Genomic DNA, 115343 nt, shown 5'->3' on the forward strand with positions numbered 1-115343 from the left:
GCTACATTCTTTAATGCTTGGAAATATCCTGATCAGAATCAGGTATGGCATGTGGTTAGTGTCAGTAAGATCAGTTCATGGTTCCTTCTGGTTATTATTAGTGTCATTATAGTTGCTCAACTCAAGCATGTTAAAGCTAACCGTAAAGCGAAAGAGTAGCGTATCAGCTTCAAAGGAAATCGTAGAACATGGCATGAGAATAAATTAGTGATGAGGAGGCGATGAGATGAATTATACAGATTTAAAAGAATTGCAGGATGTGTTTTTCTTTGGTCTAATAGAGCCAGAGGTTAATCAACTAAGGCTATCTTTTTGTAAAAGCAAAGCTAGTGATATCACTGAGCCACTTATGGTTAACGAAAAAAGCTCTCCAATAATACAAGTTGATTTTCACTCCTATATTGCATATTCGGTTAGAAATGAATTCTTTACTTCTAGGGATGATTATGAGGAATTTGACGGAAAAACATTTAGGATTTATAAGAAATCAAGGTATCTTGATTTTATTTCTTATGGAATATTCGCATCAAAGGATTTTGTAAGACCGTATAAGCACTATGGTATCTGTTGTATTGACCATGTCGTTGATATTATTTCAACATCGGAGCCTATTGTAAGGGAAACTAAATAGAGTCGTATGAACTTGAGAGATGGAGGGGAACAGATGAAAGAAATAATAAGCATTACAAGACTTACCACAATCGAAGAAGCTGAAATCCTAGATTTAAAATTTGCTGAACACTTTGGATGGTATCAACGCGGAGATTACTATCGTCAATGTCTAGAAGAGAATCAAACGAATAAAAGGGTAACCTTAATTGCGCATTACAATGATTCCGTAGCAGGATGTTGCCATTTACTCTATGAATCAAAATATCCTTTTTTTCGTGAGGATCACATCCCGGAAATTAACGATCTGAATATCTTTCCCGAGTATAGAAGAAAGCAGATTGCGAGCAAATTGTTTGATGAATTAGAACGTATTGCGGCTAAAGACTCTAGATTTATTGGGTTAGGCGTAGGCCTCTATAAGGATTACGGTAATGCGCAAAGAATGTATACTGCTCGCGGTTACATTTTAGACGGTAGAGGAATGATGTATAATAATGTTCCTGTCATACCAGGGCAACCCATCATGGTCGATGATGATCTATTACTTTATTTAACTAAAGATTTACAGAGTAAATTGTAAGTTATATTAATGCAGCCTGGATAACTGATGGCACACATTGTATATGCTTGTCTTTTTTAATGATTAGAGTTATTATGGATTTTCAAAGTCGTTAATGGAGGTGCTGAATGAAATATTCCCAAGCGACAGACTATGCGCTTCATGCAATGCTTTATCTGGTGACGGCAGCGTCCGATAAGCCCGTAGGCGTTCAATTACTTGCTGAGAAGCTGGGTGTTTCGCAAACCTATCTGTCCAAAATGATGACCAAGCTAGTGAAGGCTGGATTGATTCAATCCGCTCCCGGCGCAAACGGTGGCTATCGTCTCAGAAGGAAGTCCGAAGAGATCTCTTTTCTGGATATTATCCATGCGATCGAAGGGACTGCATCTTTATTCGAATGTAGCCTGGATCACGGTAGCGAGTGCCTGATTCAACAGGTTGTGATTGACGCTGAAAGACAGATGGAGCAGTACTTGGAGAACAAGAAAATTGCAGATTTGGCGAAAACAATGAAGACGGAGTAATGATCCGTTCTTTTTTTGGAAACGATTAAAGATAATATAAGTCCGTAATAACTTTAATATAAAGGAGAATGAAATATGACGGAATTCTGGGAATCAAGCTTTATCGAAAAACAAACGATGTGGGGATTTGAACCTGCAGACTCCGCAATCGCCACTAAAGACTTTTTCCTTGAAAAGAACATTAAGGACATATTGGTACCGGGTATTGGCTATGGTAGAAATGCAAAAAAATTTGTTGAGAGTGGAATAAATGTTACAGGTATTGAGATTTCACAAACCGCGATTGATTTGGCGAGAGAAAATGGGCTTGATATTAGCATTTATCATGGTTCAGTGACTGACATGCCTTTTGATAACAAACGTTATGAGGGGATATTTTGCCATGGTCTTATTCATTTGTTGAATAAAAGTGAAAGAGAAAAGTTCATTAAGGATTGCTACAACCAGTTAAAGCCAGGTGGTTATATGATTTTTACAACGGTTTCAAAAAAAGCTCCCATGTTTGGAAAAGGTACTCTATTGGATAGAAATTATTACGAGACAGATTATGGTTTGAAAATATTTTTTTATGATGCTGAATCCATTACACAAGAGTTTGAAACCTATGGACTAGTTGACTTCTCTGAAATTGACGAGCCGCACAAGGACATGATCAATAAACCTTCAATTAATTTTATAATGGTAAAATGTAAGAAAGAACTATAGTATAAATTTGGTATATCGGAGATAATAGTTTTCAAAAGAAGGCAGGTGTTATATTGATGAGCAATATTATTGATTATTACTCTAGCTTTGATGAGTGGGGCAGGCTGGATAGAGAACCCTTAGAGTTCATTATTAATCTCCATTATATCAAGAAATATATGCCGTCAGCTGGAAAGGTGCTGGATAATGGCGCAGGACCCGGTAAATACGCGATGGAACTGGCTAAGCTCGGATATAAAGTAACCCTATCAGACATAACACCTAAATTGGTTGAAATAGCAATGGAAAAGGCAGCTGAACTAGAATTAACGCAGCAATTCGAAGGATTTCATAACTTGAATGCGATAGATTTAGAAGGTATACCTGATGAGAATTATGCTGTTTCTCTGATGCTTGGTCCTTTGTATCATTTGCAGAAGGAAGAGGAACGAATTTCAGCTGTAAAAGAGTTGCATCGCGTGACCGTGCAAGATGGCTTAGTATTTGTAGCTTTTCAAAGTCGAATGAGAATGACCATTAATTCCTTACAATCCCCGCAGCAGTGGAAACCGAACGACAATATGAGCACCATTAATGAATTTTTTGAGAATGGAATCTTTAATCATAGTGACAAGGGCCGGTTTACAGGTGCTTATTATTTTAATATTGATGAGATTCAGCCATTCATGGAAAGGAATGGATTTGAATCTATCGATTTAATTGGATCATCAAGCATTGCAGCCATGTTAACTGCTGAACAGCAGCAGTATTGGACCCGACAAGAGGGGAATGAGCGTTTGATAAATTTCCTCATCTCCAAAGCAAACGATCCCTCAATCTTAGGCATATCATCACATTTGTTATACATCGGTAAAAGAAAATAAAAAAGAGCGTCAGTTTCTTAACTGACGCTCTTTTATTGCGCAACAAAAATGATGGATTGCCTTACCGATGCAGTGTGTAGCGGTTTGCTTTACTCAACCCGCGGATCGTTTCGATTTCCTCTGAAGTTAGAGGGGGAGACTTAATAGCCGTTACATTGTTCTTCAATTGCTCCATACTACTCGCTCCAGGGATAATAACTGCCACAGATGGATGATCTAACGGATAATGCAGTGCCGTTTGTGCTAGGGTTCGAGAGCCTCTCTTTTGTTGCGAAAGCTGATCATGCAGTTGTAGAAGCTCATCACTACTGTAATCTAAGTACTTTTTCTCTGCTTTGCTGCGGCCATTCTCCGAAAGTATGCCACCCGCCAAAGGACCTCGGGCAATTAGACTGATTCCATGCCCGGCCAGCAGAGGGAGAATTTCTTCCTCAGGCCGTCGATCTAAGATGCTGTATTGGCTCATTACACTGACTATGTTTGATCTTTTTACATATTCTCTAATGACATTAGGACGAATAGAAGAGATTCCATAATATCGGATTAGACCCTCTTGTTTAAGTTCTTCAAAGGCTTCAATGGTATCATCCATCGGATCATCAATCGTTCCGCCATGCAGCTGATACAGATCGATATAATCCGTTTGGAGGCGTCTTAGACTGTCTTTGACTGCGGATTTGATATAGAATTTCGATGCATCCCAGCTCCAGCCTTCTTGACCTGGAATTCTGCGGTTGCCCACTTTTGTACTTAATATTACCTCTTCGCGGCGGTGACGAATCGCCTTACCAATGATCTCTTCATTACGACCCTCATCATACAGATCGGCTGTATCTAAAAAGTTAATGCCTTGATCGAGCGCTTCATGGATGATGGAAATGGCCTTTGCCTCGTCCGTACCTAAGGACATGCACCCGAGTCCTACTTCACTTACATACAAATCGGACTGACCCAAGCGATTTTTATTCATAGGTTGTTCCTTTCTAATTCCGTTGATGATTATATTATAACGTCTTAAAGCATTGAATTCGAATATTAATGGTTATTTCCTTTGACTTTATAACCTATAAGGATTATCGTCATAGCATATGTTATTTACTAGATGATGATGGATAGGGAGAGACTTGAACATATGGAACAAGCAATGTTTGCAGGAGGTTGTTTTTGGTGCATGGTTACACCGTTTGAGGAGTTACCAGGTATCCAAGGGATTGTATCGGGATATGCTGGAGGATTAACCGAGAACCCAACTTACGAAGAAGTCAAAACAGGAACAACAGGACATTACGAGGTGGTACAAATTACGTTTGATCCGGCGCTTTTTTCATACGAGAAGCTGCTTGAATTATATTGGCCTCAGATTGATCCCACGGATGATGGCGGACAATTTCAGGATAGAGGAACACAATACCGGACAGCCATCTTTTACTATAACGAAGAACAACGTTTAGCAGCCCTTGCCTCGAAGGAGCAGGTGGCTGTCAGTGGCAGATTCTCAGGACCCGTCGTGACGGAAATCCTTCCTGCGCCAACCTTTTATCGAGCGGAAGAGTATCATCAGGACTATCATCACAAGAATCCCAAGCATTATAAAGAGGATCGTGAGCAATCCGGACGGGATACCTTTATCGCTAAACACTGGTAATCACTTAAATGGAGTTTCTAAAGTAAAAAGAGCATCTTAAGTCGTTTGTGACTTACGGATGCTCTTTTTTGCATCAATATACAAATTTTATATATTTTAAATTCTACATACTTTCTACACATTTATAGACTAAACTACTCTAAATCAAGCGAGAAAATCAAAATGGAGGGTTTAGAATGAAAAAAATCGTACCCATAGTTGCTGTTACAATGCTACTAAGTGCAGTGTTAGTTGGTTGTCAATCTAGCGATAAAGCCAATTCGGGTTCAGATAAGCAAGCTGTTACTTCGACCCTTAAACAACCCTGGATAGCAACAAAAAACACTACACGTATTAACACTTCTGACCCTATTGAGGCAGCCGTTATAGTCTCTCAAACGTTATGGACGGCACAGACCAAGAATAACAGGCCTTCAAGTGTAGTATTAACGGATGTGAGCAATTGGCAGATTGCCGCGGTCAGCGCGGATTTGATTCATCATCCGAACAATGGTCCCATTCTTTTTACAACGAAAGAGGGTGTCCCCGAGGCAACGTTAGCAGAGCTTAAACGATTGAATCCTTTAGGCGCAGAAGGTAATAATGGTGTACAAGTAGTACTCGTCGGACCCATGGCTTCCAATGTCGAACAACAATTAAAGACACAGGATCTGAAAGTAGACCGAATTGAAGGGGACGAGCCGGCAGCTGTAGCACAAGCCATTGATACTTATTATGCAAAAGCTTCCGGTGACCTTCCAAAGGCAGTCATTGTAGGTTCTATGGATAGTCCTGAGTACACACTGCCTGCAGTGAACTGGATCGCCCATATGCCAGAGCCGCTTCTCTATGTAACAAAAGATGAAATTCCAGCCCCTACGGTTGATGCTCTGAAAGATCGTGGAGGTACGGCTACGATTTATATCTTAGGACCTGAAAAAGTTGTATCTACAGCAGTAGAAAAGCAATTACAGGAATTCGGCACAGTAACCCGTATAGCTGGAAAAGACATTTATGAGAACGCCATTGCTTTTGCAACTTTTAAGGACGCCAGCAACGGTTTCGGTTGGGGCATAACAACACCTGGACATAACTTGTCTTTGTTGACTACCGATTCAACGATGTTGGCGATCGCCGCTGCACCTTTTTCACATTTAGGGAAACACGCACCGCTTATTTTTACGGGAAAAGACGGGCTGCCAGATGCAGTGATGGAATATATGATGACCCTTCAACCCAAATTTCAAGATTCACCAGCAGAAGGACCCTATAACCATGCATGGTTAACTGGGGACAGCAATGTAATAAAAGAAAATGCCCAAAGCGAAATCGATGATATGCTGGAAATTTCACCGGCTGCAGGAGGCAATCCGCATTCCGGTCACTAAGAGTACGACAGGCTGGCATCAATAGCGACGATGTCGGCTTGTTCTGTGTTATTTTGTATAATAAGAAGAACTAGGCCACGAAGAGGGTGAACGACTTGAAAAAGCTTCATGTATTGATCGTTGATGATGAATGGAACATGCGGAATTTAATACGGATTTATTTAACGAAAGAAGGAATAACGACTAAAGAAGCGTCAACGGGGCATGAGTCCCTCGCTTTGTTGAAACAACAAAACTTTGATCTAATCCTTCTGGATGTGATGATGCCAGATATGGACGGATGGCAGGTTTGTAAAGCCGTCAGAGAGGTAAGTTCTGTCCCTATTCTAATGCTTACAGCCCGCTCGGAAACCAAGGACAAGGTACACGGCCTCGGCATAGGCGCGGATGACTATCTCACCAAACCGTTTGAGCCAGAGGAATTAGTGGCAAGAATTTATTCTTTAGTAAGGCGTTCAATGCTAACATCGATCCAACAACCTTTAAAAAAGGTTCTGACCTATCCAGGGCTAGCGATTTACCCGGATGCTCGTGAGGTATATATTCTGGATACAGCTGTTGAATTCACACTCAAGGAATTTGATCTGCTAACAGCCTTAGCGCAAAATACTCATCGTGTCTTTACGAGAGAAGAACTAGTGGAGCGTTTATGGGGCAATGATTATGAGGGGGAGAATCGTGTCATCGACACACATATTAAGAATATTCGTGAGAAACTACATAAGGCCGGACTGTCCTATAATCCTGTTCAAACGGTATGGGGCTTAGGCTATAAATTTGAGATCCCAGGTAATCACATATGAAGAACAATATTATCGGACTGAAGCTCGGGTCGGTCATTATGTCTGTTTTTTTAGTTGTTTTGCTTATTCTTGGGATTACAATAGACCGAATGTTTACCAGCTTTTATTACAACGAGATGCAAAAAGAAACCGAGGAGCTGACCTCACACTTTATCGGGATGGCTGAATCGCCGGATAGTTCAAACGAGCAGATGATGAGTACTTTTGCAGAGTTTTCAGACGTGAGTATATTTAATATTTCAAAAGACGGTAGTGTCATTCTACATTCGGGTGTTCATGACCGCGCAGATCGTTCATTTATCCATGCTTCGGATCTTAATCTTATTTTTGCCGGAAAAAGTGTGAGTTTTGAGTATAAAGATCCTACAGGGCATAGATATTTCATCACTGGAAAACCCATTTCAGAGGATCACACCATTCAGTCCGCTCTTTACGTTATGTCCTCTACAGAGAACATGAAGCAATCATTGGCTTCAATCCGTAACCTACTGCTGCTCGCAGGAATCGGGGCTTTTATATTGGCATTAGGGATCACAGGAATAATTAGCTTGCTATTATCAAGGCCGCTGATCAAGATGCAGAAAGCGACTCGAAAAATCGCTGCCGGTGAATTGGAAACGAGACTTTCCATACGGAGCACCGATGAAATTGGATTTTTGGCTGGAGCGATTAACGACCTTGCTGTAGATCTGCAAAGATACCGGGATACGCGTCAGGAATTTCTAGCCAACATTTCTCATGAGCTGCGAACACCCATCACTTATTTGAAAGGGTATACTAAGGTCATAAAGGGTGGACTTTATGAGACTGAAGGGGAAAGAGATCTATATTTGGATATTATTCACGAGGAAGCGAATCGGCTTGAACATCTGGTAGAAGATTTATTTGAACTGGCAAAGATGGAGGAAGGTAAAGTCACATTTACGCTGGAGTGGCTAGATCTTAAGCATATGGCAGAACAAGCGGTACGCAGAGTCGAGCTGAAAGCCAAAGAGAAGGGAATTCAGCTGAAGATTACGTATCATGGAGATTCATATAGGGTTCGTGGAGATGAAAAGCGTATGGAACAGATTATAATGAATCTCCTGGAGAATGCGATCCGTTATACGGATGAAGGTGGGATTAAGGTCCATGTGAACGAGAAGGCTGACGAAGATGCTGTTGTATTTATTGTAGAAGATACCGGAATCGGGATTCCTGAGGAAGAACTCCCCTTTGTCTTTGAGCGATTCTACAGAGTTGAGAAATCACGCTCAAGGCAATATGGGGGTACAGGACTTGGACTATCCATTGTTAAAAAGCTTGTAGAATTACACGGCGGTAAGATTCGAATTACAAGTCAGCCTGGAGTTGGAACCCGTTGCGAGGTACAGTTGTCTAGATTAGCAGAAACCGAAAAGTAAGAACCAAAAGAGACTTTGCGTATTTACGCGAAGTCTCTTTTTACATGCAATCAACTAAGTGATTCTGTTGGCTCAAGCTCTTTAAGCGCCCATTCGCAAAACTGTATAGAGCTCTCCATATCCAGCACACGCTTCTGAATGAGTAAATAACGTCCGAAAGTCGTTGCTCTTAATTCGCGAGTCTCACCTCGTTCATCACGTAAAACTTCGTTGGCTTTCAGCAAGACCTTGTAGCGCTCTAGTTCGCTTTTACAAAACTCTTCACGTTTTTGCAGAAGGTCCTTTGCCTCCTCAGGTTTGGAGAGCCATAAGCTATACAGCTTGAAATGCAGCTCGTCCCGAAGAACTGGAGGCTCCGCTGGGGTTTCCACCCATTTCTGCAATTGCTCAAGTCCTGCTTCCGTAATGGAGTATTCCTTTTTATCCGGCTTATCCGATTGCTGAATGAGCTGATATGAAATGAAACCTTGCTGCTCCATGCTCATTAGAAGCGGATAGATTTGACTATGTCCGGCTCGCCATAACGGTTTGATATTTTGTGTTAGTTCATATCCAGACAACGAGTTAGCACTAAGTAAAGTCAGAAGACCATAAGACAGTGTATTCATTACTCTGAAGCCCTCCAGTTATTATAATTCCGTTAATATTGTGATTTTTGGGCATATGTCATGATTGACATATCGTCTATACGATTATAACATTATTTAAGTTAAATTATATATGTAAAAGTAGACATATAAAAAAGATAAGGAGGGGTAGCATGGATGTTAAACAAGAAAGTAAAATTCATTTTTGGCCTATAATGATTGCCATATTCTTTGGAAATTTCGTCTCTGTCTTAAGTACAACGACCATCAACATAGCTGTTCCTCTTTTAATGAATCATTTTCATTCGAACCTGAACACTATGCAATGGATGGTTACAGGTTTTATGCTAGCAACAGGAGTGACTGCACCACTTGCCGGATATCTGGGTGGCAGATTCAGCTATAAGCGACTGTATCTGTTCGCTTTGATGGGATTCACCATGTTCTCCTTACTCTGTGCAATAGCTTGGAATCCAACCTCTCTAATTGTATTTCGAATGCTTCAAGGCTCTTGCAGCGGATTGATTATGGCTTGTACCATGACGATTATTTTCCAAGTGATTCCGTCTGAACGCAGACCTTTCGCTGTGAGCCTGTGGTCACTGTCCGCGATGGTTGCCCCAGCCATTGGTCCGACATTTAGCGGATGGTTACTTCAGTATGCAAGCTGGCACTGGTTATTCTTAATTAACATTCCCATTGGGATCATTGCTATTATTCTGACTGTAGCGTTAATTCCATACTATCGAATGAATGTTCCGAAGTCCTTTGATATTCCTGGATTTCTTACCGTCGTACTGGGGAGTTTATCTTTGCTAACTGCATTTAGCCAAGGCAACAGCTGGGGGTGGAGTTCATGGAAGACCTTATCCTTAATCCTTGTGGGCATCATTCTTCTAGTTTACTTTGTCTTGCACGAGCTGAAGGCGGAAGTACCACTGCTGAATCTACGTGTCTTCCGAAATCGCCGCTTTACTGCCATGCTTAGTATCTATAGCCTGGTGACGATAGCGATGTATGCTGGAACTTACTTAACACCATTGTTCTTGCAAACAGTAGAAGGAGCAACAACGCTTAAAACGGGGCTTATCTTATTGCCATCTTCGATTCTTCTGGCTTTACTTAGTCCAATCGTGGGTAAGATGTATCCAAAGTTTGGGCCTGTGAAGTTAATTTCTGCTGGTATTTTATTTATTTTCATCGGTTTATTCATGATGAGTCGGCTGCATACGAACGTTTCTTACAGCTTCATTATGTGGGCGATGGTCGTTCGAAATCTAGGTATTGGATTAGCCAACGTCCCTAGCAGCACAGCCTCTATGGAGGAAATTCCAGTCGAATGGTCAGGTCACGCCACATCGATCAACAACTGGGTTCGGAATGTCTTAAGCTCACTCGGTATTGCAGTTTTCACCTCTATTTTGTCAACAAGATCCTTGCTACACTCTAAGGAGTTAATTAGCTCAGGTGCAGGTAATACTGATTCGATAAGATTACTATCGTTCACGATGGGTGTGAATGATGTATTCGTAGTTGGCTCAATCATCGTGTTGTTTGGATTACCGCTTATGTTATTATTGCGCAAGAAACGAAGTGTGATCTCCGTTCAAAGCACAGGATAACCTTCGTATCCTATTAGATTAGAAAAGCAGACCAAGGGTTTAGCCTTGATCTGCTTTTTTTATATGTTAAGTTAGTGCATCATGTCGCCCATTCCACCCATGCTGCCCACGATTTCCGGATTGATCATCCCAAAGATCATCGCGATATGCGCTACAACCAGGAACCCGCTGATGAGTATGAAATGAAGCTTCATTTTCTCTTCTTCAGTTCTTTTACGAGCGATCAGACCAAGATCTAACAAAGCTAACGGTAATAAGAAGAGCACTCCACTCAAATAGAAACCTACGGCTACCACATCCACCCACGTATGCCACTCGCCATTTACTGACAAAGGGATGAATGCGGTAGGGAACAAGTAGAGAAATACCCCTGTGAAGTACAATCCGGCTAGAATGCTGCAGATTTTGTTGAAGGTTCGTAACGAGCCTTTTAGATTCTTGGTGAATAAGATAATAAACTCTGTAACGGTGATCGTCTCAGCAAAAATCACGGGGATCGCCATGAATAAAATCAAGTTCCATGGCTGATTGTCCGCTAGCAAAGACATATAATGCGTCATGTTCATAAAATACTCCTCCGTTATATAAAAATAACTTTCGTACTGATCGTATTCGAGAAGTATGTGGAAAGTATGTAGAAACGAATGTATTATAAATACATCCATTAATTACATTCGAGGGGAGCAAGACGAGCGTGGGAAGAGGACTACGTAGTATTTTATTTGATTTGGATGGGACATTAACGGACCCAAAAGTAGGCATTACAAAAAGCGTAGAATACGCATTGAACAAATTTGATATTCAGATCGAGCATTTGGATATGCTTCTTCCTTACATAGGTCCGCCTCTTTACGATTCATTTATTGAACTGCATCAGTTCTCAGAGGAACAAGCGCGTCAAGCGGTTATTTTCTACCGTGAGCGTTACAGCACCGTTGGGCTATTTGAGAATATGGTGATTGATGGTATACCGCAATTGCTGGAAGGTCTTAAGATTAATGGATTTTCATTGTATGTAGCCACCTCCAAGCCTACTGTTTTTGCAGAACAAATTCTTGAACGTTACAAACTAGATCATTATTTTGAGCATATCGGTGGTAGTAATCTAGACGGAACCCGATCTAAAAAGAAAGAAGTGATACAGTACGTCCTCGATCAGAATGCTATTCATCCAGAAGAAGCTGTGATGATTGGAGACCGCGAGCATGATATCATCGGAGCTAAAGGTTGTGGAGTGGAATCGATCGGTGTGACGTTTGGTTACGGACCTAAAGAAGAACTGGAGCATGCCGGGGCAGATCATATCGCTTATCAAGTAGAAGAAATTGCGGATATCATCCAACATATATCATTAAGAGAGCGGTGTGCGAAATGAGCCAACCTCGTCATTCAATCCTGGAGGGCACAACAATCAAGCTGGTTCCTATGGATGAAAGCCATGTAGAAGGGCTAGCGAGAGTATTAAGAAATCCGAATATCTGGGAATTTACTTGGCGAAAAATAACGTCGGACGAGCAGGTGCAGGATTTAATTACAACCGCATTCGCGAATCAAACCAATGGATCGCAATTTCCCTTCGTTATTATTGAACAAGCTTCTGGACAAATCGTCGGTACTACTCGAATCATGCATCCGGATATGGTTCATCGTAATGCTGAAATCGGATGTACGTGGATCTCGCCGGAATATTGGAGAACTAGTGTGAATACTGAGGCTAAATCATTACTGCTTCACTATTGCTTTGAAGAGCTTAAGCTGGTTCGTGTAGAGTTTACAGTGGTGGCGAGTAACTTGAGGTCACAAAGAGCAGTGGAACGATTAGGGGCTGTAAGAGAAGGAGTTCTGCGCCAGCATAGAATCAGATCTGACGGTTCGATTCATGATAATGTGGTCTTTAGTATTTTGGATAAAGAATGGCCATCGGTAAAAGAGAATCTACACTATTTATTAAATGAGAAGTACTCATAATTCTATAAAAGAAGCAAAGAGTCCCTCTCTTATCGAGAAGGACTCTTCTTCTATAGATCAGCCACAGGGCTGCTTATGGTTATTGTTTAGGACTTACAAGGATTTTCACTTGATTTTTTTCTTTCAGTAACGCTTCGAACCCGTGTTCAATCACTTCGTTCAACTTGATTCTCTTAGTAACCAGTTTGTCCGCAGGGAAGTAACCTTGTTCCATCAGGCTAATTACTGCTGGGAATACATCACGGTATCCGATGATACCAGTTAAATTACGTTCTTTAAGTACGATGTTGTTTGGAGTAATCGTAGCATCTTTTTCAAAAATACTGACGATCATGATTTGACCACTCAATTTAGTGGAATTAATTGCCTGTGTTAGAACGGGAGGGACACCTGTGACTTCAAAAGCAACATCCACGCCACCATCGGTACGTTTTTGAATTTCTTCAACCACATCATATTGCTTAGGATCGATTACAATACCGCCTAGTTCTTCAGCTTTACTCTTACGTTCTTCGGAAAGTTCTACGACATAAATTTCAGCAGCGCCGGAAGCTTTCAACGCTTCAATCACAAGCAAACCGATTGGACCCGCGCCGAAGACTACAGCTTTGTCCCCAACCTTTAATTGACTGGAACGAACAGCATGCAGAGCAACTGCAGAGGGCTCTACTAAAGCGCCTTGCTCATAGGACAAGCTATCAGGAATTTTGTGTACCATATGTTGGTCTGCTGCGACGTATTCTGAGAATCCACCGCCACCACCAGCCAAACCTAGGAAACCCATTTTTTCGCAAAGATTGTATTTACCTTGTCGACAAGCTACACATTCACCACATGCAAAGACAGGCTCGACAACGACTCGATCACCAACATTAAACTTGCTAACGCCTTGACCTACTTCAACGATTTGTCCAGAGAATTCATGTCCCATTACGACTGGAGCTTTTTCACCAGTAAGGGGGTGATCTGTACCTTGGGGAATGAAAATAGGGCCGGCTACATATTCGTGAAGATCGCTGCCACAAATCCCGCACCACTCTATTTTGATTTTCACTTTTCCTTCAAGGGCTGCTGGTTCTTCAATCGTTTCTAACCGTAGATCTTTGACGTTATGCCATCTTAATGCTTGCATATCATTCATCTCCTAGATTAATTAATTGATAATAAATAGTGTTTTTCTCCTGTGAAAGAGGAAACGTTTCCGAGAACAAATATGTCACATAATTTTCATATTGTCAAATTTAAATAATAAAAAATTAATATCGAAAATTAGTGAAAAATTTCACCTAAACGTAGTGTTTATAGGCATAAATGGATTACTTGTAGTTGCTACAAGTGCTTTTATTAGCACATTTATGTTATAATAAACACATTGGAAAAGCGGCTTGGATGAGCCGGATTGATATAATAATAGCTATGATAACGGAAACGATTCCGAAAATGAGGGGACTATCAACTTGGCTAATAAAAACAAAGTAACCATAGAGGATGTAGCGAAACGAGCGGGAGTAGGTATTGCTACCGTTTCAAGGGCGATCAATAATTCAGAGGGAATCAGTTCCAAGACTAAAGCATTAGTGCTGCAAGTGATTGAGGAAATGGGTTTTACACCTAATACTTCTGCACAAAGTCTGAAAATTCGCCAAACGAAGCAAATTGCTCTGGCTGTGCCTGATATTCGAAATGCTATTATTCCAGATATTGCTTGGTCCGTGGAGCAAGCCGCTAAACAGGACGGTTATCGCGTGATTCAGATTAATACTTCCGGAAATCCGCGGACAGAGCTTGAAACAATCCGTGAAATCAAGAAATTACATGTCGATGGCCTTATTATCATGCCCCTTGCTTATCCCAAAACTATGGTAGAGCTAATCAATAAATCGAGCGTTCCAGTCTCTATTATTAACTACGGGAAGCGGATCACAGAAAACGTAAAAGCTGATATCGTCAGCCTGTCACGTTTTGAAGGGCAGCTTATAATGGAGCATCTAATCAGTATTGGTCGAACTAGAATCGCATACGCAGGTGCGCAGAAAGATCTCATTGAGGATCGTTATCTCGCTTATCAACAAGCTTTAAATCAAGTGGATATTTCTTTGGTTTATTTTGGAGAAGATTTCTCCCTGCAAACTGGGGTACAAGCCGCAGATTATTTCTATAGCCTGACCCATATGCCAGATGCTATTTATGCAGTCAATGACATGGTCGCTATAGGAATCGTAAACCGATTTAAAGAATTAGGTGTTCATGTTCCTGAAGATGTGGCAGTGGTAGGAGTAGACAATAACTCATGGACAACTATTACAACTCCACAGATTAGTTCAGTTTCGATCATGGGAAATGAAGTAGCTCGATTAGCTACTCAGCTTCTTTTGCAACGGATCCAAGATAATGTTACGGGTGACTACCAAAGGGTGCAGCTTGATCCGCGTTTAATCGTGCGAGAGTCCAGCGTTTCTGTTAGACGGAATACAACAAGTTGATAATATACTCTAAATCCTGTTAGACTTAATGCTAAGTAAGCTGATGGGTTAATAAGAAATGAGGAGAATATTATGGCTAATATATATAAAAGCGTAACTGATTTGATTGGCAACACACCGTTATTGGAAATTTCGAAATATAGTAAATCTCAGAACGTTGAAGCAAAAATCCTTGCCAAGCTAGAGTCTTTTAATCCTGGAGGTAGCGTCAAGGATCGTATAGGTTATGCGATGATCAAAGATGCTGAGGATAAAGGCTTAATTCATAAAGATTCTGTAATTATAGAGCCAACAAGTGGCAATACCGGCATTGGCCTTGCAATGGCTGCAACCAGCCTTGGGTACCCGTTGATTATCGTTCTTCCGGATACATTCAGTATTGAACGCCGTAAGGTGATGGCTGCGCTTGGTGCTAAGCTTGTATTAACACCTGGAGCTGAAGGGATGAGCGGTGCTTTGAGAAAGGCGGAGGAATTGGCAGCGGAAATTCCACATGCATTCATTCCACAACAATTCAGCAACCCAGCTAACCCGGAAATTCACAGAACGACTACAGCGGAAGAAATCTGGCGAGATACTGATGGAAATGTAGATATTTTTATCGCAGGTGTTGGTTCTGGAGGCACCATATCAGGGGTTGGGGAAGCTTTGAAGGCTAAGAACCCTTTGGTACAAATCGTTGCTATTGAACCGTTTGATTCACCAGTATTATCTGGTGGCCGGCCTAGTGCGCATGGAATTCAAGGAATTGGGGCTAACTTCATTCCGGAGATTTACAATAAAGAGGTTGTTGATGAGATTTTTCAGGTGAAGAATAAAGACGCATTTAACGTAGCGCGTGAAATTGCCAAGACCGAGGGGTTACTGGTAGGGATCTCGTCTGGCGCCGCGGTATATACAGCTACACAAATTGCTAAACGTCCAGAAAATAAAGGGAAGACGATTGTGGTGATTTTGCCGGATACTGGTGAACGATATTTAACGACTACTCTGTTTGATTTTAACGAATAGATTGAACCAACTTATGACTTGAATGTAAGCCATCGGATGGGTGCAGATCCGGAGTATTTTAATTTCTAGCACTGAGGTTAATACCAACAAGGAGGCTCAGCAGAATGCTGAGTCTTTTTGTGCATTTTGTAATTAAAGAGTGATAAACTCAGCCCCTTATTTTACCAACGGCTATGGTACAATATAGCATAAATCGTAGTAGTTCTAAAAAAGGAGTATGAAACGTGTGAATGTGTTCAAAAAAGTTAGAAATAATTATGTGATTTGGCATGCAAATCGTATTCAGTTACTGGATCTTCCTTCAAGTCCTGTCGTTAGAAAGCAAGTGGTTTTCTCAGGTAGAGTTCAAAATGTAGGATTCCGCTTGGAAATATATACGATTGCTGAAAGAATGAGATTAACGGGTAGGGTACGAAATTTAAACGACGGAAGTGTAGAGCTAGAAGTGCAAGGAGAAGAGCAACAAATCTCTTTTTTAGTTCATTGCATGCAATCATTGAAACGGGCATCTGTAAAGAAAGTAACTATGAGTGATCTGCCTCTTAATGAGAGTGAGAAAGATTTTACGATAGTGAAAAAAGTACATATGGATTAGTGGAATTAAGAAGTTATCTTCTTTAACTGTAAAATTTACAGATTAGAAATAAATGGAACTATTGCTTAAGCCATCCGTAACCGATAAATAAAAGAGATTATGATAGCGCAGGAGGTACATATGAACTACAGAATGTTTAGAAAAATGCTTCTTACCACACTTGCCACACTGATGTTAAGCGTTTTGCTTCTTCCGGTTTTAACTTCAGCTAAGACTGCTGTACCAAAGCATACGGGGTCATTTTATGTAAATGATTTTGCGAATGTGATCGACGAGAAAGCTGAGAATTACATGGTGAACTATGGGATTCGATTACATCAGGATACGGGTGCTCAAGTCGTAGTAGTGACAGTTGATTCTACAAATGGAGTTTCGATGGAAGAGTATGCCACTTCGTTATTCAATAGCTGGGGTGTAGGTTCCGCGGACAAGAATAACGGGCTTCTATTGCTGTTATCTATAAAAGATGATGATTACTGGGCGGTACAAGGAAAGGGTATTGAGGATACGTTGCCTAACAGTAAGATTAAAGAAATTCTTTCTCAATACCTTGAACCTGATTTTGCAGCAAAAACATATAGTAATGGCGCACGCAAGACGTATGGCGCTTTTATTCAGGCCATGGGTGGGACTTGGGTGGAAACTGTCGGCACGAAAAACTATGTATCCGATAATGCCGGTGTACTCAAAAAAGTGACAAAGGATTATCTGAACGAATCTAGCAATAGATATAAAACCACAACTGGCAGTGGCATTTATGTGGTTACTGTAAAGAATGCAGGAGATAAGACACTTCAGGATTATACCTACATGAAGTTTGCCTCCGTTGCAGCAGGCCCTAAGGATGTTATGCTCGTACTAGATATTGATGGAGACAACTATCATGTTCTTCAAGGGAAGGACATCGATAAGATTCTAACTAACGATGCGATTAGTAATATTTTGGATACCGTACTTGAGCCTCAATTTGTAAAAAAAGATTACGGGACAGGTGCTACGGCAACTGTCAATGCTTTGTACAGTTTTTTGCTAGCAAGAGCGGATCAGGTCGTTGGAACAACAGGGACAGCAGGAAATAATGGGGGCACAACTGGTTCAAATTCGCCCTCAACAACCACTTCAGCAAAGGAGGCTAGTGTTAGTGTAGGCAAAGGTCTCCTAATTTACTTATTGATATTTGCTCCGCTCATATTGTTCGGATATGGTCTTTCACGACGCAATAAATATATTGAAATGTACGGTTTGCCATTTAATCCGTATAGCCCAAGAAATATTCGGCGGTATGGGAATTGGTACGGTCAAGCGGATTACGGTTATGGTAGACGTTGGCACAGACGTTATAATAATCACTATAATAATCACCATCATCATCATCATAGAAACACACCATCAAATAACTCACAGTCAAGCTTCTGGGGAAACAGCGGTGGAGGCGGCTCTACTAGAGGTGGAGGAGCAGGACGATATTCCTCAAGCAACGAGAATCGTGGGGGCGGAGGTTCGAGTAGTGGCGGAGGTGCAGGTAGACATTCTTCTAGCTCTTCCAGCTCTTCCAGCAGCAGCTACTCTAACAATGATAGTGGCTCTTCCGGTGGAGGAGGTTATTCCGGCGGTGGTGGATCATCAGGTGGTGGAGGTAGCGCCAGCAGTGGTGGCGGAGCGGGTAGACACTAAAAAGGTTGAAGATGAGCAGGTTTCCGGGTTATCCGAAACCTGCTTTTTTGTTTTAGGAGGTTACTTATTTGTTTTGGGTTGTTACTTAATAGTAACTTTTCATAAAATTTATCGTCTATGATAAAGTTAGACATTTATTTTCAAATTCCGAAATAGTCAGGGAGGAAAAAGAAGTGAGCACTTCATCATTACCTCAACGTTCCACCGTACGTAAAAAGAAACCCACAAAAAAACGTAAAAAACGGAGCTTTTTTCGAACACTATCCAAAGTGTTTTTATTCTGTTTAATTTTGTTGATTGCTGGAGGCGGCTGGTTTTACTTTGCACCTTCGGCTAAAAATCTGCGCTATTCAATCGCTGATACACTGATCACAACACAGCACCGCTACATGGCTAAATATATTATTGGCGAGGACGGATTAAAGGACAGAGTGACTGAATATAGTACCCAATTTGAAGAGATGGGGGTCGAAAAGGACACACATACCATCACTCCTGAACCAGAAGTAAAAGAGAAACCACTGGTCGAGATAGAAAATGTATCAGGTACTGGATATTCCGGATATGTCATGATCGTTAATGATCCTACTAAAGTTCGTTTGGGAATTCCGGATAAAGTAGGGTCAGGTGAGAAAGTAACTAGCATGGTGAAGCGCACAGGTGCTATCGCTGGAGTTAACGGTGGTGGATTCGCTGACCCCAACTGGAAAGGTAACGGATTTAAACCTATCGGTATTGTGATCTCACAAGGTAAGTTATATTACAACGGTCTCGGTGGCAAGAAATCCACACAAATCGTAGGTCTTGATAAACAAGGGAAGATGGTTGCTGGAAATTATACTTTGGACGAGATTAGTAAAATGGGTGTTCAGGAGGCAGTAACTTTTAGCCCTCGTTTAATCGTCAATGGAAAAGGATTGATTAAGAACGCTGCTGAAGGTTGGGGAATTGCACCAAGAACAGCGATGGGCCAGCGAGCTGACGGAGCGATTATATTTGTTATTATTGATGGAAGACAACCTACTTATAGTATTGGGGCAAATCTATACGATGTGCAGCAAATCCTTCTTAAGCATGGAGCCGTGATTGCTGCCAATTTGGATGGAGGTTCTTCTACTGTGCTGGTAAAAGACAACGAGATTATGAACAAGCCATCCTCTCAATATGGGGAACGATATTTACCTACGGCTTTTCTAGTATTTGAGCACCCGGAGCAGGTTGATATGCCGAATATTTGGAAAGGACTTGACCCCTCCAAAATTGATGCTGCTAAGAAGCGTACACGCTAAAGCATGCTTAATACGTAAATAAGATAAGGATTATCTTGGATTGCCATATGAAAATATGCTACGATATCACCTAGCATGAAACAGAATACAGAACTAACAGGTCTGGAACAGGGGGAATAGGAGTGACGTTGCAACAACTCCGCTACGCTATCGAAATTGCAAATAGTGGCTCCATGAATGAGGCGGCAAAGAAGCTTTTTGTCTCTCAACCGAGCCTGTCCAATGCCATTAAAGAGTTAGAAAGTGAACTGGGGATTACGATTTTTGAGCGGACCAACCGTGGAATCAGTATTTCCGTAGAGGGGATGGAATTTCTAGGTTATGCCCGCCAAATTATTGAACAGACGGAGCTTATGGAGAATCGTTATACTGGGAAAAAGCGTAGTCCGATCTATTTTTCCATCTCTACGCAGCACTACGCCTTTGTGGTTGACGCCTTTGTAAATCTCATGAAGCAGAATGACGTCTCGGAATACAATTTTAGCTTGAGAGAGACGCAAACCTACGAGATTATCGAGGATGTACGTACCTTGCGCAGTGATTTAGGAATTCTTTATATTAACGAGAGTAACTATAAGCATATGAATAAACTGTTTAGTGACGGCAATCTGAAATTCACACCGCTTTTTAATACGGATCCGCATCTTTATGTTCGAACCGGACATCCGCTGGCTCGTAAGGAAGTTATTACTCAGGATGATATTGTACCGTTCCCTTATATCACTTTTGAACAGGGTGAGAACAATTCACTGCATTTCTCAGAGGAAATGTTAAGCTTTTCACAAATTGAGAAGAATATTAAGGTGAATGACCGAGCGACACTGACCAATTTATTAATGGGTACGGATTGCTATACGGTAGGCACAGGAATTCTGGCGTCTGATCTAAATGGTGATGGCCTGAAGACGATTCCTTTTGAGAGCAATGAAGTATTTACGGTTGGCTGGATAGCGCATAAAGATCGCAGACCTAGTGTAATGGCATCTAAGTATATCGAGATTTTGAATGACCTGGTTTCAGGAAGTTATTTTGACCTAAATCATTTTTTACTATAGCAGTAGGAGGATCGGTATGATTAGACCCGTAATTGGCACCCAGAGAAATGCTCCACCCTTTCGCTACGATATCGTTGGCAGCTTCTTACGCACGGATGAGATAAAAGCAGCCCGCCTCCAATATGACGATGGTGAAATCACGGGCAGTCAGCTTCATGAAATTGAGAATATTGAAATCGCCAAACTTCTGGAACAAGAAAAAGAAGTGGGTTTATTGGCGGTCACAGATGGGGAATTCCGCCGTTCCTGGTGGCATCTTGATTTTTTTGTAGGGATTAAAGGGACAGAGAAGATTAACTTGAATCAAGGAAGAGCGGAGGCGGTTCAGCGCGCGGAATCATTTAGAATTGTGGACCGAATTGCCTTTGAAGATCATCCGATGATCGAGCAATTTATCGCTTTGAAGCAAATGGCTGGAGACCGAATTCCGAAAATGACTATTCCTTCACCCGCTTTATTTCACTTTGTGGAGGAGTTTAACGGGAATGAGGTTTATCCGGATCAGGAAACGTTATTTCAAGATATTATTGCTGTTTATCGAACTGCAATCCAAGCGTTCTATGATGCGGGCTGCCGTTACCTCCAGTTAGACGATACAACTTGGGGAACGCTGTGTAGTGGCAGACATCGGGCGCATTTACGCAGCAGAGGTACAGATCCAGATCAATTGGCTAAGGATTATGTTAGGCTGATTAACGAGAGCATTGCCAATCGTCCACAGGACATGACAATTGCGCTTCACGTATGCCGAGGCAATTTTCGTTCTACATGGTTCGCTGCTGGTGGTTATGAGCCTGTGGCGGAAGAGCTTTTTTCGAATACTAAAGTGGATGCCTTTTTCTTGGAATATGATAATGAGCGGGCGGGTAATTTTGAGCCCTTACGTTTTATTAAAGATCAATTTGTAGTGTTGGGACTAGTAACTACGAAACATGGGGGTCTTGAGAGCAAAGAACAGCTCAAAGCGCGTATTGAAGAAGCGGCACAATATGTTGATATTGAGAAGCTTTGCCTAAGTACTCAATGTGGATTTGCTTCAACCGAGGAAGGGAATATTCTAACCGAAGAAGAGCAGTGGGATAAAATACGTCTCGTAATCGAAACCGCCCAAGAAATTTGGGTTTAAGTAAAAATACGTAAATCTGATGGCCTGCTATAGCGTAAGCTTATGGTAGGCCATAGTTTTTAGGAGTTACCAGCCCTTGATGATGAAGTGCTATAGTGAATGCAACAGAACAAGCACAGAGAATCGAGGAGGTCGGCCCCATGAGTACCATTCAAACAGGAACGCAAAGAACGGAAGTACCCTTCAGAGTTGATATAGTAGGTAGCTTCTTACGCCCGGAAACAATTAAGAGAGCTCGCGTTCAATTTCAAAACAATGAAATCACGGCAGACGAATTGCGCAAGGTTGAAGATACGGAGATTGCCAGAGTCGTGAAAAAGCAAAAAGATGTAGGTTTAAAAGGAGTAACGGACGGTGAATTCCGCCGTTCTTGGTGGCATTTAGACTTCATGTGGGGTCTGGAAGGCGTAGCTAAGAAAGTCAGCAAAGAAGGCTATTTATTCAATGGCATGGAGACAAGAGCGGAAACGGCAATCCTATCTGGCAAGATTCGCGGTACGAATCATCCAATGATCGCAGATTACAGACAACTGGCTCGCGTTGCCGGTAACGATGTAGTTGCGCGTCAAACGATTCCATCTCCTGCACAATTTCTTGCTGAGCTGCAACGGAATCACCAGACCACTGCAGCTGTTTACGATAACCAAGATGAACTAGTTGCTGATATTGCCGCAGCATATCGTGAAGTGATTCGCGACTTCTATGAGGCGGGTTGTCGAAATCTTCAGTTGGACGATTGCACATGGGGGATGCTCTGTGACAAAGGATATTGGGAAGCGCGACAAAAAGAGGGTGTAAATGTTAACGAAATTGCTAAGTTGTATGCATTCGTAAATAATGAAGCGATTAAGGATCATCCTGCTGATATGGTCATTACCATGCATGTATGCCGTGGAAACTATGCTTCTACATGGGCAGCTTCCGGTGGATACGAGCCAATCGCAGAAGTGTTATTCGGAACTGTGGATGTTGATGGGTTCTATCTGGAGTTTGATACGGATCGGGCAGGTGATTTCGCACCATTAAGATTTATCAAGGATCAACAGGTTGTTCTAGGATTGTTCAGCTCGAAGACCGGTGAGCTTGAGAATAAAGAAGAAATCGTGGAGCGTATTAAAGAAGCGTCACAGTATGTTAACATCAATCAGCTATGTCTAAGCCCACAATGCGGTTTTGCTTCTACAGAAGAAGGAAACCATTTGACAGATCAGCAACAGTGGGACAAACTGCAATTTATTAAAGAGATTGCGGATGAAATTTGGCATTGATTTGATAAATACTAGCAGGCTCCTGATCGATTCAGGGGCCTTTTTTATGAGTGTATTGTGACAGCTTAGAGGATTAACCTAGCAGCGCACTTTACTAGAGCTATTAATCAAGGGTATAATAAGTAACAATTGTTTTTAATTCATGTTGAAAGAGAGCGGGAACAATATGGGTCGTAAGTGGAATAATATTAAGGAAAAGAAAGCCTCCAAAGACGCCAACACAAGTCGCGTTTATGCTAAGTTTGGTGTTGAGATTTATGTAGCAGCCAAGAAAGGTGAACCCGATCCAGAAGCAAACCGGGCACTGAAGGTTGTATTAGAACGTGCAAAAACTTACAATGTACCAAAAGCGATTATCGACCGCGCAATGGATAAAGCCAAAGGCAGCGGTGATGAGAATTATGAAGACCTTCGTTACGAAGGGTTTGGACCTAACGGTTCGATGATTATCGTCGATGCGCTTACGAATAACGTTAATCGTACAGCACCTTTGATTCGTTCTACATTTAGTAAGAATGGCGGAAATATGGGTGTCAGCGGATCAGTAGCCTATATGTTTGACTCAACGGCTGTTATCGGTGTGGAAGGTAAAACCGCTGATGAAGTGATTGAGATGATGTTCGAAGCAGAGCTTGATGTACGTGATGTACTGGAAGAGGACGAAGCAGTTATCGTATATGCTGAGCCTGATCAGTTCCATGCCGTACAAGAAGTATTCAGAAATGCTGGAATTACCGAATTTACTGTAGCAGAATTAAACATGCTTCCACAGAACTATGTAACACTTCCTGAAGATGCACAAGCTCAATTTGAAAAACTGATTGATGCTTTAGAAGATTTGGAAGATGTGCAACAGGTGTATCATAACGTGGAGTTTGAAGACTAAGAATAATATCTAACAAGGCGATGGAGTTCGCCTCAACCGTCTCATGAGACTAATGACTCCTACCAGTGTGAGCTTCACTGGTAGGAGTCTGTTTTGTTGTTGGGACTGCTTTATACTGATTTTGGAGGCTGTCGTAATGAATCAATGGTCTGCACGATGGGTTGAATTCGCTAAGAAAAGAAGTCATTTTGCACTATGGAGTACATTTATCAAATGGATTGTACTCGGAAGTGTGGTTGGACTTTTATCGGGAACTGCCTCGGCATTCTTTCTGAAAAGCTTAGATTATGTAACAGATGTACGTCTAGAGCATCCGTGGCTGCTTTATTTGCTGCCTCTTGGAGGAGTCCTTGTTAGTTTCTTATATATGCGTTATGGAAAAAACAGCGTTAAAGGAAATAATCTTATTATAGAACAAATTCAGGATGGTACAGAGACCATTCCTTTACGCATGGCACCCTTAGTATTGTTCGGAACACTGGTAACTCATTTGTTTGGCGGATCTGCCGGACGTGAGGGAACCGCAGTACAAATGGGAGGAAGCCTCGCGGAATGGTTTGGAAAATTAATCAAAATCAGTCCGCTGGATCGCAAAATATTGTTAATGTGCGGGATTAGCGGAGGTTTTGGCTCTATTTTCGGAACACCACTAGCTGGAACCTTATTTGGTCTAGAAGTGGTAACGATTGGACTTATTAGCCAACAAGCGTTACTTCCATGTTTTGTGGCCAGCTTTGTTGGTGATCTGGTCACCACTCAATTGTGGGGCGTTGATCATACTCACTATGTAGTGAATGAGTTTCCTGCCTTAAGTGTAATGATTATTCTAAAAGTGGTATTGGCTTCTGTTATTTTTGGTCTTGTGAGTATGCTTTTCAGTGAACTGACTCATTTTCTAAAAAGAACCTTCACCGCCATGATTAACAATCCGATGATAAAAGCTGCAGTAGGTGGTTTAATTATCATAGCGTTGGTATTCGTTGTAGGGTCACGCGACTATCTGGGACTTGGTATCCCTTTAATCAAGGATTCTTTTGAGGGTGAGGTCTCACCGTTCGCTTTTTTGTGGAAGCTGATTTTTACCGCTTTTACCTTGGGAACAGGATTTCAGGGTGGTGAAGTTACTCCGTTGTTTGCGATTGGGGCCACATTAGGCAATGCTTTGGCTGGAATATTACATGTGTATGGTCCCTTTTTAGCTGCGCTCGGATTCATTGCTGTTTTCTGCGGAGCTACGAGCACACCTATCGCATGCTTTTTAATGGGAATTGAGCTGTTCGGTTCGGAAGGTGCAATTTATATGTTCATCGCTTGTGTGGTGAGTTATTTGTTCTCCGGACATTCGAGTATTTATACTTCTCAGCTTATCGGTGTATCAAAGAGTCAGCTCATTTCAATCCCTCAAGGGACTAGGATAAATGGTGTTAAAAAAAGAAAATGATTTTTCGGAAATATTTTTCATCTGTCAGAGGATGGTTAGTTCATGAGATGAGCTAACCTCCTCTTTTTTTGTTTCAAAAAACAAACCCTCCAATAAACCACCAGCCTTTACTTCATTTGATATAGTGTAAACCTAATATCTGAAATGAGGTGGGGATTATGATTTTGTCCGTAAACAATCTCTCTGTACGATACGGAGATAAAGTTGCTGTCCAGGATTTAAACTTTCATTTAGGTGAAGGAGAAGTAATTGGTTTGCTAGGAGCTAATGGTGCGGGGAAATCCTCGAGTATTGCTGCAATTCTAGGGATCGAGAAAAGCGAATTTCAAAGGCTCGAAGTACTTGGGAAATCGCCATTCACAGAACGAAAGGAAGTGTTCCAAAACGTTGGCGTACAATTCCAAGATACGAATTTTCAAGATCGCTTAACCGTAGTAGAGGCATGTATCCAATGGCGTGCTTTATACAAAAAACCACAAGCTATCGATCCTTTACTTATAACCTTTGGACTGCATGAAAAGAAAAAGCAGCTAGTAAGATCGCTATCTGGCGGTGAAAAGCAGCGATTAGCAGTTTTGTTAGCCCTCTTGCCTAATCCTCAGCTCGTCTTTTTAGATGAATTAACAACGGGGCTTGATACAAAGGCGCGTAAGATGTTATGGAAACAGCTTTTAACTATGAAAGAAAACGGACTATCGATTGTACTCACCTCTCATTACATGGACGAAGTAGAAGCTCTCTGCGATCAACTAATCATTTTAAGAGACGGTAAAACGGTCGCCTTTGGTTCCATTCAAGAAATTATTACACTTAGTGGACAACCAACATTAGAGGATGCCTATTTATATTTTGCAGGTGAGGAGGAATGGGTATGAAATTATTTTGGACGCTACTAAAGATAGAGGGCAAGCTTGTTTGGAAAGGTATGGATATACTTATATTTGGGATCCTACTCCCGATCATTTTGGCGACTCTTTTTGGATATGTCATGAGTAAAGATCTGTCTGCCAGCGGAGCATCCATGTTTGAATTCTCTTACCCTGCAGTTATTTGTATTGGGGTACTCGCCACTGGCGTAATGGGTGTACCGCTTACCGTTGCTGACTATCGTCATCGAGGAATTCTAAAAAGATTCCAAGTAACACCTGTATCCCCAGTACATATATTGTTTGCTCAAGTTGTTATTCAATTATCCTCAGCACTAGTTTCATTTATTGGCGTAACTACTGTATATACTTTATTATTTGATTATGAAATGAGAGGCTCATGGGGAGTCTTTCTGCTAACTTATGCATTTGTTGTGTGTGCGATGTACAGTGTTGGGATTGCTATCGGCAGTGTCGTGCCTGATCAAAAGTCTGCAAATTTATGGAGTTCAGTGGTCTACTTCACAATGCTTCTATTCTCTGGCGCTACGATTCCATATGAAATTATGCCGCGTTTTCTCCAATGGATAATGGATATTATTCCGCTTTCACATGGTATTCATTTACTTAAACAAGTTTCGATTGGAGAGTCAATTCAGCACTTATTCTTTAGTATTATCATTCTTGTCTTATGTATATTGATTGGTTTAGGCAGCGCCATCAAATTCTTTAAATGGAAGTGAGGGAGGCGTAGGGATGTATAGCACCAAAGAAATAGCGAGTCTTGTTAACGTACATCCGAATACTGTTCGCATTTATGAAGAGTGGAAGTATATCTCTCCAGTGCCGCGTGCAGACAATGGATATCGAGTATTTTCGGAGCTTCATTTATTTCAGCTTCAAGTAGCTAGAACCGCTTTTCATTGTGAGATTATTCAAGGTCATAGTCGAGCAAAAGCACGAGCTATTGCAGAAGCCAGTGGGAAGAGTGATTACAAGCTGGCGTTTAAACTAGCACAGGTCTATTTGGCTCATCTTGAACAAGAATACCGACTAGCTTTAGAAGCCATTCAATTAGTTGAACAATGGCTCAGTGGCAATGAGTCATTGTCTAATCAGACTTATAATCGGAATGAAGTCACACAATTATTGGAATTAACACCTGAAATCCTAAGGAACTGGGAAAGAAATGGCTTAATAACCGTTCCCAGACTACCAAATGGTTATCGCATTTATACAGAACGAGAATTAAATAGAATGAAGATTATTCGTACATTGCGAGCAGCACACTATTCTATGAATGCTATTCTAAGATTAATAAATACAGCAGAACAATCAAAGGAACTAAGCATCAAAGAAATATTAGACACACCTGGAGAGTTCGAAGATATTGTCACAGTAACAGATCGTTTAATTTATTCTCTAGAAGAAGCGATACAAAAGGCAAAAGAAGTTATTCAACTATTAGAGACTAAAAATAATTATGATTTCCCGCTCTAGGTTGACAAGTTTAGGCATGCGTTTTAAACTGTTACCAAACTAAGGGATGGTTTAACATGATTCATGTAGAAACTGTAAAGTTATATACCAGAGGCTGCTCCGAACAAACGGATACAAACGATGAAACGTTGTCCGGAGCTTAATCAAAAGCGTATTGCTTTTATATCATCGAATGATAGCTAGTCCGATTTAGCGTGAAATGTCACGCTTATTTGGTTATGCTGTCTTTCGATGTTAATGATTAAGAGGCTGTAGACAATTTTCGTCTACAGCCTTTTGTGTTTATAATGCTCAGTTTCTAGACTGTCATTTATATGTTTGTGCCGTCTATTCGTGTACAGATAAGCAGAAGGCTTGTGCCCAAAGGGTGCAGTGTCTTCTGCTTTTTTTGCGTTCTTAATTAATTTCAGAAAAGAGGAATAGGAAATGAGTTTACTTGAGGTTTCTAATTTGGCACATGCTTTTGGCGATAAGGTCCTATACAAAAATGTCTCTATGGATTTGTACAAGGGAGAGCATGTAGGAGTGGTTGGACAGAACGGAACGGGTAAGAGTACGTTGATTAGCATCTTGACGGGGGAAGTGATCCCGGATGATGGAATGATAAAGTGGCAGCCCAATATTACAATCGGTCATCTCGATCAATATGCTGTCATGGATGGAAACTGTACGGTTCATAATTATTTAAGACAGGCTTTCTCAGAATTATACGAACTAGAACGAAAAATAAATGAGCTCTATGAAGAGTGCTCAGTAACTGGCAACGAAACGTTATTACAAAAGGCAGCAGACTACCAGGAACGATTAGAAGCGCTAGACTATTATTCGATGGAGAGCAACATCAGTAAGATGGTTACGGGTCTAGGGATCAACGCGATTGGAATCGACCGTCCCATCGAGCAGTTAAGCGGGGGGCAACGGACAAAAGTTATACTGGCCAAGCTTTTACTTGAACAACCTGATGTGCTATTACTCGACGAACCAACCAATTATCTAGATACCGAACATGTTAACTGGCTCGCTGAGTATTTGATTGCCTTTAATCAAGCGTTCATTGTTGTATCTCATAACTATGCCTTTCTCGATAAAATATCCACTAGCATTTGCGATATAGAGGGGGAAACGATTAAAAAATACCATGGTAAATACTCGGATTTTGTGAAGCAGAAGGAACATTTGCGAGAGAGTTATATCCGGCAATATCATGCACAGCAGAAAAAAATAGAAACTACAGAGCAATTCATTCGAAAAAACGGTGCGGGTGTTAATTCCAAAATTGCTCGTGGTCGCCAAAAACAGCTGGATAAGCTGGAACGAATCGCAGCTCCAACATTTGTATCCAAAGCGTCTATTCGTTTTAAAGAGCTCCCATGCACGTCACAAGTAGCGCTTAAAGTGGATCAATTAGTGGTTGGTTACGATAAACCTTTGTTGCCTAAATTGAAGTTCTCCATCCGTGGCGGACAAAAGCTGGTGATTACGGGGTTCAATGGAATCGGGAAATCAACATTGCTTAAAACATTGGTTGGAGAAATCAAAGAGATAACCGGTAGGTTTCAGTTCGCAGAACAAGTTAAAGTCGGTTACTTCGAGCAGGATTTAACTTGGGAAGATGATACGATGACTCCTATTCAGGTGATTTCAGCTTATGATCCAAAACTGACTGTAAAGGAAATACGTCGTCATCTGGCGCAGTGTGTGGTTAAAGATAACCTTGTAACACAGTCTATCCGTACGCTCAGCGGCGGAGAACAGTCTAAGGTTAAGTTGTGCCGATTACTGCTCTCACCATACAACTTCCTAATTATGGATGAGCCGACCAATCACTTAGATGCTGAAACGAAAGACGCATTGAAGAAAGCTCTAATTCATTTTAGCGGTACTGTTATTCTTGTTTCTCATGAAGAAGAGTTTTATCAAGGGTGGGTCGATCGTGTGCTTAACATAGGAGATGAAACCAGAAGTAAAGGAATTAAGTACTAATGCAAACCATGAATGACAATTGGAAAAGAAAAATAACCCTATTTCTAACGGCTCAAACCATCTCTTTATTTGGTTCCTCGCTGGTTCAATATGCGATTATTTGGTATATCACTCTAACTACCTCTTCAGGGGTGATGATGACGATATCAACCGTCTGCGGCTTTCTCCCGCAGATGGCGATATCGCTGTTTGCTGGGGTATGGATCGACCGTTATAGTCGTAAAAAAATGATCATGCTAGCGGATGGTATGATTGCGATCGCTACCCTTATCCTCGCTGTGATGTTTTTGATGGGTTATAAATATATTTGGTTGCTATATGTAATTTTGCTGATCCGAGCAGCAGGTACGGGCATACAGGTTCCTGCTGTGAACGCACTTATCCCTCAAATTGTTCCAAAAGATCACCTTATGAAGGTGAATGGAGTAAATAGTAGTATTTCATCCTTGATGATGTTTCTAGCTCCAGCAGCAGGGGGTGTGATTCTATCGATTAGTACCATAGAAACTGCCTTTTTTATTGATGTGATTACTGCAATTATTGGGATCGGTATGATGTGTATAATCGTTGTTCCAGTTCATGCTAAGTTGGAGGAGGTTCAGAAATCGAATGTACAAGACATTAAGGAAGGGTTTAAGTACCTAAAGGATCATGTCTTTATTAAGCAATTACTAATCTATTTATTTGTCGTAATGATACTGATCAGTCCAGCAGCCTTCTTAACCCCTCTAATGGTGAGTCGATCCTTTGGTCCAGAAGTATGGAGATTGACCGCAAGTGAGATGACTTTTAGCGTAGGGGCGTTAGTTGGAGGGATTCTGATAGCGTCATGGGGCGGCTTTAAGTCTCGTATGCATACCAACATTATAGCATGTGCTCTCTACGGTTTGCTGATGGTTGGACTTGGCATCGCTCCTATGTTTGCAATGTATTTATTGTTTAATTTGTTGATAGGCGTAACGATGCCTTGCTTTAACGCTCCTTTGACAGTGATGTTGCAGCAGAATGTGGAGCCGAAGTTGCAAGGTAGGGTGTTTAGTCTAGTTCAAGTGACGAACTCATGTGCTTTGCCACTCGGGATGGTGCTGTTTGGTCCGCTAGCTGATAGAGTCCAAGTGGAGACTATTCTTTTACTCGCTGGTATTGCAGTGATTATTTGCGCCTTCTATGCTGTGATTAAACTTCTTGCCTTAGCAAAGGACTACGATTAACATGAAGTTATTCCAAATAAATACAATCACAGCCATGTAGATCTTATTTCGGTAAATTGTGGAGGGGGTTTAGATATGTATATCAATTCATCTTCTTTAACACAGTTCCATAAAGGATTAGAGCTAAATGATTCATCACTCGAGCTATTCCTTAATCAGCATTTAGATCGTTATGATAAGTTGGAGCCGCATATCCATGCTTTTGTATCGGAAGAGAAAAGAACAGATAGAATCATGAGTGAAGTAGCGCTGCTAAGACAAACCTATCATGAGCTCCCAAAACCATCATTATACGGAGTTCCAGTAGGAGTTAAGGATCTAATTCATATTGACGGCTTACCCACTCGTGCCGGTTCAAATCTTCCTCCACAGGAATTAACACGTTCAGAAGGTAGTTTTATTAAAAAGCTGCGGCAAAAAGGAGTATGGTTCACAGGCAAAACGGTGACCGAAGAGTTCGCATATGCCGGGCATCTCCCAACTCGTAATCCTCATCATTTGGATCATACACCAGGCGGCTCTAGTGCAGGGTCTGCAGCGGCAGTTGCCACGGGTATGTGTCCATTTGCGATAGGCACACAAAGTTTGCGTTCTGTTATGGCACCTGCTTCTTTCTGTGGTGTTGTTGGATTTAAGCCAAGCTATGGACGTATCCCTTTGGATGGTGTTCAGTTGATGTCCCCTTCATTTGATACGATGGGATTTTTCACACAGGATATGGTTAGCATGGAGCGGGTCTCTTCAGAACTCATCTCGGAATGGAGGCCTTTCGAAGCTAACCGTAAACCCGTGCTTGGTATTCCAGAAGGGGTATTCATGACTTTATTGGAAGAGGACGCTAAACATACTTTTTGGAGCCAGATTAAGAAGTTGGAAGAGGCAGGCTTCGTCATAAAAAATGTTAAGATGCCATGGGAAGATAGTTTCATCTATGGGGATGGAATGTTGAGGTTAGTACAAGGGGAAATGGCTCAAGTTCATGCCGTACGATTTGAAAAATACAAAGATTGCTATGGGACTGCGATGCGTGATGGTATTGAATCAGGGCTAACCATCAGAGATGAGGAACTGGAGCGATATCGTAGAGGACAAATCAAATTGAGATATGATCTACTGGATGTTCAAAAGACAGAGGGGATTGATATTTGGGTCTCGCCCGCTCAAGCAGGAACTGCTCCATTGTGGGGAACAAGGACAGGATGGGCTGGAATGACGGCCGTATGGTCATACGCAGGAGCGCCAACTGTGAGCATTCCTTCAGCCACTATTCATAACATGCCTTTAGGATTTCAATGTATTGGGGCTTACGGGCAGGATGAAAAGCTTATATATTGGAGTAGACTTGTATCATTAGCACTGGGGTGAGCCTATTTGGGCTACAGATGGGGCAAGTTCGAGGTTAGATAACAGAGTGGGTCTTCAATACAATTGAAGATCTACTTTTTTTTGTATAAAGTGAGAGTTTTTCTGATAGGAATCGTCTATAGAGTATCGTGCTTCAAGGAGGCTTAAGGGTGAAGGGACATGTACCGAAAGTTGAAAAAGAGGATGAGAGGCAATGGATTCAAAATGTTCTGCATGGACATAAAGAAGACTATTCGTTTCTTGTGAATCGATATAAAAATAAAATTTATGGCCTTTTGAGAGGGATGGGGGCCGATCACCAAGATGCTCAAGACATCACTCAGGAGACGTTTATTAAAGCTTATCGTAAGCTGGCCTCACATGATTTAGATAAAAACTTTGCGGCTTGGCTGTATACCATCGCGACTAATTTATTGAAGGATCTTTGGAAAAAAACTCGTCCTACAGCAAGCCTATCAGACGATCTTGTTGAACTTTCCCTTTCAAATAATCCAGAGGAAGAATTCATTCGATCAGAGCATCGCACAGAGCTGCTTCACCTAATGCAGAAGCTGCCGCCTAATTATCGGATGGCTTTGCTGCTTCGTTACACCAATGATTTAAGCTATGAAGAAATGTGTACGCTCTTAGAGGTCCCTATAAGTAAAATTCAAAATGACCTTTATCGTGCGAAACAGCGATTGAAGCAAATCATGACACTCCAGGAGGTGAAGAGCGATGAAGTGCTTAAGTCCATTTGAGATCGAGCAATACATCCTAAGTACATCTACCTCCCGCCCATTGGAAGTTGTTGATCATGTTGCTGCTTGTACCCATTGCAACTTAATCTATCATATGCTATTGGAAGAACAAGAGGAGTGGTCGCAAGCGTTGTTTGAGGAGAAACTGCCAGAGTCTTTTACGGATCAAGTTATGGCTTCAATAGAATCAGTAGAACTAGAGAAAGTAAGGGTACCTAACATAAAGCGAAAGAATCCGAAGATTCTTAAGTTACTTAGATTAGCCATGGCAGCAGCTTTGCTACTGGTTGTTCTGAGTGCCGTGATTTTATATTCTGTACCCACATTGGCAGAGACTTTACGTTCTCTTTTTGTGAAAGATAATGTGGACATTGGCCTTTTGCGAGCGCAAGAATTTGGGTTGGTAGATCATCCTAATATAAAAGTGAAGGATAAAGGCTATACGATCAAAATTGACGAAGCCGTAGCAGATCCTACTCGTGTGATTGTCGCTCTACAGTTGTTCGGACCGGATGGTAAACATGACAGACATCGCTTGGGTTTTGGTGAAGGTAATAAGATTGAAGTTAAAGATGATCATGGAAAAGTCGTTGGAGAATTATACGATATGGGATTTACCAACGATTTTTACTATATGATCGCTAATTTTTCGGAGCCATTGCAAGCCGATCAAATTACAGTCGAAGGTCATATAACTGAGTTGGGAAGCAAGGGAAGAAATATTCCTATTTTACAAGGAGATTGGAATTTCAGTTTTTCGATGGATATGACAAAAGCGAATCAACAAACAACCTCAGCTCCCCTAACGGGTAGCTATACTTCTCCGGACGGTTTAACAGTGACTTTGAAAAGACTAACTCATATGGTTCAAGGTGTTCGTTTTGAATTTGACACTCAATTAAGTGAAGAGGCATTGAGTCGTTCTCCAGGTGAATTATGGAAGCAGCAGGGGATGAAGTTCCATTTTGAGGATAGCATGGGAGAAGAGATTCACAGTGTTAATGCGAGGAAATTACCGAGTAAGGATAGTGTAATGTCACGATCTTCGGCACCCGGTGATAAACCTGGATTAATGCATTGGAGCTATACATTTAAATATTTACCCCAGGATACGCCATATACTTTTGTGTTCGATGGGTATTTCATTCTAGAAAAGGATGGTTCGATGGTACAGTTTGAGCCATCCAAGTTGAAGGAGCATCCAATCCCCTTTGCATTTGATGGGGATGAGCTCATGTTAAATGATTTCACTGTGGAGTCGCCTCCCAATACCAATGGATCAACGAAGGAAGGTTCATTACATTTTAGCGGAAGATTGAGAAATGAATTTATGAACAGTGAGTGGATATTTAAAGACCTTGAGGGTAAAGAGTATCACCTGTCAGGGCGAGGAGGATATTCTACTGATGGGTCCGGATGGAAAGATGGTTATATCGTAATCGTTGAATCACAGTCAAATAACAAAAAGAATTTTTTTGAGTTCCGTGCTCATGGCCTTACTAAAATCCCTGATCAGCTTCAATTAATACGTACAGTAGTTAACCGTTTGTACACCAATGTAGATTGGACCGTTCCTATCATGGAAGTTAGCAAAAAATAGTAAAATCAATCTTTATGCTTCCAAATTGTACAAGCAAGATCTAGAGAATTCGCATCTCATATACTATCACAATCGAAAAGAGGTGGTAGTTTATGACTGCTGCAGAGAAGAGAAAAATTCAAAGAGCTTTAAATGCTTTGCGTAAGCAGAGAGTGATTCTGAAAGAAAGTCTTAGAAGAATTGAAGCATTACTTTGCAGGTTGCCTATTGGCAGTCGTGAAAGATTTGAATTGTTAGCAGTAAGAGACTCAATTGTCGAAGCGCTTCGACTCAATGCTATTGCTATAAGAAACTTAAAAGATGTTTCTTGTGCATGTTAAGTCCGCAAGATGCTATAGAAGCGGGTGTCGTTCATATAAGGACGACACCCGTTTTTCTTGGTGTAGTTTGTCTTTGAAATCCGTTATGATACTATAAGCTTAATGTGCCATAAACGTATAAAAGAGAGGGATACATACATGACCAGCAAACTATATTACAATTCTACATATCTGACTGACTGGCAAACCCGTATTACGGAAACGATAGAACGAGAAGATGGGCTGTATGTTACTTTGGAGGAAACTGCTTTTTATCCGCATGGCGGTGGGCAACCCTGTGATCTAGGGACTATACAGGATATCCCTGTACTTGATGTAATCAGTGAGGAAGATCTTATCCTACATAAGCTGGAACGTCTGCCTGATGATTTAGCTGTCAATTGTCAGATCGATTGGACGAGAAGATTCGACCATATGCAGCAGCATAGTGGGCAACATTTGCTCTCAGCAGTATGTCTTGATCTTTTACAGTTTATGACTCTAAGCTTTCATTTAGGTGAAGATTATTGCACCATCGACATAGAAGCGTCAGAACTGTCGCCTAACCAGCTTCATTCCATTGAGTGGGAGGTTAATCGGCAGATTTACCGGAACCATTCCATTCTTAGCTATTTTGTAACAGGGGAAGAAGCTTCCCTGCTTAAACTGGTCAAACAGCCAAAAGTGACGGAGAACATCCGGATTGTAGAGATCAAAGATGTTGAATATAACGCTTGCGGAGGTACGCATGTATCTTCAACAGGTGAAATTGGTATGATTAAGCTTCTGAAAGCGGAGAAACAAAAAGGTAATACGCGGATTTATTTTAAATGTGGTTACCGTGCTTTAGAGGAATTTAATAACAGTCTGCAAATCCTTGGAGCACTATCTTCCAAGTTCAATACGGGAAAAGATGAAATTATCGATCGAATTGAAAAGTGGGAGAATGAACAAAAGCAACTGCAAGCGGAAATTACACTACTAAAAGATAAGAATGATGATTATATCGTACAGGAGCTTTTAGCACAACAAGAAGGAAAACTGATCGCAAAAGTATTCGAGGATAAATCACTGAAAGATTTACAAAGTTTAGCTAACAAGCTTACCGCGAAATGTGATGTTCCAGTTTTATTGGCTAGTTCTGCTGAGAATAAGGTTGTGTTTGCGCAGAATGGCAGCGCAGAGATTTCCTGTGGAGCTTTTTTCAAAACGCATCTTAGTACCTACAATGGAAAAGGTGGAGGCAGCGATAAATTAGCGCAAGCTGGATTCCCGACTTGGGACGATGCTTTGGCGTTTTACGAGTTTGCTAGAAGTTAAGATTACAATTAAAAGACAGATGACCTGACTGCGGTAGTCTCCGTGGATCAGGTCTTTTTTGCATGATGAAAGGGGACAATAAGAAACTTTTTCCATAAATTGTCGTCTAATTACATATGATTATAAAGTCGAGGGAGAAGAATAGAAATGAATAAATGGAAGGTAACGCTAGGAATCATAGCTGTTTTGATTTTAAGTACAGGGTATGGATCTGTATCTGCGCAAGCAGAACGCCAAATTCAATTCAACTTTAAAGAAATTGGAATCAGCAGTAAACAGGTCATCACAGAGAATACAACTTTTGTGCCTCTGAAATCACTCGCGGATGCTATGGGGTACACATTATCTTGGGATCAACAATCCAAAACGGCCAAACTTGTTCGTCCTGAAAGAGAGGTTATTTTCACAACTGGTACTGTAAAGACAAAAGTAAATGAAGCAGTGGTGAATTTAACGAAATCCCCACGTATTATTAAAGGTTCAGTGTATGTGCCATTAGTCTCAGTGGTCAGTGCACTTGGAGGTAAAACGGGGCTTAATAAAACGGATGGGGTTATCCAGATCGTAGATGAAGCTAGATTGGTTTCTGCTTCTGTAGATGGTAGATCCTATTGGATATCTCAGAAAAACGGAGATTTGTATTACCGTGCTACCTCAGCTGGAAAACCAGTAATTATTGGTCAACTACCGTTCAAGGAATCAGCCTACAACTATGCTTTTGAGGTCAAGAAAATTGTCAATGGCACGGATCTTCTCCAGTTAACAGACAATCATTATGCCATGTTCACCGATTTCAATAGCAGCTATCAAGTATTGGTCAATGCAGGCACTATTCTCAAACAAATGAATTATCAATATATGAATGCTGCTTATCCACATGCGCCGCAAGTGCCTTCTACTCAGTTGTATATGACAGATGGGAAGAACGTACAGTATATTACTAAGGATGGCGATCTAGGGAAGTTATTTGAGATGGAGAAGCTAACCGGGGCAACAGGAGATTTCATCGTGGAGTATGCATCGGAGGATGTGGCGCTCATACGTTTACTAGATACGACACACTTATATTTGGTTTATAGCAGCTCTGAGGAAATCATCAATCTCAGCGAACAACTGATAACCAGTGAGGATCGTAAGGAATGGGATAGAGTGAATGATGGCAGAGATCCATATGTTTTGACCAGAATGTTAGTATTGAAGGGTCGCAAAGGGAATGTGCTGACATTTACCTATACTCCAATCCTTGAGGAAAAAGCAAAAACAGTGACATTTACACTTCAATCCAAATAATTGCAGTTACTTTTATGTAACAAGAAAAAAGAGCGATGTTAAGAATCGCTCTTTTTGTGTTTAGGATTATTTCATCATCATCGTACTTCCACCCTTAATCTGAACAGGTTGATCATTTACAGATACCCAGACATCAATAGCAGAGTTGTTACGGATGACCGTTTTGTCAGCACTCATTTTCAGTGAATACAGCGCAGTGACATAATCATAAATCTCTATATTGGTTGCGTACCAAATATCCGGATGTCCGCCAGCTTGTTGGCAAAAGGACTCGATAAGCTCCCAATTGTCCTGCTCAGCAAATTCATAACTATGACCCCAAACATAACAGAGTCTTAGTTTTTGGGATGGACCCTCCGTTGTAAATCGCTCCCATACGTGATGGAGATCTTCATTATGTTGGCATGTTGGATGCCACTCCATGAAATTCAGAGGCATATCAAACTGTTTGGTAGAGTGGACAGTACGACTGTATTCAATCCCAACAGACTGAAGTGGCGCTATGATTTCTGGAGAGTATGTACCGTAAGGATAGGACATCCCACGTACCGGATAATCCACTAGTTTCTCAAGTCGCTTACGGTCTTCAAACAGTTCTTCGATCACCATAGGTAAAGGAAGACGTTCTAGATGTGGATGAGTAACAGAATGGGCAGACACCTCGTGGTTTCTAAGCGAATGTTTAACATCAGCAGAAGATAAAAATCCGGGTGCGTTTATCATAGCGCTATTTAGATGGAAAGTACCTTTAATCCCATATTGATCAAAAATCTCTGCCAAGCGAATATCGTGTTTTTGTCCATCATCATAGCTCATAGTAAGCGCCTTGGGCAATCCGCCCGGGAATAAATTAAATTGAAGCTTCATGAATTCACACTCCTATTCATATGTTCATTTTGAAATTACCTCTTCCAATTATAGACCTTATAATCGGATTCCCCGTCTTTACAATGAAAGTGTTTACAGAAAGAAATACACTGATAAGAGGAGGGACTGCCTGTCTGACTTTCTCTATGTTGTAAAACTATTATATGTGATAGACAGAAGAAACTCACTCTCATATTTTAGCACTAACTTACTAATTGCCCCAATCTTTTTAATCAGTAAAATATTTATTTGGCTATATGTGAGTGGAGGACGATTGATAAAAGGTTGCGATAATAACAATTGAGGATTTGAACCGTGGTGTTACCCTCATGTCCAAAAAGTTAAAACTGACGTTGCATAAATGTGTTAGTTCAGTTGTATGATATAATTGTTGAAAAAAAGGCATAGGGAGAACTATATGACTACAATCATTGATAAAATCGCTTGGATTCATATCGAGAACGGACAAGTTTTATGTGCGCGTTCCAAAGGGAAAGATACCTATTATTTGCCTGGAGGAAAAAGAGAAGCCGGGGAAACAGACGAGGAGACGCTTTTGCGCGAAATTGAGGAAGAAATCTCTGTTCAGATTAAGGCTGATACCGTCTCTTATTTTGGAACCTTTGAAGCAGAGGCTCATGGCAAAGCAGAAGGTGTTACAGTAAAAATGACCTGTTATATTGCGGATTATGAAGGGACATTAACGCCAGCGTCCGAAATCGAGGAATTGACTTGGTTAAGCTATAAAGATCGAAATCGTGTGTCTGTAGTTACCCAAATTATTTTTGATCAATTGCATGAGAAGAATTTGCTCTTATAAATCAACTATAAAAAAAGTTTTTGAAGTCCGTTTTAAGCCCGTACGAAGGCTTGAGACGGTCTTTTTATTTCTACAAGCAACAGCAGCTGCTGGGCAATAACAACGTTTCTTCTCATTTAGGACAGATGTCCTTTTTTAAACCCTTGAATTGCTTTTTAATATGTAAGAGATCGAAGTTGAGGAGAGAGAGAAATGAGAGGGATTATATTTGCATTTTTAGCGGGGGCTTGTATTACGTTACAGGGAGTGTCAAATGCTCGAATTAGTCAAGATATCGGGACTTGGCAGGCGGCGACAATTACACAGTTAACGGGGTTTATCATGTCCTTCCTAATTCTTTTGTTCGTTAGAGATGGGAAATGGGGAGGAATAAAGCAAGTAAATCCCTTATATTTGATCGGCGGCGCTTTTGCAGCTGTAATTATTTTCAGTGAAGTAACTGCCATTCAGCAAATCGGTGTTACATTTACAATATCCTCGTTGTTGATTGCTCAGCTATGTCTGACCTTCTTGATTGATATTAAAGGCTGGTTTGGATTGGAAAAACGAAAGATGAGATTACCGCAGTTCATCGGCATCGGGTTGATGATAGCTGGTGTTGTGATACTAAAATTCTAACAACCTTGAGTATAGTCGATAAATGGAGGAATTAAGTTATGGTTATTGGGTTGATATTAGCGCTTATTGCGGGATCACTCGTGAGTCTGCAAAATATATTTAATACGAAAGTTAACGAAAAGGTTGGTTCTTGGGCAACGACAACTTTAGTGTTAGGGATGGGATTCCTAGCTTCATTTATTATGAGTCTTATCGTTGAGGGAAACCGGATATTTACTTTGAGAAATATGGAGCCTTGGTATTGGATCAGTGGTTTGATCGGAGTCGGGGTGGTATTATGCCTTGTGCAAGGTACTAAACGACTGGGCCCAACGTATGCGATTTCGATCGTATTGATCTCTCAGCTTGGGTTCGCACTACTCTGGGATTCACTAGGCTGGTTAGGGCTTGAGAAGGTTCCTTTTACTTGGAAACAGTTGCTTGGAGTACTGGTTATTATTGGGGGTATCCTCGTATTTAAGCTAGGTGGCGAACGGGAGACGCAGAAGGCAGCTTGATTTATTCTCAGACTCATGTCTGTCAATATAAAAGTGATGGCAGTCACACGAGGCTGGAACTAATTCAAATTATACTTTGGGAAAGTACTCGCTCAAATATAAAAAAGGAGTGGATCATCCTATGTTCATACAATTGAACTCCCAAACTATTGAAAAGTTAGAAAAAAACCTTGGTGAACGACCAGGATATTTTAAATTATTTTTCGACACAGAGGGCTGTGGTTGTAATGGTGTGATCGTAATTCAGATCATTAGTGAACCCCATCCTACAGATATTGAAGTTCAGAAAGAGCCTTTTACTTTTTTTGTTGACCGACAGCAGGAATCTTTATTTGATGAACAGATGCGGCTTGAAGCAGATGAGAATTACCCGTCGTTCAGATTAAGAAGTGATTCGAGTCTGTTAGGAAGTAATATTCGAGTAAAAGATATTCGATAGGCGGGTCGGAGCAGTTGAATGTAGAGTGAGTAGAGTGGCTGATGAAGCGATTCTGCACACTTTTTTTATTGCTTACTATGTCACGGCGTGATATAGTCACGTTGAGACATATTTAATTGTGACGTATAAACGCTGTTACGTAATAAGGGAGCTGGGCATGTTGAACCCTGAGAAAGTGTTGAAAAAATATGTACCCATGACTGAAACAGCTTTCTATATTCTTTTATCCTTAGATGAACCACGTCATGGATATGGGATAGTGAAGCATGTAGAGAAAATCACGAAAGCACGCCTTTTGTTAGGCTCAGGTACTGTTTATGGCACGTTAACGAAGATGCAAAAAGATGGGATGATTACTGTTTTTGCTGATGAAGAGAGAAAAACGGTTTATGAAAGAACAGACTTAGGGACGCTAATTCTTGCTACTGAGATCAAAAGGCTTAAAGAGTTGCATGAGAATGCTATAAAATATGGGGGTGATGTAGATGATCATCAAAATATTTAAACCCTTTTGGAGTTATGATGTTCAGAAAACCGAAGATTGGTTGGCTTCTATGGCGCAAAAAGGTTATGAACTTATCCGAATCAACCGTTTAACTAGATATTTTTACTTTCAACAGGTTGAATCGAACGTAGCTAACTATCGGATCGTATTCGATAAAGTTCGAAATCCATCCCTTTCTAAAGGATTATTAAATTTTGGATGGACGAAGGTGTTACAGAACGGCAAATGGGTTGTGACGATGAATAGGCTGCCTTTAGAACAGATAAGAACATTTCCTGATCGAGAAGGGATCGTAAAGCATAACAAGAAGATCATGTATATTTTTATGGGGATATTGATTTATTTAATGGTTGCATTCCTCAATGTAATTTTAATAAGTGCAATAGCAATGAGTGTATCCAAATTTAATCATTTTAATGTTTTCAGTGGACCGTATGGTTTTATTCCCGCTACTGCATTGGGGCTTAGCGTGATCTTGTGTATTTTCACAGTGTATTCGTTGATCACATTAAACAAGACTAACAAAAGAATAACAGAAGAATTCTTACAGCCCAGCAAGTCAAATGGTCAAGTGACACCCCTTCGGCAAATCATACTAAGTAAAAATGAAGAAAAGCGTTTGAAAAATTCAGGTCAACTTGTTATGAAGTGGAAGCCTGGATGGATGTATGCGCCAGATCGGCTTGAGGCGTGGCTAGAGGGAATGGAAGAAAAGGGATATAATCTGTACAAAGTTGGCAAAACAGGTGCTGCCTTTTATTTTATAAAAGGGAAACCTCGTAAGGTGTGTTATTGTGCGGACTTACAAAATACTGCAGACACCAATTACTTCAACTTTCACATGGAATCTGGCTGGGCATGTCTGTATAAATCAAGTTCATGGACTCAAAGATGGGTTGTATGGGGCCAAGAATATGTACCGGGTGAAGCAAAACCGCAAATATACAGCGATAAGTTAAATCAACTGAAACTAGCTAGACGTATAGCCTTAACTTATTCTGCTATGTTCTTGCCCCTTATAATTGTATATACGTATACCATAGTAATTAACATTAAATTATCGACTTACTCAAATCTGGATCGATTGCAGCTCATAAATTTGATTTTGTTCGCCATATTAATTCTCATGTTTGGCTCGTATGTAAGTCGAACTTGGCTATATTACAACCGTCTTCGTAAACATCATCTATAATATCGAGGAGGTGTATGATGCAACAGAACATTTATGACAACCCTGAGTTTTTTCAAATGTATAAGAACTTAAGGGAATCAAGAATTACATACAATGACTTTATTGAACAACCTGCAATAAGAGGGTTACTTCCAGACCTACAGGATTTAAACGTTCTCGACCTTGGCTGCGGTTTTGGTGAAATGGCAAACTATATGATTGATAACAAAGCGTCACACGTAACAGGAGTAGATATATCAGAGAAAATGTTAGCTATGGCAGGGAAGCGACCTGAGATCCTTTATATACAGGGCTCTATGGAGGAAATCAATTTTAATAGTAATGAATTTGATTTGGTAGTAAGTTCGTTAGCTTTTCATTATATTGAGGATTACAAAACACTCATTAGTAGGATTTCAGAATGGATTAAACCCAATGGGCATCTGGTATTTTCAACAGAGCATCCGGTTGTTTTATCAAATAAGAGCCAAAGTGGGTGGGTTAAAGATCCTGATCATAATATCCTACATTGGCCTATTGATAATTATGGAGAAGAAGGTCTCAGAAGCCAGTTTTGGGGAATTGACGGCGTCATAAAATATCACAGGAAACTTTCAACATTACTTAATACGTTGATCCAAAATGGACTAACTGTTGAAGAAATGGTTGAACCCGAATCCATAGCTGAGGGACTGGAAAAGATGCCCAAATTATTAAATGAGAGAAGGAGACCTTCATTTCTAATAATTAAGGCTAGGAAAACGCTTATCCATGGAAAGTAATCTTCAGTTATTAATGAACTTTACCATCCGGTTGAGGACGATTCCTTTATACTTATGTATACAGCATCTGATGTAAGGAAAATAAGGGGAGTGTTTGTATGCATGAAATACCTCATGAGGATTATTATAAAGTGAAGCCGCTACTTCAAGGAGAGCATATCCATCCCGAAATTCTCTCTGTGATTGAAGGCAATAATCCAGGTTGGATCTTTGTGGATCAACTTACAGCACCAAAGAGTGCGTTAGTATGGAGTCAGGGAATTGAAGGGTTTTATCTTATCGGCGATCACACCAATCAAGCCTTTATCCATGCACTGGACGGTTATGTAACGAGTTATATAGTACCTAGAATGAAGGAACTTGGGATGGAACATTTCGAAGTTTCTGGTCAACATGAGGAATGGAATCTGGAATTGATGTTTCCTACTAGGAAGCTATATCCGTTTGAACAGATGGTGTTCAAGTTACTTCACAAGCCGCCTACGACACAGACTAATGGGATTAGAACTATAAATCTTAAAATGCTGGATTGGGAAAACTTAGATCTAAAGAATATAGAATTTGTACATGAAAATATTGATTTATTCTGGTCATCGAAAGAAGACTTTGCCGAAAAAGGCTACGGATATGCTGCTGTTGAGGGATCTGAGGTTATGGGTGTGTGTTATTCTAGTTTTGTTACACAGGATACACACGCAATCGGAATTGAAACCCTTCCTAAATATCAGAAACAAGGAGTGGGGACACATTTAGCAGCGCTAGTAGTTGAAGATGTGCTTGCCAATGGCTTTATTCCTTACTGGGATTGTTCACTGGATAATGAAGCTTCGAAAAAATCGGCACTACGATTAGGGTTTCAGCAGATATATCAATATAAGTGTGGTGCTTTTGCGATATGACCATTTATGTGACGTCAACTCCTCGGAGTAGACGTCTTTATTATATTTACTGTGAAGTTGTAAATACTTTAATATGATATGTAATTTGGTATAACTCGATAATTATGAGAAAATGATCATCGGAACGAGTTGAACTTTTGAATATATTATTAGGTTAGGATGATCTTCCATGAAAATTATGCTTGTCGAGGACGATAGAACGATAGCATCAGGACTTGAATATTCATTACAGCAGGATCATTTTGAAACCCTTCTATGTTATGACGCCACCTCAGCCAAAGCGGTGTTATCTGAGCAGTTATCAGAGCTCACCTTATGCATCTTTGACCTCTCACTTCCGGATGGAAGCGGTTATGAATTATGCAAACTCGTGAAAGCGCAAAGTGATATACCTGTAATTTTTTTAACGGCGATTGATGATGAGGTCAATGTGGTGATGGGACTCGATATGGGGGCAGATGATTACATAACCAAGCCTTTTCGGATTCGGGAGCTGCTTTCGCGGATTAAATCGGTGTTAAGGAGATATAACAAGCAAGCACAGACCCAATCCATGATTGAATTAGACAATATACGTATTAACACACTGGAAGGTAAGGTTTATAAGAACAGCGATGAAGTGCTACTGACCGCATTAGAATATCGATTGCTACTGATCTTTGCTAATCATGTGGGGCAAGTTCTCTCGCGAAATCAATTGCTAGAGCGGATCTGGGATGTAGCTGGAGAATTCGTGAACGATAATACATTGTCAGTTTACATAAAAAGACTTAGGGAAAAGTTAGAAGATAACCCCCAAGAACCTACACTGATCAAAACAGTTCGTGGGTTGGGTTATAAGGTTGGTGATTAGGTGCTTCGTAATAAAGAAATCAGATGGTTATTGTTGACGATGTGCTTGATTAGTCTTGTGGCCGCAGCCGTAGCAACATTTATATCACTGGAGGCGTTGGGAATCACAGCTGTGACTTCGGCTTTGCTGATAGGCTGCAGTTTAGTATTTACTCGCTGGAGATACGGTGAAATTGAAAAGCTCTCTGGATATCTGCGTCAAATCAGTAGTGGGAATTATACGCTTGATGTTCGTGATAATCAGGAAGGTGAGCTTAGTATCCTGAAGAATGACATTTATAAAGTGACGTTAATGTTATCCGAGCAGAGCGCTCAATTACAAGAAGATAAACTGAAGCTCACCAATGCGATTTCGGATATCTCTCATCAGCTCAAAACCCCGCTTACCTCCATGACTGTGATGGCCGATTTATTAAGTGACCCGGAGCTGCATGTGGAGAAAAGAATGGAATTTACACGGAAGATTACTGTTCAACTCGAACGAATTGGATGGTTAGTTTCCTCATTATTAAAGTTCTCCAAGATCGATGCTGGAACTATTCATTTTAAAAAAGATCAAGTTCAAGTGAAGAAGCTAGTTCAAAAATCTTTGGAGCCCATGTTAATTCCAATGGATATTAAAGAACAACGGATCCTGATTGATGGAGAAGATAGCATCAAATATGCGGGCGATCTCAATTGGACAACTGAGGCGATCATTAATATTCTGAAAAACTGTGTAGAGCACACACCTGCTGGGGGAGAAATTTCGATTTCTTTTGCAGAAAATGCACTGTATACGGAAATTATCATAACAGATAACGGCAAAGGAATCCCAAAGGCAGAGCTCCCCTATATCTTCAAACGATTCTATAAAGGTAAGAATGCAAGCGAAGATAGTGTAGGGATAGGACTTGCCCTAGCACAAAGCATTATCACAGGCCAAAACGGAACGATTGATGTGAAGAGTGAAGTGGGAAAGGGCTCGCAATTTCAGATCAAATTTTATAAGCAAGTCATTTAGCACTTATGGCTTAGTGACTAGAATGTCACTTTAGAGTCACTGGATAGTCATTGTAGACAGATATACTGATCTCATCAACAAATGGAGGTCTAACAATGGACATTTTAAAGATTGAACATCTGTCTAAAACATATGGAAAAGGCGAAACAGCGGTAAAGGCACTGGATGATGTATCTTTTTCGATTAAAAAAGGGGAATTCGTAGCGATTATCGGGCCATCTGGCTCCGGGAAATCGACCATTCTACACTTATTAGGCGGAGTGGATAGACCGACAAGCGGCAAAGTATTCGTAGATAACACGGATATTTATGAATTGAATGAAACACAGCTGGCGATCTTTAGACGCAGACAAATTGGGCTGATTTATCAGTTCTATAATCTTATACCGGTCTTAACGGTCGAAGAGAACATCACACTTCCTTTACTCCTTGATCAGCACAAGGTAGATAAGAAACAATTTGCGGATACTGTAAAGGCGTTAAATTTGGAGAATCGCTTAAACCATCTCCCGAATCAGCTCTCAGGCGGGCAACAACAGCGGGTCTCTATTGGTAGAGCGTTAATTAGTAATCCCGCAATCATGCTGGCAGATGAGCCAACCGGTAATCTGGATAGTAAGAACAGCGGTGAAATTATAGATTTATTAAAAATGTTTAATAAAACCTATAATCAAACACTGATTGTCATTACTCATGATGAACGGATTGCATTACAAGCGGATAGAGTAATTACCATTGAAGATGGAAGGATCGCCAAAGATGAGGTGATTCGTCTGTGAATATCGTAAATAGATTAACGCTTAGACATTTGAAGCAAAATAAACGAAGAACATTGGTTACTATCATTGGAGTCATCATTTCTGTGGCTATGGTGACGGCTGTGGCAACGCTTGGTTTTTCATTTATGGAATTAATGAGGAAGCAGAGTATCTCAACAAATGGAGAATGGCATGTTCAATATAGAAATGTTACTAAAGCTCAGCTTAAAGCGATAGAAGCGGATGATGCAACGAAAACACTTGTCATCTCAAATGATCGTGGCTATGCCCCTTTAGAGGGGGGACAGAATGAGAACAAGCCCTATTGGTATATTAAGGAATATAATTTAGCTGGTTTTAAACAATTTCCGATTGAACTTCTGGATGGAAGACTCCCGAAGACTAACTATGAAGTCATCATTTCTGAGGAAATCGCAAAAAACGCTAAAGTAACATACAAGATTGGTGAAACTTTAACTCTCGATGTCGGAGAGCGAGTCACTAGAGATGATAAAAATAGTGGGCAGCCCTTATCTCAGAACGAACGATTACGGACTGAAGAGGATACCCTGAATGAAGAGATCATTCATAAAAAACCAATGAACTACACGATTGTGGGAGTGATAAAGCGCCCTACTTGGGAACCAACATGGTCCCCGGGTTATACTGCTCTAAGTTATGTGGATGAAAGCTTGATTGGAGCAGCTGAAAAAACCACAGCGACGGTTGTATTAAATAAGGTGGATAGCTCCATATATAAGCATGCAGAGGAATTGGCACAAGAAAACAATATCGAGTCGATCTCTTATAATAATAGTCTGCTCCGCTATTATGGTGTGACGAATAACGATGGCTTACGTAACACACTTCTTTCATTGTCAGTCATCGTTATGACTGTGATTATCATTGGCTCTGTTTCTTTAATCTATAATGCTTTCGCAATTTCTGTCTCGGAACGTGCACGCCATTTAGGAATGCTCTCCAGCGTAGGTGCTACAAAGAGGCAGAAGCAGAATTCAGTGTTTTTTGAAGGGATGATCATCGGTTTAATTAGTATACCTATTGGGATCCTTTGCGGAATTACAGGAATCGGGATCACTTTTATGTTTATCAATTCGATGATTCAAGATGTTTTAGGGATAACAGAAAAATTAACGTTGGTTGTTACTCCTCTATCTCTTCTAACCGCTTGTGTAGTTTCAATTATGACGATTTTTATATCCACCTATCTTCCAGCCCGAAAAGCTTCAAAGATCTCGGCAATTGATGCGATCAGACAATCAACCGATGTTAAGCTCTCTGGTAAAGCGGTGAAGACTTCCAAGTTCGTTCGCAGGTTGTTTGGAATTGAAGCAGAGATTGGTTTGAAGAATTTAAAGCGAAATAAACGCAGGTACCAAGCAACCGTGTTCTCACTTGTCATTAGTATTGTTTTGTTTTTATCCGTATCTTCGTTCACTACTAATATGAGAAAGTCGGTAGAACTCTCACAGGATGGTTTGAACTACGATATCCAAGTTTATATGGGGACTGAGGACGCTCAAAAAGTAGCTCGGTTGACGAAATCGATATCTGCCTTACCTAATATAACGGAATATAATGTGATCAGGGAACTAAGCTTGAGTTCATGGATTGATGAAAAAGATATGGCAAAAGAATTGCAAGAGATCGTGGAGAAGGATAGCAGTATTTTAAAGAATGGGAAATATCCTTACTACATTCAGATCCATGCCCTAAATGAACAGAGTTTGAGAACCTATGCAGAATCGGTCGGTGTAAGTTATGAACAATTAACGGATCTCAATCAGATGTCAGCTATTGTGAATGATACCGTCACCTTTGAGGATGAGAGCGCCAAAAAGATTATTGAGACCAAAGCTCTTCATTCGGAAATCGGTCAGAAGCTTGATTTAATTTATACGGATTGGAACACAGAGAAAGAGACGAAATTACCACCAGTAGAAATTGTCGCTTTAACTGATAAACGCCCTATGGGTGTTCATTCAGCACTAGTTGGTGGATTAAACATCATTGTCTCTGAACAAGTCTTTGATCAATTAACAAATGATACGATGAGTAACGATATACAAAGCCGACTAAACCTGAACAGCTCTGATCCATTAGCGACACAACAGGCCATTGAGGAAATGAAAGAGCGGAATGTCTATGTCCAAAATGTGTTTCAAAATAGACAAAATAGTGAGCAGATGATTATGTTAATGTCTATTTTCACCTATGGTTTTATTGCTTTGATTACATTAATATCGATTGCGAATATTTTCAATACGATATCAACTAGCATATCACTTCGTAAAAGAGAGTTTGCGATGTTGAAGTCTGTAGGGATGACGCCAAACGGTTTTAATAAAATGATTAATTATGAAAGTATCTTCTATGGGATAAAATCACTACTTTTCGGGCTTCCGATTAGCATAATCGTGATGTACTTGATCTATAGATCCATGATGAGTAGTTTCTCCTATGGATTCGCACTTCCGTGGATGAGTATCTTGTATGTCATAGTCGCTGTCTTTATCATCGTTAGCTCAGCTATGCTGTACTCCAGTTCAAAAGTGAAGAAGGAAAATATTATTGATGCTTTAAAACAGGAGAATATATAAAGATTAGCCGCGATAATCGCGGCTTTTTTTGTTTCATATATGACACGAACGGTATGTTATTACATATAAATCCCTATGATATAATGTATTCAATTGAATTTAACAGATTATAACTTTAGAGGCAGGTGTCAACGCTTGAGAATGGTCGTCGTGATTGGCGGGGGAATTACTGGATTGTCTACCGCTTACTATCTACAGAAATCTATAGAGCATAAGAAGCTAGATGTAAAAATCATTTTGGTTGAAGCCAGCGATAGACTGGGCGGAAAAATCAGAACACTGCGACAGGAAGATTTCATTATGGAATCAGGTGCAGATTCTATTGTTACTCGCAAAACGAATGTTGCCCCATTAATTGAAGAACTTGGCATGCAAGATGAGGTCGTATATAACGCGACAGGAATATCATATATCTATACAGAAGGTAAGCTGAAGCAAATTCCTAAAGATGCAGTCTTTGGCATCCCTCTCAGTATTGAATCGCTTGCTACAACAGATCTGATCTCTGCTGAAGGTAAAGTTGAAGCACTTAAAGATTTCTATACTCCGAATGATCGTTTTACGAAAAACGATTCTGTAGGTGATTTTCTGGAAGCTTTCTTTGGAAAAGAACTTGTCGAGAAGCAAATATCACCCGTCTTATCAGGTGTATATTCCGGGAAATTGAATGAACTTACCATCGCCTCGACCCTTCCTTATTTAATTGATTATAAAAATGAATTTGGAAGTATTATTCAGGGGTTGTCTGCGAATAAGGCTAAATTCCAGGGGAACGGCGATAAAAAGTTTATGTCTTTTAAGGGTGGCGTATCTGCCCTGGTTGATGCCATGGAAGAACAGCTGTCCGGCGTAGAGATCATCAAAGGGATTCGGGCCGAGCGCATTGCAAAGGATGGAGAACGGTACCGGGTAACTCTGGCAGATGGACGTATCTTAGACAGCGATTTTGTCGTACTAGGAACGATGCATTCTACTGCACAAGCATTACTTCAAGACGAAGCGCTGAATGAAGATTTCAATCAGTTGTTAAACAGCTCTATGATTAGTGTGTATCTAGGATTTGATATACCTGATAGTCAGCTGCCAGCGAACGGTACAGGGTTTATTACCGCCAACAGTGATGATGTTCTATGTAATGCTTGTACGTGGACAAGTCGCAAGTGGGAGCACACATCTGGACAACAACGTCTGCTCGTCAGACTGTTTTATAAGAGCTCAGGACCGCATTATGAGCCCTTGATTAAGCTCTCAGAAGAGGAATTATTACAGGTGGCGTTGAAAGATATACAGACCAGTCTTGGGATTACTGGACAGCCAGTAACCTACGACGTGACCAAATGGCATGATGTTATGCCAAATTACCACATGCGCCATCATGAGATTGTAGTATCCTTAGAGAAGAAGATTGCAGATCATTATCCTAACGTTATCCTTGCCGGATGCTCTTATTATGGTGTGGGTATTCCAGATTGTATTGCTAATGGAGAGAAGACAGCCAAGCGCATTTTGGAGGAACTGACTTCAAATTGATGAAAAGGAGGGTGTACAATCGTGAAAAGATTAGCGATAAGCTCTATGCAAAGTCTAGACTATAAACAACGGCGGTTGTTTGTATAGAGCGAATAAAATTTGATTTACCGCCAGTGCATTGTGCATTGTTGTTTTTAGAATAGACTTTGCTACCTTCAAACTCATAAAAAGTTTAAGGAGCAGAGCGATTATGAAATATGTAAATGCTGATACGATTTTTCCAAAAGAATTACTAGAGGAAATTCAGAAATATATTAACGGTGGTTTAGTGTATATCCCAAAGCCTGAAGAAGCACATGTAAAATGGGGCGAGAAGTCAGGGAGCAGAAAATACTTAAGATCTAGAAACATTGAAATCTGTCTAAGGTTTGCTGTTGGTGCAACGGTTGACCAGCTTTCGGATGAATATTGCCTATCAAGAGACAGTATTAAGAAGATTGTTTACACAAAAAAATAGCTATAATCCTAAAAATCCACGTTAGAGGAAGCTCTGACGTGGATTTTTGGGACTTAATTATCATTCAATCTTAAATACCTTACTTCTTCCGATATTTATCGATCCCATCTACAAACTGTCCTTCATATTTAAAGACTTCATCCATCTTTTTATTTGCTGCTTTAAAAGCAGTGCTGGAAATTTTCGTTTTGTATAAGGCCTCTTTCATCATTGTCATTACTTCTAGTTACTTTAGTGTAATTAGGGATGATCACATTATTAAACGCTGTATAGCGTTGTTTTCTATTGTTTCCTGTATCTATTCTGTTCTTTACATATGCCTCAGAGGAAATTTTGAATATGTAAGACTGGTCATTTCAGCTAGTAACCGAACTTTTATTTTAATCGTTCAACCACTGATCTTGTATTCCATAAAATTCCTGATTCCTCCTGAGTTTTACTAAAAATTGTTTCTTCACAAATACCAACTATATTTTAAAGTTCATTACCTACGAGGTGGAAGATTCATAGCAGACAAAACATACTTAGATTTATGGATACGAAAAACAAGAAAAGCAATTCGGAATGCCTTTAGATACTCCTTCTGATATCGCAGCTTGGTATGGAACATCTGCAATCATTGGTCCAATTTCCATGTGGCTTGGCAATGATATGCCCTATACCCCTAAATATTTAGCAGAGCGAATTATACAGTTAAATCCATTTGTCCCTGCAAATAATAAATACAAAATAGTGAAACATTTCACTTTTAAAATTTTAATTAACACAAGCTTATTAACTGTCGTTTTATTAACGCTTTCAGTTTTATTGTAGATTGCTAAGCTCCACAATAACTACTACCATTTAGTAATAGATAGTAATAAGGAGTGTGTTAAGAATGATGAAGGTCGGTATTTATCACGGTAAAAATAGTGTGGGGATAGAAGAGAGGCCAATACCTGGAGTAGGGCCTAAAGATGGTTTGGTTCGTTTTTTACCGGTGGAATTTGTGGGACAGATATTAATATCGTAAAAGCAGGCTCTGAAATGGGTATCCGTTTCGGTTGGAAATTTGGTCACGAAATGTTCGGTGAGATTGTCAAGTTAGGTTCTGAAGTGGAAAAGAATTTAAACGTGGGCATGCGTGTAGGTGTGAATCCAATTACTGCAAAACGTGCAGGTCGTCGTTATTCGTTGGAGGTAGGAGCCTTTAGTGTACAACCCAAACAAGGTGAAAAAATCGTAATTCTCGGAGCGGGTCCTATTGGTTTATCTGCTGCTGCAGGATTAATAGGGGAAGTAAATGTTTACGGCGTTAACATGCCAAACGTAGATGCTTTTGTAGACGCAGCGGGTGCTCCGATATTATTTTAACAAGTGATGCAGATTGTAAAGCCACAAGCAAGAATTGCAATCATTGCGGTTTATAAAAATGAAGTACCTATTAGCCTTGCTCAAGTGATGAGTAAAGAAGTTAACATAGTTGGAACTAGTGAATACACACATGAAGATATTGTAAAGGTTATTGAACATATTAACGACAAGAAACCGAATATCTCTACAATGGTGACACAGTCCTTTAAATTAGAGGATATTCAAGCAGCCTTCGATAAAGCCATTGAAGCTGAAGAAACGATTAAAGTCATCGTAGATTTAACTTGATTGTAGACTGAAAAAAGCTCATATGAGCTTTTTTTAGTTTAGATGAATAATGACTTTATATAAAATTCAGTTCAAATCAAATATGGCATATAACTAGAGTAACGTCGTGATTATACTAAGTACAGAAGTAACAATAATGAAGCAAACGTGGGGGTATGATGGAAATTAAACTTGTTCCAGTAACGTTTGAAGATAAAGCGGTACTGTCTAATCTATATCAACTTTACTATTATGATTTCAGTTTATTTACGGATCAAGATGTGAATCAGCATGGAGAATTCGAGGTGGATATTGATTATTTTTGGGAAGGGGATCATCGATGGAATCCTTATCTGATCGAGGTTTCAGGAAACTTAGCTGGATTTGTGGTTGTTCTTTTTGAAAACTTAGATACAGACCCAGATCCAACTCATGTGGTCTATGATTTTATGATTTTGCAGAAATACAGAAGAAATGGAATAGGTACTGCTGCCGCAATAAAAACACTTGATCTATTTAAAGAAGCTAAATGGAAACTGGCTCAAATGGAAAATAATAAACCTGCCATAGCTTTCTGGCGAAAAGTGCTTAAGGATTATACAAAAGATAACTACACAGAACGTTATTTAAGTGATTGCCATAAATACATCCAAGCATTCGATGGGAGGGAGTGAATGAAATGAAGATCACCGTAACATTAACTGACAGCACAACGAAGTTTATGATTAATAATCTCTACCCGCTATACTTACACGATCTATCAGAGATATGGGGGAACCTTCCTAATCAATACGGGGTATACGAGGATAATGAAACACAGACGCTGAATGAACAGAATAAAGTCTTCGACATCTGGTGGGAGAAGCCGGGGATTTTATATCCTTATTTAATAAAAAAGGATGGAATTCCTGCTGGCTTTGCATTAGTAGCCACACCACCTCATACACCACCAGGTTGTGAATTTTATTTAAACGAATTCTTTATCCTGCGGCCCTTCCGAGGCACGGGAATTGCTGAATATGCGGCTAAGGAGGTTCTTAATCTTCATATTGGAAAATGGGAGCTACAGACGAACCCCACGACTACAAATAGGAGAGCCCAGCACTTTTGGAGAAAGACACTGAAGAAATATACTAGTGATAGCTTTCAAGAAGAATGTAGGAAGTCTTATGATGATGAATTAAAGATGATTTTTAATTTTAATAATGGATTAGGCTCCCGTCCCGAGTCATCTCAACTTTAATAATAAGCTTTTATAATAACAGCCTGTCTGACCATTATGGTTAGGCAGGCTGTTTGTGATCTCATCAAAGTTTAAGGAGCAGAACAATTATGAAATATGTAAATGCAGATACAGTCTTCCCAAAAGAGTTACTACAAGAAATACAGAAATATATAAATGGTGGTTTAGTCTACGTGCAACCGTTGACCAGCTCTCAAGTGAATACTGTCTTTCTATGGATAGTATTAAGAAGATCGTTTATACTAAAAATAGCCGTCCAGCCACTAAGGTTGGACGGCTATTACATTTATTTGAAGCGTTTAACTCGCAAATATATGCTTACCAATTTTTAAGTTCTGAGGACGTGACCAGATCCAAGCACTTGTAGCTGTATCTGGATTGAAATAATAGATCGAATTGTTTGTTGGGTCCCAACCACGGACAGCATCAAGTGCAGCTAAATAGGCAGTCCGGTTTGGAGTAAGCCAGTATTGACCGTCAGATACGGCTGTAAATGCACCTTTTTGAAATACTACGTCTTTAATATTGTTTGGGAATTGACTAGATTGTATGCGATTCATAACTACAGCGCCAACTGCAACTTGGCCTTTATAAGGCTCACCGCGAGATTCACTGTAGATAACTTTAGCCAATATGTCCATTTCCTCAATATTAAGCGTATATTTTTTTAGTGTATTCCATGTTTTCATGCCAGTAACACCATCGGCGCTTAATCCGTAGGCTTTTTGAAATTTAGCAACGGCTGCTTTCGTTTGTGATCCATATACACCATCTAAAGGCTGAGTATAGAAATCCAGAGTCTTCAATCGATACTGAAGATCCCATACATCTCCTGAAGAACTTCCTACGGTTAATACCGGAGCAGCGCTAGCAGAACCGATCATAGTAGCCATACTTACCAGACCCAAAAGAAGCAACAAAGTGAATATTTTAGTCTTCATTATAGTAGCCTCCTTTCAGAAAACATTATAAATAACCTTCAATAACGGAGACAACACTCATTTATTGGTAATCCAATTAACGTCTTACAATTTTCAAAATAATATTTTCGGTTTGTGATCTTCTGAAATGGGTAAATTAATAGTCAAAGGCATATAAAACTTCGGAGGTCCTTATATGAAAAAGCAATTAATTCTACTCATGTTCGCCGCTGCTCTCGGTCTAAGTGCATGCAGTAATGATAATAGCTATGGCAATAAGATGTCCTCAAACAATACACAGATGGAACATTCCTCGCACTCTAGCTCAGGTGAGGTACCTAATGATGTGAAGGTGGCGGAGAATCCAGCTTATAAAGTTGGAAGTCAAGCGATCATCCAAACGGACCATATGGACGGGATGAAGGGGGCTACAGCAACCATAGTTGGAGCTTTTGATACCACGGCGTATACCGTTTCTTATAGACCCACAACAGGTGGATTTCCAATTACAAATCACAAGTGGATTATTCATGAAGAAATCAAAAAAGCTGCTGATAAACCTTATGAAGCAGGCTCGGAAGTCGTGATGGAAGCCGACCATATGAAAGATATGAAAGGGGCAACCGCTCAAATTAACGCGGCGGAACAAACGACGGTATACATGATTGATTTCACACCTACAACGGGTGGAGATAAAGTAACCAACCATAAGTGGGTAACGGAAGATGAGCTTTCGCCTGTAAACTAATAGGTTAGCGTAAAAAAAAATTACAATACCAAAAACAGCAACTTACCCATGCTTAAATGAGTAAGTTGCTGTTTTTGTTGTCTTATAGTTAGCTCCTACTGAGCATTTTCGAATGAAAAAGAGTAGGTTGTTCATTAATTTATATACATTAGCTTTTTTAGATAGAATTACGGGGGACAGAAGCTGAAAAAATTAATAATAAATTAGAAAATCACCAAACTTATTAGAGGTCTCTCTGCGTCTAGCTAATGAGTGTCATCGGAAGGCACTTATAAATAGAGATGGAGGATGACGAGATATGAACAAGACAACAAAAAATCTATTTAAAATGAGTGCAGTAGGGTGTGCGGCAATTATGGGGGTGAGCATAGCTTCCTTACCGGTTCATGCTATGACACCCACAGCAGTAGTAACTAATGTTTCTTCAACGGCACAATCAACTACCCCTGCACTTACTGGTGTTAAGATCCAGGAAAAGGTACTTAGCACATCAAGTAAATATTTGATCGCTGATATTAAAGTACCGCAACTAACAGGCATGCTGGACAAGCAATACCAAGATGAGCTGAATGATATTATCCTGTCTCAGGCTGAAAAGGATTTAACACAATGGGAGAAAGACGCCGCGGAAATGGGCCACAAAGCACAAGCAGGTAAACAAGACTTCCATCCATGTACTCTTAATATTACTTATGAACTGAAGTCTGATGGAACAGGTAATCCAGCAGGTGTTATCTCCTTGAAGGTGATTACTGAAGGTTCTGAAGGCGGAACTAGCATGCCGCGGATAGATACTTATAATGTGAACAACGCAGCGGAGGCACAACGAGTTACTCTTTCGGATTTGCTGGGTGCTAACTACAAAGAGAAGCTCGATGCAGATATTCTTGCAGAGATTAAAAAGGATCCAGATAAATATTTCTTGGAAGAGTACAAAGGAACTTTTGTTGAGCAGTCGTTTTTTATCGAGAAAGATGACTTAGTGATCGTATTCCCTAAATACAGTATTGCACCAGGATATGTAGGATCACCAGAGTTTCGTTTCAGCTTAAATCATAATTCCACGGACGTTGCAAAGCTTGATTTGAAAAAAATAGCAAGTTTCACCAACAAAGACGGTGTACTGATGCTGTCATTGCGTGATTTAGCCAATCAATTGAACTATGAACTGAAGTGGAATCAAGCTACCAAAACATCAGAGTTAATGAAGGGAGCACAATGGGCGAGTGTTTCTATTAACAAAGATTCTTATTTCATAGCAAAAATGGCTCCCAAAGCATTAGGCACTGCACCCGTACTTCAAGATAATAAAACATATGTCCCTGTCCAATTTGTAACAGATATTTTACACATTGAAGTACAGAGTAATTAATGAAAAGACATCTGGCAGGTTACTCTGCCAGATACTTTTTTAATTTTATAACATTTTCACTTGCTTACAGAACTTTTCATACGGTTACAGCGTCTTACTAATGAACGATAAATCGACGGTAAGGACTGAAACATAATGAAAGACAACACGAAGCTTTTCAGAAAAAATATGAGGAGCCAGTCGTCTTCACAATCTGTAGGCGGCAGGCGTTATGTGCCAGGAATTGATGGTCTAAGGGCTTTATCAGTACTTGCTGTAATCGCATATCATTTGAATCTGAATTGGGCTGAGGGTGGACTTCTCGGCGTTGGAATATTTTTTGTAATCTCAGGATATCTCATTACTGACCAAATCATTACCCAGTGGGAACGGCACCGAAGACTGAACCTTTTAGACTTTTGGGTTCGTAGGGCGCGGAGGCTGTTGCCTGCGATGATCGTCATGCTTTTTGTGGTCGCTATTTGGCTCTTAATTATAGAACCCTCAAGATTGTTCGGGCTCAAGGGTGACTTTATGTCTTCCTTATTTTACGTTAACAACTGGTGGTTAATATTTCATAATGTTTCCTATTTTGCAAGCTTTGGCCCCCCTTCTCCGATCGGGCATTTGTGGTCACTTTCCATTGAAGGACAGTTCTATATTCTATGGCCGATCGTTCTTATCATTGTGATGAAAATTGCTCGTCAGCGGGGTAGGCTTATTGCATGGGTTTTAGCTTGCGCTGGGGTCTCAGCTTTAGCGATGGCATTGATCTACGTACCGGGCACAGACCCGAGTAGAGTATATTATGGAACGGATACCCGAGTATTTGCACTTCTCATTGGGGCAGCACTTGCAATTGCTTGGCCAAGTCAGAAACTAAATGACAAGGTCTCGGAGCCGGCTCAGCGTATGCTTGATCTTGTTGGGGGAGTAGGGCTCATACTATTGTTGGTACTTTTTAATCAGGTTAATGAGTTTGATGATTTGCTCTACCGTGGCGGGTTTTTAATAATTTCTTTGATTGCTGCAGTAGTTATTGCTGTACTCGCTCATCCTGCCAGCCGTTTGGGGGCGATTGTAGGCTGCAAACCTTTGCGTTGGATCGGGGTGCGATCATATAGCTTGTACATATGGCATTTTCCAGTCATTATTCTTAGCAGTCCGAATGTGAATACTGAAGAGAGCAGCATGCTTCGTATCATCATTCAGGTAGCGGTAAGCTTTCTATTAGCATCATTGTCATATAAGTATGTAGAGGAGCCCATTCGGCGAGGTTCATTTAAAGAGACTTGGAAGAACATCAGCGTAAAACGACGTGGTGGCATTCGTCCAGGCTTCTTAATGGCTATTATAGCGGTGATTTTTATACCTATTGCATGCAAAGGTTATTTGTTAAACGCTGGATCTGATACGCCTGCAATTGAATCGGCTGATCTGCAGTATGAACAACAACAGCTACAACAGCAAGGGCAACAACTGCAGCAGCAAGAGCAACAAGATACGGGAATAAAGGATGATCCGATGGACCACAAACCGATAGATAAGAGTGCAACTGATAAATCATCAATACCAGCCATGGCAACAGCTACATCTAAACCTGATGTGAAAAAGCCAGAAACTAAGGTGGAGGCTACAAATTCAGGAGTGGATAAGGCTGATTCAGAAGTAACAAAACCTGTTCCTGAAGAAAAGGAACCTATGGCAGAGAAGAGTCAATCTGGAAAGGATGTTACGGCCATCGGAGATTCTGTCATTTTGGACGTAGCACCCTACCTCACAGAGAAATTACCCGGTATTGTCATCGAAGGAAAGATCGGCCGGCAGATGGTGAAAGCTCAAGAGGTAGTGGATCAGCTTAAAGCTCAAGGCCGGTTAGGTAAAAAGGTTATTATTGAGCTGGGGACTAACGGATCTTTTAGTTCAAAGCAATTACGTAGTCTACTGGATTCACTAAGTGATGTTGAGCAGATTCTTTTGGTCAACACTCGCGTCCCAAGAAAGTGGGAGAATAATGTGAATCACAATATTTCAATAGTTTCCAGTGAATATAGTAATACAACCGTAGTAGACTGGTATTCTGCTAGTGAAGGGAAAGACAACTACTTCTATGAAGACGGAGTGCATTTGAAACCTGAAGGCTCTAAGTTTTATGCCTCACTTCTTGAAAAAGCTTTGGAAGCTGAATAAAAAAAATAAAATCTCCAAACTTTTTGAACTCGCGATACGTCTTACACCTATTACAACACTTGATAACAAGCAGAGAAGGATAATCTACAATGTTGAATAGGAAATCCGAAAAAATACTCACAAATTGTATCATCGAAAACAAAGAAAATGTCTACAGACTCGCCAACAGCTATGTTAAAAACAAAGAGGATGCTCTCGATATTGTTCAGGATTCCATTTATAAAGCGATGGACAATCTTGAATTGTTGAAGAATCCTGATGCCGTGAAAAGCTGGTTTTATCGTATTGTCGTGAATACTTCATTAGACTTTCTGCGAAGAAACAAAAGAATCCAGACGATGGAGCCAGAGATGATTGAAACCTATTGTCCTGGTGCAGAGGATGTTTACTCGGATATAGATTTGAAAAGAACCCTTGAAGATCTGCCGATAAAATACCGAAGCGTGATCGTATTGAGATACTTTGAAGACATGAAGATTAGTGAAGTGGCTGAAGTTCTTAATGAGAACACTAATACGATAAAAACGAGACTGTATCAGGCACTTCAGTTATTACGAGTGAAACTGAAGGATGAAGCCTCAAAGGAGAATATGTAAGATGGAAGACCACTTAAAAGATTTAAATAAAGAATATAGCGAGATTCCAATTCCAGAACAATTAGATTTAATTGTGAATCGCTCTTTGAAGCTTTCGCTTAAAAAAAGAAGAAGAAAACAATTGAAATATAAATGGTTCGCTAGTGTGGGTGTAGCCGCTGTTGTCTTTCTGATTGTGATTAACACTAGTGTAACCGTGGCGAGTGCATTATCCTCTATCCCAGGAGTCGATCGGTTAGTTAAAGTGCTAACCATAAAAGAATATATTGTAGCGGAGGATAACTATGATGCCAATATCAAAGTTCCGGCCGTTACGAACATGGAGAACAAGGATTTGGAGCTTGGATTAAACAACAAGTACTTGATCGAGAACAAGGCGCTCTATGAAAAGTTTCAATTTGAGATTGAACAGTTGAAGAAGCAAGGCGGAGGTCACTTAGGTCTGGACACGGGTTATGAAGTCAAAACGGACAATGATCGTATTTTCTCCATTGGAAGATATGTTGTGGAAACTTCAGGTTCTTCTTCTGAGGAAGTTACTTTTGATACGATAGACAAAGTGAACCAAATCCTTATTACATTGCCAATGTTATTTAAGGATGAGCAGTACATTGAGCGGATTAGCCAAAATATTAAAGAGCAGATGATTGATCAAATGAAAGCTGACCCCGATATTGTATATTGGATTCCTGAAAGTGGCGATGATATGCCAACGGATATGTTCACTTCCATTACGAAAGATCAGAGCTTCTACATCAATAATGATGGCAAGCTTGTGATTGTGTTTAATAAATACGAAGTAGGGCCAGGTTCTATGGGTTCCGTTGAATTCGTAATTCCTTCGGAAGTCATAGCAGGGGATCTGGTAAGTCAGAAGTATATCCAGTAATAACATAAAGACCGGCAAGAGAATTCTCTCTTTGTCGGTCTTATTTTTGTGAGTCATGTGATTTCTAGTCGTAGATAAAATGCTCCACCACAGCCACAGTCTTCGTTATGTCAGGATTAGAATTGTCGATCACCTTCACATTAGAACTTGTAAGCGGCCACTTCACACTACGATTTCCAAATGATTTGCGAAATTCATCCCAATGCTGGAACTTCCATTCATCTAATGGTGATTGTCGATCGTGAATTCGTGTCCGATACAATTCCTCATTGGCTAGTTCGACCAAGACAACTTTAACCTCAACATCTTGCAGCGAACGTCCGATTCGAGATAATTCACTGCTGATCCAGTCAGGGTTGGCAGCCTCTTGAGTAAAGGGTCCAACCACAAATGCATCCACATCAAGACCAATATTATCAAGCGCCGCGTCCATCGTAATCCGGTAACCCAAATCTCGGCATAATCGTTTGTACTCGGCAGAGTCTCTGTCCGATGGGTCTAATCCGTGTAAGGTCATGATCGCGTCAGCCGCTGGCCGTAAAAGAATATCCATATCAAAAAAGGGGACTTTACGCCCTGAAGCGATCGCCTTAGCTAATGTAGTTTTGCCTGCCCCGGCTGGCCCCAGAAAAAATACAAGTTTGTTCATTACTGACTCTCCTTAGAACATCAATTCAACGTTATAGTCTAGCTCTGAATACTATCATATAGAAGATGGTGAGCAATCGCCAGCGCAAAATCATCATCTGACAGATCGGATCTGAGAACCTGAGATATTTCGCGTTTCGAACCATAATATGATATTTTTTTGCTTCTCCATTGAGTTTTTGTGTAATCCTGCTTATAATATAGCGAGAAAAATAAGAAAAAGGTGTCCATAAATGAGCATATTAAATGTAGAAGGATTAAGTCATGGCTTTGGAGATCGTGCGATCTTCAAGGATGTTTCATTCCGTCTTCTAAAAGGCGAGCATATCGGATTATTCGGCGCTAACGGCGAAGGTAAATCCACTTTTATGAATATTGTTACAGGCAAGCTACAGCCAGATGAAGGTAAAGTTGAATGGTCCAAACGGGTGCGTGTTGGCTACCTCGATCAGCATGCAGTGTTGACCAAAGGAATGACCATTCAAGATGTACTCAGAGGCGCTTTTCAATACCTCTTTGATCTTGAGCAAGAGATGAATGATATGTACGGCAGAATGGGTGACGTGTCGCCCGAAGAGCTGGAAAAGCTGCTTGAAGAAGTGGGTACGATTCAAGATACACTTACAAACCAAGATTTCTACATGATCGATGCGAAGATTCAAGAAACCGCGCGCGGTCTAGGAATCACAGATATCGGATTGGATCGTGACGTAGCTGATCTTAGTGGTGGTCAGCGTACCAAAATCTTACTTGCGAAGCTGTTGCTTGAAAAACCAGATATTTTGCTCCTAGATGAGCCTACGAACTATCTGGATGAGCAGCATATTGAATGGCTGAGACGTTATCTGCAAGAATATGATAATGCATTTATTCTGATCTCACATGATATGCCTTTCTTGAACAGTGTTATCAATCTGATCTACCATATGGAAAATCAAAAGCTAACCCGTTATGTGGGTGATTATGAGCAATTCCAACAGGTCTACGAAATGAGAAAGCAACAGCTTGAATCTGCTTATAACCGTCAGAAACAAGAAATTGCAGAGCTGAAAGACTTCGTTGCGCGTAACAAAGCCAGCGTTGCTACTCGTAACATGGCGATGTCCAGACAGAAGAAGCTCGACAAGATGGAAATTATCGAGATTGCAAAAGAGAAGCCAAAACCACAGTTTAACTTTAAAGAGGGTAAAACTGCGGGCAAGATGATTTTCGAAGCTAAAGAATTGGTTATCGGATATGATACACCGTTGTCCAGACCTCTGAATTTGTTGATGGAGCGTGGACAAAAAATCGCGTTGGTCGGTGCGAACGGGATCGGTAAAACCACCTTGCTTCGCAGCATCTTAGGCGAAATCCAAGCATTGTCCGGTTCGGTAGAACGTGGATACCATCAAGAGATTGGATACTTTGAGCAAGAAATGAAAGAAGGCAATTACAAGACTTGTATCGAGGAGATCTGGGATACATTCCCATCCCTTTCACAGTTCGAAGTACGTGCTGCCCTTGCCAAATGCGGACTTACTACGAAACATATCGAAAGTAAGATTGCAGTTCTAAGTGGTGGAGAAAAAGCTAAAGTGCGTCTATGTAAGCTCATCAACAGTGAGACTAACATTCTCGTACTGGATGAGCCGACAAACCACTTGGATATCGATGCTAAAGATGAGCTGAAACGCGCGCTGAAAGCATACAAAGGCAGCATTCTTATGATTTCTCACGAACCAGATTTTTATCAGGACATCGTGACCGATATCTGGAATTGCGAAGATTGGACAACAAAAGTATTCTAATACAAGCAAAGCTTTATTGAACAAGCCTATGAGGTGTTAACGAATCAGTTACGCTTTATAGGCTTTTTTTACGGATCGTGAGGAGGATCTATGTGTTAGAGAACAAAATGGATCAGCTTAACATTTGTGTTCAACGATTTTTTGGAGAACAAAGAGTAGAAATAATCAGTTTCTCTTGCGAAGATTTAAATTATCAAACGCCTAACTTTACTACATCAGGTATCTTTTCTATTCACGGTCTGGCAATAGTTAATCAAGAGCAGGTTCCATGGTCAATCATATTAAAAATCATCAAGTCGGATAGTGTAGAAAAAGAGGATCCAGCCCATCACAATTACTGGCGCCGCGAAGCGCTAGTCTTTGAATCTAAGATTCTGGATGATCTTCCCGGCTTTATCCAAGCCCCAAAGTGTTATCTTGTTGAAGAGCAAGCAGAAGGGACCATATGGTTATGGTTGGAGCGAATAGACGGGGAATATGCACATACGAAGCAGCAGGTTGATTTTATCGCTGAGCGGTTAGGTCAATTCAATGGAGCTTATCTTACCGGAAAGAAAATACCTGATGAGGATTGGATATGCAGGGGTTGGCTTAAATCATGGACTACAACTAGTAGAATGTATGCGCCTAATCTGGATACTTACATAAATCATTTGCATAGAGATAAAGCGCTAAACATTTGGACATGGTTCCATAGCTTTACTAATCAGATAGAAAGTAACTTGAATGCTCTCAATAGCTTGCCACGAGTACTTGCCCATCAGGACCTCAGTCAGATGAATATGCTGCTGAATCAGGGTGAAATGGAAGAGAAACGTTTAGTTCTGATTGACTGGCAATTTATGAGCATATCCGGCATTGGTGAAGACCTTGGCAAAATGTTTGGCGTAAACATGAGCTTAGGAGTCATTCCTGTTCACCGTTACGAGGATTACAAAGAGTCCTTGTTCCATGCCTACATCAATGGATTAAAGGATACAGGCTGGTATGGGGATGAGCATCTTGCTCGATATGGCTACTGTTTAAGCACTGCTTTACGTAGTATCTGGGAAGTACCTCAATACATTTCTCTGAATGCTCAGCTACAATCGGACCCGTTAAACGCTAGTCTTCAGGAGCGGGTTATTCATTTGGAGCAAATTATTATTATTCATCAAAAAATGGCGCTAGAAGCTGACGCATTAAAATTATGTATAACATAGTTAAATTTAATTCTCACCAGATATAAAAAAAGAGCCCATTCTACATGAGCTCCTTTTTGCTACACCTCAATAATGATGGGGAGAATCATCGGACGTCGTTTCGTTTTTTCGTACAAGAATCTACTCAGGGTCTCCTTAATAGTCTGTTTGATGATATTCCATTGCCCTAGATCAGGCTCACTCATCTTTTGAAGGGTAGAAGTTACAAGCTGGTTAATTTCCTCCATTAAAGTCTCTGAGTTACGGACATAGATGAATCCTCTGGAGATAGTATCCGGTTCGTTTAATAGACGTCCATCTGTTTGACTTAGAGTAATTACTGTAATCAAAATGCCGTCTGCCGATAGCTGGCGACGATCACGAAGCACGACATTCCCGATATCCCCAATGCCAAGGCCATCCACTAGGATCTGTCCAGCAGTCACTTTGCCCGATTGACGGACAACACCTGACGAAGACTCAACGATGTCCCCATTCTTTAGAATAAAGATATTATCGGGGTTAACACCAACTGCCTCCGCCAACAAGCTGTGATGATGAAGCATACGGTATTCACCATGAATCGGTATGAAATATTCAGGTTTCATTAAGGTTAACATTAATTTAAGCTCTTCTTGGCTTGCATGCCCAGACACGTGAAGCTCGCTGCGTGATCCATAGATGACTTTAGCACCAAGTACATATAAATTATCGACAATTCTAGATACATTGCGTTCATTCCCAGGAATGGGATTAGCTGCAATCAGAACAGTATCTCCAGCCTGGATTTCCATCTGCCTATGACTTGAATTAGCCAGTCGCGATAACGCAGCCATGGGCTCACCTTGACTGCCTGTACATAATACAGTTACTTGCTCCGGGGGGAGTTTGGCAGCTTCTGTAGGCTCAATCAGCATGTTATCGGGAATGCTCAAGTATCCGAGTTCTTGGGCAACCCGGACCACATTCACCATACTTCTGCCAAGTAAGGTTAATCTACGGTCTGTTAGATGAGCAGCCTCAATGATCTGTTGTAGACGGTGTACATTTGAAGCAAAGGTAGAGACAAAAATTCTGCGATCTGCTTTCATGAATGCTTCTTCTATATGAGCGCCTACGAGCTTTTCGGAAGGAGTGAAGCCCGGGCGTTCTGCATTGGTACTCTCAGACAGTAGAAATCTTACACCGTTCTTCCCGATATCGGCCATTTTATGTATATCGGGATACTGCTTATTCACAGGGGTCATGTCAAATTTGAAATCCCCTGTATGTACAACGGTCCCTTCTGGGGTATCGAACACAACACCAAGGCAATCCGGAATACTATGATTGGTATTAAAGAACGTTATCGTAAACGCACCTAGCTTTAAAGTGGAGTCAGAATCAATGACGTGAAGCTTGGTTTGAAGTAATAATCCATGTTCCCTCAGTTTATTTTCAATTAGGCCTAAGGTTAACCGGGATGCATAGATCGGAAGATTTAATTGTTTGAGCAGATACGGAATTCCTCCAATATGATCCTCATGTCCATGTGTAACTACTAATGCTCGAATCTTATCAAGATTGCTTAATAAATACGTAACATCAGGAATAATGAGGTCAATTCCCAGCAGACTCTCGTCCGGGAATTTAGAGCCGCAATCAATGACAATAATATCATCAGCATATTGCAGCAAATACATATTCTTACCAATTTCATTCACACCACCTAATGCTGCAATCCAGAGCTGCTTTGCTGCCGCTTTCATTGAAGTCCCTCCCTTAATAAATTCACCTATATTATGTATGAAACACCTTATAATTATCCTTTTATTTAAGTGGTACAATAGAATAACAATAAATTGATACTCGAAGGTTAGGGGAACTATTAATCATGAACATCAGACGAATACAAATGAAGGATAATTATGCAATTGAACAAATTATTAGGGACTGCTTGATGGAGTTCGGAGGGAATAGAGAAGGTTTAGCGTGGGATGATGACAGCTTGCATCATTTATATCAGTACTATACTAATCATGAGAATCGAGCATACTGGATTGTTGAAGAGGAAGGAACTGTGTTAGGAGGTTGCGGAATTGCACCTTTCGGGAAGGAAGAGGACATATGTGAATTACAAAAAATGTATTTAACTTCAACTACTAGAGGTACTGGGGTAGCCACCGAACTATTGAATATTGCGCAGGATTTTGCCAAACTTCATTACAACAAATGTTATCTGGAGACGTTGCAGAATATGCAGGGAGCTAACCGTTTTTATACAAAAAGCGGATTTGAACGTTTAAACGCGCCACTTGCAGGTTCGGAGCATTTTGCTTGTGATGCTTGGTATATAAAAGACTTAACTCGATAGAGAAAAAAATGTGAGCCTGGATTGCCGGGCTTTTTATATGTAACTAGATATTTTTATTTGACAACAAAACCGTCTAGACGGTATAGTAAATAGCAGGGGTGATTAACGTGAACATTAATTCTAAGCGGAAAGCTATTTTACTGGCTGCTTCCGCGGTTGTTAAAAATAATGGCGTGGAGAAGCTGACGCTTGAAGCTGTTGCTAAAGAGGCTGGTGTCAGTAAAGGCGGGCTACTGCACCATTTTCCAAATAAAGAGGCTTTGATCATGGGCATGGTGGAAGAGTTAACGAACGAATTTTTTACTAATGTTCAAGAAAGGGCAATGAGCGCAACCGTAGAGAAAGGAAAGTGGAGTCGGGCTTTTGCTGAAGCTATTGATGAAGATCTTAAAGAAGGCAAAGAGATCGGTACCGCACTTTCGGCTGCTCTTTTTACCAATCCGGATATTCTTAGTAAATTTCATAATCAATATGCAATGTGGCAAAAAAACATAGAGAACGACGGCATTGATCCTGTCCGTGCTACTATCGTTAGGTTGGCAGCAGACGGGTTATGGTATTCTGAGATGTTCGGATTAGGTGTGTTAGAAGATGAATTACGGACTAAAGTCATTCAAGAATTAATAAATATGACGAAGTAAGGAGGCGCGAAATTTGAATTCATATGTATTATTGGCAACAGCGATTATCTTTGAGGTATTTGGCAGTTCAATGCTAAAAGTATCTAACGGGTTTAAAAAGCTATTACCTTCCATTGGAGTGATCCTTGGGATGGGCTTTGCCTTTTATAGTCTTTCGTTAGCGCTTAAAACGATTCCATTAGGGACGGCTTATGCGATTTGGTCAGGGGTGGGTACAGCATTGACAGCCTTAATTGGCGTGCTCATTTATAAAGAGAGCTTTAACCGTAAGAAGTTACTAGGTTTGCTGCTCATTATTGGTGGGGTAATTATTATGAAGCTCTCTGGTGGGGCTCATTGAATTTGGAGGCTGTAGCATGAAACGAAATGTAGGATATATAGCTCTAGGTATAGCGATTGCTAGCGAAGTCGTAGGCACTACTATGCTGAAAATGTCGGAAGGATTCACGCAATTACTCCCATCAATAGGGGTTATTATTGGTTTTATAATCGCTTTTTATAGTTTATCTATAAGCCTTAGAGAAATACCGTTAAGCTTAGCTTATGCGATCTGGTCGGGTGTAGGTACAGTTCTAACAGCGCTTGTGGGTATGGTTGTATGGGGAGATCCATTTGGTATTCTTTCGTTTGCCGGAATAGTATTAATAGTAGGCGGGGTAGTATTATTAAACGCACCTTCTGCTGATCAAGAGAGAGCTCGTTAAATCGGCTCTTTTTTTTGTTTGAATAGATGTCATAGATTCCGTAAATCGCATAGTTTCGTAATAATGGTATCACTTACCTTTTCCGTAGGATTACATCTTATAGTTTGAGCTGCTATTTATCTATAATGAGTGTGTCTGAAAGTGAAGGGAGGGTGTGGTTCTTTTAAATGTGCTCTAAGGTGACTATGTTTGAAAACGCTATCATTAGAGTACTTTGATAGGTTCATTTATTTAGAGAATCTAACATAATTGAGGAGGATTAAAAATTAAAATGCGTAACAAGTATGTTGTATGGTCGTTGGTAGTATCCATGTTGATCTCAAGCTTATTCTTGGCTGCGGGTCCGTTTAATTTTGTTTCAGCCTCCGGAGGACCAAACCTGACACTCGGTAAAAATGTAACGGCAAGCGGTCAATCTCAAACTTATAGTCCGAACAATGTTAAAGACAGTAATCAAAATACGTATTGGGAAAGTACGAATAATGCATTCCCGCAATGGATTCAAGTCGATTTAGGTACAAATACGAATGTTGATCAAGTCGTTCTTAAGTTACCTTCTGGTTGGGAGACAAGAACGCAAACCCTGGCCGTTCAAGGCAGCACGAACGGTTCTACGTTCACAGACATTGTAGCGTCTACGAATTATCTTTTTAACCCTTCGGTAGCAGGAAACAGCGTTACTATCGATTTTGCTTCAACCAGTACGCGTTATGTTCGTCTGAATGTAACGAGCAATACAGGCTGGCCAGCAGCTCAGCTTTCTGAATTCGAGATTTACGGTGCAAGCGGTCCTATTCCTACACCAACAGCAACTCCAACGTCTTCCGGTACTTACGAAGCTGAATCGGCTTCACTATCTGGAGGAGCTAAAGTAAATACGGACCATGCCGGTTATTCCGGTACGGGGTTCGTGGATGGATACTTGACGCAAGGTGCAACAACTACTTTCACGGTTAACGTACCAGCAGCAGGCAGCCGTGAGGTGACGTTGAAATACGCTAATGCAAGTGGCAGTACAAAGACAATAAGTATCTACGTCAATGGTACCAGAATTGGCCAGACTTCATTACCTAACTTGGCAAACTGGGATTCATGGAGCACTAAAGTTGAAGTACTAAATCTGAATGCAGGTAACAACACAATTGCATATAAATATGATGCTGGTGATTCTGGTAACGTTAACCTGGATCTAATCACTGTAGCGTCGACAACAACTACACCTTCTGAAACACCAACGCCAACACCAACACCAACACCAACACCAACACCGACGCCAACAGCTACACCAACACCAACACCAACACCAACACCAACACCAACTGTCACACCAACACCTGCTCCGGGGAGCAATATTGCTGTTGGCAAGTCGATTACCGCATCTTCCAGCACACAAACGTTCGTAGCCACAAATGCGAACGATAACGACACAAGCACATACTGGGAAGGCGGTAGCAATCCGAGTACGTTGACGCTAGACTTAGGTGCGAACCATAACATTACTTCAATCGTATTGAAGCTGAATCCAGCCACTGCCTGGAGTACTCGTACTCAAACGATTCAGGTGCTTGGTCACAATCAAGACACGACTAGCTTCAGTAATTTGGTAGCGGCTCAATCGTATACATTTAATCCAGCTTCGGGCAACACAGTAACCATACCGGTCTCGGCAACGGTTAAACGTCTTCAGTTGAATATTACTTCGAACTCCGGTGCGCCGGCTGGGCAAATTGCAGAGTTTCAAGTATTTGGTACTCCCGGAGCGAATCCTGATCTAATGATAACGGGGATGTCCTGGTCTCCTACTACTCCGGTCGAGACAAGTGCAATTACATTAAATGCAGTTGTTAAGAACAATGGAAATGCTAGCTCCCCAGCAACAACTGTTAACTTCTACTTAAACAATGAACTAGTTGGATCTGCACCAGTAGGTTTACTAACTGCCGGGGCATCCGCAACAGCCTCAATGACATTAAATGCTGGAGCCAAAACCGCTGCGGCCTATACTCTAAGCGCTAAGGTAGATGAAAGCAATGTGATTTTCGAGCAAAATGAAGGGAATAACAGCTATACGAACGGGGCACCGCTTGTTATCGCTCCGGTCTCCAGCTCTGACTTAGTGGGCGCGGCTTCATGGAGACCAAGTAATCCAGTTGCCAATAGTTCTGTAGCTTTTACCGTGAATCTCAAGAATCAAGGGACCATTGCTTCTGCAAGCGGTTCTCATGGTATTACAGTAGCATTAAAGAACTCAGCGGGCTCCACGATTCAGACATTTACTGGATCCTATAACGGAACCATAGCTGCAGGAGCTTCCATTAACGTCACAATTCCAGGGACATGGACAGCAGTCAACGGCAATTACACTGTCACCACTAGTGTTGAAGTGGATGCGAACGAAGTAACAGCCAAGCAATCAAATAATGTTAGCACGGCTAATCTAGTTGTGTATGCTTTACGTGGTGCAAGCATGCCTTATAGTCGGTACGATACTGAAGATGCTACTCTCGGTGGTGGTGCAACATTGAAATCTGCGCCTACGTTTGATCAAGCACTTATTGCTTCAGAAGCATCCGGTCAGCGTTATGTAGCTCTTCCTTCAAACGGCTCGAACGTGGGATGGACGGTAAGACAGGGGCAAGGCGGCGCTGGTGTGACGATGAGATTTACTATGCCTGACTCTTCGGATGGTATGGGACTGAATGGCTCACTTGACGTGTATGTGAATGGAGTAAAAGTCAAAACCGTATCGTTAACCTCCTATTACAGCTGGCAGTATTTCTCGGGTGATATGCCTGGTGATACTCCTAGTGCTGGGCGTCCGCTCTTCCGATTTGATGAAGTACACTGGAAATTAGACACCCCTCTCCAGCCTGGAGACACCATCCGGATTCAGAAGAACAATGGAGATAGCCTGGAATATGGAGTTGATTTTCTCGAAATCGAACCCGTTCCTACTGCAGTCGCTCGTCCGGCGAACTCCGTGTCAGTGACAGATTATGGTGCTGTAGCAAATGACGGTCAGGATGACCTTGCAGCCTTTAAAGCAACGGTGAATGCAGCTGTTGCAGGCGGTAAGAGCATGTATATTCCTGCCGGAACATTTAATCTAAGCAGCATGTGGGAAATTGGTTCTGCCAGCAATATGATTAACAACTTTACGGTGACGGGTGCTGGAATCTGGCATACGAACCTCCAGTTTACTAATCCTAATGCGGCGGGAGGCGGTATTTCACTCCGTATTAGCGGCAAGCTAGATTTTAGTAATGTTTACATGAATTCGAATTTGCGATCCCGTTATGGACAAAATGCAATTTACAAAGGATTTATGGATAACTTTGGTACTAATTCTATTATCCATGATGTCTGGGTAGAACATTTTGAATGTGGTATGTGGGTAGGTGACTATGCGCATACGCCTGCTATTTATGCCAGTGGGCTTGTTGTTGAGAACAGCCGGATTCGGAACAATCTTGCTGACGGCATCAACTACTCCCAAGGAACTAGCAATTCAATTGTCCGAAACACAAATGTACGTAATAACGGTGACGATGGTCTTGCTGTATGGACTAGTAATACCAATGGTGCTCCGGCGGGTGTAAATAACACATTCTCGTACAACACTATTGAGAATAACTGGCGTGCAGCAGCCATAGCATTCTTTGGAGGCGTTGGTCATAAAGCTGATCACAACTACATCATCGACACTGTAGGCGGTTCCGGTATAAGAATGAATACTGTGTTCCCGGGATACCATTTCCAAAATAATACCGGAATTGTTTTTTCGGATACAACGATTATTACAAGTGGCACCAGTAAAGACCTATATGGTGGAGAACGTGGAGCCATCGATTTAGAGGCATCGAATGATGCCATCAAGAACGTCACCTTTACCAACATTGATATCATCAGTACACAACGCGATGCAATCCAGTTTGGTTATGGTGGCGGATTTGAAAATATCATATTTAACAACATTAACATTAATGGCACAGGACTTGATGGTATTACTACTTCACGGTTCTCAGGGCCACATCAGGGTTCGGCAATCTATACCTACACAGGCAATGGTTCAGCAACGTTTAACAACTTGACGACAACGAATATCGCAAACCCCAACCTGAATTATATTCAGAGCGGATTTAATCTGACGATCCATTAAGTGAAAGCGTGTGGGAGGAGTTCTTCGGAACTCTTCTTTTTATTTGGTGAGTGGTAAAAAAATTAAAGATGCGGAGGAGGATATTGGCTGGGAGAACAAGAAATAAATGGGGTAATCAACTTTTTAAGTTTATTTTATGATTTTTTCATAACCATGTGAAGGAATTGAGATAGAGATGAAAACTGATAAAATAGATAAACGGAAAGCTCGGAGGCTGAAACGAAGGGCTGCCACTAAGGAACGGATTTTCAATTTAGGGTATGGGCTCTACACGACCGAAAGTGATCTCACGGAATTAGTTGAGGCTACGTTATGTGCGCTAGAAGAGTATCGAAATCAGCCTCGTGTTCTGCGGTGTACCATTAGCCGAGATCAAGGACAAACTTGGACGGAAGAGTATATAGACGTGGCTATTACTGATCCCAAATTGTCGACCTTGAAAATAGGAGACCTAGTTAAGTATGAGGAAGAGGAAACGATTTGTGCCATCGTAGCCAATGAAGGCGAAAACAAAGTAAATGCTTCTTATTTCGTTCCGGAGGGGCACTTATATTGGAAGGCTTGACCTTTGTTAATATAAATTTTGGTTTTGTGTAGGCGTTAATATTCAAGCATGCTACAGAATTTTAATAGTTAATTACTTAAAGGAGCGATGAAGAATGAATCAGGAAGTAATTGATTTTATTGAAACGTTAAAAGAACCATGGCAGGTGGAATTATCCAATACTCTTCGTGAAGTTGTACACCAGGCGATCCCAGATGTGCAGGAACGAATTCAGTACAAGAAGCCACATTTTTTGAAAAATGGGAAATACGCCGCAGCCATCTCAACATCAAAAGATGCGGTAAGTTTTGTTATTTTTAATTCGAGCGAGCTTGAGTTACCGGAAGGGATGTTCGAGGGTCCTCCGGAGAGAAAAACACTTAAACTACGTAAAGGGAATACAGTTGATGTGGCTCAATTAGTGAATTGGGTCAGTCAAGCCTCAGCCTCACTTTAATTGCTAGATTCAGAATACAGGGCGGTATCTTAAAGTCATTTGACTTCATGAGATATCGTCTTTTTTATGGGCGAATTTGGCTATGTCGATACATAATCATTCAATAAATTGTGAAAAATAAATCAAGTTCTAGCAATGAAGGGAATGAAACCCATGAAACCCATGAAGAAATTAAAGATAACTTGTTTGTTACTGATTACGATCTTTGCACTAAGTGCATGCTCAAGACCAGTAGCAGATAAATCCCAGCTACCACCTCCTACGGTTGTGCCAAGTGGAGCTGAGGAAAGATTTAGACTTGAGGAACTTGCCACTTTGATTGGAAAAGAGGATGCTCAAGTTGTCCAAGCTCTCGGCAAAGGCGCACCTAATCGTAATGAAGGTACGAATTCTACTCTTTTATCCCGCGAATATAACGAGAAGATTGTGAATCACAAAGGAAATCTTCAGGTCTCCTATGATCACACTGGAAAAGTGATTGGAGAGACGATTCATTTTGAAGAAGCTACCAAGGAAAAATTAACGCAAGAGATAACGCAACAGCTCGGAGAGCTAACGACTAACAGTGAAGGTAGCACAGCAGATATGGAAAAGGAAAGCGAAGGTACAAACTTTCGTAGGGTATGGCAGACGGATAACGCCAAAATTTCTTTAGTTGAATCCAATGGAAAGCTGACTATTTCCATAGATACGAAGTAACAGTCGAATAATTTTAGAAAAAAAAGGACGATACCCAATTGTAATTAGAAAATGGATATCGTCCTTTTTTGATGATTAATTAAGGATTAAGTAGACGGATTATTGTTTGTCGTGGAGCTCAGACGATGAATCTGCTCTTCCAGGATCGTACTTGCTTTTCCTAAAAATTGTGTAATAAGTTCAAGCTCTTCATCCGAGTAGGTGGAAGCTAGTTTAAGCATCTCAGCATGCAGTGGAAGGTAAGCATTTCCGACCTCATTATTTTCATACAAAGGGACAATAATGACCTTTCGACGGTCACAGGGGTCATTTTGTCTGCGAACAAAACCGTTATTCTCAAGGCGATCAACTAATGCCGTAACACTACCTGTAGCCAGTCCGGTCAGTTTGGACAGTTTACCAGCGGTGATGGGACCTCTTATTGGCGCTTATATAGCGGATTATATCCATTGGTCTTGGGTCTTTTACATCAACTTACCTATAGGCGTTGTTGCATTCTTTTTAATTGCTTTCTTCTATAAAGAGTCTGTTGAGCATTCCAAGGAAAAGATCGGTTACCTAGGTGCGTTTACACTTGTAGCTTCCATCCTGTGTCTCATGTTTGCGTTTGAGCTTGGTGGAAAAAATATGCTTGGGACTCTGCTATGATTGTGGGATTGTTCTTAGCTTTTGCAGTGTTTATTGTGGGATTTATTTTTATCGAACGTCGTGCAGAAGAACCCATCATTACCTTCGGCATGTTCAAGAATCGTCTTTATTCTACGAGTAATATTATGGCTATATTTAGCGGAGCAGCATTTATTACAGCCTCGGTGTACATTCCAATCTACATTCCAATCTACATTCAAGGGGTGCTTGGCGGCTCAGCAACGAATTCGGGTCTTGTTCTACTTCCTATGATGCTCGGCTCCGTTATCACTGCAGCAGGGGGCGGATTCCTGCTCTCGAAGTTCAATTATCGCACCATCATGATTTCCACGTTAGTACTTCTTGTTGTAGGTATCGCTTTGCTAACCACATTAACACCAGAATCTTCACGGTTCATGGTCACCATATTTATGTTTCTAGTAGGTCTTGGAATAGGTTCTTCATTCTCTGTTCTAAGTAACGCAGCCATTCATGGATTTACAGCAAGGCAGCGTGGTTCCGCAAGTTCGACACTTAGTTTTACAAGGGAGCTGGGAATGACACTCGGCATAACAGTATTCGGTATTATCCAAAGTCATGTGTTTGCGAATAAATTAGCTTCCATGTTCAGTAGCGGTGGTGCGGCACCTATAGGGGTGAATTTAAGCGATCCAAGTACTATTTGACCCGGATACTCGTGAAAAAATCCCTACTGAAGTTCTTGATAAGATCACAGAGGGATTATCCTCATCGCTTGTTCATACTTTTGCTTGGGCAATTATTCCGTCTGTTATAGCTCTATTGGCAGCATTTGTGATGAGTAAGGAGAAGTTTGATCCGGCTTCTGAATTGGGAGAGTATACGGCTTCGCATTAAGGATACAATGTTTAAACAGACTGAGTTCTCTATATAACGGGATTCAGTCTGTTTTTATTATTGCTAAGTAAGGGATCGCGTTCAGCTTATATCTCTATAATGTTGTAGCGTGAATGTAAATACCAAATAAGCTCTCTGCGGCTGCTGACACCTGACTTACTAAAAATGGACTTTAAATGATCCTGAACGGTGTAAGCAGAAATATGTAGAGATGAAGCCAATTCTTTAGTGGATAATCCTCGAATTACACCGTGTAATATCTGCTGTTCACGTTCTGTTAAACCATACGCTTCAGCAATGATGGGAAGCATGTCCGCTGGACGTGCGGGTTCGAAAGAAATAGCTACCTGAATCTGGCTGTCAGAAGAGCGAAGACGACTTGCTCGGACGACTAAATAAGGCCCCTCATTCATACGAATGCATACCTTAGCAATTCCGGCAGATTCGGAGGGGCTGTTGAACGCTTGCGTGCTTACTGCACGGATTGGCCGTGGTAAGACATATGCATCAATCATTTCCAATGATCTAAGCTTGTCTAACCAGCGATCTGCTGCGGGATTGGAGGACAGAAGAGCCAAATGATCAGATAGAACTGCAATACCGGAACCATAAAGATCATCATCCCAAGTCTCCTCTCTCTCTGGAAGCTCAAGACTGAACGCACGCATTCTGGCTGCAATCAGAGGGATGAGCGAGGTGATCCAATCACATTCCTCTTGTAAGAATTCCGATTGATCCGCATTTCTATACAGCGTCAAATAGCCCCAACAAGATTCTCCTAGAATAAGCACCGCCCGTAGTTCATCCCCAAAACCTGCTGGAGTCAAAACCTTTCGATATCGGGCACTCCGCTCTGGTTGCTGCTCGGTTGCTTCGTATATTGTAGCAACGAGGCGTTTGTTATGGACCATTTGCTCATAGCTGTTAACATCATCCTCCCCGTATTCGATCTGGAACAAGTAGGGATGAATTCGCTCTACATTATCTTCAGTAACTGCACCGGTAGAAAGCAATGTCTGTGGATCCACATGAGTACAGCAGGCAGCATCAAAGGGAACAGCTTCACGTAAGAGAGAGAGCAAGGAAGTACGGTAATTGTGAGATGAATCAGTAACCATACCTAGCTTATTGATTTGTGTCTTTATTTGAATGAATTGTTTATTGGTATTCATTGAGTACCCTCTAGTCCTTAATGGATTATAACGAACCCCCACATTTGTGGGATAGTGAACGGAAGCGAAATCCGTATAATTGAGAATGATTCTTAATCAACTCTATTATATAGGATGCGGTGATAAATATGCAGGATAAAGAAGATATTGTTGTTGTTGGTGGTTATGGTCATGTAGGGCGTACTATATGTGAAATATTAGAGAAGAAGTATCCTGGTAAAGTATTTGCAGCAGGGAGAAGTCTTGAAAAAGCAGAGCGGTTCAGTCAATCTACACACGGCAAAGTCAAGCCGTTACAGTTGGATATCAGTAAGCCTGTACCTTCACATTTACTTGAACAAGTGAAGCTAGTCATCATGTGTTTGGATCAAACCCGTACGGATTTTGTAAAAGCCTGCTTTCACAGTGGTACGCATTATGTGGATGTATCAGCGAGCGGTCCGTTTTTATCTCAAATGGAGGCATATAGTGAAGAGGCAGCACGACACGGGTCTAAAGCCGTTCTAAGTGTAGGGCTTGCACCCGGTATAACGAATCTAATGGCTCGTGAAGCAGAAAGACAGCTAGAACAGACGGAAGAAATCGAAATAGCGATAATGCTCGGACTTGGTGATTCTCATGGGAAAGCAGCGATCGAATGGACAGTGAATAGTTTAGGAGAACAGTTTGAAATCAAGCAAAAGAATCGACAGGTAGAGGTGGAGAGCTTCACCAATAGAAAGCTGTATCACTTTGGTGACGATTTAGGGAGTCGCTATGCTTATCGTTTCCCCTTCTCAGATCAACAGACGCTTACCCGAACGCTCAATGCATCGACTATTTCCACACGGTTTTGTCTGGATTCAGTCATTGTAACCAAAATATTGGCCATAGCCAAAAAAACAGGAATCGTTCGATTGTTGAAAACAGGCTGGGTGAACAGAGGGATTGTTCGTGCTATGGAGCGGCTGCATTTAGGGAGTGACCAGTTCGCTATCAAGGTTGAGGCTCGAGGAAGAAATCGAGAGGGGAAGCCCACGCGTGCTGATTTAATATTGCAAGGAAAGAATCAATCCGTCGTCACAGCAAAAGTGACAGCAGCAGTATCAAAGCTACTCTATGATTCACCATTTCCAGGCGGCGTATATCATATTGAGGAGATCACAGATCTAGCATATATTCAAAAAAAATTAGGGTCGACCCTAAGCATGGAGATCCAAGTAAAGGAGCATAAAGCAGATAAATCAAAATAGAATAATTTGTGTATAGTGATTATAAGAAGCTTGATTCGTCAGGCTTCTTTTTCGTAACCCAAAAGCGTTTTGACCGTATTAACTGATGAACATTTCATTCAGGAAGAAATTCTGTTCTTTCCTAATGGGTCATGTTAACAAAAAGAGAAGTTGAGGTCATCACCTATGAATGAAAAATTTACAGATAGCGACGATACAGGATATCCGATCGCTGAGCAGAAAGCGGCTCAGTATTTTGCAGCTCTTCGGGAACAGTTCAAAGAAAAAACTTACGTGTCTACCTTAACTGAAGATTTTCGGTTGTGGAAGAAGAATCACATTCATCGCCGTTCATGGTTGTCCTTTTTATCGAGAGGGAAAAGGAAACCGGATTCTCAGGATTCTCATAGATATCTAGGATGGCTGAATCAAACCGGTAAATTGGATGATTATTTGGATCGAAGTGTTTCCTATCTTTATATGAGAGATCTGGGGCAAGCGTTGGATTCACCTAAGACACAGATTAGAATTAAACGTATGGTTGCGGACATTAGAAATCAGATGATTCATCCAGGCTCGACAAAGGCGGAAGATCAGTCGGATTTTATGAGTTTCACTGGGATTTATCGTTGGGCTCAGAAGGAAGGCGTTGAAACCGCCACGATTTGGGTGATAGACAAACTTAAACAGGTGTCAGACCATCTTCCGAAGGAAATGAATCCCGAGCAAGCGCAGCGTAAATTGATCAAGATCATTATTGGGGTGATTCTCCATGTGATGGAAGAGATGGATGATGAAGTAACGCCAGTGGATCGTAGCAAAAGAATTGATGAAGCGATTAGGCTTGGTTATTCATATGGACTTACTTATCCATTCATTGACGATCTCCTTGATTCTAGCGTCTTAACCGAACAAGAGAAAGAACAGTACTCTCAGATGATACGTACTGCGATCCTTGATAGAGTTGTGCCGGAGATCGGAGAATGGTCCGGGGAGAACATGCCGTTCATTCGATTTGTACATTCGGAGCTTAAGGAGGCTTTTGAGTATATTAAGAGGTATCAGCGGGAAGATATGCAGGATGCATTTTTTGAGCAGTCCTTTGTGTTTTTTCATTCCCAGGAGTTAGATCGAATGAAGGATCTAGCTAACATGGAATACAGTAATGAAGAGCTTTTTATACCCATCATTTTAAAATCCTCATCTTCCCGTTTAATAGTCCGATCCGTAATTAGTGCTCCCACGGATGACGGATTTGATCAACGTACCTTCTTCTATGGACTATACAATCAGTTAGCTGATGATTTTGCGGATATGTTTGACGATTTGGATGCAGGCGCTGTAACGCCTTATACCTATTATTTGCAATACCGTGGTCAACGTACCGATCTGATCAACCCTTTTGAATTATACTGGACGGTCATTTCCCATTTAATACACACCGTGTATCGCTCCGATCCTAAAACCCGTGAGGTGATATTAGATCGAGCCATCAATGGACTCAAGCGTTGTAAAGCACGTGTGGGGATTGAAAAATATAATGAGATCATGGAGATCTTTGCTTCCGGACAACCGGAATTTAATCATGTTGTGCAGCAGATGGTGCAGAAAGCAGATGATGTGGATTTTTTCGATAAGCTGCTTCGGGATCAGTTGCTTTTGAATCTGAAAAACAGCAAAAGGGAAAAAGCGGAATTTCGAGATACGATTCAAAAGGTCCGCGATCAAATCAACAAACAATTGCTGATAGCCAAGCCAGCCGAGACGCCAGTCATGAAAGAGATGCTGATAGATGCAGCTAATTATAGCCTTGAAGGGGACGGGAAGCGGATAAGGCCTATATTAACTTGGGTTATGGGTGTTAACGAATATGGTCTAGATGAAACGGACATTGTACCACTTCTGAGATCTTTGGAGTATATGCATACTGCTTCTCTAATCTTCGATGATCTTCCCTCGCAGGATAATGCCTCAACCCGGAGAGGTCGTGCGACTCTGCACGAAGTGTATAATAGCGCCACGGCGGAACTAACCGGACTGTTTCTGATTCAGAAGTCAATCGAGGAACAAGCGTCACTTCATTCCTTTGATGCAAAAGCTGTGCTTGCCTTAATGCAATATTCAGCCCAAAAGGCAGAAGATACCTGTATGGGTCAGGCGATGGATTTGAACTCTAAGGGTAAAGCGTTGACGTTAGAGCAATTAAATATGATTTGTTTTTACAAGACGGGGATTGCTTTTGAAGCTTCGCTAGTAATGCCAGCTATTCTCGCTAAGGTTAACGAGTCAGAAATTCTGGCTTTGAAAAAATTTGCCTACCATGCAGGAATTGCCTTTCAGATTAAAGATGATTTGCTCGATTTGGAAGGGGATCATCATTTACTAGGTAAACCCATTGGTCAGGATGTGGAGAATAACAATTCAACGTTTGTAGCTATCCTTGGTGCAGACGATGCGCGAAAAGAGATGTGGGAGCACTACTGTCTGGCCATGGAGGCGTTAAGAGAAATACCCCGTAATATTGCTTTTCTAAAGCATTTATTGAATTACATGATTAATCGAAATCGATAATTGTTTATGAAGTGTTGGCAGGATTGCCAGCACTTTTTTTATATGGATCTAATAGTCATCCTTTCAATTATTAATTGAAATTTATTGTTTGTAATTGATTTTAAACGTATGATTGAAGATAGATACGGAGGTGTTTCTTATGAAGCTAGGAATTTTCTCGAAGGTATATTTTGAATATGAAATGGAGATCGCTTTACACAAAATCAAATCGCAAGGTATGAGTGCCGTTCAATTCAATTTTGCTAATGTGGGGTTGGCGAGCTTACCTATAGAAATAAGTCAGAATATCATCGATCAAATTAAAGATGCAACGATAAACAGCGGGGTTAACATTGCTGTGATCTCAGGGACATTTAATACGCTGGAGCGAAATAAGGAAAAGATAGTTGAGAATCAGCTTTGTTTTGAGAATGTAGTTAAGGCTGCTGCTGCATTAGCTGTCCCTTATGTTTCTATTTCTACGGGCAGTTTGAATCAAGAAGATTTTTGGAGTCCTCATCCAGACAATCATACAGATAGGGCATGGTCACTATTGCAGCATAGTCTGGTATGGATGCTGGAAATTGCAGAAGCAAATCAAGTGACTTTAGTATTTGAACCTGAACAAGCGAATGTGGTAAGTACGGCAGAGGATGCTTTAAGACTACTGAGAGAGATGGATTCCCCTCACCTTAAGGTTCTGTACGATGCAGCAAATCTTGTGACGCCGCAGGATCATAAAGACCTTATTGGAAAAATCACAAAAACACTAACCGCGTTGAAAGATTACATTGCCATTGCACATTGCAAGGATGCTTTTGTAACCGAAGAGAAGATTATTTTTCAACCTGTGGGTAAAGGGAATTTGCCTTTAAAGCAATACCTAAATGAATTATGTAAAAATTATGACGGTCCTATTATTATGCATGGATTAGATGAAGCTGATGTAACGTATGCTATAAATTACCTGAACTAGATTAGGAGGACAAGAATATGGTCAAGGAAAGTAAATTGTTAAACATCGGGGTGCTGGGCTGCGGTCAAATCTCTCAGGCGGCACACTTTGATTCGATTAGAAGATCACGAAATGCTAACCTTTATGCAATCTGTGATGTGGATGAATACTTGCTCCAAAGAATGAATGCGATCTATGAACCTGATAAGGTGTATACGGAGTATGATCAAATGCTGTCAGACCCGAATGTTGATGCTGTAGTTATCGGCATTGCGGATCAATTTCACGTGGAAGCTGCAAAACAAGCCGTGCGTGCGGGTAAACATGTATTGGTAGAAAAGCCTATAGGTGTAACTATCGAAGAAGTGGAAGAACTACAAGAGCTTGTGGATCGTACCGATCTCAAAGTGCAAGTGGGAAATATGAAGAGATATGACCCTGGTATAATAGCAGCCAAAGAGTTCGTGGATCAGGAAATGGGAGAGATAATAGGTCTAAAAGCTTGGTATTGTGATTCGACTTATCGATATACCGTCACCGAGAATGTTCAACCAGTAATTATATCCGGCAAAAATATAAAGAGACCTGCTGGAGATCCAAAAGCGAATAAGGAACGCTATTATATGTTAGGTCATGGAAGTCATTTGCTCGATACTGCAAGATTTCTGGGAGGAAATATTGTAAGTGTTAAGGCATGGAATATGCAAAAGTTCGGTGCCTATTGCTGGTTTATTACTGCGGAGTTCGAAAACGGCTTTGTAGCCCAATTGGATCTGACCATTGCGGTTCGGATGGATTGGCATGAAGGATTCCAGATATACGGTGAATTCGGAACGGTAGTAGGGAAGACTTACAACCCTTGGACATTAAAATCAAGCGATGTAGAAATTTTCAAAGCTAGTGACAACAGCTACCACAGACCGCTTGGAGCCGATGGACATGTTTATAGATTACAGATTGAGGGTTTCGCAGATTCTGTACTGCACAACAATACAGGTGTAGGTGCAACGATTGAAGATGGGATGGCTACCATGAGAGCGATGCTCGCTGTAGAAGAATCGGTTAAGACTGGAAATACAATTTACCTAAGAGACGTTTCGGGTCATTTATAAAGGAAGGGGAAATATGCCTTACTTTACCTATGATCATATTCGTTTTTATTATGAAGATGATGAAGGGGATGGAGAGCCTTTTATATTCCTTCATGGTCTGGGCGGAGACGTGAATCAAACCTTCGGTGTAATGAAGCAATCCAGTCACATAAGAAGGATCTCACTAGATTTTCGAGGTCATGGAAAGACGGTGTCGTTTGGCCATGCAGAGGATTTTTCTTTTAAACAATTCGCCGAGGATGTGATAGCTTTAACGAAACACCTTCATCTTAAATCATTTAATATTGGAGGGATTTCAACAGGTGCTGGGGTGTCGCTTCATTTGGCATTGAGGTATACGTCTAGCGTTAATAAGCTTATTGTGTCTCGTCCAGCTTGGGAGGATAAACCGCAAGAGAAATGGGTTCGTGAAGCTTTTGCTAAAATTCATGATGAACTGCAGGGCACAGATCCTCTGACCGCCCAAAAAAGATACGAAAATTCAGAGGTCTATACATCCATAAATTCAGTATCGTCATATGCGGGAGAGTCTCTCTTAGGGCAGTTTAAATATCCTTATGTAAAAGAAACCTCGATGAAGTTTGTGAAGCTGCCCCAGGATTGTCCTAATGATGATCGTGAGGCTTGGAAAAACTTAAAGATGCCCACATTGATCCTTGCTAGTCAGCATGACCCCATTCATCCATACGCCTATGGACGATTGCTTTCTGATTATATCCCAAACAATCATTTCATTGAGATAACTTCCAAAACGATTAATAGTAAACAACATAATCATGATTCCTATAAGGCTATCGAGAACTTTTTAAACGAAAGATGAGCACAAGCTTCAGGCGGTGTTCATCTTTTTTTGTACATTAAAAGAAATGATCTATACTGTAACCACGTTAACACCAAGTTTGTTATACGTATTAATAATCTTATTATCTACAGTATTTTCAGTGATTAAATAGTCTAACGCAGATACCTTGGCTACAAAAAAAGTAGATATTTTCTCCAGCTTCTCTTTGGTAGCTATGGCAATAACCATGGAAGATTGCTCAAAAAGCTGATTCTTAATTATGGATTCTTCATAAGAGGGAACAGTTATGCCGACCTTTGAATCCAGTGTGGATACACCAAGGATAGTTAGATCCAAATGGATTTGTTGTATTGCTCTAAGCGTTGAAGCTCCGAATAACACTTGGTTCTTTTTATCAAGGTCGCCACCCAACAAGGTTATACTAGCTTTAGACAATCGGCATAGTGATAACGCGATAGCGGGAGAATTAGTAATAATTCTTCCATCAAAATGCTCAGGGATGTTCTCAGCCACTTTTAAATTTGTCGTGCCGCCGTCAATAAAGATAACTTTTGCATTCTCAATAAGTGTGCAAGCGCGTTTAGCTAGGTCAGCTTTGGTCTGACTATTAAATTCTACGCGAGAATTGAAATCTTTCATGTCACTGATAAGACTATGGGCTCCGCCATGGATACGTTTAAGAAGTCCCAACTTCGATAGGCTTTGTAAGTCTTTTCGAATGGTATCTTCGGTTACATTTAATTCCTGTGTTAATTCTTGAACAACAACACGGCCTTCGGTCTCAACTTTTTTTAGGATGTACGCCTGTCTGTCAGCTTTTAGCACCGATCCACCTCTTTTCACAAAATGCTCTAAAGGATGTACTTAACGTTACTATTTTACAACATATGAAATGAATTTGAAAAAAATCAATCGATTTTACGTTCAACTCCGTCTTACTTATAGGTATATGAGATGGATGCATTTTCCTGATCGAAGACAGAGGGGGTGGTAGAAGGTGGAAAATACAATGGATGAGGTAAGAATGGTAGATTTTGCTCAGATGGATGAAGAAGCTTTTTTTAGTCGTTTGTATGTGGAGCATCGAAAAATGTACGCTATTGCCTACAGTTATCTGAGAACAGAAGCAGACACGCTGGAAGTGATCCAAGAAGCGTCATGCAGGGCATGGATGAAACGTAAAAAACTAAAGGACGAACAGTCCTTCACACCCTGGCTGATTCGAATAACGATTAATTGCTGCATGGATGAGTTAAGGCGCAAAAAACGTGTGGTACCTACGGAAAAAATGGTGGAGGAAGCAGCGCGGGAAATGAAGAGCAACGATCGAATTGATCTGGAGCGCGCGATGAATCGGATAAAGCCTAGGTATCGGCATGTCGTAACGCTTAAATACTACCATGATATGACCACTATCGAAATTGCAAAAGTTCTAAAAAGACCAGAAGGTACTATTAAGACTTGGCTGCGTGAAGGGCTTAAACAGCTTCGAAGTTATCTATAGCGATATTGGAGGTGAATGGAATGACAGATCAAGAAGAACGTATTCTACGCAAGAACATCGATGAGGTTCAACAGAACGTTGAAACCATGCAAGAAATGAAAATCTACAACGCTATGAAAAGAGGAATTGTAGAGGGGAAGAACCGGGAAAAGCGACGTATCTATACTACCGGTATAGGCGTAGTAGCAGCTGCAGCGGTTGCGTTAATGGTTACATACAATACGATAGGGATAACGAATAAAGGAATAGCACAATCTTCTGTACAATCAGTCAGCATTAAAAATACGGATAATTTCAAAGTATATCGCTCGTTCTCAAGGTTAGAGCCTGCATTAGCCAGTGCCCTTGAGCAGAATCTTGTTGTGCCGGTCGGTCAAAGTGCGGAAAACAAGGGATACCGGATAGATGTGACAGGTGCCGTTACGGATGGACGGAAGGTTTATGTTTTATACAGTGTTCAGAACAATACGGACGAAGTAGTTATACACGCGGATTTTGAGCTTCAATTTGAAGGAATAAAGGAGTCGCCACTTCACAAAGGCGCATCATTAAGTATGCTAGCTAGCGAGAGCCGAATTCAACCCGGGCAGTCTATGGATTTTATATACTCCACCAATCTTTCGCCAACGATTCAATATCCAAAGAAAGTAAACTATAATATTATTCTTACTGAAACTTCAGATAAAGCGCTCCTATCCAGCAGCAATAAGTACCGAACAAGCCTAGATGTTGCTTTCGAGCTTGATCCTGACATGCTCAAAGCACAGGAACGTATGCTGGATACAGACGGAATACTGACCATAGATGGACAAAAGATTAAAGTGAATCAAGTTCAATATACTCCGCTAAGCACTTATGTAGATCTGGAGTATGATCAAAACAATGATAAACAAATTTTTCAATTAATTAATCCAGTACTGATTAGTAAATATGAAGGCGTCGAGGAGAAGTATTATTATCCCACACTTATCACTGCTGATAACTCTGAAGTCTACTCGGATAATTCCAAGGCAACGTTGGTGTTCAGAAACAGTGAAAAGATAGTAAAGAGCAAGCCAGACAGCGTCTCGTTGAAAGCATTCGGAATTTCGGCCGTTGAAAAAGATCAGATGAAAATTGTCGTCGATCTTAACAAGTATCAGCTTATAGAAGCGCCGGGAAGTGGACTTGAGTTAGTCACCCCAACTACAGAGGATAACGTAGAGGAAGGAGAAATTTTCCTAAGGCGCAATATTAAGGATGCTCAATACTTAGAACGCTCTACTAGACTTGCTGAGACATTTACTGATGCAAAAGGGAAGGTGCATAATAGAGACAGCAATACACCTTCCAAAAGCAGCTTCAGCAGCTATACGACTTCTAAGGATGGGTCAGCCGTAAACGAGTTTGGATATAATTTTGGCACGGAAGCTAAGAACTATCCTCAGCCTTTAACGATAACGTTAGAGAAATATACAAATCCAATTATGGATACGCAGGCTGTGGAGCTATACTCAAAGAATTAGAAAGCAATGAATGATTAAACAAAAGATTGAATTTTATATTAACTCATTAGCCGTTGATAATTCTATCAACGGTTTTTCTATGACTCCACATCTTCATTCTTTGAAATTTAAGAAATACTTAATATATACCGTACTTCTTTTTAAAAAGTTTTACTTATGCTTAGTACATGAAGGAGGTTACTGAAAGAATGATAAACCCAATTATGAAGAAATGGCTCCGAAAGGATGTCTCAGCGGCAATAATGTTCCTGGCACCAAGCGGTATCGGATTCGCGATGTTTTACCTTATACCGTTTGTTATGGGAGTATTTTATTCTTTTATGGACAGTACGATAGAGGGCCACTTTGTAGGGTTTGATAATTACCGAGAGCTGCTAGATAGCGATTCTTTCCGTAAAGCAGCATCTAATACATTTTATTTTAGTGTGATAAGTGTTCCACTAATGCTTGTACTCTCGTTAGGATTCGCAATGTTATTGAATAAAAATACATATTTTCGGAATTGGTTGAGGACTGGATACGTATTGCCGCTTGTCGTACCTGTCGCTTCCATCATTCTGATCTGGCAGATGCTCTTCGATTGGAATGGCTCGCTTAACGCCTGGCTGAACAACTTCGGTATCGATCGTGTGGATTGGATGAAGACGGATGCAGCTAGAAATGTAATCATTGTTGTTTATTTATGGAAGAACATCGGTTATAACGTGATCTTATTCTTGGCGGGATTGCAGCAAATTCCGAAGGATTATTATGAAACGGCTCAAATTGAAGGTGCTGGACGATTACGGCAGTTTCGCAGTATTACACTTGTCTATCTAACCTCTTCGATGTTTTTTGTGGTCATCATGTCGATCATTAATTCATTCAAAGTGTTTCGAGAAACGTACTTGATCGCAGGCGAGTATCCGCATGACAGTATCTACATGCTGCAGCATTATATGAACAATATGTTCATGTCGCTCGATGTTCAGAAGCTGACTGCCGCGGCGACCTTAATGTTTGGTTGTATTTTATTGATTGTGTTGGGATTGTTTGCATTTGAACGGAGGCATAGACAATTCATGGAATAGGGGTGAAAAGGTTGTGCCAGTTGTCAAAGTGTTACGAAAAGGGGCATTAACACTCTTCATGGCTGTTATTGCAGTCTTGTTATTATTCCCGATTGTGATCACATTCACAAATTCTCTTATGACAGAGAAAGAAATTGAGATCAATTATGGACCTATTGGGCAAATGAATGAGGTGATTGAAGGGAGAGAAGATCCTTTTGTAAATTTAAAATTGCTGCCGGATCAAGTGTCCTTGGACCAGTATACTAAGGTTCTTCTAGACAACCCTAAATATCTGACTATGTTCTGGAACTCAGTATTCATGGTTGTGCCCATCATTGCAGGACAAACATTGGTAGCAGCACTCGCTGCCTATGCTTTCTCGAAGCTGAAATTCCGGGGACGAGATCCTTTGTTCCTTATTTATGTCCTAACGATGCTTATGCCTTTTCAAGTGACGCTAGTACCGAACTATATTATGGCGGATAAGCTAGGAATATTAAATAGTTCATATGCGATTATATTGCCTGGAATTTTCGCAGCTTTTGGTGTGTTTATGCTCAGACAGTTCATGCTAGATATACCATATGCGTATATCGAAGCAAGCAAAATGGATGGTGCTGGACATTTTTTGATTTTCTACAAGATTATTATTCCGATGATTAAACCTGGTCTGGCAGCACTCGTCATATTATTGTTCGTTGATTATTGGAATATGGTGGAGCAGCCGCTTATTTTTCTAGATGATCCGTTTAAGCAGCCATTGTCAGTCTTTTTATCGAGGATCAATGAAGGCGAGAGAGGAATTGCTTTTGCTGCATCCATACTTTACATGGCTCCGATGGTGATGCTGTTTCTGTATGCGGAATCGTATTTTATTGAAGGCGTTCAATTGTCTGGTATCAAAGGTTGATTGGAGGAGAATGACGGGATATGGAGTTAGGTATAGAGTCGGCTGATCGTAGACGTAAACGAAATATTCAAGTCGTCTTCATGGCTTTTATGGGATTATTGTTGTTTTTTACATTGTTCAGTAACACGATACAATCTTTGACCTTGCCGAAAGTTAGAACCGAAAAACCAACAAAGGGAAATCTTTTATTTAGGATTGAAGGTAGTGGGATCTTGCAGCCACTTGCTGAAGTTAGACTTTCGAATACTTCCGGACTAAAGGTCGAACAAATTCTAGTGAAAGAAGGACAACGTGTAAAAAAGGGACAAAAGCTTATTATCTATGAGAGCAAAACTGCTGAGCAAGAATTGAAAGATGAAATAACAAATTTAGAAAAGCAGAAAATTGATCAACAGAATAGGCAAGATCAGTACATCCAATCCGCGCTGGAGGAGGATGAGTTCAAAATCAGAAATGCGAGACGTGATATCGAAAAAGGTAAATTAGATATCTTAGCCCAGGAAAATAAGATTAGCGGACTTAAAAATCGTCTAACAACCGAAAAACAACTACTCTCTCCGTTCGAAGGATTGATTTCAAAATTAAGTGCCGTTGAAGGATTAATTTCAATGGGAGAACCGGATGTAATTGTATCCAACAGTAGTCGGGGTTACAGATTGGATATTATTATGGATTCCGTGCATTTGTCCAATTTAGGGATTTCTGCTGGAGAAAAGATAGAGGTTGAGGTTGATATGAATCATGGACAAGAAGCCCGGACCCTAAGCGGCTTAATTGAAGAAGTTGTGAATTCAGAGTCACGTACTGATAGCCCCTCTAGTAATGAGTCCGGGAAAACTCAAACCATTCCTCAAAAGAATTTGAGAATAAAAGTTGTTGATCCAGAACTTAAAGGAGGTGAACAGGCTCGGATCAAAATCGAAAAACATTCACTCCAAGAGGGACTACTCCTATCCAATGAAGCTATTCATGAGGATCGCGAAGGTTTGTTTGTCTATAAAGTTGACGAGCAGCGGGGGGCATTAGGCAATGTCTTTGTCGCTCAAAAAGTTCGTATTCACTCCAGTGAAAAAAACGAGAAAGAAACGATGATTCAATCAGATATTCTCTATGAGGAGGATTCAATTATTCTGGAAAGTAGTGAACCTCTTGAAGACGGGAACCGAGTTCGACTGCAATAAGAAATCATATAAACGAGAAAATAGGAGGAAATCAAATGATCAAAAGGTCTATTTTTGTACTATTAATGGGTGCGTTGATAATGACAACGGCATGTAATTCCGGAGGTAATGAGAAAGTGGAAGGTAAGGGGGAGACGACAACTGAAGAGGGGAAGACAATCTTGACTCTATCTCTAGCAGAATCGAGTGCATTCTATACGGCGCTAGAGAAAAAGTTTGAAGCGAAATACCCGGATATCGACCTACAAATTAAGGCATATAAAGAAGTGGGAAATGAGTGGGGGGAGAATGGTTATGTAGAATATAAAAAAACAACGAATACAGCCCTACTCTCTGGAAAAGGTGCAGATATTTTTGATGTAAGCGCCTTCTCAATCAATGATTATGTAAGTAAAAAGTTGCTTGTGAACATGAATGATATATTTGAACACGATAAAACGGTAAATAAAAGTGATTTAGAAATGAATGTTTTGGACGCAATGAAGGTGAACGACGGTTTATACTTCATTCCTACCGGGTTCGCTTTTAGAGCGTTCATAGGTGATGGAAATATGATTAAGAACTCAAATGTGAAGATTGACGATAAGAAGTGGAATTGGAAAGAGTTTGGAGAGCTATCGAAGGAAATTATACAACAGGCTGGGAAGGACGGTAAAAACAAACTGTATGCCTTAACGGATTACCCAGCGGAAATGACACTCCAAGAAATGGCTATTGATAATTATAATTTGTTTGTTGATAGTGAAGCGAAACAAGCGAAGTTCGACTCGCCTGATTTTGTGGAGCTGTTGGAACAAGTCAAGAAAATGTATAAAGAACAAGTTTTGACTGCCGAGCCAGCGGAAATAGGTAATCAGCTATTTAACTCCATCGTTATAGGGTCACCAACAGACTTTATCGATGGTCCATATTCTTACTTTGAAAATCCGGTGTACCTTCAAAAGCCACATGCAGGTCAGACTGGTGGTATGAGAATCATTCCTTCATCTTCGCTCGCCATACAAGCCAATACTCCGGTGAAGGAAGAAGCTTATAAGTTTATGACCTTCTTGTTATCTGAAGAAGCACAGTCATTGCAAGACAGAGAAGGATTCTCTTTGCTCCAATCCGTGAACGATAAGAATTTAAACGATATACAGGAAAAGATGAAAAGTGGAGCATATAAGCTTCCAACCGGAAAAGCAGCTAAGGTTTCTGATGAAGAATTTACTAAGTTTAAAGAAATCATTCATACAGTAGATCAATATGCAGAACTGAATACTAAAGTGCTTTCTATTATTGGAGAGGAGTCCTTATCATTCTTCAGTGGACAAAAATCTGCGGAAGCTGTTGCAAAGTTGATCCAGAATCGAGTAACCATCGTTCTAAACGAATAGATGCATTAAACAGGATTTTGTATAAGGAGGGGGACTCATGCACAAATCACTAAAGACATATGCTGTAGTTCTGCTCAGCGCAATGCTATTAAGCCAACCTTTTGCAAACAGCATATATGCAGCATCGACAAGTGCTTCAGCTACAGCGGTATTCATGCTGGACAAACTTGGTGCGATCGCTTTAAAAAACAATGTCAACGTGAAGCTAATAGATATGGATATTATTGAGCAACCGAGCGGCAATATACTTATATACACACTTAGTTATAGCAATGGTAGCAGCAATAGTGTAGCTCACGTTGATTATTTCTCAAGGGTTACTACAACTGGGGGGGCTGTCATTCAAGGCAAACCTGTCACGAGAGATGTCACCAAAAAAAACATCCCTCCAAAGAGTAGCCAAATTGTAACTTACTATGTGAATGTTGGACAGTCTACTAAATTGAACGGAACTAAAGTGACCCTATTGAAGTGGGATTTCAGTAGCCAGAATTATCAGAAAAAGCTAGGTGAATTCGCCATTCCGGCAAGTTATTCCGTTGTCGTTCCACAAGGCCAGAGCAAGAAGCTCACGCTGGATAATCTGCTAGTAAACATCAAAGCGGAAAGTCTACAACGGCTTAATAGAAATGGAAAAGTATATATGAGAGTAGGCGTTAGTTTCACGAATTTGGGTAAAAAAGTGCTAAGCGGCTCCACTTATATTGCTTACCTGAAATCAACCGGTGGCTCGGTGTTCGAACTTAAACTGGAGGATGCCACAAGCAGTATCAATGTACAGTCCCAAGAGAAGAAGATGGTTTACTATTTAACAGAAGTTCCTTCCTATATGAAGACTGAACATATGATATTGCAATTTGCACAAGAAGATGAAGCTTTGAAAATAACGCTTCCTGTTAAATCGTTTAAGCTTCCTGCATTAACAACTGTCGACTTTGCTGTGGCTAATTATGCTGTTAAGAAGATTTCTGTTAAGAATAATACGGTTGAAACGCAATTGAAGAGTGCTTCCGTATATTCGGAGAATGACTCCGCGAAATGGAATCTTCAATTCCGTCTTAAGAATCTTGGGAATAAACCTATCACTCTACCTGCATACGAGCTTACGGTTAAAGCTGCTGAAGGATTTAGTATTCCAGTAGATTCAAAAGCACTTGCGAATGTAACCTTGAAACCGCTTGAAGAGAAGATCGTCAGTCTCAGGGCGGATGTGCCATTAATACTTAATCAAGGTACCTTAAAGCTAGAGTGGACGGAACCTGCTGTTGATGACAAGGTTATTTTCCCAACTGCGCTGTATAACATACCTTATGCTCTAGAAAGCAATAATCTGATAGGACAAGGGTATTCGGTCGAGAATAGGTACGGGAAATTCATGGTGAAACTTGGATCTTATCAGCGTTTGCCTTGGGATGATGGTGATCAAATCGTAACTACTATCAGCATCCGTAACACCGGCTTAACCTCAGTACAGCTACCTTCTTTAAAAGCTATAGTTAAAGCAGGAATGAGTGATCTTAGCAGTACAGCCCAGATCGTGACCACAAATACGCAATCGATGCTTGCACCAGATGAAGCGACAGAGATCTATGTGATAGCGAGAGTTCCATATACTTATAGTTTTAATCAGCTAAAGATAGTGTTGCAAGACACCTCCGGAGATGAAGTCACGAAGTTTCTCTCTATGAATACAAATTCGCTAAATAATGTGATCAATACGATTGCTGCAGGTGAATCTTACCAAATGAACTCGTTAGGCAGAAAAGCAAAAGTTCGCGAGCGTTGGACAACCACTTATAATGAAAACAGTTCTAGCTTGATCTATACGGAACTGGAAATGATTAACGAAGAACCACGCCAGTCGAAACAGGCACAGCTTGTGGCTTATTACAAAACATCTGACAACCAATTTTTTAAGGCGATGGTTAGCCAATCGATAACTCCAACTAGCCCAAATGGTAAAAACCTGGTTACAATCTGGAGTAAACTTCCGCAAGGGGTGAATACGTCTGAGCTTGTGCTTTATATTGGGGAAGGGGTTGCTGACGGTAAGCTTACAGATTTAGGGGGAACATCCACTGGATTTATCAATAGTGTTAAATTAGCACTTGCCCCTATGACAGTAAACTCACAGAATAATCTAACAAGTGTCGATCTATTCCCATACAACCTTTCGGTTGCAAATGCAGTGGGTACGATTACTGAAGAGAAAGGTACATTAGATATAGTTATGAATTATAGCTTATTTGAAAAAGACGCCTTTGAAGCAGGTTCCTATGAGCATAAGCTAGTCTTAGAAATTATTGACCCTTACGGACAATCCATGGAGAAGACTTTGCAACTGGGGTCTGATTTGCCAATGGGTAAGAATAAATCACACTCAACCTCATTTAATAGTAACTTCCACAAAATATTAAGGGGAGGAAGCATTCGTATAAATCTATATGATGAATTTCAGGGTCATAGGATGTTGCTCGGGGGTCAGTCTTACCCGTTAAAATACTTTTCATCAGAATCAGAACCGAGAACACCTAAAAACACTGACAATTAAACTTGTAGTGAGCTGGGTTAAGAACCAAGTCAAATGTGTTGGCATAATTGCCAGCACCTTTTTTTATTTCTCGCATATACTTATGAACTTTTTATGGAAATTCCTTCAATGTATGTTCTTTACATTGACTGTTCTCAGTCTTTTCGTTAAGATTACCTCTGCGCTTCAATGCCTAAAAGCAAAAAAGCTTAAAAGTGCGGAAGCATATAGAGTCTTTGAAAAGTATACCTAATACAATGTTAAGGAGCATTATCGTCATGGAACGTCAGCTTAGTTTTACAAAGAGTTTCATCATTATCATTTTTATTCTAGCACTTCTGTTTGTATCCATCTTTCTATTGAAAGCGGAGCCGCATATACCGCTTCTCGTAACAACAATAGGCACGGCCGCCTTACTAGGGATGTTTGGTTTCTCTTGGAAAAAGATCGAATCTGCCATTATTCAAGGGATACAAACGGCCATCATGCCGATACTAATCCTCATGCTGATCGGAATTCTGATCGCGGTATGGATGATGAGCGGTACGGTGCCGTCGCTATTATATTATGGTATGGATTATATTAATCCGAATTATTTTGCGGTGAGCGCACTATATGTCACGATCATCGTCTCGATGTTCACTGGGAGCTCATTCACAACAGTAAGCACGATCGGCGTTGCTTTAATGGGAATTGCCTTAACTACGGGGATTTCCCCAACGCTGGCTGCTGGAGCGATTATCAGTGGGGCTTGCTTTGGTGATAAAATGTCGCCACTGTCCGATACGACGAATTTTGCACCTGCAGTGGCTGGTATCCCCATATTTACACATATTCGCAATATGGTTTACACTACATTCCCAGCGCTTGTGATCACCACTGTCTTTTTCTTGTTTGCACCAAAGGGAAATTCGATCGACTTATCCTCGATTAAAGATATTAAGCTTGCCTTACAAGCTGGATTTCATATTCACTGGTTAACGCTGCTATCTCCGCTAGCTGTCATTGCTTGCTCGATCAAGCGGATTCCGATCCTGCCTACGCTAATTGTCGGAATTATCAGTGGTCTTCTTGTGACGGCTTTGATTCAACAGCAGACAGAAATCGATGTCTGGTTTAGTGTAATGCAGAGCGGATATAACAGTAATATCGCGAATGAAATGGTTGCTTCTATCGTGAATCGCGGCGGGATGCAATCGATGATGTGGTCGGTATCTTTAATCTTAATTGCATTATCTTTAGGTGGTTTGATTCAGCATTGTGGCGTCATCGAGGCCTTTTTTCGTAAACTCATTCAACCACTCAAGCGTAAGAGTAGTATCGTTCTGATGAGCGGTGCTTCATCCATTGCTGTAAATGGTATGACTGGCGAACAATATTTGTCGATCCTTTTGCCAGGGCAAATGTTCAAAGATGAATATAATCGACGAGGCATTCCAGCGAAGACATTATCCCGTACATTAGAAGATTGCGGTACGCTAGTTAATCCATTGATTCCATGGGGCGTTAGCGGGGCCTTCTTCGCGGTGACTCTGGGTGTACCCGTTATAGAATATGCACCTTATGCGACCTTCTTATGGCTAAGTCCATTTATCACATTTGCATATGCGTTAATTCCTAGATTGCAAAGAAACTCACTGGGTAAAGATAAAGAAATCTCAAGATAATGGACACCTTATGCATTGATTCAACGTATATAAAGAATACTATGCGTTGAATCAATGTGAACAAGCTAGATGTGAACAAGCTAGTATTCTAAGCTGAAAAAGTGGACCATTTATCGGAGGTAATAACAGTGAGTCGCAGTAAGTTACAGGATCGAATCAGATTAGCCAATGTCGAAACTAAGCACGCAGAGCAATTTAATAATCTACTACGTTATGTATTTCAAGTGACCAACCGTGATCTGCAGATCTTTGGCTGGGAGAATCGTGAAATCACTCAGGCCAAGTTGCCAGTTCTTAAGTACGCAGATGTTGTAGGTTGGTTTGATGGAGACAAGCTCATCTCTCAATTAGCTGTATACCCATTTCAGGTTAATATTTTTGGGCATATTTATGAGATGGGTGGACTAACGGGTGTTGGAACCTATCCCGAATACGCCAATTTGGGTTTAATGAATAAACTGATGCTTCACGCTTTAACTAAAATGCGGGATCGTAAACAATCGATATCTTATCTTTATCCGTATTCAATCCCTTATTATAGAAGAAAAGGCTGGGAAATCATCACCGACAAAATATCATTTGAAGTACCGGATACCCAGCTACCCAAACAAAGAAATGTTCCAGGAAACGTAGAACGAGTAAACATTGAACATCCGGACATCAAAGTGATCTATGATCAGTTTGCAGTGCAGCATCATGGCGCGATGATTCGTAATGAGTTAGCGTGGGAAGAATATTTGCGGTGGGATTTAGATGATATGACAGTGGGGATTTATTATAATCACGATGATTTACCCATGGGATATTTGTTATATTGGATTGCCGAGGAGATCTTCTATATTAAAGAAATGGTATACATTAACGAAGAAGCTCGAACGGGGTTATGGAATTTTATAAGTGCGCATTTTTCAATGATTAAGCTGGTCAAAGGGGATATTTATAAAGGGGAACCGTTGTCATTTATATTAGATGATGGGGACATCAAGGAAACGATAGCTCCATATTTTATGGCTCGGATTGTGGATGTTCAATTATTTATTGATCAGTATCCGTTTAAACGTCAGGATAAGGATTGTACGCTTATTTTTAACTTGAGCGATCCAATGCTGGAATGGAACCGAGGTACCTTTACGTTAACCGTAGATAAAGAAGGGAAGGGGACCTTACAACAAGGGGGCGTAAATCCTTCACTTACGATTGATATTCCTACCTTAACTACGATGTTAATGGGTTATAAGCGGCCAACCTACTTGGCTAGAATCGGCCGTATTCAGACTGATGAAGCCACGATTCTTTTACTTGAAGGATTGATTAGACCAGAGCATCCTTATTTCTCTGATTATTTTTAAAAAGTACGAACCTGCAAAGCATACTCAATTGAGTGTGCTTTTTTGGTCTTTTTATAGTAGAATAATCTCTCAGCAACACAATATGATATGAGGTGTAAGAATGGCAATTAATTTTACTAAACCAATGATCAATAAATTTCAACAAGAAATTACGGAGCTTGAAAACAAAATCAAGAACACGCAGAACAAAAAAGAAAAATCCAAATTCAAAATTAATCAATTAGAACAGGATATGAAATTTAGCAAGTCGCACACGGATTTAAGTAGTAAAATGACCCGTATCAAAAAGCTGAATGATGAGGTAAAGACCTTAAATCGTTTGCAATCTGATCTCTCAAAAGAGTTAACCGCGAAGAAAAACGCTCTAAATAAGATCCAAGCGAATGAAACCGCATCTGCTACAAAAAATCCTACCAAAGAATAATTGATTATATTGATAGAGGCCGCATTTTTTTGCGGTTTTTTATTTTTTTATAGGCTCATCAGTTTCCCCTCTTAACAAGGATATCTCATGCTTATAAGGTGCATTGACATATTTTTTTTCACCAATGGAGGGGGTCTCTAGGAGTTTGGGAATGGTCGATAGTTGAGGATGGTGGACTACATATCGCAGTGCCTGAAGGCCAATATATCCATGTCCGATATTTTCGTGCCGGTCTTTTCGTGAGCCCATGATATTCTTTGAATCATTTATGTGAATGACCTTTAGGCGCTCTATTCCAATTACGCGATCGAATTGATCCAATATGCCATCAAAATCTTCTCTTACATTATAACCAGCATCATGAATATGGCATGTATCCAAACAAATCGACAACCGCTCATTGTATGTCACTCCATCAATAATAGCCGCAAGTTCCTCAAAAGAGACACCACACTCACTGCCTTTTCCCGCCATGGTTTCTAATGAAATCTGAACATTCCGTTTATCTGACAGTACTTCGTTCAAGCCTTCCACGATCCGAGAGATTCCGGCCTGTGGGCCAGCACCAACATGGGAACCGGGATGGAGGACAATCTGTGTAGAGCCTAAAGCTTCGGTTCTTATAATTTCTGATTGAAGAAACGTAATACTGTGCTCAAAGACCTGTGCAGATAACGTATTTCCTAAATTAACAATAAACGGAGCATGCACAACAATATTAGAAATGCCGTTAACTTTCATGTGAGCTTGTCCAGCTTCAATATTCAAAGCATCAATGGGTTTGCGACGTGTATTATGAGGGGCACCGGTATAAATTAGGAAAGTGGTCGCTCCATAAGATGCTGCCTCTTCACTAGCTCGAAGGAGCATCTTTGGTCCTGTCATGGATACATGTGACCCTAGGAGTAAAGACATCTTATTTAACACATCCATTCTTCATTAAAAGAGCTCCATTGTTCGTCACTATAGGTCTATTAATATTTGTAAAAGGATCGAATTATATGTATACCTGCGTAGGTAAAGGTTGTCTCATCTGATACTCATCTGGGGAGACAACCTTTACCATCAACAATGATCGCTATTCAGCAGCACTAATCGTCTCGCCTTGGATCGGCTTCAATCCTTTCTCCCATCTAACAGGGATAGAACGAGAGTTGAACAAATCTACGCCGTCTGAGATCTGGAAATGTAAATGGGGCTCGCTAGTGTTACCCGAGTTACCTGTCAGCCCAATGATATCGCCTTTTTTAACTTTATCGCCCGGCTTAACTGTGATTGAACCTTTTTTGAGATGAGCCAGATGACTGTATTCGCCTCCGTGATCAATGACCACGTTATTGCCGGTTGCTTGGTTTGGATTCATGACACCGACAGGTTCATTATCCTTAATATCATTCACGACTGATACGATAGTGCCATCCGCAGGGGCGAGAATATTTGTCCCAAAGGCATAATAGCTTTTGTTTTTCAGCGGATCTCCTTTATAAGAGTAGTTATTCTTGGCTTGGATGAAATCATAAGCGTAACGCTGAATTTCTATTTCATAGTGATAATTCACAAGTACATTCGCTCCGCCCCAAAATACAAACCAGTCCCCTTGGAACGGCAATGCATATTCATGCTTACTAAGCTTCATGTCGGTTTCAGGGGAAGCTGTCAGTTCTTGAATCTGGATTAATGAAATGGTTCCATCCGGATCAAACATTCCGATAAGCCCTTTATTACCCGTATCACTGACCCATGTACGTCGATCAAATCCATTAAGCTGCATAGCGGAAGCCTTGTTCAGTGTTTGTATATCCTTAGTGAATTCCTTAGCGGTCTCAGCTAATTCAGCTTCACTCACCTCATCCTTCAAAGGCTGACTGAAGTGGGAATACATTTCTTTATAGTTCCCTTTAAGTAGAAATTTTGGCAGATTATCAGGCAGGAACACTGATTCTTTTGATTCTCTATCATTCATTTCCGCTTTTCCTCCTCCACAAGCTGTTAATAGCAAGGTAAGAAATCCAATTGCCAAAGCTGTTTTTGCTGACATTCCCGGTTTATTGAAAATCTTCTTAGAGCTGTTTTTCAAGAATATCACCTCCCAATAGTTAAATTGTAGCAAATGAGTCTTAGCTCTTCTGAAACGCAGTATTAATACGCTCTTAACTTTTTGAGGAGTAGACGAATACGAATTAAGCTTCCGTTAAGGAACGTGCGATTGATCGCGTAAAAAATCATGCTATGATGATAAATACATCGGTTATTCGGAAAGGGAATTTCACAATGAATGAAGCTTCGATTTTGCTTGTGGATGATGAACAATCGCTTTTGGAGATTATGGAAACAGTGCTGCGTAAGGAAGGTTATATAAATATTGATACTGTGGTAACGGGTGAAGAAGCTATTAGGGCCTGTGAAGCCAAAAAATACGATTTGATTGTATTGGATGTAATGCTGCCGGGACGCAGTGGTATTGAGATCTGTCCTTTTATTCGGCAGACGACGGACGCACCTATCTTATTTCTTACTGCTCGAACCTCTGATTTTGATAAGCTGACTGGATTTGCTATAGGGGGAGATGATTATATCACCAAGCCCTTTAATCCACTCGAAGTGGTTGCTCGTATAAGAGCGCAGCTGCGGAGGTACTTGAGTTCGCCGACCTATAACAGTGCTGAAAAGAAAGCGGGGCCCGTTCTTAGTAAATCTTCGAACGTTTACGATTACGGGAGATTTAAACTAGATGAAGCAGCAGGGGAGCTGCTGGTTGAGGGAGAGTCGGTCTCTTGTCCAGCCCTTGTATTTCAGTTGCTCTTGTTCTTATGCAAACATCCCAATCAAATCTTCAGCAAAAGCGAATTATATGAAAGAGTTTGGGGTGAAGAATCGTTAAGTGACGATAACACGGTCATGGTACACATTCACCGTATTAGAGAACGGATTGAAGCTGACCCATCTGATCCGAAATTTATCGTTAACGTTAGAGGTCTTGGTTACAAGCTAGTTAAAGTAGAACGCCAAGGGTTGTTTATGTCATGAATATCAAGCGACGGCTAACGTTAAAGTTTGTACTGCAGCTTGCAATTACAGGTGTAGTAGTTCTCTCTATATCTGCTGTAACGCTGACTTGGATCCTACTGCGGTTTCTTGATATCAGCCTCACGCGTGATTTTGCCAATGTTGGTCTTGAGCAATTGGTGGAATCATCTAAGATTGATGAGGATGGGATACATTTTGCCCCAAGTTTACTGGAACAAGTGAAGAAAAATAAAGGCTGGCTACAAAGTCTTAATGAAGATGGGCAAGTTGAAAGTGCCTATAATACACCTAAAGATGTACCTAATCATTATGGTCCTGGAGAAGTAGTTGCCTATTGGATGGGTGCTCAGCCGTTTCCTTATCAACTGGCCCTTTGGATTCAAGAAAAGAATGGTAAGCAGTTCACACTGGTATATGGTGCACCTAATGTATTAGATCCTCTACTAAAGAAAGTGAAGGAAGCTTCATTCACAGATGTAAATGGGGAGTCGTTACTTCCAGAGGATCTTGAAAAAGAGATTAAATCGGCACAGGCTTTTGTTCAACTTATAGATTCGTCAGGCAAGGAAATGCTTTCGTATAACAGACCAAATATGATCCCCACCGAGTATTCCGTCCCAGAGCTAGCACTTCGCACAATGTACAGTGATCGATATGGCTACCATGTGCTATCTTCTTTTGATAAGGAGTCAGGTCGTACCTGGATCATTGGAGAACCTAATATCAAAGGAACAGATCCAGGAAAAACTGTTTGGGTACCTGAAGAGGTTAAAGTAGTAATCATCGGCTCTTCTGTCATGCTTATCGCTTTATTGATCGCGTTCGTGTTGCTCTCCTTATGGCAAGCACATCGTTTTGGTGCACCTATGCTACATATGCTCGTATGGCTGGATTCCATCGGAAATGCAATTTATACAGAACCTATGGATCGAAAAGGACATCGCCGCAGTCGAACACCCGCCGGGAAATGGAGACGAAGATTCCGTGTTTTTGCTGATGTAATGGTTTCGATTGAGAAATTATCGGCAACCTTGAAGAGAGATCAAATGATGCGGGAGGAGACGGAGAGCTTACGTGAGGAATGGATTGCCGGTGTTACTCATGATTTGAAAACCCCATTATCCTCTATCACAGGATATGCCCATTTACTGGCGGAGCCCTCATATGATTGGTCAAATGAGGAAGTCCGTAAGTTTACGGCAACGATGCTAGATAAATCGGCTCATATGGACATGCTGATCAGTGATCTTGCGATGACCTATCGTCTAAAGTCAGGAATTAAACCGCCTGAATTGATGGAAGTTGAATTAAACACTTGGCTGAAACAGGCTCTCGATCAGGCTGCTGCCAATCCTGCTTATGGGAAGCAGCGAATTGTATTTCACCCTGCACATACCGAAGTTAGAGCTCAATTGTATACGCCTTGGTTAGATAGGGTTGTCAACAATTTAACTGCGAATGCGCTGCTCCATAACCCACCAGACACCAAGCTAACTGTCTCGCTAATTCTTAAAGGTAAGGACAGCGGATATATCATTCAATTTGCCGACGACGGTGATGGAATGGATGAAGAAACAATGATTCGGCTATTTGAGCGATATTATCGTGGTACGGATACAGCAACTACCTCCAATGGTTCTGGTCTCGGCATGGCGATCTCTAAAGGATTGATCGAATGCATGGGTGGTCAGATTGTTGTTGAGAGTCAAGCAGGTAAAGGGACAATTATTAAGTTAATATGGAGCTGAGATATTCATTCAAGCCCTCGCTGTATTCCAACCGGAAACAGCGAGGGTTATTTGTATTTATTAGGTTTAAGAAGGCTAGAAATATAAAGGAGTTGACATTCTTTTTAAATGTAACTACAATAGTTACAGGTTAACAATTATTATTAAATGGATTATTACAATCCTAATTTGAGGAGGCAATCAACATGAAAATAGCTATTACAGGTGCAACAGGTCATTTCGGATCATTAGTTATAGAATCACTATTTAAAAGTGTGTCCGCAGGGGATCTTGTAGTTAGTGTTCGGAATCCAGATAAAGCAAGTGCTCTGAAAGCGCGTGGAGTGGAAGTCCGCCAAGGGGACTTTGATAAACCGGAGACACTGGATGTAGCCTTTGCCGGTGTGGATCGACTGCTAATTGTATCTTCAGATGGAGATAACGAGACTCGGATTCGCCAACATAAAGCAGCTATTGATGCTGCCGCCAAAGCAGGTGTTGGATTCATTGCTTATACAAGCGTAGGACATGCAGAGAAGAGTGAGCTGTTCCTTGCTGAAGTACACCGTGTAACAGAAGAGGCCATTCGAGCAACCGGAATTCCTTACAGCTTCCTTCGCAACAATTGGTATATGGAGAATGAGGTTGGATCTATTCAAGGAGCAGTAGCAGGTGCCCCATGGGTAACTTCTGCCGGTAGCGGTAAAGTTGGCTGGGCTGCACGTGGAGATTATGCAGAAGCTGCTGCTAATGTTCTAACAGGGGATGGACATGAGAATACCATTTATGAATTGTCTGGCAAACCTTTAACACAAGAAGAACTGACTGAAATTGTAAGTGGTGTAATTGGTAAAGAAATCAAAGTGCTGCAGGTTGACGACGAAGCTTATGTGAAAATTATGGCTGAAGTCGGTGTACCAGAAGCTGCTCTGCCATTCGTTGTGGCGATTCAACGTGGTATTCGCGAAGGATGGCTGGATATTGAAAGTGGTGATCTGGAGAAAATACTGAATCGTCCTGCCACTCCGCTAGCCGAAGTCGTTCGTGATCTAGTAAATAGTTTGCAAGCTTAAACCATGTAACAAGATGTAAGGCTTCTTCTCGGTGAATAACCAGAGGAAGCCTTTTTTTTATTGCTCTATTAACATCAATGTAAAGATTTCGTGAATATTCACTATTTTGACGAGGTAATTGTCCGAACATATGATAATGTAATAATGATATAATAGAAAACATATGTGAACTGTTGGTGTAATGAGAATAATTGAATCGGAGAGTACGATATCAAAGCCTTGGGATCAGTTAACAAAGAGAAGGGGATGAATATCATGAGGAGAAAAACTTGGATAGCTTCTGGAGCTGTTGTTGTAGTTGCTTTAGGGGCATATTTGGTTGTGGGAGGGAACGATAAAGAGACACCTGCGGCAAGTGATACCTCTAATGTTAAGCAATTAGTACAGGAATATAGTTCAAGCGGCATGAAAAACCTATCTGCTTCTATCACTTCAGAGCAGCTCATTGTGACCGACAGCAATAATAAATCGACAAAATATGACTTACCCAAAGATGAGTTTTTTGTTTCCATCGCGCCGTACGTTAAGGCTACACACCCCTGTGCAACCCACAGCTTGACTGGATGCCAAGGGGAATTAACGGAACAAGAGTTTAGTGTTTATATCGAAGATACTGATGGCAATGTGATTGTGGATCAAACCATGAAGTCCCAATCTAACGGCTTCATTGATCTTTGGTTACCTCGGGATAAGAAATATAGCATAACGATAGAACAGGATGGTGTAAAAGCGAAAGCTGAGCTATCCACGTTTAAGAGTGATAACACATGTGTTACGACTATGCAGTTAGTGGAGAGTATCTAAATACTCTAACAAATTCGTTTTTTTCTTTAAATACCCCGTATCGGACCACTTAGCTCTTATTACACTGTAACAGCACAGAATCGGTGTTTTTTAAGGAGATAACTGCTACTGAGTCCGATTGGACGGTGAAAAGCTATAAATCATCGAAATAAGGACAACTCAGTCCGAACCGTCGGTGTGTTTTGAAGACCTTTTCAAGGACTAAAAGAAATCCTAGAAGAAGGTATCGTCGAAAAACTTAAGTGTGATTCACTTCGAATAACTTTAGATGGTACTCCATTTTTGAGAGGAGATAGCGGAATGGATAAAGATCTGATCATCGGGGATGTTTTGCAGGAGTTAGCTGGTACTCGCCGTATGCTGGAAAAGCTGACGCAGGAGCATATGACATGGAAACCGCACGAAAAGTCAATGAGTCTTGGTGGACTGTCAACACACCTCGTTAATCTGCTAAACTGGCAATCAGCTATTCTTCTTCACTCAGAGTTTGATTTGGCATCTGTGCCATATCGACGAGAAGCGCTGGAGAGCCCTGCCGCGGTTCTGCAGGAGTTCGACATGAGTGCTCGCAAGATTGAACAATTAATTTCCGGAAGCAATGTGGAGACGCTTGGTGCAGAGTGGACGCTGCGTAATGGAGCAGAGATCATTCGCCGTCAGTCACGGGCAGCCGCGCTTCGTACCATTGGATTAAATCACATGATTCACCATCGGGCACAGCTTGGTGTATACTTCCGACTTCTAAATATACCAGTGCCGGGTCTTTATGGCCCTTCGGCTGATGAATTAGAATTAGCATAAGGAATAAGCTTATAACCTTATATATTGGAGAATAAATGAAATCGTATTTTGACGGATTAAGGGAAGAAAGTTGAAAAAAACGAATCGGCATGATAACATGAATACAAATTAATGATCGGAGTTGAAAAGTATAGTGTAGTAACTACTCTTGCGACCTATGATGAATAAAACAACAAAACGGTTTATTTCGTTTGTTTTATTTTTTGTATGCAAGAAAGTTACTACTTCTTTTCACTCGAACAATATATCCTTATCTAACTCCATTTGGGGCTAGGTTTGCTGTATTTATTTGAGTCACAAGAAAGTAACTTTCTTGTGGCTTTTATTTTTTATTACAGGAGGATATTTATATGTCATTAATAAATGTTACCAATCTAACCTTTGCCTATGAAGGCAGTTATGATAACATCTTTGAGAATGTAAACTTTCAAATCGATACGGATTGGAAATTAGGGTTTACTGGAAGAAATGGTAGAGGGAAGACTACATTTCTGAGTTTATTGCTTGGAAAATATGAGTACAGCGGAAATATTTCTGCGCATGTCAGCTTTGAATATTTCCCTTTTCAGGTAGATAACAAGGCGCTTAATACCATTGATGTGATCAGCGAGATTTTTCCCGATTATATTCATTGGAAATTAATGCGTGAGCTCTCACTGTTAAAGGTATCTGAGGATGTGTTATATCGGCCCTTTGATTCATTGTCTAACGGAGAGCAAACGAAAGTGCTGTTAGCCACATTATTCATTAAGGAAAATAGTTTCCTGTTAATCGATGAACCTACCAATCATCTGGACATGACGGTAAGAAAGCTAGTCAGTGATTATCTCAATACGAAAAGTGGATATATTCTGGTCTCTCACGACAGATCCTTTCTAGATAATTGTGTAGACCATATTTTGTCCATCAATAAGACCAATATAGAAATTCAAAAAGGCAATTTTTCCAGCTGGTGGGAGAATAAAACTAGACAAGATAACTTTGAGCTAGCAGAGGACGAGAAACTCAGAAGAGATATTAAACGCTTATCCGCCTCTTCTAAACGGACTGGTAACTGGTCACATGAAGTGGAAAAAACCAAAAACGGGACGAGAAATTCCGGCTCTAAGGTGGATAAAGGATACATTGGTCACAAAGCTGCAAAAATGATGAAACGCTCTAAAGCTATCGAGCAAAGACAACATTCTGCCATCAACGAAAAGTCAAAGCTTCTTAAAAACATTGAAAATTCTGAGAATCTTGAAATTAAGCAGCTTGATTATCATAAACAACATCTCGCTGAATTAGACAGTATATCAGTCTTTTATGGTGAGAAGATGGTTTGCCCGGACATAAGCTTTACTATTGAGCAGGGGGAACGAATTGCACTGTCGGGTAAAAACGGTTCAGGAAAATCGAGTATCATTAAACTGATCTGTGGTGAGGATATGGAGTATACAGGCGCCTTAAAAAAAGATGCCCAACTTATCATTTCCTACGTATCACAAGATACTTCTGATTTACAGGGTAATTTATCTGACTATGCCAGAGATAATGGAATTGACGAGAGTCTGTTTAAATCAATTTTAAGAAAACTAGATTTCTCTAGAGTACAATTCGAAAAAGATATATCTATGTACAGCGGCGGCCAAAAGAAGAAAGTTCTAATTGCTAAGAGTCTAAGCGAGAAAGCCCATTTGTATGTGTGGGATGAACCGCTTAATTTTATTGATGTTATTTCCCGGATGCAAATTGAAGAGCTGTTGCTTGAATACACGCCGACTCTTGTTTTTGTGGAGCATGATCGGGAATTTTGCAATAATGTTGCAACGAAGATCGTTGAGCTTTAATACAAGTGAAGAAATGAGTAAGAAGTCGGCAGAGCTAATCTGTCGGCTTTTTTTGTTCTCTCTGTGTATTTTAAAGAGCAATTTAATATCCACTCATAAAAGTTATGGATTACCTCCGTGCAATCCTAATCGGTGTCGAGTACTATGAAACTAAAGAATAATGTTGCATAGATACGGATGTAATTTTATGTGGATCAGGAGGTAGAACAGATGCTTAGTGTTCTTATAGTGGATGATGAATATGAGATTCGTGAAGGTTTGCGGAATCGCTTTCATTGGGAGGATTACAATATTACAGAGGTTCTTGTTGCGGATGACGGTGATGTAGCCCTGCACATGGCTCTTGAGAGCCAGCCCGCTCTGATTGTTACAGATATCAAGATGAACCGCATGTCTGGTCTTGAATTTCTTAGCGCCTTATCTACCGAAGAGGACTATAAGCCTGAAAAGATTATTGTAAGTGGTTATGATGATTTTGAACTGGTCAAGCAGGCTATGAAAATAGGAGTATGCGATTATATTTTGAAACCGATCAATCTGGATGAACTTGGTAAAATGGTAGATAAATCAATAGAGAATATCAATAAAAAGAAAATGGATTATCGCAACCGGCAGATGCTTAAGAATCAGGCGGTTTTCGCGATCACCAAAATGCGTGAGGAATTGCTGAACGAAATGATCGAGCAGATCTATGATCCCAATCTTGAAATGCGCAGATACCACCGTCTTCAAACGCTTGATCTGGAATGGATGTTGAAGGAACCTATGATGCTGATTGTTGTTGAGGCGGATAATCTAAAGGCAATAGAGAATAAAAACCCGCATGAGAAAGAACTGATTCTTTTTGGGATCGGTAATGTGTTACACCAGACGCTTGAAGAGGAATATGCGCACCCGTCAGCACTCTATAAGGATCGTTTTAACCGCTGGATTATTGTGTTAGGAAGTCTCTCGCAAGAGCAGACGGATATCGCGCAGAGCATGGCACAATTGTTCATTCAAAGAATCAATGATTTCGTCAAAATCACTGCAAGTGCAGGAATGCTGACTAAACCTGGTAATACGAGGAACTTGCATCATATGTACATTGAGGCTGTGAGTGTAATGGAGCAAAAGGCGGTTTATGGAGGCAATAGATTGTTCACTGAGCAGGGTTTGTTCTATGATGGCGAGATTGATAACCTGTCGCTTCAAAGTCCGGAAGAAATGCTTGATTTAGTCCGATATGGTTCGGACGAAGAGATATCTCGAGCGATGGATAACTTTATCGAGATGATACAGTCTTGGCAGCTCACACAATTGAGGGATATTCAGCAGAAAATTTTTGAATGGCTCTTCGAAGTGTTTCGGCGAGGAGCGGAGGGGACCGTTCTTAAGAATTGGAAAAATAATCCGATTGCTGTATGGGAGCTATTGGAGCAATATGATACCTTGCAAGCACTTCGTGTACAGACAGAAATCTTCCTGCATGAGATTGCTGCCGATTTCCGCAAGCTATCGCATACCCCCAGTCAAATTGTCAGCGAGGCTGAAAAGATTCTGCATCGTGATTATGCCGAAAGTCTGACGCTGCAAATCGTAGCTTCAGCAGTTCATGTGACTCCGGTATGGCTTAGTAAACTTTTTAAGAAAGAACTTCATATGACCTTTCTCGAATATTTAACAGAGATCCGTATTAAAAAAGCAAAAGAAATGTTGTATGATGTGCAGTTTAAAATTTATCAAATATCCTATCAGGTCGGCTACAAAGACCCGGTTCATTTCTCAAAGCTATTTAAAAAACAGGTAGGCTGCACCCCTAAGGATTTCAGAAGACAGCTAGGCATTGCTGAAGAATAAAGAATCCAGGCTACTCGGTTCAGTAGAATCGGGCTGCCTGGATATTTGCAAGTGAGAGGGTTTAAGAAGTTGTGATTCCTATTGTCACAATTTCCGCCTTACTTACCGGAAGCGGCAGTGACAGTACATCAGATGTCTTCTCCTCCATGATGTTACTGAGGTACAATTCGGCATTCTCACTGCTATGAATCTTTAGTTCGGATGGTGTGTTGGCGAGATTATACCAACGTGCCATCACATCACTACGATCTTCATTGATTTTTAAATTGGAAAATGCCATACCTTTGCCTTCCCATTCCAGAAAATTGTGGATAGGAGGAAGTACACCTTCATGAATACCGGTCTGAACAGTGGTGACCGGAACAGCAAAACGATAGGCTTCACAGTAGGCAGTAAAGCGGTTGTCATCACCGCCATGTGGGATAAGACTCCACTCTACTTCATTCTCGCCAAGACATTGAGCATCAGGGGTATGGAAGACACCCCAGTCGCCAAGCTCTCCTATGGAACGAAGAAGGGTTAGGGCAATGGTACCTTCATCATCCTGCAACACTTCATACTCATTCAGACCTTTACCGGCTGCGGTCAAGCCGCGACCACCGGTATGTACATCTACGAACGATTGCATATGCTGACAGTTGCTAGGGTTCTCCCATTCAGGTGCAGGTACGGTTTTGCGCTCCGCGACTTCAAAGACGGAATCGGCATAATGAACCGCTGTCTTAACGCCAGACGGTAGCAGAACACGGAGGCGGTGGTCCTTAGCGGTATTATCGATACGAGTATGCACTTGTAAGGAATGACCTTCACGCTCCAGACGGATACGAGTCACAATATTCAAAGGGACAAGCTGCTGCGACCGGACCGACTTCCGCTGCCGGAACTCTACCATAGTTTCTACTTCCTGCTGTAACTGTTCATCGGCTGAGACCGGAACTTCTAGTGTGTGTCTAATTTCAAAAGCAGCACGGTAAGGCGCATTTTCCGTCAGGCGAATTTCAGCAGGTATGCCACGTGTAGTTATGGCTACATCACCTACGGGTTGTTTGAAAATGTATTCATTCCCTATGTCACCTACATCTTCATACACACCAAGACCGCTGTATAGCTGGTCGCTGGTTTTGTCGAACATAGAGAAGCTTCCATCTTGCGCCACACTGACTCGAAGGTATTCATTCTCCATAGTGAAGTCATCGGTGACTAATGTGTCAGATAAAGTCTCCGTTAACTGTGAGTCTTTTGTGGGAATCCAAGCAAAAGCTGCCAGACCTAGGGCAGGAAGCCATTTCGCCTCAAAGGTTAGACGTAAAGCACGCGCCATATAAGGCTGTCTGAATTTATCGTTTGGCAGCTCGTAACCGAAGCGAACCCCAAGATCTTCAGCCGTGCAGTCAATACGGTCTCCTTGGTAGTTGAGCAGGTAGCCTTCGCTGTGTGTTCTGTCAGAGACTTGTTTAAACACAGCACCCGGATCTTCACTTTGATTGAAGAAGCGGTGAGACCATTCTATTTCCAAGGACACTATGTTGCTGCTGCTATAGCCGCTAGTATTGTAAACCACGAACGGTGTGGCATGTTCTCCAAATGATGCGAAGACAGAGGTATCGACCTTATCACTGATGAATTTGGCACTGCCAGCAATGAGGGCTGCTCCAACCTCCATGCTTTTTGCAAAGCGAGTCTTCATCTCATGGTAAACTTCATCTACGCTGCAGCCGCAAATGCTGTCATGCGGATGGTTCTGCATTAGTGTCTTCCAAGCATATTGCAGCAGAGCGTGCGGATAAGGTTTGCCTAATCCTTGTGCTAGAGCGGCTAATGGCTCAGCTATTTTTTCAAGCAAGGTCTGGTTCTGTTGGTTAAGCTGCTTGATATATACCCTTGCTGAAGCCGTATTTACCAGTGAGTACCAGCCATCTGTATGTTGCCCGCGCAGCTCTCCCGTAGTAAGGGTCAGGTCATCGGGAAGCTCATCTTTAACGGCCTTTACATAATCATCATAGTTAGAATGAATGAAATCACAGTCTGGATATAATTCACTCGCAACTCGTAAGGCTTCTGACAAATCAGTTTGGATGGGCTGGTGATCACAACCATTCATGAGAAGTAAGTGCCGGGTGGAAGCGTATTGTCTGGCGCGTGCAAGGCGATGGTCCCAATAACTTTTGGCTGTGTCAGGATCTACAGGGATCTCCATGCCGTTGTTGTACCAATTCGCAAATAGAATACCTAGCACTTTGGAGTCATCAGGAGATTGCCAGATCAGCTCAGAGTATGGAGATTCCAGGCCTGAGGTATCTTCCACACGATTGTTGAACCCAGTGGCTTTTACCCCTCTGCCGAAGACTGCAGTATCGATTCCAGCTTGCTGTAGTAGCTGCGCAGCTTGGCCCATATTACCAAAAGAATCCGGGAAGTAGCCGATCTTAGAGATGGGTCCGAATGTCTTTGCATCACGATGTCCAATTTGCAAGTTACGAACATTTGCTTCACCGCTCGTTAAGAATTCGTCTTGAAGAATGTACCATGGCCCAAGAGAGAGCTTACCTTCATCGCACAGTCTCTGGATCAGCTCACGCTTCTCAGGATAAACCTGCAAATAATCTTCTACAACTATGGTTTGTCCATCTAGATAAAAGCTCTTAAAATCCGGGTCGCATTCAAACGTGTCGATCAAAGAATCTATAGTTTCAATAAGCTTGACATGATGGGCTTCATAGGGCATATACCATTCCCGATCCCAGTGAGTGTGAGAGACGACATGTACAACAGTTTTGCTAGCTCCAGTCAATACGGTTCCTCTTTTCCATTAGATGATGAATGCTACAGCCTAATTATAGTAAATGCATTTTTTGCCACAATGAGTGGATCACAAATTTTTGCGGTGATTATTGTCGATATGCTGTGAAGGGGAGTAATGTTATGAATCGTTTCACTCTGCGTCTGGGTGCATCGTTAAGAAACCGTATAATATTGGTGTTTTTTATGATCATTATTGTGCCGTTTTTAATTTTTGCTTACTTTGCACATATCAAATCAATTGAGGGCATCACGAATACGAATACGAAGATTTCACTGAGCTACCTCCAGCAAGCAACTAAAAATTTTGAGATTTATCTAAATACACTTAATGATCAGGTCAATACTCTAATCGGTAACAAACGTGTGCAAGATCTACTAATTGATCCACCCGCCAATTCTGTTGAAGAAGAGGAGTTCACGGTAAATCTACTTACTGTACTCTATCAGGCCACTCCACAAATCGACGCTTTCCGAGTACGGGTTTATCCTATGAATCCTTCGCTTTATCCTTCTTATATGAATACATTGGGAGAAGCAGTAGATATTACCTCAGAGGATTGGTTTAAGCGTTCTCAAGAAACTGTAGGTCCAATGTGGGAGTTGTTTATGCCAAAGCAGGGCAAATACGGTCGCCCTCTGCTAGGGTATATCAAGCGCTTTTCAGGTCTCTATGACCGAAAGCCCCGAGGTATGGTCGTTACAGAAGTCTCAGAGGATCATTTGAAGCGCTACTTCTCACCCACTGAGCAATTGAAAAATCAGAAACTGTTACTCATGAATCGTGATGGAACCGTTTATTATGATTCTTCTTCTAATGAATGGGCAGGCAGCCGATTCCCTTCGAATTCGTTCGTTTCCCATCTTCAAAAAAATCCGGAGGGCTCACAAACGATCAAGATTGACGGGCATAAGTATCTTACTACATATGTCAGCTTGGACAGTGAGCCTTGGGCGATTGTTAGTCTGACGTTATTGAAGGAACTGACCGGAACGAGTGATGACATGACTCGCTTGTTGATCATTTTCCTGTTCATTTATCTTGTTTGCTGTTTCGCCGTCGTGTTTTACATTACGGTGTATTTCACCCAACCTATCGCCCGTTTAGTAAGACTTATGCGGAGAATGGAGGAGGGGGATTTCCAAACCGAAGCGTTGACTTCGCCAAGAAATGATGAAGTGGGTTGGTTGTATCGGGGCGTCGGTAGCCTTGTCAAACGAATTGACGTGCTGATTCAGGAAGCTTGGCGATCCGAGCGAAAAAAGAAGGCATTGGAATTTCAAGTGCTCAGCCACCAGATCAACCCACATTTTCTCTATAATACACTTGAATCTATTCGTTGGAAGGCAGAAAACCACGGGCGTAGTGACATCAGCGAAATGGTATCTGCATTGGGAAATTTACTTCGGCTGAGTCTGAATCAAGGGAAAGAGATCACTACGCTACGGCGTGAGATAGAGCAAGTAAAAGCCTATGTGCTTATTGAACAGGCTCGAATGGGCAAAACTATCCGAATTCTATATTCCATAGATGAAGAGTTGCTAGATTACCCCTTCCTTCGACTCTTGCTACAGCCTTTAGTAGAGAATGCGATCCAACATAGTGTTCGGAGTGATTTTGAGAAGGGGAAGATCATTATTTCTGCTAGCTGTGAAGATGAGGACATGATCATCGAGATTGCGGATAATGGTAAAGGCATTCCACAAAGTATCATTGACGAACTGGATCATGAGCACCCAGAGGAGGAAATGTATACAGCAACCCGGCGGGGAGTGGGGTTAAGAAATGTGAATGACCGTCTGAGGCTGTATTTTGGGAATGAGTATAAGCTCCAAATTCAGATCGGTGCAGGAGGAGGTACACGCATTTTATTGCGTCATCCTATGAAAGTGGACGAAGAATTATCCAAGACAGATGAGATTCGATAGTAGTCTTATCTAATCCAACAGTACAAATCTTATAAAGTAGCGATTCTTCCGTCTCGGAGAATCGCTACTTTTATTTTCAAACAGTTATTAGCTTATCTTGAGGATCAGGATCAGGATAAAAATGAAACAACAAAGTGCAAGATTGACTCATAGTAAGTGCATATCCACTCTTTTACAATTAACTTATCCAAACAGCGAAAGGGAAATCGATATGAAACTAAATGGAGTGTTCAAGGAACTTTACAAAAATCGCACCTTACTGCTCATGTTCTTACCCGTTGGGGTACTGTTCCTGCTCTTTAACTATCTGCCGCTGGCGGGTCTTGTAATCGCCTTCAAGAATTTTGATTTCTCCAAAGGGATTTTTGGAAGTGATTGGATGGACCCGCTGTTCAGCAACTTTGATTATGTATTTTCATCACCTGTGGCTTTTCGAGCCATTCGAAACACGATTCTTTTGAATGCTCTTTTCATAGCAGTAGGGCTAGTTTTTGAAGTTGGGTTTGCGCTACTGCTGAATGAAATGCGCAATAAGTATTTCAAAAGAATTACGCAATCCTTAACCTTTTTACCGTTCTTTATCTCCTGGATTGTCGTAGGCGTATTCGCTTATAATCTGATGAACTATGAGAATGGAGCGATTAATCGCTTCCTGGAGTACCTACATCTACAACCGGTTGACTTCTACAGTCGGGATGAACTATGGCCGGCGATCTTAACCATTGCTGCCCGTTGGAAGATCACCGGCTATGGCACAATTATATATCTGGCCGCGTTAACCTCTATTGACAGTTCCTATTATGAAGCTGCTTCTATAGACGGAGCGTCGAGATGGCAGCAAATCAGATACATTAGTATACCGATGCTACGTCCAACGATTATTATCCTAACCTTGTTAGCGGTTGGAAGAATTATGAATGCAGATTTCGGAATGTTCTATGCCATGGTAGGTGATGCTTCACTACTCTTCCCGACCACTGATGTTATTGACACTTTCGTCTATCGGAGCTTGCGAAAATCGGGTGATATTGGGATGGCTTCCGCTGCGGGGTTCCTACAGTCCTTTGTTGCTTTCTTCTTAGTGCTTAGCAGCAACTATGCAGCACGGAAGATCGATAAAGACTCAGCGATATTCTAAAGGTCAGTTTTCTAAAGCATACTCTCATTTAACTACTATAAGGAGGTCATCCCACACGATGTCAGCAAGAAAATTTTCGCTCAGCCAATTTTTTATCGCTCTGGTCATCGGCCTTTTCAGCCTAGCATGTCTGTTTCCATTCTTAATGGTGATCTCAGGCTCCCTGAGCACAGAAAAAGATATTATGCAGTACGGCTACTCTTTATGGCCGAAGACGATAACTTTTGACTCATATCGCATCTTGCTTCTTGGCTCTAATCGTATTTTTGAGGCCTATGGGGTTAGTACATTCGTTACCATTGTCGGAACGATTTTATCGTTATTCTTGACGAGCATGGGTGCTTATGTTATGGCAAGACGCTCTTTTAAATATCGGAATATTCTTTCTATCTTTGTCATTATCACTATGCTCTTTAGCGGGGGATTGGTTCCATGGTATATCGTGATCGTCAGATACCTGCACTTGAAAGATACGATCTGGGCGCTAATTCTTCCTTCGCTGGGCAATGCCTTCAATATGTTCCTTATTCGGAACTTTATGCTTTCTATTCCAGAGGATTTGCATGAATCAGCAAAAATGGACGGTGCGGGTGAATTCCGGATCTATTCCAGGTTGATCATGCCACTTGCTCTACCGGTTCTAGCGACCGTTGGTCTTTTCGTAGCTCTTGGGTATTGGAATGACTGGTTCCTCGGATTAATGTTCGTAGATAAGCAAGAGCTTCAACCGCTGCAACTGCTATTACGTACATTGATCTCTAATGTCGATTTCTTGAAGAATTCCGGAAATGCGGCTGCTATGCAGCGGATTTCTGCGCAGATTCCTTCCGAGTCTATCAAAATGGCGCTAACAGTTATAACAATTGGACCTATTATCTTCTTGTATCCATTCCTGCAGCGTTATTTTGTTAAAGGTCTGATGGTTGGGGCAGTTAAAGGTTAACTATGTCGACTTATGTCGTATAGTATAAATTAAAGGTATAAGGGGAGATTAGGATGCGCAAACGCATGGGTAGATTTCAGATCGTCCTGATAGCAATGTTATTGCTTGGACTGATTATGTCTGCATGTAGCTCGGGTGGCGGAAATACTTCGTCCAATGAAGGGAATCAAAGTAAAGACAACACGGGTTCTAACACTGAAACCGCAAAAGGTGAAGATGAGGTTACGCTCAAATTCTATTTTGGCGGGGATAAAAAAGCAGCAACAGACGAGGTTTGGTCCAAGATCAGCGATTACGTGAAATCTAAAGGCCTAAACGTTAAGTTCTCAGTGAATTTCATTCCTTTTGGCGACTTTAAGGAAAAGATGCTCGTTATGGCCGCATCCGGGGATAACTGGGATATGAACTTTGATGGA

At 41.0% G+C, this 115343-nt stretch carries 111 protein-coding genes, 1 pseudogene and 1 riboswitch (2 of these 113 only partly in view); of the genes and pseudogenes, 97 read left to right on the top strand and 15 right to left on the bottom strand.

Translation table 11 applies throughout. The annotated features are described in order from the left end of the window. The 6 genes from NST74_RS13925 to NST74_RS13950 all read left to right on the top strand — a co-directional run. Positions 1–159, top strand: the 3' portion of a protein-coding gene (locus NST74_RS13925) for a DUF817 domain-containing protein (RefSeq protein WP_341112618.1). The gene continues 615 nt to the left of window position 1, outside the view; 159 of the gene's 774 nt are visible here — the last part of the coding sequence; its start codon lies off the left edge, out of view; the stop codon is at positions 157–159. A gap of 67 nt (positions 160–226) precedes the next feature. Continuing rightward, positions 227–631 (top strand): hypothetical protein, encoded by a 405-nt coding sequence (locus NST74_RS13930; RefSeq protein WP_042127466.1) that lies wholly within the window; start codon positions 227–229, stop codon positions 629–631. 33 nt (positions 632–664) lie between these two features. Then, complete coding sequence (locus NST74_RS13935) at positions 665–1192, top strand: GNAT family N-acetyltransferase (RefSeq protein ID WP_341112621.1); 528 nt, start codon at positions 665–667, stop codon at positions 1190–1192. Positions 1193–1299: 107 nt separating this feature from the next. Beyond that, complete coding sequence (locus NST74_RS13940; RefSeq protein WP_042127470.1) at positions 1300–1698, top strand: RrF2 family transcriptional regulator; 399 nt, start codon at positions 1300–1302, stop codon at positions 1696–1698. Positions 1699–1773: 75 nt separating this feature from the next. Then, positions 1774–2403 carry a class I SAM-dependent methyltransferase gene (locus NST74_RS13945; protein ID WP_341112623.1) on the top strand — a complete coding sequence of 210 codons (630 nt, stop codon included), beginning with the start codon at positions 1774–1776 and terminating at the stop codon, positions 2401–2403. A 56-nt stretch (positions 2404–2459) separates the two neighbouring features. Next, positions 2460–3266 carry a class I SAM-dependent methyltransferase gene (locus NST74_RS13950; protein WP_341112624.1) on the top strand — a complete coding sequence of 269 codons (807 nt, stop codon included), beginning with the start codon at positions 2460–2462 and terminating at the stop codon, positions 3264–3266. Between the two features lie 61 nt (positions 3267–3327). On the opposite strand, the gene NST74_RS13955 is transcribed toward NST74_RS13950, so the two are convergent. Beyond that, the gene (locus NST74_RS13955) at positions 3328–4236 is read right to left on the bottom strand and encodes an aldo/keto reductase (RefSeq protein ID WP_341112627.1); all 909 of its coding nucleotides are present in this window, start codon (positions 4234–4236) and stop codon (positions 3328–3330) included. 162 nt (positions 4237–4398) lie between these two features. Between NST74_RS13955 and msrA the strand changes: the two genes are divergently transcribed. The 4 genes from msrA to NST74_RS13975 all read left to right on the top strand — a co-directional run bounded on the left by msrA (position 4399) and on the right by NST74_RS13975 (position 8484). Continuing rightward, the gene (msrA, locus tag NST74_RS13960; protein WP_076194248.1) at positions 4399–4911 is read left to right on the top strand and encodes a peptide-methionine (S)-S-oxide reductase MsrA; all 513 of its coding nucleotides are present in this window, start codon (positions 4399–4401) and stop codon (positions 4909–4911) included. Between the two features lie 176 nt (positions 4912–5087). Beyond that, positions 5088–6278 (top strand): cell wall-binding repeat-containing protein, encoded by a 1191-nt coding sequence (locus tag NST74_RS13965; RefSeq protein WP_341112628.1) that lies wholly within the window; start codon positions 5088–5090, stop codon positions 6276–6278. 95 nt (positions 6279–6373) lie between these two features. Beyond that, a complete protein-coding gene (locus NST74_RS13970; protein ID WP_341112630.1) occupies positions 6374–7081 on the top strand; it encodes a response regulator transcription factor in 708 nt (235 codons plus the stop codon). Continuing rightward, complete coding sequence (locus tag NST74_RS13975; protein ID WP_341112632.1) at positions 7078–8484, top strand: sensor histidine kinase; 1407 nt, start codon at positions 7078–7080, stop codon at positions 8482–8484. The genes NST74_RS13970 and NST74_RS13975 overlap by 4 nt, the downstream gene beginning before the upstream one ends. 50 nt (positions 8485–8534) lie before the next feature. Here the strand turns inward: NST74_RS13975 and NST74_RS13980 are convergent, their stop codons facing one another. Then, a complete protein-coding gene (locus NST74_RS13980) occupies positions 8535–9092 on the bottom strand; it encodes a PadR family transcriptional regulator (protein ID WP_341112633.1) in 558 nt (185 codons plus the stop codon). 152 nt (positions 9093–9244) lie between these two features. Here NST74_RS13980 and NST74_RS13985 point away from each other — a divergent pair, with 152 nt between their 5' ends. Then, positions 9245–10693 (top strand): MDR family MFS transporter, encoded by a 1449-nt coding sequence (locus tag NST74_RS13985; protein WP_339290989.1) that lies wholly within the window; start codon positions 9245–9247, stop codon positions 10691–10693. A 71-nt stretch (positions 10694–10764) separates the two neighbouring features. On the opposite strand, the gene NST74_RS13990 is transcribed toward NST74_RS13985, so the two are convergent. After that, positions 10765–11259 carry a DUF6803 family protein gene (locus tag NST74_RS13990; protein WP_042127487.1) on the bottom strand — a complete coding sequence of 165 codons (495 nt, stop codon included), beginning with the start codon at positions 11257–11259 and terminating at the stop codon, positions 10765–10767. A gap of 128 nt (positions 11260–11387) precedes the next feature. On the opposite strand from NST74_RS13990, the gene NST74_RS13995 reads away from it, so the two are divergent. After that, positions 11388–12068 carry an HAD family hydrolase gene (locus NST74_RS13995; RefSeq protein ID WP_042127488.1) on the top strand — a complete coding sequence of 227 codons (681 nt, stop codon included), beginning with the start codon at positions 11388–11390 and terminating at the stop codon, positions 12066–12068. Beyond that, positions 12065–12661, top strand: coding sequence for a GNAT family N-acetyltransferase (locus NST74_RS14000; protein ID WP_341112635.1), 597 nt, complete (start codon positions 12065–12067; stop codon positions 12659–12661). The genes NST74_RS13995 and NST74_RS14000 overlap by 4 nt, the downstream gene beginning before the upstream one ends. Before the next feature lie 79 nt (positions 12662–12740). Here NST74_RS14000 and NST74_RS14005 read toward each other — a convergent pair whose 3' ends face one another. Then, positions 12741–13793, bottom strand: coding sequence for a 2,3-butanediol dehydrogenase (locus NST74_RS14005; RefSeq protein ID WP_042187954.1), 1053 nt, complete (start codon positions 13791–13793; stop codon positions 12741–12743). Between the two features lie 325 nt (positions 13794–14118). Here NST74_RS14005 and NST74_RS14010 point away from each other — a divergent pair, with 325 nt between their 5' ends. The 21 genes from NST74_RS14010 (at position 14119) to NST74_RS14110 (ending at position 37663) form a co-directional block, all read left to right on the top strand. After that, positions 14119–15144, top strand: a complete 1026-nt coding sequence (locus tag NST74_RS14010) for a LacI family DNA-binding transcriptional regulator (protein WP_042132164.1) — start codon at positions 14119–14121, stop codon at positions 15142–15144. 72 nt (positions 15145–15216) lie between these two features. Next, on the top strand, positions 15217–16155 hold the full coding sequence (cysK, locus tag NST74_RS14015; protein WP_042127494.1) for a cysteine synthase A: 939 nt from the start codon (positions 15217–15219) through the stop codon (positions 16153–16155). 217 nt (positions 16156–16372) lie between these two features. Then, complete coding sequence (locus NST74_RS14020; RefSeq protein ID WP_341112638.1) at positions 16373–16750, top strand: acylphosphatase; 378 nt, start codon at positions 16373–16375, stop codon at positions 16748–16750. A 120-nt stretch (positions 16751–16870) separates the two neighbouring features. Continuing rightward, complete coding sequence (locus tag NST74_RS14025; protein WP_341112639.1) at positions 16871–18424, top strand: TPM domain-containing protein; 1554 nt, start codon at positions 16871–16873, stop codon at positions 18422–18424. Between the two features lie 173 nt (positions 18425–18597). After that, entirely contained in the window at positions 18598–19713 is a 1116-nt protein-coding gene (locus NST74_RS14030) for a phosphodiester glycosidase family protein (protein ID WP_341112640.1), read from the top strand. Positions 19714–19835: 122 nt separating this feature from the next. Then, a complete protein-coding gene (locus tag NST74_RS14035; protein WP_042127507.1) occupies positions 19836–20768 on the top strand; it encodes a LysR family transcriptional regulator in 933 nt (310 codons plus the stop codon). 16 nt (positions 20769–20784) lie between these two features. After that, the gene (locus NST74_RS14040; RefSeq protein ID WP_341112642.1) at positions 20785–21894 is read left to right on the top strand and encodes a 5-methyltetrahydropteroyltriglutamate--homocysteine S-methyltransferase; all 1110 of its coding nucleotides are present in this window, start codon (positions 20785–20787) and stop codon (positions 21892–21894) included. A gap of 140 nt (positions 21895–22034) precedes the next feature. Next, entirely contained in the window at positions 22035–23162 is a 1128-nt protein-coding gene (locus tag NST74_RS14045; protein WP_341112643.1) for a 5-methyltetrahydropteroyltriglutamate--homocysteine S-methyltransferase, read from the top strand. Positions 23163–23328: 166 nt separating this feature from the next. After that, positions 23329–24048: a YebC/PmpR family DNA-binding transcriptional regulator gene (locus NST74_RS14050; protein ID WP_042127514.1), complete on the top strand. Its 720-nt coding sequence runs from the start codon at positions 23329–23331 to the stop codon at positions 24046–24048. A 7-nt stretch (positions 24049–24055) separates the two neighbouring features. Continuing rightward, a riboswitch (Fluoride riboswitch) is annotated at positions 24056–24117 on the top strand. 67 nt (positions 24118–24184) lie between these two features. Further along, positions 24185–25489, top strand: a complete 1305-nt coding sequence (locus NST74_RS14055) for a voltage-gated chloride channel family protein (RefSeq protein ID WP_341112645.1) — start codon at positions 24185–24187, stop codon at positions 25487–25489. A 158-nt stretch (positions 25490–25647) separates the two neighbouring features. After that, positions 25648–26364: an ABC transporter ATP-binding protein gene (locus NST74_RS14060; protein ID WP_341112646.1), complete on the top strand. Its 717-nt coding sequence runs from the start codon at positions 25648–25650 to the stop codon at positions 26362–26364. Beyond that, positions 26361–27098, top strand: a complete 738-nt coding sequence (locus NST74_RS14065; RefSeq protein ID WP_341112647.1) for an ABC transporter permease — start codon at positions 26361–26363, stop codon at positions 27096–27098. Before NST74_RS14060 ends, NST74_RS14065 begins: the two co-directional genes overlap by 4 nt. A 13-nt stretch (positions 27099–27111) precedes the next feature. Beyond that, positions 27112–27855 (top strand): MerR family transcriptional regulator, encoded by a 744-nt coding sequence (locus NST74_RS14070; RefSeq protein ID WP_341112648.1) that lies wholly within the window; start codon positions 27112–27114, stop codon positions 27853–27855. A gap of 426 nt (positions 27856–28281) precedes the next feature. Further along, a complete protein-coding gene (locus NST74_RS14075) occupies positions 28282–29838 on the top strand; it encodes an ABC-F family ATP-binding cassette domain-containing protein (protein ID WP_341112649.1) in 1557 nt (518 codons plus the stop codon). An 8-nt stretch (positions 29839–29846) separates the two neighbouring features. Further along, positions 29847–31049 (top strand): MFS transporter, encoded by a 1203-nt coding sequence (locus tag NST74_RS14080; protein WP_445668191.1) that lies wholly within the window; start codon positions 29847–29849, stop codon positions 31047–31049. Positions 31050–31124: 75 nt separating this feature from the next. After that, on the top strand, positions 31125–32414 hold the full coding sequence (locus NST74_RS14085; protein ID WP_341112653.1) for an amidase: 1290 nt from the start codon (positions 31125–31127) through the stop codon (positions 32412–32414). A gap of 149 nt (positions 32415–32563) precedes the next feature. Then, a complete protein-coding gene (locus tag NST74_RS14090) occupies positions 32564–33154 on the top strand; it encodes an RNA polymerase sigma factor (RefSeq protein WP_341112655.1) in 591 nt (196 codons plus the stop codon). Further along, entirely contained in the window at positions 33132–34754 is a 1623-nt protein-coding gene (locus NST74_RS14095) for a DUF4179 domain-containing protein (protein WP_341112656.1), read from the top strand. The genes NST74_RS14090 and NST74_RS14095 overlap by 23 nt, the downstream gene beginning before the upstream one ends. A 92-nt stretch (positions 34755–34846) precedes the next feature. Continuing rightward, a complete protein-coding gene (locus NST74_RS14100; RefSeq protein WP_042127526.1) occupies positions 34847–35074 on the top strand; it encodes a hypothetical protein in 228 nt (75 codons plus the stop codon). Positions 35075–35212: 138 nt separating this feature from the next. Beyond that, complete coding sequence (locus tag NST74_RS14105; RefSeq protein ID WP_341112658.1) at positions 35213–36373, top strand: alanyl-tRNA editing protein; 1161 nt, start codon at positions 35213–35215, stop codon at positions 36371–36373. Between the two features lie 147 nt (positions 36374–36520). Next, positions 36521–37663, top strand: a complete 1143-nt coding sequence (locus tag NST74_RS14110) for a copper amine oxidase N-terminal domain-containing protein (protein ID WP_341112659.1) — start codon at positions 36521–36523, stop codon at positions 37661–37663. A 66-nt stretch (positions 37664–37729) separates the two neighbouring features. On the opposite strand, the gene NST74_RS14115 is transcribed toward NST74_RS14110, so the two are convergent. Beyond that, positions 37730–38530: a polysaccharide deacetylase family protein gene (locus tag NST74_RS14115; protein WP_341112661.1), complete on the bottom strand. Its 801-nt coding sequence runs from the start codon at positions 38528–38530 to the stop codon at positions 37730–37732. Between the two features lie 418 nt (positions 38531–38948). Between NST74_RS14115 and NST74_RS14120 the strand changes: the two genes are divergently transcribed. The 14 genes from NST74_RS14120 to NST74_RS14185 all read left to right on the top strand — a co-directional run bounded on the left by NST74_RS14120 (position 38949) and on the right by NST74_RS14185 (position 51482). After that, on the top strand, positions 38949–39350 hold the full coding sequence (locus NST74_RS14120; RefSeq protein WP_339291035.1) for an NUDIX hydrolase: 402 nt from the start codon (positions 38949–38951) through the stop codon (positions 39348–39350). Positions 39351–39542: 192 nt separating this feature from the next. Beyond that, on the top strand, positions 39543–39968 hold the full coding sequence (locus NST74_RS14125; protein ID WP_341112663.1) for a DMT family transporter: 426 nt from the start codon (positions 39543–39545) through the stop codon (positions 39966–39968). 38 nt (positions 39969–40006) lie between these two features. Next, positions 40007–40465 (top strand): DMT family transporter, encoded by a 459-nt coding sequence (locus tag NST74_RS14130; protein WP_042127538.1) that lies wholly within the window; start codon positions 40007–40009, stop codon positions 40463–40465. A 121-nt stretch (positions 40466–40586) separates the two neighbouring features. Beyond that, positions 40587–40904 (top strand): iron-sulfur cluster biosynthesis family protein, encoded by a 318-nt coding sequence (locus NST74_RS14135; protein ID WP_076118512.1) that lies wholly within the window; start codon positions 40587–40589, stop codon positions 40902–40904. Between the two features lie 157 nt (positions 40905–41061). After that, the gene (locus tag NST74_RS14140) at positions 41062–41409 is read left to right on the top strand and encodes a PadR family transcriptional regulator (RefSeq protein WP_375102862.1); all 348 of its coding nucleotides are present in this window, start codon (positions 41062–41064) and stop codon (positions 41407–41409) included. Next, positions 41390–42601: a DUF2812 domain-containing protein gene (locus tag NST74_RS14145; protein ID WP_341112666.1), complete on the top strand. Its 1212-nt coding sequence runs from the start codon at positions 41390–41392 to the stop codon at positions 42599–42601. Before NST74_RS14140 ends, NST74_RS14145 begins: the two co-directional genes overlap by 20 nt. A 14-nt stretch (positions 42602–42615) precedes the next feature. Further along, the gene (locus NST74_RS14150) at positions 42616–43362 is read left to right on the top strand and encodes a class I SAM-dependent DNA methyltransferase (protein WP_341112669.1); all 747 of its coding nucleotides are present in this window, start codon (positions 42616–42618) and stop codon (positions 43360–43362) included. 98 nt (positions 43363–43460) lie between these two features. After that, on the top strand, positions 43461–44261 hold the full coding sequence (locus tag NST74_RS14155; protein WP_341112671.1) for a GNAT family N-acetyltransferase: 801 nt from the start codon (positions 43461–43463) through the stop codon (positions 44259–44261). Between the two features lie 169 nt (positions 44262–44430). Next, positions 44431–45114 (top strand): response regulator transcription factor, encoded by a 684-nt coding sequence (locus tag NST74_RS14160; protein ID WP_341112673.1) that lies wholly within the window; start codon positions 44431–44433, stop codon positions 45112–45114. Next, the gene (locus tag NST74_RS14165) at positions 45115–46116 is read left to right on the top strand and encodes a sensor histidine kinase (protein WP_341112675.1); all 1002 of its coding nucleotides are present in this window, start codon (positions 45115–45117) and stop codon (positions 46114–46116) included. Between the two features lie 95 nt (positions 46117–46211). Further along, a complete protein-coding gene (locus NST74_RS14170; protein ID WP_341112676.1) occupies positions 46212–46895 on the top strand; it encodes an ABC transporter ATP-binding protein in 684 nt (227 codons plus the stop codon). Continuing rightward, entirely contained in the window at positions 46892–49495 is a 2604-nt protein-coding gene (locus tag NST74_RS14175) for an ABC transporter permease (RefSeq protein WP_341112678.1), read from the top strand. The genes NST74_RS14170 and NST74_RS14175 overlap by 4 nt, the downstream gene beginning before the upstream one ends. Positions 49496–49630: 135 nt before the next feature. Continuing rightward, positions 49631–51025, top strand: a complete 1395-nt coding sequence (locus tag NST74_RS14180) for a protoporphyrinogen oxidase (RefSeq protein WP_341112680.1) — start codon at positions 49631–49633, stop codon at positions 51023–51025. A 190-nt stretch (positions 51026–51215) separates the two neighbouring features. Further along, the gene (locus tag NST74_RS14185; RefSeq protein ID WP_042127555.1) at positions 51216–51482 is read left to right on the top strand and encodes a CD3324 family protein; all 267 of its coding nucleotides are present in this window, start codon (positions 51216–51218) and stop codon (positions 51480–51482) included. 79 nt (positions 51483–51561) lie between these two features. Here the strand turns inward: NST74_RS14185 and NST74_RS14190 are convergent, their stop codons facing one another. Next, positions 51562–51693 carry a hypothetical protein gene (locus NST74_RS14190; RefSeq protein ID WP_341112681.1) on the bottom strand — a complete coding sequence of 44 codons (132 nt, stop codon included), beginning with the start codon at positions 51691–51693 and terminating at the stop codon, positions 51562–51564. 353 nt (positions 51694–52046) lie between these two features. Here NST74_RS14190 and NST74_RS14195 point away from each other — a divergent pair, with 353 nt between their 5' ends. From NST74_RS14195 to NST74_RS14220, 6 genes are all read left to right on the top strand, one after another. Beyond that, on the top strand, positions 52047–52295 hold the full coding sequence (locus NST74_RS14195) for a TetR-like C-terminal domain-containing protein (protein ID WP_341112683.1): 249 nt from the start codon (positions 52047–52049) through the stop codon (positions 52293–52295). A gap of 64 nt (positions 52296–52359) precedes the next feature. After that, the gene (locus NST74_RS14200; protein ID WP_341112684.1) at positions 52360–52494 is read left to right on the top strand and encodes a hypothetical protein; all 135 of its coding nucleotides are present in this window, start codon (positions 52360–52362) and stop codon (positions 52492–52494) included. 14 nt (positions 52495–52508) lie between these two features. Next, positions 52509–52835, top strand: a complete 327-nt coding sequence (locus NST74_RS14205) for an alcohol dehydrogenase catalytic domain-containing protein (protein WP_341112686.1) — start codon at positions 52509–52511, stop codon at positions 52833–52835. Between the two features lie 6 nt (positions 52836–52841). Then, positions 52842–53123 carry a hypothetical protein gene (locus NST74_RS14210; protein WP_341112688.1) on the top strand — a complete coding sequence of 94 codons (282 nt, stop codon included), beginning with the start codon at positions 52842–52844 and terminating at the stop codon, positions 53121–53123. Positions 53124–53278: 155 nt separating this feature from the next. Then, on the top strand, positions 53279–53776 hold the full coding sequence (locus tag NST74_RS14215; protein WP_341112690.1) for a GNAT family N-acetyltransferase: 498 nt from the start codon (positions 53279–53281) through the stop codon (positions 53774–53776). 5 nt (positions 53777–53781) lie between these two features. Then, positions 53782–54345: a GNAT family N-acetyltransferase gene (locus tag NST74_RS14220; protein WP_341112691.1), complete on the top strand. Its 564-nt coding sequence runs from the start codon at positions 53782–53784 to the stop codon at positions 54343–54345. 299 nt (positions 54346–54644) lie between these two features. Here NST74_RS14220 and sleB read toward each other — a convergent pair whose 3' ends face one another. After that, on the bottom strand, positions 54645–55286 hold the full coding sequence (sleB, locus tag NST74_RS14225; RefSeq protein WP_445668139.1) for a spore cortex-lytic enzyme: 642 nt from the start codon (positions 55284–55286) through the stop codon (positions 54645–54647). A gap of 175 nt (positions 55287–55461) precedes the next feature. Here sleB and NST74_RS14230 point away from each other — a divergent pair, with 175 nt between their 5' ends. The 5 genes from NST74_RS14230 (at position 55462) to NST74_RS14250 (ending at position 61039) form a co-directional block, all read left to right on the top strand. Then, on the top strand, positions 55462–56013 hold the full coding sequence (locus tag NST74_RS14230; RefSeq protein WP_341112692.1) for a YdhK family protein: 552 nt from the start codon (positions 55462–55464) through the stop codon (positions 56011–56013). Positions 56014–56311: 298 nt separating this feature from the next. Continuing rightward, a complete protein-coding gene (locus NST74_RS14235; protein WP_341112693.1) occupies positions 56312–57385 on the top strand; it encodes a stalk domain-containing protein in 1074 nt (357 codons plus the stop codon). 168 nt (positions 57386–57553) lie between these two features. Next, the gene (locus NST74_RS14240; protein WP_341112694.1) at positions 57554–59554 is read left to right on the top strand and encodes an acyltransferase family protein; all 2001 of its coding nucleotides are present in this window, start codon (positions 57554–57556) and stop codon (positions 59552–59554) included. Positions 59555–59643: 89 nt separating this feature from the next. After that, on the top strand, positions 59644–60150 hold the full coding sequence (locus NST74_RS14245) for an RNA polymerase sigma factor (RefSeq protein WP_341112695.1): 507 nt from the start codon (positions 59644–59646) through the stop codon (positions 60148–60150). Position 60151: 1 nt separating this feature from the next. Further along, on the top strand, positions 60152–61039 hold the full coding sequence (locus NST74_RS14250; protein ID WP_341112697.1) for an RsiV family protein: 888 nt from the start codon (positions 60152–60154) through the stop codon (positions 61037–61039). Between the two features lie 64 nt (positions 61040–61103). Here the strand turns inward: NST74_RS14250 and NST74_RS14255 are convergent, their stop codons facing one another. Beyond that, positions 61104–61688: an AAA family ATPase gene (locus NST74_RS14255; RefSeq protein ID WP_341112698.1), complete on the bottom strand. Its 585-nt coding sequence runs from the start codon at positions 61686–61688 to the stop codon at positions 61104–61106. Between the two features lie 232 nt (positions 61689–61920). Between NST74_RS14255 and NST74_RS14260 the strand changes: the two genes are divergently transcribed. Beyond that, positions 61921–63477 (top strand): ABC-F family ATP-binding cassette domain-containing protein, encoded by a 1557-nt coding sequence (locus tag NST74_RS14260; RefSeq protein WP_042188035.1) that lies wholly within the window; start codon positions 61921–61923, stop codon positions 63475–63477. Positions 63478–63569: 92 nt separating this feature from the next. Then, complete coding sequence (locus tag NST74_RS14265) at positions 63570–64679, top strand: phosphotransferase (RefSeq protein ID WP_341112701.1); 1110 nt, start codon at positions 63570–63572, stop codon at positions 64677–64679. Between the two features lie 59 nt (positions 64680–64738). Here the strand turns inward: NST74_RS14265 and NST74_RS14270 are convergent, their stop codons facing one another. Then, positions 64739–66406 (bottom strand): ribonuclease J, encoded by a 1668-nt coding sequence (locus NST74_RS14270; RefSeq protein WP_341112702.1) that lies wholly within the window; start codon positions 66404–66406, stop codon positions 64739–64741. 125 nt (positions 66407–66531) lie between these two features. Between NST74_RS14270 and NST74_RS14275 the strand changes: the two genes are divergently transcribed. The 8 genes from NST74_RS14275 to NST74_RS14310 all read left to right on the top strand — a co-directional run bounded on the left by NST74_RS14275 (position 66532) and on the right by NST74_RS14310 (position 74215). Further along, on the top strand, positions 66532–67011 hold the full coding sequence (locus tag NST74_RS14275; protein WP_341112703.1) for a GNAT family N-acetyltransferase: 480 nt from the start codon (positions 66532–66534) through the stop codon (positions 67009–67011). 107 nt (positions 67012–67118) lie between these two features. Beyond that, positions 67119–67652, top strand: a complete 534-nt coding sequence (locus tag NST74_RS14280) for a TetR/AcrR family transcriptional regulator (protein WP_341112704.1) — start codon at positions 67119–67121, stop codon at positions 67650–67652. Between the two features lie 13 nt (positions 67653–67665). Next, complete coding sequence (locus NST74_RS14285; protein ID WP_042127584.1) at positions 67666–67992, top strand: DMT family transporter; 327 nt, start codon at positions 67666–67668, stop codon at positions 67990–67992. Between the two features lie 16 nt (positions 67993–68008). Further along, positions 68009–68356: a DMT family transporter gene (locus tag NST74_RS14290; RefSeq protein ID WP_341112705.1), complete on the top strand. Its 348-nt coding sequence runs from the start codon at positions 68009–68011 to the stop codon at positions 68354–68356. 271 nt (positions 68357–68627) lie between these two features. After that, positions 68628–72515 carry a discoidin domain-containing protein gene (locus NST74_RS14295; protein WP_341112709.1) on the top strand — a complete coding sequence of 1296 codons (3888 nt, stop codon included), beginning with the start codon at positions 68628–68630 and terminating at the stop codon, positions 72513–72515. 175 nt (positions 72516–72690) lie between these two features. Beyond that, a complete protein-coding gene (locus NST74_RS14300) occupies positions 72691–73080 on the top strand; it encodes a hypothetical protein (protein WP_341112711.1) in 390 nt (129 codons plus the stop codon). A gap of 94 nt (positions 73081–73174) precedes the next feature. Then, complete coding sequence (locus NST74_RS14305; RefSeq protein WP_341112712.1) at positions 73175–73516, top strand: DUF1801 domain-containing protein; 342 nt, start codon at positions 73175–73177, stop codon at positions 73514–73516. 162 nt (positions 73517–73678) lie between these two features. Beyond that, the gene (locus tag NST74_RS14310; RefSeq protein WP_341112713.1) at positions 73679–74215 is read left to right on the top strand and encodes a hypothetical protein; all 537 of its coding nucleotides are present in this window, start codon (positions 73679–73681) and stop codon (positions 74213–74215) included. An 86-nt stretch (positions 74216–74301) separates the two neighbouring features. On the opposite strand, the pseudogene NST74_RS29980 reads toward NST74_RS14310, so the two are convergent. Further along, a pseudogene (locus NST74_RS29980) lies at positions 74302–74631 on the bottom strand (MarR family winged helix-turn-helix transcriptional regulator); the annotation flags it as partial. On the opposite strand from NST74_RS29980, the gene NST74_RS14325 reads away from it, so the two are divergent. Together NST74_RS14325 and NST74_RS14330 are read left to right on the top strand one after the other, a co-directional pair. Next, positions 74624–74863: an MFS transporter gene (locus NST74_RS14325; protein ID WP_445668192.1), complete on the top strand. Its 240-nt coding sequence runs from the start codon at positions 74624–74626 to the stop codon at positions 74861–74863. The pseudogene NST74_RS29980 and the gene NST74_RS14325 sit on opposite strands and share 8 nt — an antisense overlap. Beyond that, complete coding sequence (locus NST74_RS14330) at positions 74860–75528, top strand: MFS transporter (protein WP_341112716.1); 669 nt, start codon at positions 74860–74862, stop codon at positions 75526–75528. Before NST74_RS14325 ends, NST74_RS14330 begins: the two co-directional genes overlap by 4 nt. Positions 75529–75804: 276 nt before the next feature. On the opposite strand, the gene NST74_RS14335 is transcribed toward NST74_RS14330, so the two are convergent. Beyond that, positions 75805–76890, bottom strand: coding sequence for a helix-turn-helix transcriptional regulator (locus NST74_RS14335; protein ID WP_341112718.1), 1086 nt, complete (start codon positions 76888–76890; stop codon positions 75805–75807). A 128-nt stretch (positions 76891–77018) separates the two neighbouring features. Here NST74_RS14335 and NST74_RS14340 point away from each other — a divergent pair, with 128 nt between their 5' ends. The 5 genes from NST74_RS14340 (at position 77019) to NST74_RS14360 (ending at position 83538) form a co-directional block, all read left to right on the top strand. Beyond that, positions 77019–78122: a saccharopine dehydrogenase family protein gene (locus tag NST74_RS14340; RefSeq protein WP_341112719.1), complete on the top strand. Its 1104-nt coding sequence runs from the start codon at positions 77019–77021 to the stop codon at positions 78120–78122. Positions 78123–78287: 165 nt separating this feature from the next. Continuing rightward, on the top strand, positions 78288–80672 hold the full coding sequence (locus tag NST74_RS14345; protein ID WP_341112721.1) for a polyprenyl synthetase family protein: 2385 nt from the start codon (positions 78288–78290) through the stop codon (positions 80670–80672). A 139-nt stretch (positions 80673–80811) separates the two neighbouring features. Then, positions 80812–81627, top strand: coding sequence for a sugar phosphate isomerase/epimerase family protein (locus NST74_RS14350; RefSeq protein WP_341112722.1), 816 nt, complete (start codon positions 80812–80814; stop codon positions 81625–81627). Between the two features lie 17 nt (positions 81628–81644). Further along, positions 81645–82718: a Gfo/Idh/MocA family protein gene (locus NST74_RS14355; RefSeq protein ID WP_341112724.1), complete on the top strand. Its 1074-nt coding sequence runs from the start codon at positions 81645–81647 to the stop codon at positions 82716–82718. Positions 82719–82731: 13 nt separating this feature from the next. Beyond that, positions 82732–83538, top strand: coding sequence for an alpha/beta fold hydrolase (locus tag NST74_RS14360; protein ID WP_341112726.1), 807 nt, complete (start codon positions 82732–82734; stop codon positions 83536–83538). A gap of 51 nt (positions 83539–83589) precedes the next feature. Here the strand turns inward: NST74_RS14360 and NST74_RS14365 are convergent, their stop codons facing one another. After that, positions 83590–84345, bottom strand: coding sequence for a DeoR/GlpR family DNA-binding transcription regulator (locus NST74_RS14365; protein WP_341112727.1), 756 nt, complete (start codon positions 84343–84345; stop codon positions 83590–83592). A 184-nt stretch (positions 84346–84529) separates the two neighbouring features. Here NST74_RS14365 and NST74_RS14370 point away from each other — a divergent pair, with 184 nt between their 5' ends. The 10 genes from NST74_RS14370 to NST74_RS14415 all read left to right on the top strand — a co-directional run bounded on the left by NST74_RS14370 (position 84530) and on the right by NST74_RS14415 (position 97018). Beyond that, positions 84530–85024: an RNA polymerase sigma factor gene (locus NST74_RS14370; RefSeq protein WP_042132176.1), complete on the top strand. Its 495-nt coding sequence runs from the start codon at positions 84530–84532 to the stop codon at positions 85022–85024. A 20-nt stretch (positions 85025–85044) separates the two neighbouring features. Beyond that, on the top strand, positions 85045–86529 hold the full coding sequence (locus NST74_RS14375; RefSeq protein ID WP_341112729.1) for a DUF4179 domain-containing protein: 1485 nt from the start codon (positions 85045–85047) through the stop codon (positions 86527–86529). A gap of 203 nt (positions 86530–86732) precedes the next feature. Then, positions 86733–87599: a carbohydrate ABC transporter permease gene (locus tag NST74_RS14380; RefSeq protein ID WP_341115893.1), complete on the top strand. Its 867-nt coding sequence runs from the start codon at positions 86733–86735 to the stop codon at positions 87597–87599. 58 nt (positions 87600–87657) lie between these two features. Next, positions 87658–88491 (top strand): carbohydrate ABC transporter permease, encoded by an 834-nt coding sequence (locus tag NST74_RS14385; protein WP_445164937.1) that lies wholly within the window; start codon positions 87658–87660, stop codon positions 88489–88491. Between the two features lie 80 nt (positions 88492–88571). Then, entirely contained in the window at positions 88572–89672 is a 1101-nt protein-coding gene (locus tag NST74_RS14390; protein ID WP_341112732.1) for an efflux RND transporter periplasmic adaptor subunit, read from the top strand. 35 nt (positions 89673–89707) lie between these two features. Continuing rightward, complete coding sequence (locus NST74_RS14395; RefSeq protein ID WP_341112734.1) at positions 89708–91048, top strand: ABC transporter substrate-binding protein; 1341 nt, start codon at positions 89708–89710, stop codon at positions 91046–91048. Between the two features lie 37 nt (positions 91049–91085). After that, complete coding sequence (locus NST74_RS14400) at positions 91086–93599, top strand: hypothetical protein (RefSeq protein WP_341112736.1); 2514 nt, start codon at positions 91086–91088, stop codon at positions 93597–93599. Positions 93600–93856: 257 nt separating this feature from the next. Continuing rightward, the gene (gene nhaC / locus NST74_RS14405; RefSeq protein WP_341112737.1) at positions 93857–95245 is read left to right on the top strand and encodes a Na+/H+ antiporter NhaC; all 1389 of its coding nucleotides are present in this window, start codon (positions 93857–93859) and stop codon (positions 95243–95245) included. Between the two features lie 128 nt (positions 95246–95373). Then, on the top strand, positions 95374–96594 hold the full coding sequence (locus NST74_RS14410; RefSeq protein ID WP_341112739.1) for a GNAT family N-acetyltransferase: 1221 nt from the start codon (positions 95374–95376) through the stop codon (positions 96592–96594). A gap of 100 nt (positions 96595–96694) precedes the next feature. Beyond that, complete coding sequence (locus NST74_RS14415) at positions 96695–97018, top strand: hypothetical protein (RefSeq protein WP_341112740.1); 324 nt, start codon at positions 96695–96697, stop codon at positions 97016–97018. A 39-nt stretch (positions 97019–97057) separates the two neighbouring features. Here the strand turns inward: NST74_RS14415 and NST74_RS14420 are convergent, their stop codons facing one another. After that, a complete protein-coding gene (locus tag NST74_RS14420; RefSeq protein WP_341115894.1) occupies positions 97058–97933 on the bottom strand; it encodes a deoxyribonuclease IV in 876 nt (291 codons plus the stop codon). 163 nt (positions 97934–98096) lie between these two features. Next, a complete protein-coding gene (locus NST74_RS14425; protein WP_341112742.1) occupies positions 98097–99095 on the bottom strand; it encodes a M23 family metallopeptidase in 999 nt (332 codons plus the stop codon). Between the two features lie 194 nt (positions 99096–99289). Here NST74_RS14425 and NST74_RS14430 point away from each other — a divergent pair, with 194 nt between their 5' ends. The 7 genes from NST74_RS14430 to NST74_RS14460 all read left to right on the top strand — a co-directional run bounded on the left by NST74_RS14430 (position 99290) and on the right by NST74_RS14460 (position 108118). Beyond that, complete coding sequence (locus tag NST74_RS14430) at positions 99290–100045, top strand: response regulator transcription factor (protein WP_341115895.1); 756 nt, start codon at positions 99290–99292, stop codon at positions 100043–100045. Next, the gene (locus tag NST74_RS14435; protein WP_341112744.1) at positions 100042–101793 is read left to right on the top strand and encodes a sensor histidine kinase; all 1752 of its coding nucleotides are present in this window, start codon (positions 100042–100044) and stop codon (positions 101791–101793) included. Before NST74_RS14430 ends, NST74_RS14435 begins: the two co-directional genes overlap by 4 nt. Positions 101794–101978: 185 nt before the next feature. Then, entirely contained in the window at positions 101979–102845 is an 867-nt protein-coding gene (locus tag NST74_RS14440) for an SDR family oxidoreductase (RefSeq protein ID WP_341112745.1), read from the top strand. 255 nt (positions 102846–103100) lie between these two features. Next, the gene (locus NST74_RS14445) at positions 103101–103649 is read left to right on the top strand and encodes a CueP family metal-binding protein (RefSeq protein ID WP_341112746.1); all 549 of its coding nucleotides are present in this window, start codon (positions 103101–103103) and stop codon (positions 103647–103649) included. Positions 103650–103949: 300 nt separating this feature from the next. Beyond that, a complete protein-coding gene (locus NST74_RS14450) occupies positions 103950–104450 on the top strand; it encodes a DinB family protein (protein WP_341112749.1) in 501 nt (166 codons plus the stop codon). A 350-nt stretch (positions 104451–104800) separates the two neighbouring features. Beyond that, positions 104801–106279 (top strand): Lsa family ABC-F type ribosomal protection protein, encoded by a 1479-nt coding sequence (locus NST74_RS14455; RefSeq protein WP_341112752.1) that lies wholly within the window; start codon positions 104801–104803, stop codon positions 106277–106279. A gap of 210 nt (positions 106280–106489) precedes the next feature. Continuing rightward, a complete protein-coding gene (locus NST74_RS14460) occupies positions 106490–108118 on the top strand; it encodes a response regulator transcription factor (protein WP_341112754.1) in 1629 nt (542 codons plus the stop codon). Between the two features lie 61 nt (positions 108119–108179). Here the strand turns inward: NST74_RS14460 and NST74_RS14465 are convergent, their stop codons facing one another. Then, positions 108180–110909 carry an alpha-mannosidase gene (locus NST74_RS14465; protein ID WP_341112756.1) on the bottom strand — a complete coding sequence of 910 codons (2730 nt, stop codon included), beginning with the start codon at positions 110907–110909 and terminating at the stop codon, positions 108180–108182. A 131-nt stretch (positions 110910–111040) separates the two neighbouring features. On the opposite strand from NST74_RS14465, the gene NST74_RS14470 reads away from it, so the two are divergent. From NST74_RS14470 to NST74_RS14485, 4 genes are all read left to right on the top strand, one after another. Then, complete coding sequence (locus NST74_RS14470; RefSeq protein ID WP_341112759.1) at positions 111041–112846, top strand: cache domain-containing sensor histidine kinase; 1806 nt, start codon at positions 111041–111043, stop codon at positions 112844–112846. Positions 112847–113057: 211 nt separating this feature from the next. Continuing rightward, the gene (locus NST74_RS14475; RefSeq protein WP_341112761.1) at positions 113058–113984 is read left to right on the top strand and encodes an ABC transporter permease; all 927 of its coding nucleotides are present in this window, start codon (positions 113058–113060) and stop codon (positions 113982–113984) included. Positions 113985–114042: 58 nt separating this feature from the next. Continuing rightward, complete coding sequence (locus NST74_RS14480; RefSeq protein WP_341112764.1) at positions 114043–114927, top strand: carbohydrate ABC transporter permease; 885 nt, start codon at positions 114043–114045, stop codon at positions 114925–114927. 53 nt (positions 114928–114980) lie between these two features. Further along, a protein-coding gene (locus tag NST74_RS14485) for an extracellular solute-binding protein (RefSeq protein WP_341112765.1) crosses the window boundary here: on the top strand, positions 114981–115343 show its 5' end (the start). 1197 nt of this gene lie beyond the right edge of the window; 363 of the gene's 1560 nt are visible here — the first part of the coding sequence; the start codon lies at positions 114981–114983; its stop codon lies off the right edge, out of view.

It is taken from the genome of Paenibacillus sp. FSL F4-0125 (assembly GCF_038008565.1).
Lineage (GTDB): Bacteria > Bacillota > Bacilli > Paenibacillales > Paenibacillaceae > Paenibacillus_AQ.

What these genes read in the sequence shown, in the direction of transcription:
- NST74_RS14385 (WP_445164937.1), top strand. Translation starts at nt 87,658, where the DNA reads ATGGCTGTTATTGCAGTCTTGTTATTATTCCCGATTGTGATCACATTC.
- NST74_RS14070 (WP_341112648.1), top strand. Translation starts at nt 27,112, where the DNA reads ATGTATAGCACCAAAGAAATAGCGAGTCTTGTTAACGTACATCCGAAT.
- NST74_RS14400 (WP_341112736.1), top strand. Translation starts at nt 91,086, where the DNA reads ATGCACAAATCACTAAAGACATATGCTGTAGTTCTGCTCAGCGCAATG.
- NST74_RS14275 (WP_341112703.1), top strand. Translation starts at nt 66,532, where the DNA reads ATGAACATCAGACGAATACAAATGAAGGATAATTATGCAATTGAACAA.
- NST74_RS14045 (WP_341112643.1), top strand. Translation starts at nt 22,035, where the DNA reads ATGAGTACCATTCAAACAGGAACGCAAAGAACGGAAGTACCCTTCAGA.
- NST74_RS14330 (WP_341112716.1), top strand. Translation starts at nt 74,860, where the DNA reads ATGATTGTGGGATTGTTCTTAGCTTTTGCAGTGTTTATTGTGGGATTT.
- NST74_RS14210 (WP_341112688.1), top strand. Translation starts at nt 52,842, where the DNA reads ATGCAGATTGTAAAGCCACAAGCAAGAATTGCAATCATTGCGGTTTAT.
- NST74_RS14455 (WP_341112752.1), top strand. Translation starts at nt 104,801, where the DNA reads ATGTCATTAATAAATGTTACCAATCTAACCTTTGCCTATGAAGGCAGT.
- NST74_RS14160 (WP_341112673.1), top strand. Translation starts at nt 44,431, where the DNA reads ATGAAAATTATGCTTGTCGAGGACGATAGAACGATAGCATCAGGACTT.
- NST74_RS13975 (WP_341112632.1), top strand. Translation starts at nt 7,078, where the DNA reads ATGAAGAACAATATTATCGGACTGAAGCTCGGGTCGGTCATTATGTCT.
- NST74_RS14145 (WP_341112666.1), top strand. Translation starts at nt 41,390, where the DNA reads ATGATCATCAAAATATTTAAACCCTTTTGGAGTTATGATGTTCAGAAA.
- NST74_RS14220 (WP_341112691.1), top strand. Translation starts at nt 53,782, where the DNA reads ATGAAGATCACCGTAACATTAACTGACAGCACAACGAAGTTTATGATT.
- NST74_RS14255 (WP_341112698.1), bottom strand. Translation starts at nt 61,688, where the DNA reads ATGAACAAACTTGTATTTTTTCTGGGGCCAGCCGGGGCAGGCAAAACT.
- NST74_RS14155 (WP_341112671.1), top strand. Translation starts at nt 43,461, where the DNA reads ATGCATGAAATACCTCATGAGGATTATTATAAAGTGAAGCCGCTACTT.
- NST74_RS14110 (WP_341112659.1), top strand. Translation starts at nt 36,521, where the DNA reads ATGAATAAATGGAAGGTAACGCTAGGAATCATAGCTGTTTTGATTTTA.
- NST74_RS14470 (WP_341112759.1), top strand. Translation starts at nt 111,041, where the DNA reads ATGAATCGTTTCACTCTGCGTCTGGGTGCATCGTTAAGAAACCGTATA.
- NST74_RS14085 (WP_341112653.1), top strand. Translation starts at nt 31,125, where the DNA reads ATGTATATCAATTCATCTTCTTTAACACAGTTCCATAAAGGATTAGAG.
- NST74_RS14335 (WP_341112718.1), bottom strand. Translation starts at nt 76,890, where the DNA reads ATGAATACCAATAAACAATTCATTCAAATAAAGACACAAATCAATAAG.
- NST74_RS14025 (WP_341112639.1), top strand. Translation starts at nt 16,871, where the DNA reads ATGAACTACAGAATGTTTAGAAAAATGCTTCTTACCACACTTGCCACA.
- NST74_RS14440 (WP_341112745.1), top strand. Translation starts at nt 101,979, where the DNA reads ATGAAAATAGCTATTACAGGTGCAACAGGTCATTTCGGATCATTAGTT.
- NST74_RS14270 (WP_341112702.1), bottom strand. Translation starts at nt 66,406, where the DNA reads ATGAAAGCGGCAGCAAAGCAGCTCTGGATTGCAGCATTAGGTGGTGTG.
- NST74_RS14430 (WP_341115895.1), top strand. Translation starts at nt 99,290, where the DNA reads ATGAATGAAGCTTCGATTTTGCTTGTGGATGATGAACAATCGCTTTTG.
- NST74_RS13990 (WP_042127487.1), bottom strand. Translation starts at nt 11,259, where the DNA reads ATGAACATGACGCATTATATGTCTTTGCTAGCGGACAATCAGCCATGG.
- NST74_RS14475 (WP_341112761.1), top strand. Translation starts at nt 113,058, where the DNA reads ATGAAACTAAATGGAGTGTTCAAGGAACTTTACAAAAATCGCACCTTA.
- nhaC (WP_341112737.1), top strand. Translation starts at nt 93,857, where the DNA reads ATGGAACGTCAGCTTAGTTTTACAAAGAGTTTCATCATTATCATTTTT.
- NST74_RS13930 (WP_042127466.1), top strand. Translation starts at nt 227, where the DNA reads ATGAATTATACAGATTTAAAAGAATTGCAGGATGTGTTTTTCTTTGGT.
- NST74_RS14120 (WP_339291035.1), top strand. Translation starts at nt 38,949, where the DNA reads ATGACTACAATCATTGATAAAATCGCTTGGATTCATATCGAGAACGGA.
- NST74_RS14375 (WP_341112729.1), top strand. Translation starts at nt 85,045, where the DNA reads ATGACAGATCAAGAAGAACGTATTCTACGCAAGAACATCGATGAGGTT.
- NST74_RS14125 (WP_341112663.1), top strand. Translation starts at nt 39,543, where the DNA reads ATGAGAGGGATTATATTTGCATTTTTAGCGGGGGCTTGTATTACGTTA.
- NST74_RS14135 (WP_076118512.1), top strand. Translation starts at nt 40,587, where the DNA reads ATGTTCATACAATTGAACTCCCAAACTATTGAAAAGTTAGAAAAAAAC.
- NST74_RS14360 (WP_341112726.1), top strand. Translation starts at nt 82,732, where the DNA reads ATGCCTTACTTTACCTATGATCATATTCGTTTTTATTATGAAGATGAT.
- NST74_RS14340 (WP_341112719.1), top strand. Translation starts at nt 77,019, where the DNA reads ATGCAGGATAAAGAAGATATTGTTGTTGTTGGTGGTTATGGTCATGTA.
- NST74_RS14065 (WP_341112647.1), top strand. Translation starts at nt 26,361, where the DNA reads ATGAAATTATTTTGGACGCTACTAAAGATAGAGGGCAAGCTTGTTTGG.
- NST74_RS14000 (WP_341112635.1), top strand. Translation starts at nt 12,065, where the DNA reads ATGAGCCAACCTCGTCATTCAATCCTGGAGGGCACAACAATCAAGCTG.
- NST74_RS14185 (WP_042127555.1), top strand. Translation starts at nt 51,216, where the DNA reads ATGAAATATGTAAATGCTGATACGATTTTTCCAAAAGAATTACTAGAG.
- NST74_RS14370 (WP_042132176.1), top strand. Translation starts at nt 84,530, where the DNA reads ATGGATGAGGTAAGAATGGTAGATTTTGCTCAGATGGATGAAGAAGCT.
- NST74_RS14250 (WP_341112697.1), top strand. Translation starts at nt 60,152, where the DNA reads ATGGAAGACCACTTAAAAGATTTAAATAAAGAATATAGCGAGATTCCA.
- NST74_RS14390 (WP_341112732.1), top strand. Translation starts at nt 88,572, where the DNA reads ATGGCTTTTATGGGATTATTGTTGTTTTTTACATTGTTCAGTAACACG.
- NST74_RS14445 (WP_341112746.1), top strand. Translation starts at nt 103,101, where the DNA reads ATGAGGAGAAAAACTTGGATAGCTTCTGGAGCTGTTGTTGTAGTTGCT.
- NST74_RS14170 (WP_341112676.1), top strand. Translation starts at nt 46,212, where the DNA reads ATGGACATTTTAAAGATTGAACATCTGTCTAAAACATATGGAAAAGGC.
- NST74_RS14435 (WP_341112744.1), top strand. Translation starts at nt 100,042, where the DNA reads ATGAATATCAAGCGACGGCTAACGTTAAAGTTTGTACTGCAGCTTGCA.
- msrA (WP_076194248.1), top strand. Translation starts at nt 4,399, where the DNA reads ATGGAACAAGCAATGTTTGCAGGAGGTTGTTTTTGGTGCATGGTTACA.
- NST74_RS14130 (WP_042127538.1), top strand. Translation starts at nt 40,007, where the DNA reads ATGGTTATTGGGTTGATATTAGCGCTTATTGCGGGATCACTCGTGAGT.
- NST74_RS14115 (WP_341112661.1), bottom strand. Translation starts at nt 38,530, where the DNA reads ATGAAGCTTCAATTTAATTTATTCCCGGGCGGATTGCCCAAGGCGCTT.
- NST74_RS14380 (WP_341115893.1), top strand. Translation starts at nt 86,733, where the DNA reads ATGAAGAAATGGCTCCGAAAGGATGTCTCAGCGGCAATAATGTTCCTG.
- NST74_RS14325 (WP_445668192.1), top strand. Translation starts at nt 74,624, where the DNA reads ATGGGACCTCTTATTGGCGCTTATATAGCGGATTATATCCATTGGTCT.
- NST74_RS14450 (WP_341112749.1), top strand. Translation starts at nt 103,950, where the DNA reads ATGGATAAAGATCTGATCATCGGGGATGTTTTGCAGGAGTTAGCTGGT.
- NST74_RS14005 (WP_042187954.1), bottom strand. Translation starts at nt 13,793, where the DNA reads ATGCAAGCATTAAGATGGCATAACGTCAAAGATCTACGGTTAGAAACG.
- NST74_RS13985 (WP_339290989.1), top strand. Translation starts at nt 9,245, where the DNA reads ATGGATGTTAAACAAGAAAGTAAAATTCATTTTTGGCCTATAATGATT.
- NST74_RS13940 (WP_042127470.1), top strand. Translation starts at nt 1,300, where the DNA reads ATGAAATATTCCCAAGCGACAGACTATGCGCTTCATGCAATGCTTTAT.
- NST74_RS14235 (WP_341112693.1), top strand. Translation starts at nt 56,312, where the DNA reads ATGAACAAGACAACAAAAAATCTATTTAAAATGAGTGCAGTAGGGTGT.
- NST74_RS14295 (WP_341112709.1), top strand. Translation starts at nt 68,628, where the DNA reads ATGCGTAACAAGTATGTTGTATGGTCGTTGGTAGTATCCATGTTGATC.
- sleB (WP_445668139.1), bottom strand. Translation starts at nt 55,286, where the DNA reads ATGAAGACTAAAATATTCACTTTGTTGCTTCTTTTGGGTCTGGTAAGT.
- NST74_RS14345 (WP_341112721.1), top strand. Translation starts at nt 78,288, where the DNA reads ATGAATGAAAAATTTACAGATAGCGACGATACAGGATATCCGATCGCT.
- NST74_RS13955 (WP_341112627.1), bottom strand. Translation starts at nt 4,236, where the DNA reads ATGAATAAAAATCGCTTGGGTCAGTCCGATTTGTATGTAAGTGAAGTA.
- NST74_RS13950 (WP_341112624.1), top strand. Translation starts at nt 2,460, where the DNA reads ATGAGCAATATTATTGATTATTACTCTAGCTTTGATGAGTGGGGCAGG.
- NST74_RS14105 (WP_341112658.1), top strand. Translation starts at nt 35,213, where the DNA reads ATGACCAGCAAACTATATTACAATTCTACATATCTGACTGACTGGCAA.
- NST74_RS14050 (WP_042127514.1), top strand. Translation starts at nt 23,329, where the DNA reads ATGGGTCGTAAGTGGAATAATATTAAGGAAAAGAAAGCCTCCAAAGAC.
- NST74_RS14300 (WP_341112711.1), top strand. Translation starts at nt 72,691, where the DNA reads ATGAAAACTGATAAAATAGATAAACGGAAAGCTCGGAGGCTGAAACGA.
- NST74_RS14200 (WP_341112684.1), top strand. Translation starts at nt 52,360, where the DNA reads ATGATGAAGGTCGGTATTTATCACGGTAAAAATAGTGTGGGGATAGAA.
- NST74_RS14480 (WP_341112764.1), top strand. Translation starts at nt 114,043, where the DNA reads ATGTCAGCAAGAAAATTTTCGCTCAGCCAATTTTTTATCGCTCTGGTC.
- NST74_RS14240 (WP_341112694.1), top strand. Translation starts at nt 57,554, where the DNA reads ATGAGGAGCCAGTCGTCTTCACAATCTGTAGGCGGCAGGCGTTATGTG.
- NST74_RS14195 (WP_341112683.1), top strand. Translation starts at nt 52,047, where the DNA reads ATGCCTTTAGATACTCCTTCTGATATCGCAGCTTGGTATGGAACATCT.
- NST74_RS14395 (WP_341112734.1), top strand. Translation starts at nt 89,708, where the DNA reads ATGATCAAAAGGTCTATTTTTGTACTATTAATGGGTGCGTTGATAATG.
- NST74_RS14080 (WP_445668191.1), top strand. Translation starts at nt 29,847, where the DNA reads ATGAATGACAATTGGAAAAGAAAAATAACCCTATTTCTAACGGCTCAA.
- NST74_RS14150 (WP_341112669.1), top strand. Translation starts at nt 42,616, where the DNA reads ATGATGCAACAGAACATTTATGACAACCCTGAGTTTTTTCAAATGTAT.
- NST74_RS14020 (WP_341112638.1), top strand. Translation starts at nt 16,373, where the DNA reads ATGAAACGTGTGAATGTGTTCAAAAAAGTTAGAAATAATTATGTGATT.
- NST74_RS14415 (WP_341112740.1), top strand. Translation starts at nt 96,695, where the DNA reads ATGGCAATTAATTTTACTAAACCAATGATCAATAAATTTCAACAAGAA.
- NST74_RS13945 (WP_341112623.1), top strand. Translation starts at nt 1,774, where the DNA reads ATGACGGAATTCTGGGAATCAAGCTTTATCGAAAAACAAACGATGTGG.
- NST74_RS14040 (WP_341112642.1), top strand. Translation starts at nt 20,785, where the DNA reads ATGATTAGACCCGTAATTGGCACCCAGAGAAATGCTCCACCCTTTCGC.
- NST74_RS14075 (WP_341112649.1), top strand. Translation starts at nt 28,282, where the DNA reads ATGAGTTTACTTGAGGTTTCTAATTTGGCACATGCTTTTGGCGATAAG.
- cysK (WP_042127494.1), top strand. Translation starts at nt 15,217, where the DNA reads ATGGCTAATATATATAAAAGCGTAACTGATTTGATTGGCAACACACCG.
- NST74_RS14055 (WP_341112645.1), top strand. Translation starts at nt 24,185, where the DNA reads ATGAATCAATGGTCTGCACGATGGGTTGAATTCGCTAAGAAAAGAAGT.
- NST74_RS14205 (WP_341112686.1), top strand. Translation starts at nt 52,509, where the DNA reads ATGGGTATCCGTTTCGGTTGGAAATTTGGTCACGAAATGTTCGGTGAG.
- NST74_RS14460 (WP_341112754.1), top strand. Translation starts at nt 106,490, where the DNA reads ATGCTTAGTGTTCTTATAGTGGATGATGAATATGAGATTCGTGAAGGT.
- NST74_RS14095 (WP_341112656.1), top strand. Translation starts at nt 33,132, where the DNA reads ATGAAGTGCTTAAGTCCATTTGAGATCGAGCAATACATCCTAAGTACA.
- NST74_RS14190 (WP_341112681.1), bottom strand. Translation starts at nt 51,693, where the DNA reads ATGATGAAAGAGGCCTTATACAAAACGAAAATTTCCAGCACTGCTTTT.
- NST74_RS14290 (WP_341112705.1), top strand. Translation starts at nt 68,009, where the DNA reads ATGAAACGAAATGTAGGATATATAGCTCTAGGTATAGCGATTGCTAGC.
- NST74_RS13935 (WP_341112621.1), top strand. Translation starts at nt 665, where the DNA reads ATGAAAGAAATAATAAGCATTACAAGACTTACCACAATCGAAGAAGCT.
- NST74_RS14420 (WP_341115894.1), bottom strand. Translation starts at nt 97,933, where the DNA reads ATGTCTTTACTCCTAGGGTCACATGTATCCATGACAGGACCAAAGATG.
- NST74_RS14350 (WP_341112722.1), top strand. Translation starts at nt 80,812, where the DNA reads ATGAAGCTAGGAATTTTCTCGAAGGTATATTTTGAATATGAAATGGAG.
- NST74_RS14140 (WP_375102862.1), top strand. Translation starts at nt 41,062, where the DNA reads ATGTTGAACCCTGAGAAAGTGTTGAAAAAATATGTACCCATGACTGAA.
- NST74_RS13965 (WP_341112628.1), top strand. Translation starts at nt 5,088, where the DNA reads ATGAAAAAAATCGTACCCATAGTTGCTGTTACAATGCTACTAAGTGCA.
- NST74_RS14230 (WP_341112692.1), top strand. Translation starts at nt 55,462, where the DNA reads ATGAAAAAGCAATTAATTCTACTCATGTTCGCCGCTGCTCTCGGTCTA.
- NST74_RS14245 (WP_341112695.1), top strand. Translation starts at nt 59,644, where the DNA reads ATGTTGAATAGGAAATCCGAAAAAATACTCACAAATTGTATCATCGAA.
- NST74_RS14310 (WP_341112713.1), top strand. Translation starts at nt 73,679, where the DNA reads ATGAAGAAATTAAAGATAACTTGTTTGTTACTGATTACGATCTTTGCA.
- NST74_RS14305 (WP_341112712.1), top strand. Translation starts at nt 73,175, where the DNA reads ATGAATCAGGAAGTAATTGATTTTATTGAAACGTTAAAAGAACCATGG.
- NST74_RS13980 (WP_341112633.1), bottom strand. Translation starts at nt 9,092, where the DNA reads ATGAATACACTGTCTTATGGTCTTCTGACTTTACTTAGTGCTAACTCG.
- NST74_RS14215 (WP_341112690.1), top strand. Translation starts at nt 53,279, where the DNA reads ATGATGGAAATTAAACTTGTTCCAGTAACGTTTGAAGATAAAGCGGTA.
- NST74_RS14355 (WP_341112724.1), top strand. Translation starts at nt 81,645, where the DNA reads ATGGTCAAGGAAAGTAAATTGTTAAACATCGGGGTGCTGGGCTGCGGT.
- NST74_RS14260 (WP_042188035.1), top strand. Translation starts at nt 61,921, where the DNA reads ATGAGCATATTAAATGTAGAAGGATTAAGTCATGGCTTTGGAGATCGT.
- NST74_RS14100 (WP_042127526.1), top strand. Translation starts at nt 34,847, where the DNA reads ATGACTGCTGCAGAGAAGAGAAAAATTCAAAGAGCTTTAAATGCTTTG.
- NST74_RS14060 (WP_341112646.1), top strand. Translation starts at nt 25,648, where the DNA reads ATGATTTTGTCCGTAAACAATCTCTCTGTACGATACGGAGATAAAGTT.